General features: G+C 71.9%; 86 protein-coding genes and 1 pseudogene (2 of these 87 only partly in view). 54 read left to right on the plus strand and 33 right to left on the minus strand.

Features of this window, described 5'->3' with window-relative positions; all coding sequences use genetic code 11:
* Positions 1–545: the 3' portion of an NAD(+)/NADH kinase gene (locus ACN28C_RS27535; protein ID WP_422770420.1), read on the plus strand. It extends 472 nt beyond the left edge of the window; the window shows 545 of its 1017 coding nt (coding positions 473–1017); its start codon lies beyond the left edge, outside the window; its stop codon occupies positions 543–545.
* 38 nt (positions 546–583) lie between these two features.
* Here the strand turns inward: ACN28C_RS27535 and ACN28C_RS27540 are convergent, their stop codons facing one another.
* From ACN28C_RS27540 to ACN28C_RS27550, 3 genes are all read right to left on the minus strand, one after another.
* Positions 584–1843 carry a serine hydrolase domain-containing protein gene (locus ACN28C_RS27540; RefSeq protein ID WP_422770421.1) on the minus strand — a complete coding sequence of 420 codons (1260 nt, stop codon included), beginning with the start codon at positions 1841–1843 and terminating at the stop codon, positions 584–586.
* Between the two features lie 320 nt (positions 1844–2163).
* Positions 2164–3693, minus strand: coding sequence for a hypothetical protein (locus tag ACN28C_RS27545; protein WP_422770422.1), 1530 nt, complete (start codon positions 3691–3693; stop codon positions 2164–2166).
* A 186-nt stretch (positions 3694–3879) separates the two neighbouring features.
* Entirely contained in the window at positions 3880–5772 is a 1893-nt protein-coding gene (locus ACN28C_RS27550) for a CocE/NonD family hydrolase (protein WP_422770423.1), read from the minus strand.
* A gap of 212 nt (positions 5773–5984) precedes the next feature.
* On the opposite strand from ACN28C_RS27550, the gene ACN28C_RS27555 reads away from it, so the two are divergent.
* Positions 5985–6818: an N-formylglutamate amidohydrolase gene (locus tag ACN28C_RS27555; RefSeq protein WP_422770424.1), complete on the plus strand. Its 834-nt coding sequence runs from the start codon at positions 5985–5987 to the stop codon at positions 6816–6818.
* On the opposite strand, the gene ACN28C_RS27560 is transcribed toward ACN28C_RS27555, so the two are convergent.
* Positions 6704–8323, minus strand: a complete 1620-nt coding sequence (locus tag ACN28C_RS27560; protein ID WP_422770425.1) for an MFS transporter — start codon at positions 8321–8323, stop codon at positions 6704–6706. The two genes, ACN28C_RS27555 and ACN28C_RS27560, sit on opposite strands and share 115 nt — an antisense overlap.
* Positions 8324–8440: 117 nt before the next feature.
* On the opposite strand from ACN28C_RS27560, the gene ACN28C_RS27565 reads away from it, so the two are divergent.
* The 8 genes from ACN28C_RS27565 to ACN28C_RS27600 all read left to right on the plus strand — a co-directional run bounded on the left by ACN28C_RS27565 (position 8441) and on the right by ACN28C_RS27600 (position 16304).
* Positions 8441–9181, plus strand: coding sequence for a TetR/AcrR family transcriptional regulator (locus ACN28C_RS27565; protein ID WP_422770426.1), 741 nt, complete (start codon positions 8441–8443; stop codon positions 9179–9181).
* Positions 9182–9287: 106 nt separating this feature from the next.
* Complete coding sequence (locus ACN28C_RS27570) at positions 9288–10331, plus strand: sodium:calcium antiporter (RefSeq protein ID WP_422770427.1); 1044 nt, start codon at positions 9288–9290, stop codon at positions 10329–10331.
* A 58-nt stretch (positions 10332–10389) separates the two neighbouring features.
* Positions 10390–11712, plus strand: a complete 1323-nt coding sequence (locus ACN28C_RS27575; RefSeq protein ID WP_422770428.1) for a hemolysin family protein — start codon at positions 10390–10392, stop codon at positions 11710–11712.
* 98 nt (positions 11713–11810) lie between these two features.
* Positions 11811–12620, plus strand: a complete 810-nt coding sequence (locus ACN28C_RS27580; protein ID WP_422770429.1) for an SAM-dependent methyltransferase — start codon at positions 11811–11813, stop codon at positions 12618–12620.
* A 237-nt stretch (positions 12621–12857) separates the two neighbouring features.
* The gene (locus ACN28C_RS27585) at positions 12858–13904 is read left to right on the plus strand and encodes a LuxR C-terminal-related transcriptional regulator (RefSeq protein ID WP_422770430.1); all 1047 of its coding nucleotides are present in this window, start codon (positions 12858–12860) and stop codon (positions 13902–13904) included.
* Positions 13901–14422, plus strand: a complete 522-nt coding sequence (locus tag ACN28C_RS27590; RefSeq protein ID WP_422770431.1) for a hypothetical protein — start codon at positions 13901–13903, stop codon at positions 14420–14422. Before ACN28C_RS27585 ends, ACN28C_RS27590 begins: the two co-directional genes overlap by 4 nt.
* Positions 14423–14460: 38 nt before the next feature.
* Positions 14461–15285 (plus strand): AfsR/SARP family transcriptional regulator, encoded by an 825-nt coding sequence (locus tag ACN28C_RS27595; RefSeq protein ID WP_422770432.1) that lies wholly within the window; start codon positions 14461–14463, stop codon positions 15283–15285.
* 59 nt (positions 15286–15344) lie between these two features.
* Positions 15345–16304 (plus strand): phosphatase PAP2 family protein, encoded by a 960-nt coding sequence (locus ACN28C_RS27600; protein ID WP_422770433.1) that lies wholly within the window; start codon positions 15345–15347, stop codon positions 16302–16304.
* 25 nt (positions 16305–16329) lie between these two features.
* Here ACN28C_RS27600 and ACN28C_RS27605 read toward each other — a convergent pair whose 3' ends face one another.
* The 3 genes from ACN28C_RS27605 to ACN28C_RS27615 all read right to left on the minus strand — a co-directional run bounded on the left by ACN28C_RS27605 (position 16330) and on the right by ACN28C_RS27615 (position 20172).
* Positions 16330–17226, minus strand: a complete 897-nt coding sequence (locus ACN28C_RS27605; RefSeq protein ID WP_422770434.1) for a helix-turn-helix domain-containing protein — start codon at positions 17224–17226, stop codon at positions 16330–16332.
* A 166-nt stretch (positions 17227–17392) separates the two neighbouring features.
* Positions 17393–18928 carry an aldehyde dehydrogenase (NADP(+)) gene (locus tag ACN28C_RS27610; RefSeq protein ID WP_422770435.1) on the minus strand — a complete coding sequence of 512 codons (1536 nt, stop codon included), beginning with the start codon at positions 18926–18928 and terminating at the stop codon, positions 17393–17395.
* The gene (locus ACN28C_RS27615) at positions 18925–20172 is read right to left on the minus strand and encodes a fumarylacetoacetate hydrolase family protein (RefSeq protein WP_422770436.1); all 1248 of its coding nucleotides are present in this window, start codon (positions 20170–20172) and stop codon (positions 18925–18927) included. Before ACN28C_RS27615 ends, ACN28C_RS27610 begins: the two co-directional genes overlap by 4 nt.
* A 359-nt stretch (positions 20173–20531) precedes the next feature.
* Between ACN28C_RS27615 and ACN28C_RS27620 the strand changes: the two genes are divergently transcribed.
* From ACN28C_RS27620 to ACN28C_RS27640, 5 genes and pseudogenes are all read left to right on the plus strand, one after another.
* Positions 20532–22199 (plus strand): cellulose binding domain-containing protein, encoded by a 1668-nt coding sequence (locus tag ACN28C_RS27620; protein ID WP_422770437.1) that lies wholly within the window; start codon positions 20532–20534, stop codon positions 22197–22199.
* Between the two features lie 186 nt (positions 22200–22385).
* A pseudogene (locus tag ACN28C_RS27625) lies at positions 22386–22571 on the plus strand (helix-turn-helix domain-containing protein); the annotation flags it as partial.
* A 30-nt stretch (positions 22572–22601) separates the two neighbouring features.
* Entirely contained in the window at positions 22602–23075 is a 474-nt protein-coding gene (locus ACN28C_RS27630) for a hypothetical protein (RefSeq protein ID WP_422774830.1), read from the plus strand.
* 170 nt (positions 23076–23245) lie between these two features.
* Positions 23246–24139: an ATP-binding cassette domain-containing protein gene (locus tag ACN28C_RS27635; RefSeq protein WP_422770438.1), complete on the plus strand. Its 894-nt coding sequence runs from the start codon at positions 23246–23248 to the stop codon at positions 24137–24139.
* On the plus strand, positions 24139–25803 hold the full coding sequence (locus ACN28C_RS27640) for an ABC transporter permease (protein ID WP_422770439.1): 1665 nt from the start codon (positions 24139–24141) through the stop codon (positions 25801–25803). The genes ACN28C_RS27635 and ACN28C_RS27640 overlap by 1 nt, the downstream gene beginning before the upstream one ends.
* Positions 25804–25944: 141 nt before the next feature.
* Here ACN28C_RS27640 and ACN28C_RS27645 read toward each other — a convergent pair whose 3' ends face one another.
* Together ACN28C_RS27645 and ACN28C_RS27650 are read right to left on the minus strand one after the other, a co-directional pair.
* Positions 25945–27063, minus strand: a complete 1119-nt coding sequence (locus tag ACN28C_RS27645; RefSeq protein ID WP_422770440.1) for a Gfo/Idh/MocA family protein — start codon at positions 27061–27063, stop codon at positions 25945–25947.
* Positions 27033–27743, minus strand: a complete 711-nt coding sequence (locus tag ACN28C_RS27650) for a ThuA domain-containing protein (protein ID WP_422770441.1) — start codon at positions 27741–27743, stop codon at positions 27033–27035. Before ACN28C_RS27650 ends, ACN28C_RS27645 begins: the two co-directional genes overlap by 31 nt.
* A gap of 347 nt (positions 27744–28090) precedes the next feature.
* Here ACN28C_RS27650 and ACN28C_RS27655 point away from each other — a divergent pair, with 347 nt between their 5' ends.
* The 3 genes from ACN28C_RS27655 to ACN28C_RS27665 all read left to right on the plus strand — a co-directional run bounded on the left by ACN28C_RS27655 (position 28091) and on the right by ACN28C_RS27665 (position 30665).
* The gene (locus tag ACN28C_RS27655; protein WP_422770442.1) at positions 28091–28924 is read left to right on the plus strand and encodes an SDR family NAD(P)-dependent oxidoreductase; all 834 of its coding nucleotides are present in this window, start codon (positions 28091–28093) and stop codon (positions 28922–28924) included.
* A gap of 87 nt (positions 28925–29011) precedes the next feature.
* Positions 29012–29404 carry a YciI family protein gene (locus ACN28C_RS27660; RefSeq protein ID WP_422770443.1) on the plus strand — a complete coding sequence of 131 codons (393 nt, stop codon included), beginning with the start codon at positions 29012–29014 and terminating at the stop codon, positions 29402–29404.
* Between the two features lie 37 nt (positions 29405–29441).
* Positions 29442–30665, plus strand: a complete 1224-nt coding sequence (locus ACN28C_RS27665) for an RNA polymerase sigma factor (RefSeq protein WP_422770444.1) — start codon at positions 29442–29444, stop codon at positions 30663–30665.
* Positions 30666–30766: 101 nt separating this feature from the next.
* Here the strand turns inward: ACN28C_RS27665 and ACN28C_RS27670 are convergent, their stop codons facing one another.
* Positions 30767–31699, minus strand: a complete 933-nt coding sequence (locus tag ACN28C_RS27670) for a DMT family transporter (protein WP_422770445.1) — start codon at positions 31697–31699, stop codon at positions 30767–30769.
* Positions 31700–31774: 75 nt separating this feature from the next.
* Here ACN28C_RS27670 and ACN28C_RS27675 point away from each other — a divergent pair, with 75 nt between their 5' ends.
* Positions 31775–32683, plus strand: a complete 909-nt coding sequence (locus ACN28C_RS27675) for a DMT family transporter (RefSeq protein ID WP_422770446.1) — start codon at positions 31775–31777, stop codon at positions 32681–32683.
* Positions 32684–32692: 9 nt separating this feature from the next.
* Here ACN28C_RS27675 and ACN28C_RS27680 read toward each other — a convergent pair whose 3' ends face one another.
* Positions 32693–33976, minus strand: a complete 1284-nt coding sequence (locus ACN28C_RS27680; protein ID WP_422770447.1) for a glycosyltransferase — start codon at positions 33974–33976, stop codon at positions 32693–32695.
* A gap of 498 nt (positions 33977–34474) precedes the next feature.
* On the opposite strand from ACN28C_RS27680, the gene mbhE reads away from it, so the two are divergent.
* From mbhE to mnhG, 6 genes are read left to right on the plus strand one after another with little or no spacing between them, the layout of a single operon-like run.
* Entirely contained in the window at positions 34475–37414 is a 2940-nt protein-coding gene (gene mbhE, locus ACN28C_RS27685) for a hydrogen gas-evolving membrane-bound hydrogenase subunit E (protein WP_422770448.1), read from the plus strand.
* On the plus strand, positions 37411–37791 hold the full coding sequence (locus ACN28C_RS27690) for a Na(+)/H(+) antiporter subunit C (RefSeq protein WP_422770449.1): 381 nt from the start codon (positions 37411–37413) through the stop codon (positions 37789–37791). The genes mbhE and ACN28C_RS27690 overlap by 4 nt, the downstream gene beginning before the upstream one ends.
* On the plus strand, positions 37788–39332 hold the full coding sequence (locus ACN28C_RS27695; RefSeq protein ID WP_422770450.1) for a proton-conducting transporter membrane subunit: 1545 nt from the start codon (positions 37788–37790) through the stop codon (positions 39330–39332). Before ACN28C_RS27690 ends, ACN28C_RS27695 begins: the two co-directional genes overlap by 4 nt.
* Positions 39329–39886 carry a Na+/H+ antiporter subunit E gene (locus ACN28C_RS27700; protein ID WP_422770451.1) on the plus strand — a complete coding sequence of 186 codons (558 nt, stop codon included), beginning with the start codon at positions 39329–39331 and terminating at the stop codon, positions 39884–39886. The genes ACN28C_RS27695 and ACN28C_RS27700 overlap by 4 nt, the downstream gene beginning before the upstream one ends.
* Positions 39883–40143 (plus strand): monovalent cation/H+ antiporter complex subunit F, encoded by a 261-nt coding sequence (locus ACN28C_RS27705; protein WP_422770452.1) that lies wholly within the window; start codon positions 39883–39885, stop codon positions 40141–40143. The genes ACN28C_RS27700 and ACN28C_RS27705 overlap by 4 nt, the downstream gene beginning before the upstream one ends.
* Positions 40140–40523, plus strand: coding sequence for a monovalent cation/H(+) antiporter subunit G (mnhG, locus tag ACN28C_RS27710; RefSeq protein ID WP_422770453.1), 384 nt, complete (start codon positions 40140–40142; stop codon positions 40521–40523). Before ACN28C_RS27705 ends, mnhG begins: the two co-directional genes overlap by 4 nt.
* Positions 40524–40654: 131 nt before the next feature.
* Here the strand turns inward: mnhG and ACN28C_RS27715 are convergent, their stop codons facing one another.
* From ACN28C_RS27715 to ACN28C_RS27735, 5 genes are all read right to left on the minus strand, one after another.
* Entirely contained in the window at positions 40655–41674 is a 1020-nt protein-coding gene (locus ACN28C_RS27715) for a sodium:calcium antiporter (protein WP_422770454.1), read from the minus strand.
* Positions 41671–42852, minus strand: coding sequence for a YihY/virulence factor BrkB family protein (locus ACN28C_RS27720; RefSeq protein WP_422770455.1), 1182 nt, complete (start codon positions 42850–42852; stop codon positions 41671–41673). Before ACN28C_RS27720 ends, ACN28C_RS27715 begins: the two co-directional genes overlap by 4 nt.
* Positions 42853–42925: 73 nt before the next feature.
* Positions 42926–46027: an FAD-binding and (Fe-S)-binding domain-containing protein gene (locus ACN28C_RS27725; RefSeq protein WP_422770456.1), complete on the minus strand. Its 3102-nt coding sequence runs from the start codon at positions 46025–46027 to the stop codon at positions 42926–42928.
* Positions 46024–47787, minus strand: a complete 1764-nt coding sequence (locus ACN28C_RS27730) for a thiamine pyrophosphate-dependent enzyme (RefSeq protein WP_422770457.1) — start codon at positions 47785–47787, stop codon at positions 46024–46026. The genes ACN28C_RS27725 and ACN28C_RS27730 overlap by 4 nt, the downstream gene beginning before the upstream one ends.
* Before the next feature lie 255 nt (positions 47788–48042).
* Positions 48043–49329, minus strand: coding sequence for an endonuclease/exonuclease/phosphatase family protein (locus ACN28C_RS27735; RefSeq protein WP_422770458.1), 1287 nt, complete (start codon positions 49327–49329; stop codon positions 48043–48045).
* A 646-nt stretch (positions 49330–49975) separates the two neighbouring features.
* On the opposite strand from ACN28C_RS27735, the gene ACN28C_RS27740 reads away from it, so the two are divergent.
* From ACN28C_RS27740 to ACN28C_RS27755, 4 genes are read left to right on the plus strand one after another with little or no spacing between them, the layout of a single operon-like run.
* A complete protein-coding gene (locus tag ACN28C_RS27740) occupies positions 49976–52381 on the plus strand; it encodes a nitrate- and nitrite sensing domain-containing protein (RefSeq protein WP_422770459.1) in 2406 nt (801 codons plus the stop codon).
* Complete coding sequence (locus ACN28C_RS27745; protein ID WP_422770460.1) at positions 52378–52815, plus strand: roadblock/LC7 domain-containing protein; 438 nt, start codon at positions 52378–52380, stop codon at positions 52813–52815. Before ACN28C_RS27740 ends, ACN28C_RS27745 begins: the two co-directional genes overlap by 4 nt.
* Entirely contained in the window at positions 52805–53170 is a 366-nt protein-coding gene (locus tag ACN28C_RS27750) for a DUF742 domain-containing protein (RefSeq protein ID WP_422770461.1), read from the plus strand. Before ACN28C_RS27745 ends, ACN28C_RS27750 begins: the two co-directional genes overlap by 11 nt.
* A 15-nt stretch (positions 53171–53185) precedes the next feature.
* Positions 53186–53740 (plus strand): GTP-binding protein, encoded by a 555-nt coding sequence (locus ACN28C_RS27755; protein ID WP_422770462.1) that lies wholly within the window; start codon positions 53186–53188, stop codon positions 53738–53740.
* Between the two features lie 6 nt (positions 53741–53746).
* Here the strand turns inward: ACN28C_RS27755 and ACN28C_RS27760 are convergent, their stop codons facing one another.
* The 3 genes from ACN28C_RS27760 to ACN28C_RS27770 are packed head-to-tail and all read right to left on the minus strand — an operon-like array spanning position 53747 to position 56153.
* Positions 53747–54580, minus strand: coding sequence for a hypothetical protein (locus ACN28C_RS27760; protein WP_422770463.1), 834 nt, complete (start codon positions 54578–54580; stop codon positions 53747–53749).
* Complete coding sequence (locus tag ACN28C_RS27765; protein ID WP_422770464.1) at positions 54577–55206, minus strand: hypothetical protein; 630 nt, start codon at positions 55204–55206, stop codon at positions 54577–54579. Before ACN28C_RS27765 ends, ACN28C_RS27760 begins: the two co-directional genes overlap by 4 nt.
* Positions 55203–56153 (minus strand): hypothetical protein, encoded by a 951-nt coding sequence (locus tag ACN28C_RS27770; protein ID WP_422770465.1) that lies wholly within the window; start codon positions 56151–56153, stop codon positions 55203–55205. Before ACN28C_RS27770 ends, ACN28C_RS27765 begins: the two co-directional genes overlap by 4 nt.
* Positions 56154–57031: 878 nt before the next feature.
* Between ACN28C_RS27770 and ACN28C_RS27775 the strand changes: the two genes are divergently transcribed.
* On the plus strand, positions 57032–57745 hold the full coding sequence (locus tag ACN28C_RS27775) for an MBL fold metallo-hydrolase (RefSeq protein WP_422770466.1): 714 nt from the start codon (positions 57032–57034) through the stop codon (positions 57743–57745).
* 216 nt (positions 57746–57961) lie between these two features.
* On the plus strand, positions 57962–58804 hold the full coding sequence (locus ACN28C_RS27780; protein WP_422770467.1) for a S1 family peptidase: 843 nt from the start codon (positions 57962–57964) through the stop codon (positions 58802–58804).
* 80 nt (positions 58805–58884) lie between these two features.
* Here ACN28C_RS27780 and ACN28C_RS27785 read toward each other — a convergent pair whose 3' ends face one another.
* Positions 58885–61398 carry a M14 family zinc carboxypeptidase gene (locus tag ACN28C_RS27785; RefSeq protein ID WP_422770468.1) on the minus strand — a complete coding sequence of 838 codons (2514 nt, stop codon included), beginning with the start codon at positions 61396–61398 and terminating at the stop codon, positions 58885–58887.
* A gap of 247 nt (positions 61399–61645) precedes the next feature.
* Here ACN28C_RS27785 and ACN28C_RS27790 point away from each other — a divergent pair, with 247 nt between their 5' ends.
* Positions 61646–62560: an SGNH/GDSL hydrolase family protein gene (locus ACN28C_RS27790; RefSeq protein ID WP_422770469.1), complete on the plus strand. Its 915-nt coding sequence runs from the start codon at positions 61646–61648 to the stop codon at positions 62558–62560.
* Here the strand turns inward: ACN28C_RS27790 and ACN28C_RS27795 are convergent.
* Complete coding sequence (locus ACN28C_RS27795; protein ID WP_422770470.1) at positions 62482–63261, minus strand: hypothetical protein; 780 nt, start codon at positions 63259–63261, stop codon at positions 62482–62484. The genes ACN28C_RS27790 and ACN28C_RS27795 overlap by 79 nt on opposite strands.
* A 55-nt stretch (positions 63262–63316) precedes the next feature.
* On the opposite strand from ACN28C_RS27795, the gene ACN28C_RS27800 reads away from it, so the two are divergent.
* Positions 63317–64069 (plus strand): MerR family transcriptional regulator, encoded by a 753-nt coding sequence (locus tag ACN28C_RS27800; protein WP_422770471.1) that lies wholly within the window; start codon positions 63317–63319, stop codon positions 64067–64069.
* A gap of 148 nt (positions 64070–64217) precedes the next feature.
* On the opposite strand, the gene ACN28C_RS27805 is transcribed toward ACN28C_RS27800, so the two are convergent.
* Together ACN28C_RS27805 and ACN28C_RS27810 are read right to left on the minus strand one after the other, a co-directional pair.
* On the minus strand, positions 64218–65885 hold the full coding sequence (locus tag ACN28C_RS27805) for a cellulose-binding protein (RefSeq protein ID WP_422770472.1): 1668 nt from the start codon (positions 65883–65885) through the stop codon (positions 64218–64220).
* Positions 65886–66307: 422 nt separating this feature from the next.
* A complete protein-coding gene (locus tag ACN28C_RS27810) occupies positions 66308–66544 on the minus strand; it encodes a hypothetical protein (protein ID WP_422770473.1) in 237 nt (78 codons plus the stop codon).
* Between the two features lie 193 nt (positions 66545–66737).
* On the opposite strand from ACN28C_RS27810, the gene ACN28C_RS27815 reads away from it, so the two are divergent.
* From ACN28C_RS27815 to ACN28C_RS27850, 8 genes are all read left to right on the plus strand, one after another.
* Positions 66738–68009 (plus strand): sensor histidine kinase, encoded by a 1272-nt coding sequence (locus ACN28C_RS27815; protein WP_422770474.1) that lies wholly within the window; start codon positions 66738–66740, stop codon positions 68007–68009.
* Positions 67997–68650 carry a response regulator gene (locus tag ACN28C_RS27820; protein ID WP_422770475.1) on the plus strand — a complete coding sequence of 218 codons (654 nt, stop codon included), beginning with the start codon at positions 67997–67999 and terminating at the stop codon, positions 68648–68650. The genes ACN28C_RS27815 and ACN28C_RS27820 overlap by 13 nt, the downstream gene beginning before the upstream one ends.
* Positions 68651–68823: 173 nt before the next feature.
* Positions 68824–69639 carry an ABC transporter ATP-binding protein gene (locus tag ACN28C_RS27825; RefSeq protein WP_422770476.1) on the plus strand — a complete coding sequence of 272 codons (816 nt, stop codon included), beginning with the start codon at positions 68824–68826 and terminating at the stop codon, positions 69637–69639.
* Between the two features lie 24 nt (positions 69640–69663).
* Positions 69664–72186 (plus strand): FtsX-like permease family protein, encoded by a 2523-nt coding sequence (locus tag ACN28C_RS27830; protein WP_422770477.1) that lies wholly within the window; start codon positions 69664–69666, stop codon positions 72184–72186.
* 227 nt (positions 72187–72413) lie between these two features.
* A complete protein-coding gene (locus ACN28C_RS27835) occupies positions 72414–72932 on the plus strand; it encodes a sigma-70 family RNA polymerase sigma factor (protein WP_422770478.1) in 519 nt (172 codons plus the stop codon).
* Positions 72916–74004, plus strand: coding sequence for a hypothetical protein (locus ACN28C_RS27840; RefSeq protein ID WP_422770479.1), 1089 nt, complete (start codon positions 72916–72918; stop codon positions 74002–74004). The genes ACN28C_RS27835 and ACN28C_RS27840 overlap by 17 nt, the downstream gene beginning before the upstream one ends.
* A 335-nt stretch (positions 74005–74339) precedes the next feature.
* Positions 74340–75194, plus strand: a complete 855-nt coding sequence (locus ACN28C_RS27845; protein WP_422770480.1) for an ABC transporter ATP-binding protein — start codon at positions 74340–74342, stop codon at positions 75192–75194.
* Positions 75191–76039, plus strand: a complete 849-nt coding sequence (locus tag ACN28C_RS27850) for an ABC transporter permease (RefSeq protein ID WP_422770481.1) — start codon at positions 75191–75193, stop codon at positions 76037–76039. Before ACN28C_RS27845 ends, ACN28C_RS27850 begins: the two co-directional genes overlap by 4 nt.
* Before the next feature lie 65 nt (positions 76040–76104).
* Here the strand turns inward: ACN28C_RS27850 and ACN28C_RS27855 are convergent, their stop codons facing one another.
* Together ACN28C_RS27855 and ACN28C_RS27860 are read right to left on the minus strand one after the other, a co-directional pair.
* On the minus strand, positions 76105–76950 hold the full coding sequence (locus ACN28C_RS27855; RefSeq protein ID WP_422770482.1) for a hypothetical protein: 846 nt from the start codon (positions 76948–76950) through the stop codon (positions 76105–76107).
* Entirely contained in the window at positions 76898–77545 is a 648-nt protein-coding gene (locus ACN28C_RS27860; protein WP_422770483.1) for a hypothetical protein, read from the minus strand. The genes ACN28C_RS27855 and ACN28C_RS27860 overlap by 53 nt, the downstream gene beginning before the upstream one ends.
* A gap of 143 nt (positions 77546–77688) precedes the next feature.
* Between ACN28C_RS27860 and ACN28C_RS27865 the strand changes: the two genes are divergently transcribed.
* The 4 genes from ACN28C_RS27865 (at position 77689) to ACN28C_RS27880 (ending at position 87881) form a co-directional block, all read left to right on the plus strand.
* Positions 77689–78372, plus strand: a complete 684-nt coding sequence (locus ACN28C_RS27865; protein WP_422770484.1) for a hypothetical protein — start codon at positions 77689–77691, stop codon at positions 78370–78372.
* Positions 78373–79324: 952 nt separating this feature from the next.
* Entirely contained in the window at positions 79325–82462 is a 3138-nt protein-coding gene (locus ACN28C_RS27870) for an OmpL47-type beta-barrel domain-containing protein (protein ID WP_422770485.1), read from the plus strand.
* 68 nt (positions 82463–82530) lie between these two features.
* Positions 82531–83724, plus strand: coding sequence for a multicopper oxidase domain-containing protein (locus ACN28C_RS27875; RefSeq protein ID WP_422770486.1), 1194 nt, complete (start codon positions 82531–82533; stop codon positions 83722–83724).
* Between the two features lie 77 nt (positions 83725–83801).
* Positions 83802–87881, plus strand: coding sequence for a ThuA domain-containing protein (locus ACN28C_RS27880; protein WP_422770487.1), 4080 nt, complete (start codon positions 83802–83804; stop codon positions 87879–87881).
* A 69-nt stretch (positions 87882–87950) separates the two neighbouring features.
* Here the strand turns inward: ACN28C_RS27880 and ACN28C_RS27885 are convergent, their stop codons facing one another.
* On the minus strand, positions 87951–89450 hold the full coding sequence (locus ACN28C_RS27885) for a chitinase (protein WP_422774831.1): 1500 nt from the start codon (positions 89448–89450) through the stop codon (positions 87951–87953).
* Positions 89451–89633: 183 nt separating this feature from the next.
* Between ACN28C_RS27885 and ACN28C_RS27890 the strand changes: the two genes are divergently transcribed.
* The 3 genes from ACN28C_RS27890 (at position 89634) to ACN28C_RS27900 (ending at position 92466) form a co-directional block, all read left to right on the plus strand.
* Positions 89634–90707: a glycoside hydrolase family 19 protein gene (locus ACN28C_RS27890; protein ID WP_422770488.1), complete on the plus strand. Its 1074-nt coding sequence runs from the start codon at positions 89634–89636 to the stop codon at positions 90705–90707.
* Between the two features lie 553 nt (positions 90708–91260).
* Positions 91261–91851, plus strand: a complete 591-nt coding sequence (locus ACN28C_RS27895; RefSeq protein ID WP_422770489.1) for a class I SAM-dependent methyltransferase — start codon at positions 91261–91263, stop codon at positions 91849–91851.
* 210 nt (positions 91852–92061) lie between these two features.
* The gene (locus ACN28C_RS27900; RefSeq protein ID WP_422774832.1) at positions 92062–92466 is read left to right on the plus strand and encodes a ChaB family protein; all 405 of its coding nucleotides are present in this window, start codon (positions 92062–92064) and stop codon (positions 92464–92466) included.
* Between the two features lie 197 nt (positions 92467–92663).
* On the opposite strand, the gene ACN28C_RS27905 is transcribed toward ACN28C_RS27900, so the two are convergent.
* Complete coding sequence (locus ACN28C_RS27905) at positions 92664–93929, minus strand: serpin family protein (protein ID WP_422770490.1); 1266 nt, start codon at positions 93927–93929, stop codon at positions 92664–92666.
* Between the two features lie 285 nt (positions 93930–94214).
* Here ACN28C_RS27905 and ACN28C_RS27910 point away from each other — a divergent pair, with 285 nt between their 5' ends.
* From ACN28C_RS27910 to ACN28C_RS27920, 3 genes are all read left to right on the plus strand, one after another.
* Positions 94215–96659: a carbohydrate binding domain-containing protein gene (locus tag ACN28C_RS27910; RefSeq protein WP_422770491.1), complete on the plus strand. Its 2445-nt coding sequence runs from the start codon at positions 94215–94217 to the stop codon at positions 96657–96659.
* An 81-nt stretch (positions 96660–96740) separates the two neighbouring features.
* Entirely contained in the window at positions 96741–97070 is a 330-nt protein-coding gene (locus ACN28C_RS27915) for an ArsR/SmtB family transcription factor (protein ID WP_422770492.1), read from the plus strand.
* Positions 97070–97786 carry a cation transporter gene (locus ACN28C_RS27920; protein WP_422770493.1) on the plus strand — a complete coding sequence of 239 codons (717 nt, stop codon included), beginning with the start codon at positions 97070–97072 and terminating at the stop codon, positions 97784–97786. Before ACN28C_RS27915 ends, ACN28C_RS27920 begins: the two co-directional genes overlap by 1 nt.
* Positions 97787–97857: 71 nt before the next feature.
* Here the strand turns inward: ACN28C_RS27920 and ACN28C_RS27925 are convergent, their stop codons facing one another.
* The 3 genes from ACN28C_RS27925 to ACN28C_RS27935 all read right to left on the minus strand — a co-directional run bounded on the left by ACN28C_RS27925 (position 97858) and on the right by ACN28C_RS27935 (position 107205).
* Positions 97858–98127 carry a metal-sensitive transcriptional regulator gene (locus ACN28C_RS27925; protein WP_422770494.1) on the minus strand — a complete coding sequence of 90 codons (270 nt, stop codon included), beginning with the start codon at positions 98125–98127 and terminating at the stop codon, positions 97858–97860.
* Between the two features lie 127 nt (positions 98128–98254).
* Positions 98255–103726 carry a carboxyl transferase domain-containing protein gene (locus ACN28C_RS27930; RefSeq protein WP_422770495.1) on the minus strand — a complete coding sequence of 1824 codons (5472 nt, stop codon included), beginning with the start codon at positions 103724–103726 and terminating at the stop codon, positions 98255–98257.
* 503 nt (positions 103727–104229) lie between these two features.
* Positions 104230–107205: a family 16 glycoside hydrolase gene (locus ACN28C_RS27935; protein ID WP_422770496.1), complete on the minus strand. Its 2976-nt coding sequence runs from the start codon at positions 107203–107205 to the stop codon at positions 104230–104232.
* A 250-nt stretch (positions 107206–107455) separates the two neighbouring features.
* On the opposite strand from ACN28C_RS27935, the gene ACN28C_RS27940 reads away from it, so the two are divergent.
* Positions 107456–110395 (plus strand): glycosyl hydrolase, encoded by a 2940-nt coding sequence (locus ACN28C_RS27940; RefSeq protein ID WP_422770497.1) that lies wholly within the window; start codon positions 107456–107458, stop codon positions 110393–110395.
* 90 nt (positions 110396–110485) lie between these two features.
* Here the strand turns inward: ACN28C_RS27940 and ACN28C_RS27945 are convergent, their stop codons facing one another.
* The 3 genes from ACN28C_RS27945 to ACN28C_RS27955 all read right to left on the minus strand — a co-directional run bounded on the left by ACN28C_RS27945 (position 110486) and on the right by ACN28C_RS27955 (position 114100).
* Complete coding sequence (locus ACN28C_RS27945) at positions 110486–111772, minus strand: phosphodiester glycosidase family protein (protein WP_422770498.1); 1287 nt, start codon at positions 111770–111772, stop codon at positions 110486–110488.
* A gap of 131 nt (positions 111773–111903) precedes the next feature.
* Positions 111904–113178 (minus strand): MFS transporter, encoded by a 1275-nt coding sequence (locus ACN28C_RS27950; protein ID WP_422770499.1) that lies wholly within the window; start codon positions 113176–113178, stop codon positions 111904–111906.
* A 187-nt stretch (positions 113179–113365) separates the two neighbouring features.
* Positions 113366–114100, minus strand: a complete 735-nt coding sequence (locus ACN28C_RS27955; RefSeq protein ID WP_422770500.1) for a GntR family transcriptional regulator — start codon at positions 114098–114100, stop codon at positions 113366–113368.
* Positions 114101–114315: 215 nt separating this feature from the next.
* Here ACN28C_RS27955 and ACN28C_RS27960 point away from each other — a divergent pair, with 215 nt between their 5' ends.
* Entirely contained in the window at positions 114316–115278 is a 963-nt protein-coding gene (locus ACN28C_RS27960; protein WP_422770501.1) for a phosphoglycerate dehydrogenase, read from the plus strand.
* 20 nt (positions 115279–115298) lie between these two features.
* Positions 115299–115343, plus strand: the 5' portion of a protein-coding gene (locus tag ACN28C_RS27965; RefSeq protein WP_422770502.1) for a tartrate dehydrogenase. 1071 nt of this gene lie beyond the right edge of the window; 45 of the gene's 1116 nt are visible here — the first part of the coding sequence; the start codon lies at positions 115299–115301; its stop codon lies off the right edge, out of view.

Raw genomic sequence — 115343 nt, forward strand, 5'->3', positions numbered from 1 at the left:
CGCCACTGCCGCGTACGGCGGAGCCGGTCGACCATCCGGGCGTGGCGCTGGACCTCACCGCGCTCAACGACATCGTCTTCGAGAAGCTGGCCCGCGACCGTCAGGCCAGCCTCGGCGTCTACCTGGACGAGACGCTCTTTGCCTCCTACTCGGCCGACGCCCTCGTGGTGGCCAGCCCGACCGGCTCCACCGCCTACAACTTCGCCGCCGGCGGTCCGATCCTCTCCCCCCGGCTCAGCGCGCTCGTCTTCACCCCCGTCGCCCCGCACATGGTCTTCAACCGCAGCCTGGTGATGGCCGCCGACGAGGCGGTGACGGTACGGGTCCTGGAGCGCTCCGGCCAGGTGGCGGTCAGCGTGGACGGGCAGCTACGCGGCGTGCTGGACCCCGGCGACTGGGTGACGGTGCTGCCGGCCCGCGCACCGGCCCATCTGGTACGGCTGCGCCCGTCGCGGTTCTACTCCCGGTTGCGGGAGCGCTTCTCCCTGGCGGACGCGCCCGCCGCCGTCGCCGACAGCCGGCAGGGGGACCAGCCCGACGGTTGAGCGCCGCGGGCGGTACCGGTCTGGTCATGTCGGGCCCGTCACCCCCGTACGCAGGCCGCCGCCAGCCGTTGGAACTCGTCGGACCCGCCGTCGAAGAGGAAGTCGACGGTTTGCGTCAGCGCGATCGCGATCAGGTCCCGGTTCGGATCGTTGAACCAGGCGGTGCCGTAACCGCCCTCCCAGCCATAACGTCCCGGCTCCGAGATCTCGTCCGGCACGACGCTGACGCCCATGCCGTAGCCCCAACCGCGTCCCGTGAGCGGGTACAACCCGGCCGCGGCGAGCTGCTGCGGCGTCAGATGATTACTCGTCAGCAGCCGGACCGACTCCTCGGACAGCAGGCGCCGGCCGTGCCGGACTCCCCGGTCGAGCAGCATCCGGCTGAACGCCAGGTAGTCGTCGACGGTGGAAACCAGCCCGGCGGCGCCGGAGGGAAACGCGGGCGATCGGGTCCACTCCTGCGGCAGTGAGACCGGTTGCGGCCGCAACTGTCCGGTCTCCGGGTCCGCCGCGTAGAGGCCGGGCAGCCGGCGTGCGTCGGCGGCCGGCAGGGAGAATCCCGTCCGTCCCATGCCCAGAGGCCGGAACACCCGCTCGTGCAGGAAGTCTTCAAGCGGTCGACCCGAGGCTCGTGCGATCAGCACACCGAGGACGAGCGAGCCGGTGTTGTACTGCCAGCGTTCGCCCGGCTGGTACATCAGCGGCAGGGTGCCGAAGCGCCGGATCCACTCGTCCGGCTCGTGCGGCGTGCGTGGGTCCGGCTCCGCCAGCACCAGTTGCAGCCGGTTCGCGGCGTCGATCACCGGGTACGGCGGCTGGAAGCTCGGTTCGAAGATTATGCCGTGGCCCATCCGGAACGTCAGGAGGTCCTCGACGGTGATCGGGCGAGCAGCCGGAACGGTCTGGTCGAGCGGCCCGTCGATGCGGCTGAGCACGCGCTGATCGGCCAGCTCGGGAAGCAGGCGGTCGACCGGCTCGTGCAGCGCGAGCCTGCCGTCCTCCACCAGCATCATCGCCGCCGAGGCGACGACCGGCTTCGTCATCGAGGCGATCCGGAACGGCGTACCACGCCGCATCGGCTCGGCACCTTCCAGCGCCAGGGTCCCGACCGTGTCGACGTGCACCATGCCACGGTGAGCGACGAGGTAGACGAGCCCGACGAGTTTGCCCTGGGCGACGCGAGCCGCCATGGCGTCGTGCAGGCGGGAGAGTCCCGCCCGCCACGAGTGTTGCCTTCCCCCGGTGCCGCCGGCCGACGCGGGCGCGGCCGAACCGCCCGCCAGCACGGCACCGGTCACCGCCGACACACCTACCGCAGCCGTACCCCTCAACAACTCTCGCCTGGCTACCACAGCACTCCCTCAATCTCATACCGCTGGCGTAGAGCGAGCCACCCTGCCGGCCACTCGCCCTCCGCCGCGGTCGAACGACGACGGCTGGTCCGCACGACCTGCCGCCATCAGTGGAGCAGGTTGCCGTTTCACCGCGGCTTCACCGACAGTCGGGAGCTGGTCCCCGCGATGGCACCGAGCGTGTCGAGCGACGCCCACGTCCGTTGAGTCGCGCCTGGCGGACGTACCCGACCAACCATCACGGTCCGCACCACACCACCTGTGGCCTAGTAGCGGCCGGGGTCACCGCCGTTCGGCGCGTACGCGTGCGGATGCGATTGCTGGTGCTGGTCCGCGGACTGCCGCGGCGAGGGTTGGAACGCGTCGAACGTGCTCGCGGCCTGTTCGCGCTGCTCGACCGGCTCGTGCCGCTGCTCAATCGGGTCGTGCCGCTCAGTCGGGTCGTGCCGTACGCCCGGCTCGTGCCGCTGCTCCGGCTCGTGCCGCACGGCCGCGGCGTGCTGCCGGTCGCCTGACTCGGGCCGGTCGCCTGACTCGGGCCGGTCGCCTGACTCGGGCCGGTCGCCCGGTCCGGTCCGGTCGACCGGCTCCACCGCCACCGGCTCGGCCACGACCGGCTCGGCCACGACCGGCTGCACCGGTGGCTCGGCCTGGGCGCGGCTGGCGTCGGCCCGGACCGCCACCATCTGGTATTCACCGGTCTCCCCGGTGAGCGCCGCAGCCGCCATGACCGCGGCGGCAGCCCGGTCCGCCAGCCGCTTCGCCTCCCGCTGCGTCCGGGCCCGTACCTCGGCGGCCTGCCGCTCGGCCTGCTCGGCCGCCCGCCTGGCCTCGTCGAGCCGGTTGAGCTCGGCGGTCAGGTCCTGCCGGACCTCGCCGAGGCGCTGCTGCAACTGGGCGAACTCGTGCTCCGCCGTGACCCCCTCCTGGCGGGACTGCGCGAGTCGCTGCTGCGCGGTCTCCTGCGCGGCCTGCAACCGGCTGAGCGCCTGCTGCCGCGTCTCGACCTCCTCCTGGAGCGCGGCCAACTGCTGCTGGTGGGCGGTGGCCTGCTCGTCCGCGCGCCGCCGCAGCTCGGAGGAGTATTGCTGGGCCTCCGCCCGGAGGTTCGCGTTCACCTCCTCGACCTGCTTCTGCTGGCGCTCCAGCTCCTGCTCGGTGGCCTTACGCAGGTCGGTCAGCTCCCGCTCCACGGTGGACTGCCACTGCGCCAGCTCCTGCTGGGTCTGCGTGCGGGCCGTCTCGATCTCCTGCTGGACCTGGTTGCGCGCCGCCTCCAGCATCGACTCGGCCTGGGCCTGGGCCCGTTCGAGCTGCTGCGTGCTCCGCTCGCTGACCCGCTGCGCCTCCTGCTCGGCCCGCTCCCGGCTCGCCTCGCCCTCGGCGACCAGTTTCTCGGCCTGCTCACGGGCGTCGGCGAGGACCCGCTCCGCCTCCGTCTGGTGTTCGTTGGCCCGCTGGGCGGCGGCGTCGACGATCACGCCGGCCTGTTTCTCGGCCAACGCCATGATCTGGTCGACCATCGGCCCCAGGTCCCGGAACGATGCCCGGTCCACCTGCGGCGGCCGTTCCCGCAGGTCGGTCAGCTCGGCCTGCACCTGCTGGAGATGGACGGTCAGCCCCTGGATGTGGCTGAACGCCTGCTCGCGCTCGGAGACGAGTTTCGACAGCTCGTTGGCGGTCTGCGCCACGTACTGCTCCACCTGCCGCTTGTCGTAGCCGCGCAGCGTGGTCTCGAAGCTGGGCCGTGAAGTCTTGTCCTCGTGCAGGTCGAAAAGCTCCTGGCCTTGGGACATGCGCCATCCTCCATACGGTCGCGAGCCCGGCGCGTCCGGGGGCACACGCCACTGGGGTAGGGCTCAACCGGCGGAGCATACACCTGGCGGCGACCTCACGGAGAGCCCGTGACCGGTCGTTTCCGCCCGGCCACGGTGTGCTCCCCCCGGCGGCCGTCCCGCGAACGGCCGCCGGGGGTGACCGGATCAGAGCCCGGCGGCGTGCGCGGCGGGGGTGCCGCCGACGATCGGCAGGACGATGTGGCTGGTCTTCAGCGCCACGTCGATGGTGGCCCGGTTCGGATCGACCTCGCTGGAGTACTGCGGATAGCTACCCACCACGATCACACCGATCCGGTGGCCGGGCTGGAAGACGTAGTCCTCCGGCAACAGCGGGAACTCGAAGTTGTAGCGCTGCCCCGGGACCAGCGGGGTGGCCCGGCGCAGCGACTGCCGGTTCTGCGCGTCCAGGATGCCCTTTGTGACCAGTTCGAGGTCGGCGGTGACCACCCGCTTCGCGGTCTGCCGGTAGCAGCCGTCATCGGTCGGGCTGGTCTCGCCCCAGCAGTCCTGGGTTTCCAGGGTGATGATGCCCTCCCCCGACGCCCGGTGCGCCACCCGCTCGGCGGTGCCGTAGTCGACCAGGATCACCCCGAGGTTCGTGTCGGTCTTGTCGGCGGCGGCCCGCAGCTTCAGCACCGGCGTACCGGAGACGTGCACCGGGGCGCGCAGCGGCTCCGACAGGTACGCCAACCGGCTCGGTCGGACGGTCTCCGGGTCGAGGATCATGGTGTTCTGGCTCTGCGCCGGGTCGTCCGCGAAGGTCTGGGTGACCGCCTTCTGCACCGGCACCAGCTTGAGGCCGCCCGCGCCGCCGCTGCCCGGCTGGAGGAAGACCTCGGTCTCGGTGCTCCCCGGGATGGGCCAGTCCGCGTGCGTTTCCCACACGTCGGCGGAGCGCTCCAGGTCGACCCGGGGCTCGTCCATGATCCCGTTCGGCACCTGGTGCAACCAGTAGTCGAACCAGCGGTGCAGCGTCGCCACCCAGACCGCCCGGCGCGAGTCGAAGGGGTCGACGTGTCCCTCCTGGGAGAGCCAGAGCTTCCGCGGCACGTCGTTGGCGGCCAGCTCGTACCAGAACTTGCTGAAGTGGTCCGGCCGCACGTTGTCGTCGTTGAGGCCGTGATAGAGCAGGACGCTGGCCTTGACCCGGTCCGCCCGTTTGACGTAGCTGCGCTCGCCCCAGAACGGCGAGTAGTCGCCCGTCTCGTCGCCGTCGGCGGCGGCCATCGCGTCCCGGACCGGCTTGCAGTAGTCCCGCCGCTCCGGGTTCGTCACCGCGTTCGCCAGGTAGGCCACGTAACTGTTGCCCCGGGTGACCACGCCGTTGCTGCGTACGTAGTCGTAGTATTCCGTCGGGCCGCTGATCGGCACGATCGTGGTCAGGCCCTTCACGCCGGTCACGGCCGTCGCCATGGCCAGCGAACCGTCGTACGACTTGCCGATCATCCCGGTACGACCGTTGTGCCACTCGGCCTCGACAACCTGCCCCGCGGCATTGCGCGCCGTGGCCCGGCCGTTGAGCCAGTTCACCGCCTGCTTGGCGCTGAGGTTGTCCTGGTTGGCGTTGGTGGTCGGGCAGCCGGTCGAGTTGTTGGTGCCGACCATGTCCAGCAGGATCACCGCGTAGCCACGCGGCACGAAGTAGTTGTCGTAGAAGAGCGGCCACTTGTCGAGCAGGCCGTCGCCGTCCATGTCGACCTTGCACTCGGACTCGTTGCCGCGACAGATCGTCGAGTAGTACGGGCTGGCGTCCATGATGACCGGCACCTTGAGCCCGTCGGCGGTGGCCTTCGGCCGGATCAGGTCGAACGCGATGATGTCGCGCAGGCCGTCGTTGTCGCTGTCGAACGTGGAGTCGATGAAGAGCCGTTCCCGGATGGCGTCGGCGTAGCCGAAGACCGGCTGGGTCACGCCGTCACCGACCACGATCGACGGTGCCTGCCGGGCGAGCGCCGGTGGCGCGGCGCCCAGCACGGCGACCAGCGCCACCGGAAGCACCGCGAGTCCGACCCGCCAGATCCTGTTGATCCGACCCATACCCACTCCTTATTCGCCGGTCAGGGGCGTGGGTAGGTTACGAGCCGGGCTCTCGATCGAACAACGTACATCTGTCGGAACCTCTCCCGCCCGGCCCCGACGCCGCGCGGAACGGCCGCCGCGCAGGCGCCGCTCTGTTCGCCGCCGCCGGGCCGGTACCGTCGTGCTAGCGTCCCCGACGACAGGCAGGCAGGCGGCCGGACGGGGACGGGGTGCAGCGGAGCGGGCCGGAGCCGGCGACCGGCTTCCAGGTCGTGCCGGGCGACGCCGACAGCGGCGTCCTGCTGCACGTGCCGCACGCCGGCCGGCTGGTCCCGCCGGAGGTACGCCGAGGGCTGCTGCTGGACGATGCCGCTCTCGCCGCCGAGCTGGCCAGGATGACCGACGCGCACACCGACCGGATCGCGGCCGGGGCCGCCGCGCTCGCCGGGCGCAGACCGTGGATGTTCGTCAACCTGCTCTCCCGGCTGGTCGTCGACCCCGAACGGTTCCCGGACGAGCGCGAGCCGATGCGGGCGGTCGGGATGGCCGCCGTCTACACCCGGACCAGCGACGGTTCCCGGCTGCGCGCCGACGACCGAGTGGCGGAGGAGGATCTGCTGGAGCGCTGGTACCGGCCCTACGCCCTGGCGGTCGCCGACCTCGTGGACACCCGGTTGGCCGCGCGGGGCCGGCTGACCATCCTGGACGTGCACTCCTATCCGAGCCACCGGCTGCCGTACGAGATCGGCGGTGCCGGCCGGCCGGCGGTCTGCCTCGGCACCGACCCGGTGCACACCCCGGACCGGCTGCTGGCAGCCGGCCGGGCGGCGTTCGCCGGCTGCGGCGAGATCGACGTGGACACGCCGTTCGCGGGCTGCTACGTGCCGTTGCGGCACTACGGCCGGGACCGCCGGGTGAGCGCCCTGATGCTGGAGATCCGGCGGGACGGCTACCTGGTCGAGCCCGGCGGCCCGCCGACCGGCGGGCTGGTCACCCTGGCCGGGGCGCTGGCAAGACTCGTCGACGAGGTCGAGGCCGCCGAGGCGGACTGTTCCACCGGCTGACCCGGCTCGCCGACCTCGACCGGCGCCACGGGCGCGGGCACCGGCGGGGCCGGTCGCGGCCGGATGACCAGCGCCGCCACCACCGCGGCGGCGATGCCGCCGGCCACTCCGACCAGCGCGGTGCCGGACATCGCCTCGACGAAGGCGTCCCGGGCCAGGCGGGCCAGCCCGGCGTCCCCGGTGGCGGCGGCGATCCGGAGTGCTTCGCCGATCGACTCCCGGGCCGGTCCCGCCCAGGCCGGCATCGCGGCCCGGTAGGTGGCGGTCAGCACGCTGCCCAGGACCGCGACGCTGAGTGCCGCGCCGATCTGCGCCACGGTGTCGTTGACCGCCGAGCCGACGCCGGCCCGCTCCTGCGGCAGCGCGGCGAGCAGGGTGCCGACGGCGGGTGGGCCGGCGATCCCGCTGCCCGCCCCGATCAGGACCAGCGCGACGGCCAGCGTCGGATAGCCGTCGGCGGACCCGATGGAGGCGAGCACCCCGAAGCCGGCGGCCATCAGCGACAGCCCGGAAGCGACCGCGACCCGGGCGCCGAACCGCTTGTCGACCACGACGCCGAGGCCGTTGCAGGCCAGCACGGTGACCAGCATCGGCACGAACGCCAGGCCGGCACGGAGCGGCTCGTAGCCGAGGACGAACTGGAGGTACTGGGTCAGGGCGAGCAGCACGCCTCCGGCGGCGAGGGAGAGCAGCACGATCGAGAGACTGGCTCCGCCGAAGTTGCGGTCCCGGAACAACGCCGTCGGCACCATCGGCTCGGCGACCCGGTGCTCCCAGAGCGCGAAGGTGGCGAGCAGCACGACCGCGGCGACGAGCCCGCCGACGGTCGACGCGGACGACCAGCCGTGCTGCGCCGAGGAGATGACCGCCCAGACCAGTGCCGTCATCCCGAGCGTGCAGAGCAGCGCGCCGACAACGTCGGGACGGCCGGCCGGACCCCGCGACTCGGGGATGATCGCGAGCGCGGCCACGATGCCGAGGACGGCGATCGGGACGTTCAACAGGAAGATCGAACCCCACCAGAAGTGCTGCAACAGCAGGCCGCCGAGGGTCGGGCCGCCGAGGCCGCCGAGCACCAGTACCGAGCTCCAGATTGCGATTGCCTTCTTCCGCTCGGAGTCGTCGAAGACCGTGGTGAGGATGGCGAGGGTGCCGGGCATCAGGAAGGCGCCGCCCACGCCCATCAGCGCCCGGGCCGCAATGAGCTGACCGGGCGTCTGGCAGAGGGTGGCCAGCACCGACGCGCCGCCGAAGACGGCCAGGCCGATGACCAGGGCCCGCCGTCGGCCGTACCGGTCGGAGAGGCTGCCGGCGACGAGCAGCAGGCCGGCGAAGACCAGGATGTACGCGTCGAGGATCCACTGGATGTCCGAGGTGCTCGCGCCGAGGTCGCGCATCAGCGACGGGATCGCGATGTTGAGCACCATGTTGTCGATGACGGCCACCAGCAGGCTCAGACAGAGCACGCCAAGGATCCACCAGCGCCGTGGGTGGGATGTGGGCATGGACGACCTCCGCTCGCGGCGCACGCCCGTACAGCGTGCGAGGGTTCTCGCACACCGTACAGCAATCTCGAACACCGTACGACGGTCGCTAGACTGGCCGGGTCGGAAGGATCGTGGATGCCCTCTAAGTCGGACCCGTTCACCAGCTCGGTGTGGCTGCGCCCGTCCCGGGCCCGGGGCGAACAGCCCACACTGAGCCGGGAGCAGATCGTGCGCACCGCGATCGAACTGCTGGACGCCGAGGGACCGGCCGGGCTGAGCATGCGCCGCCTCGGCACCCGGCTCGGCGCGGGCGCGACCTCGGTGTACTGGTACGTGGCGAACAAGGACGAACTGCTCGAACTCGCGGTCGACGAGGTGATGGGCGAGGTCTACGTGCCCGAGGTCGGCGACACGAGCTGGCGGGTGGGCGCCTCGGTCCTGGCCACCGGCATCCGGGCGATGTTGCTGCGCCACCCCTGGGCGATCGGCCTGCTCGGCGTGCGGCCGACCATCGGCCCCAACGCGATGCGCATCGGCGACCGCACGGTGGCCCTGCTCACCGCCGCCGGCTTCGCAGGGCTGGAGCTGGCCCACGCGAGTGCGATGCTGAGCGCGCACGCGATCGGCTCCGCGACGACTGTCTCGGCGATGCTGAACAGCATGCGACGGTCCGGCATGTCGATGCGCGAGATCGCGGAGAAGCTCGAAGCGAACGTACGGCGGATCGCCCCCGACCACCCGCACTACGACGAGTGGCGGCAGCAGGTGGGTCCGGCCGCCTACGACCCGGAGCGGGTCTGGGACGAGAGCTTCATGTTCGGGCTGGAGCGGCTCCTCGACGGCCTGGAGATGTGGCTGGACCGGTCGGACCGGTGACGGTCCGCGCCGGCCGCCGGTACGGCCCGCTCCCCCACCCGGCCCGCTCACGATCTGCGGGTGCGGCGGCACGCTTCGAAGCTCGCAACCCGGGAATAACCGCCCGATGCTGGGCTTTCTACCCGCCACGCCCTGGCCGCTCGGTCCGACCGTCGGCATCTTCGCCGTCGCCAGCCTGATCACGATCCTCGGCAGCATCCGGCTGGTCGCCCTCGGCGACGCACTGGCGGACCGGACCGGCTGGGGCGAGGCCGTCTTCGGCGTGGTCTTCTTCGGCGTCGCGACCGGGCTCTCCGGGATCGTGATCACCGCGGTCACGGCGGCGGGCGGGCACCCACATCTCGGCTACAGCAACGCCGTCGGCGGTATCGCCGCCCAGACCACCGCCGTCGCGGTCGCCGACGCCTTCTACCGCCGGGTCAACCTCGAACACGCCGCCGCCTCGGTCTCAAACCTGCTCTTCGGCTGCCTACTGATCGCCCTGCTCGCGCTGGCCCTGCTGGGCAGTTACAGCCCGGACGTCACCATCGGCGGGATCCACCCGGTCTCGATCGCGCTCGTCGCCTGCTATCTCGGCGGGCTGCGGCTGATCCGGACCGCCGGCACCAGGCCGATGTGGCAGGCCGTCGGCACCACCGAGACCCTCCCCGACGTGCCGCAGGAGCACGGCGTCCTCGACAGCTACCGCATGCCCGTGCTCTGGCTGCGCTTCGCCGTGGTCGGCCTGGTCGTCGCGGCCAGCGGCTGGGGGGTGTCGCTGGCCGCCGAGAGTCTCGTCGAGACCACCGGCCTCACCGCCGGGTTCACCGGCGGTGTGCTGCTCGGCATCGTCAACGGCCTGCCGGAGACCGTCACCGCCATCGCCGCCGTACGCCGGGGTGCGGTCACCCTCGCCATCGCCGCCGTCCTCGGCGGGAACATCCTCGACGTGATCACGCTGGTGGTCGGGGACATCGCCTACCGGCAGGGCTCCATCTACCACGCAGCAGGCAACGAGGACCTCTTCATCACCACCAGCGGCCTGCTGATGACCGTCATCCTGCTCGCCGGGCTGCTCGTCCGGCAGACCTGCGGCTGGGGGCGGCTGGGCTTCGAGGGGAGCCTGCTGCTCGCCACGTACCTCGGAATGACGATCGTGCTCGCCACCTGAGCCGGGCGTACCGGTAGGTTGAGGCCCGCACCCCGCGGGATGAGGAGGCCGGGCGTCGGTGGACGGCTACGGGCTACAGGTGGCACTGGTTCTGTTTCTGGTACTGGTCAACGCGGCGTTCTCCGGCAGCGAGATGGCGCTGGTGTCGCTGCGGGAGAGCCAGGTGCAACGGCTGGAGCGCCAGTCGCGCGGTGGCCGGGTGCTGGCGCGGCTCGCCCGCGACCCCAACCGGTTCCTCGCCACCATCCAGATCTACATCACGCTGGCCAACTTCCTCGCCTCGGCCGCCGCGGCCGTCTCGCTGGCCGCGCCCCTGGTGCCGGCGCTCGACGTCCTCGGCTCGGCCGCCGAACCCGCCTCCATCGTCCTGGTGACGATCCTGCTGACCTTCGTCAGCCTGGTCCTCGGCGAACTCGCCCCGAAACGGGTCGCGATGCAGCGGGCCGAGGGCTGGTCACTTCTGGTGGCCCGCCCGCTCGACCTGCTCGCCGCGTTCTCCCGCCCCGTCGTGTGGCTGCTCAGCAGGGCCACGAACCTGGTCGTCCGGCTGGCCGGCGCCGATCCCGAGGGCCGCCCGGAGGAGGTCAGCGCCGAGGAACTGCGGGACATGGTCACGGCACAGCGCGGGCTCTCCGCCGAGCACCGCACGATCATCAGCGGGGCATTCGAGATCGCCGACCGGATCCTGCGGGAGATCCTCGTACCGCGCGGCCAGGTCGTCACGCTGCACGCCGGGCTGCCCACCGCGCAGGCACGACGCCTGCTCGCCGAGTCCGGCCACAGCCGGGCGCCGGTCGTCACCCGGGGTGGCCTCGACGACGTGGTCGGCATCGTCCACCTGCGAGACCTGCTCGACGACACGGGCGCGGTCGCCGAGCACGCCGCGCCGGCGCTCTTCCTGCCCGAGACGCTCGGGGTCACCGACGCCCTGCGGCAGATGCGCCAGCAGCGCCAGCAGTTCGCCGTCGTTGTCGACGAGCGGGGCGCCAACGACGGCATCGTCACCATGGAGGACCTGATCGAGGAGATCGTCGGCGAGATCTACGACGAGACCGACCGGGACGTCCAGGCGGTCGTCCGGGAGCCCGACGGCGCGATGCTGGTGGCCGGCACGTTTCCGATCCACGACCTGCCCGACATCGGTCTCGCGCTCGACGAACCCGACGGCGGCGACTACACCACCGTCGCCGGCCTACTCCTCGCCCGTCTCGGCCACATCCCCACGGAGCCGGGCGAGAGCGTCGAGTTGCCGGCCTTCACCGCGCAGGTCGCCGAGGTCTCCCGGCGCGCCATCAGCAGGGTGCGGCTCCGGCCCCGCCCGGCCGGCACGGGCGGCGACGAAGCGTACGACCCGACCGGCGTCGTGCCGGAGCAGCGCTGAGAACGCGCGGTCGCGCGCCCGCGGGCATATACCTACCGGAGATCGACCCTCTACCGTGGAGAGGTCGTTTTCGATGGGGAGACCAGAAGGAAGGCCAAGTGACGAAGGAAGCATTGCCGCCCCACCACCTCGCGTCCGACAAGCTCGACAGCGGCGTGCCGCACTCCGCCCGGATCTGGAACTACTGGATGGGCGGAAAGGACAACTTCGCCGCGGACCGGGCCGCCGGTGACGCCTACGTGCAGCATTTCCCGGGCATCGTCCCGCTGGCCAAGCAGTCACGGCAGTTCCTCATCCGCGCCGTCGGTCATCTGGCGGCGGACAGGGGCATCCGCAACTTCCTCGACATCGGCACCGGCCTGCCGACCCTGGACAACACCCACCAGGTCGCGCAGCGGGCCGCCCCGGAGTCCCGGGTCGTCTACGTGGACAACGACCCGCTCGTGCTGACGCACGCCCGCGCCCTGCTCAGCAACACGACTCCGGAGGGCGTCACCGACTACGTCGAGGCGGATTTCCACGATCCGGACCAGATCATCGCCGACGCCCGGAACATCCTGAACTTCACCCAGCCGATCGCGGTCATGTTCATGGGCGTCCTGGGTCACGTCGCCGACTTCGACGAGGTCCGCTCCATCGTGTCCCGGGTAATGGCCGCCGTGCCGAGCGGCAGCTACCTGATCCTCTGGGACAGCACCAACACCAGTGCGGGGTTCGACGAGGCCCAGCAGGGCTACGACGACACCGGCGCCGTCCCGTACGTCCTGCGCAGCCCGGCCCAGATCGAGCAGTGCTTCGACGGCCTGACCCTGCTGGAACCGGGCGTGGTCTCCATCTCGCGGTGGCGCGCGGAGGACCCCGACGCGGAGCCGGTCGACGGATACGGCGGCGTCGCGCAGAAGCCCTGACCTGCCGGGTGACCACTCCGGTCCGGGTGTCGACCCGGCCGGAGCGGTCACCCGAGGGCCTGCCGGCAGCGGCGACCCGGTGAAACGGGTGGGGGCGCCCCGTCATGCCACAATCACGCGTCCCGTCATTGCGCGATCACGCAACGAATCAGTCCTGCGGCCGTTCCGGCCCGAGACATCGGTGGCGTCCTGTGTTTGTATCGCGGCGTAGCGATTCCCAGGGGGAGGGAGTTGTCCATGACGGGGAGGGGTGCAGGCGGGCTCGCCGTCGGCCGGGCGGTGCCGCTGCTGGTCCGCTGGGGGATCTCCGCCGATGCCGACCTGGTCTACCGCTGCCTGGTCAGCTTCGGCTCGCGGGATGCCGGCACGGTCGCAGCCAATCTCGGGCTCGCCGGGCGGCGGGTCCGGGCCGCGATCGACGAGTTGGAGGATGCCGATCTGATCGGGCCGACCGCCGCGTCGCCCGAGCCGGGTGCCGGAGCGGTGACCTGGCAGGCGATGCCGGTGGAGGTGGCGGTCACGACGCTGCGACAGCGGGCACTGCGGCGGGCCCGCCCCGCTGCCGGGGGCTTCGCCGACCTGGTGCGCCCGGGGGCGCGGCGCCCGCTTGCGGCCCGGCGCCTGCCGGACCGCGCGACGACCCGCAGCCGCATCGCCGAGCTGGTGGCGCTGGAGCGTACCGAGCACCTGGCGATGAATCCGGAGAAGGTCTTCAGCGCCGACGCCCTGGCGATCGCCGCCCCCATGGACATCGCCCTGCTCGAGCGCCGGGTCCGGCTGCGCTCGCTCGGCCGGTCACCGGCCGACGGCGACCGGTCGTCGCGGCACGCCACGGAGTTCGCCCGACTCGGCGGCGAATACCGGGAGGCGCCCGAGCTGCCGCAGAAACTGATGATCTTCGACCGACGCGTCGCGCTGATCGCCGTCGATCCACTGGGCCTGGACGAGGGAACCTGGGAGGTCGTCGATCCAGGAACGGTCGCCTCGCTCGTCTCGCTGTTCGTCCGGTACTGGACGGAGGCGACAGATCCACGCTGGAACGGAGTACCCGAGGTCGTGCTCACACCACGAGAGAAGGCGATCGTCGCGCTGCTCGCCCAGGGGCACACCGACACCAGTGTCGCGAAGGAGCTCGGCATGTCGACCCGCTCGGTCACGTACGCGCTGCGGTCCTTGATGGACCGGCTCGGCGTGGAAAACCGCTTCCAGCTCGGCCTCGCCCTCGGCGCCATGCAGGCGGCGAGCCCGCACAGCACCGAATCCACTGATGGAGAGGATCGATGAAACGCCTACTCGCGGCGCTGGTCGCCGCCCTCGTCACCACCGTGGCCGTCGTGGTCACCGCCGGGCCCGCGCTGGCGGCGGATCCGTGGCCGCGTATCCCGTGTGCCTCGGGCACCCTGGACGCCACCGTGACCGACGAGAAGGAGGGCGACTTCCTCACCCTGGCGGGTCAGCTCGACTGCGCCGATCCGAAGGCGGCCGCCAGTTTCGGGTACGCCATCTACGAGTCCGTCTTTTCGCACGGTCTCCTGTACGCCTCCCACTTCCGACCGTACGCACCCGCCGGGTCCACGCCGTTCCACGAGGCGAAGCGGGTCCCGGACGGGGAGGTGGATCTCGCGATCTGTGTCGTCACCGACTACGACGCGCGGGTCGCGTGCCTCCGGGCGGTCTGGGACTACCTGGAGGGAGCGGTGGTCGTGCGGCCACTGCCGACGGACGATCCGCTGGTCGACCGCGTGGTCCAGGTGGTGGCGGCGGACTGGAAACCCCGCCCCGTCTGCGGGACCTGCTGGTAACGCGTCCGCAACCGTCGTCGCTCAGGGGGGAGTGGATGATGGGTAGTGACCTGGAAATCGGCCTGCTCGGTCCGGTGCGGGTGGTCCTGGACGGCCGGCCGGTGACCGTCGCCGCACCCCGCCGACAGGTGGCGCTCAGCGCGTTGGCGCTCACTCCGGGGCGGGCCGTCAGCACCGCCACGCTGACGAGATACCTCTGGGGCGAGGAGCCGCCGGCGCTGGCCCGGCGTGCGCTCTCCACCATCGTCACCCGGGTCCGGCAGGACCTCGGCACGGACGTGATCTCCAGCGCGGCGGGTGGCTACACACTCGCGGTGCCCAGGCACACCGTCGACGTGTTCCAGTTCCGCACCCTCGCCTGCGAGGCCCGGTACGCCGAACCCGCGACCGCCCTGGACCTGCTCGACCGGGCACTGGCGTGCTGGCGCGGCAGGCCGTTGCAGGACGTGGGTTCCGAATGGCTCGTCGCGGAGCACGCACCGGGCCTCACCGAGGAGTGGTACGCCGCGACCGAGCGCCGGATCGACCTGCTGCTCGCCGCCGGGGTGCACGGCGACCTGCTGCCGCAGCTGCGTGACCTCACCGCCCAGCAACCGCTGCGGGAGTCGCTGTGGGGTCGGCTGATGGTCGCGCTGTACCGGTCCGGCCGGCAGGCCGAGGCGCTGGAGACGTACCAGTCGGTGCGGGAGGTGCTGGTGGACCAGCTCGGTGTCGGGCCGGGCGAGGAACTGCGGAGCCTGCATCGCGCCGTACTGACGAACGACCCGGCGATCGCCGCCCCGGTGACCGTCACCCGCCCGACCAGACCCGCCGGACGGGATCTGCGGGTACGCCTGCGGGCGCGGCTGCGTCCGCGGCGATGACGACGGCCCCATGACCGGATCTTCACAGCTTCCGGACACGGAGGCTCCATCCTTGCCTCATGCACCTGGTATCGCCGCTGCGCCCGGTGTCGCCGCATCCGCCCGCGACGCCGCCGCAACCGCCACCGCCCTCACCGGGGCGACCCGTCGGGCGGCTGCTCCGGGCCGGGCTGGGTGGCCTGCTCGGGTTCGTCCTGACCGCCGTCGGATTTGTCGGCACCGCCGCCGGTCAGAGTCTCGACGGCAGGTTGCTTCCCCGGGCCGAACGCGGTGGCGGATACGAGCAACCGACCGACCTGGTCGGGCCGGCAAAGGCGGTGCTGGCCTGCTTCGGTGACCTCAGATTACTGGGGCTGCTGGTCGGCGCGATACTGCTGCTGGGCGTGCTGAACCGGCGGCCGTGGGCAGGGTTGGCCGGGGTCCTCCTGGTCGGCGCCGCCGTTGTCGCCGCGAGCGCCGCCAAGCAGGCGATCATCCGGCCGGATCTCGCGGTACCGACCTCGACGACGCACAACAGCTTTCCCAGCGGCCATGTCACGGCGGCGATGGCGCTGCTGCTCGCCACCCTCCTCGTGCTCCCCGCGCCGGCCCGCTGGTGGGTCGCGCTCCCGGGCGCGGTCGGGGTCTGCGCCGTCGGGGCGGCGACCATGATCGCCGGTTGGCACCGCTTCAGCGACGTCGTCGGCGGGGTACTGCTGGCCGCGACGCTGTTCTGCCCGGTCGCCGCCGCGCTGGCGAGGCCCCGCCCGGGTGCCGGTGGTGGCACCGGGCCGGGCGGCGTGGCGCTCGGGCTGGTCGGGCTGGTCGGGCTGCTCGGCGGCGTACCGCTGCTCGCGCTTCTCGGCGGCGGCCCGTCGCTGCACCCGGGGGCCGTGCCGGTCGGCCTGGGTGGGCCGTTCGCCGCGATCGCGGCCGGCAGCGGGCTCGTGTTGCTGCTCGTCGCCGGCATTCTGGCCGTACTGCGGCCGGTGGACTTCGCCGGCCCCACGCCGCACGGCGGTCAGGTGCCGATGTCGTAGCGGCCCCGGCTGGGAAGAGGGCTGCTCAGTGCGGCGCCTCGTCGAGGTCACGGATGATCCGGTCCAGGATCTGGAAGGTGTCCTTCAGCGGCGCGGCCTCGATGAACAGCCGGTTCACCGCCTCGAAGTAGCAGTCCACATCCTCACGCTTGTCCAGGTAGAGCGCGCTGGTCAGCTGCTCGATGTAGACCAGGTCGGCCAGCTCCGGCTGCGGAAAGCGCAGGATGCTGAAGGCGCCGCCGGCCGCGGCGTGCCCACCGGCGGCGAGCGGGACCACCTGGAGTTTGACGTTCGGCATCTTCGTGACGATGCCGATCAGCGCCTCGAGCTGGTCGCGCATCACCTCCGGGCCGCCGACCGGCCGCCGGAGTGCGGCCTCGTCCACCACAGCCCAGAGCATCGGCGGATCCGGCCTGGTCAGCACCTGCTGCCGCTCCATCCGCAGCCGTACCCGGCGGGCGACCTCGTCCTCCCGGGCGGAGCCGTGGCCGAGGCGCACCACCGCCCGCGCGTACTCCTCGGTCTGCAGCAGGCCCGGGACGAACTGCACCTCGTAGGTGCGGATCAGCGTCGCCGTCGCCTCCAGGCCGAGGTAGCGCTGGAACCAGTTCGGCGTGACGTCGCTGTAGGAGTGCCACCAGACCGAGGCGTTCGCCTCGCGGGCTCGCGCCAGCAACGCCGCCCGTTCCTGCTCGTCGTGCACGCCGTAGAGCGTGAGCAGGTCGAGGATGTCGCGTTCCTTGAAGCCGACCCGCCCGAGCTCCATCCGGGTGATCTTCGACTCCGAGGCACGAATCGGGTCGGCTGCCTCCGCCTTGGTCAAGCCCTGCTGCTCGCGCAGGCGTCTCAGTTGGGCACCCACGAGTATGCGTACGGCCGTGGGGCCGTCACCGGGTCCGTCCCGCAGCTCTGCTCCGCTCACCCCACACCTCCGGCATTGTCCCGACGCCAAGCATGCCATCGTGCCGGGCCCGGAGCTAGCGATCGACCAGAGCCGACGTCGAAGCTTGACCCGATGGTGCCCGGACTCTGCCGAACTTCCGCCCCGTGTGGACAACCGAAACCGGTTGCCCACCCGGGCGAGGTGGTCAGCGGCCGGCGGGGTCGGCGGACGGGCCCGGTCGCAACCGCCCGTCCACCCGGCGCGGGATGGTGGAGAATTCGTCCCGCAGTTCCTCGGGCAGCAGCCACTCCGGGGCGTCCTGCCAGGCCAGTGGACGCAGGAAGCGGCGGATCGAGGTGGCGCCGACCGAGGTGTGCAGCGAGTTGGTGGACGGCCAGGGGCCGCCGTGATGCTGGGCCCAGGAGACGCGTACCCCGGTCGGATAGCCGTTGAAGACGATCCGACCCGAACTCGCGCCGAGGCGGTCGACCAGCCCGCGTACGACCGCCCGGTCGTCCTCGGCCGCGAGGTGGATGGAGCCGGTGAGCGAGGGTGGAACGGTCCCGAGCGCCCGGTCGAGGTCGGCGACCGCCGCGTAGCGGACCAGGACCATCAGCGGGCCGAAGCACTCGTCGGCGACGTCGGCGGAGAGGCCGGCCAGGTCGACCTCGAGCAGTGCCGGCGCCACGGCGAAGCCGTCGCCCGCGGCGATCTCGGGCCGTGCCGCGACCCGGGCACCGGCGCGTGCGAGTTCGGCCTCCCGCACGACAAAGGCGTCGCGGATCCGCTCGTTGAGCAGGACCGCGCCGCCGGCCGAGGCGACCCGGTCCCGCAGCGCCGCCACCAACCGGTCGCCGCCCGGGTCGGCGGGGACGAACGCCAGGCCGGGCTTGGTGCAGAGCTGGCCGCCGGAGCCGGTGAAGGAGCCGAAGAGGCCCTCGGCGATCTGGTCCGGACGCTCGGCGGCCGCCGCCGGCAGCACGACGATCGGGTTGATGCTGCTGAGCTCGCCGTAGAAGGGGATCGGATCGGGGCGCTCGTCGATCGCCGCCTGGATGGCCCGGGCGGCGTTGAGCGAACCGGTCAACGCGGCGGCACGGATGGCGGGATGCCGCACGAGTGCCCGGCCGGCCTCCTCGCCGTACACCAGCACCACCGTGCCGGTGGGTCCGCCCGCGCCGTCGACAGCCGCCGCGATCGCCGCCGCGGACGCCTGCGAGGTCAGCGGATGGGAGGGGTGGGCCTTCACGACCACCGGACAGCCGGCGGCGAGCGCGGAGGCGGTGTCGCCGCCGGGGACGGAGAAGGCGAACGGGAAGTTGCTGGCGCCGAAGACGGCGACCGGACCGAGCGGCACGAGCATCCGCCGCACGTCGGGAGCCGCACCGAGCGGCGTGTCGGCGGCGTGGTCGATCGCGGCTTCGACGTATCCGCCGTCGCGGAGCACCTCGCCGAACATCCGGAACTGGACGCTCGTCCGGGTGAGCTCGGCATCGAGGCGAGTCCTGGCCAGCCCGGTCTCGGACTCGGCCGCGTCGACCAGCGCGGTGCGGCGGGCCTCAAGCGAGTCGGCGACCGCGTCGAGAAGGTCGGCGCGACCGTTCCGGCCGAGGTCAGCGAGCCATTGGGTCGCCCCGATCGCCGCAGCGGCGGCCGAGTCCAGTTCCGCGTCGGTGGTCTGACGCAGATCGGTTTCGCGTTGCCGACCGTCCCTCGGGTCGACCGTGGTGACGACGTTCACAACAGTCCTCTCGTCGCAAGGTTGCGCATGAGGTCGCGTACCCCGAATGTCCAGGGTTCGCACTCCTCCGTGTGCCGGACGCGGTTGACCAGGGTGCCGAGGGCCGGGGAGGTTATCCGGACGACGTCGTCCGGCCTGTGCGTGAACCCCTCGCCCGGGTGGTCCCGGTCCTGGATCGGCGCGAACATGGTGCCGAGCATCAGAACGGCTCCATCGGGATACTGGTGGTGCGGGCCGAGCAACTGCCGCACCAGCGCCTCCGGGTCGCGCGATATCCGGGTCATCTCCGAGACCGCCTCGAGGCGGAAGCCGTCGGCTCCCTCGATGCGGAGCGCGACCTCCATCTCGCGCACCCGGCGCAGGTCGAAGCGCTCGTCGAAGAGCCGGATCAGGGGACCCAGCGCGCACGACGCGTTGTTGTCCTTGGCCTTCGGCAGCAGCAGCGCGGAGCGCCCCTCGACGTCCCGCAGGTTCACGTCGTTGCCGAGGGTCGCGCCGACGATCCGCCCGGTCGACGCGACGACGAGGGCCACCTCCGGCTCGGGGTTGTTCCAGGTCGACTCCGCGAGCACCCCGACCGGCACGGCGGTTCCGACGGCGGAGAGGACCTGCCCCTTGGTGAAGATCTCGGCGTCCGGCCCGATTCCCACCTCGAGGTACTGGCTCCAGAGGCCCTCGTCGACGAGCAGGCTCTTGAGCCGGGCGGCCTCCGGCGAGCCCGGCGCGAGGTCGCGGAGTTCGGTGCCGACGTCGACGAGCATCCGCTGGCGGATCTCCGCCGCGAGCGCCAGGTCGCCGCGGGCCCGCTCCTCGATGACCCGCTCGATCAGCGAGACCGCGAAGGTGACCCCGGCGGCCTTGAGCGCCTGGAGGTCGACCGGCGCGAGCAGCCACGGCCGGCCCCGGTCGCGTACCGCCGCGCCGGTGTTCGCGAGCAGCTCGGCGAAGCTGCCGACCCGGCGGCCGCCGAGCCCGGTGACCACCGCGGCCGGCTCCGGCAGCTCGCAGATGTCGCTGACGGTGGCGTACTCGGTGCCGATGTCGAAGACGTCGCCGTGCCGGACCAGCACCGGTGACGGTCCTCCTGCGGCGGGATCCCAGATCCGGCCGATCAGGACGCTCTCGTCGGCATCGTCCGGCAACGCGTCGACGGCGGTACCGCACCAGTTGGCGTCGGCGGCGGGCCCGGACCGGTCGGCCGGGGTGCCAGTCGTCTCGGGCGTCTCGGGCGTGGATCGGGGCACGGGCCGTCTCCCAGGTCGACGGAGGAGCGCTCGTCTCGGGGCGGATGTCGCAGAGACGGCGTCCTGCACCACGCGGGCAGGGGTGCGGCGGCCAAGGATACCGGGCGGCCCGGCCCGCGACTCCGGCGCGGCGGCCCGCCGGCCGGATGTCGACACGGCGGCGTGGCGGCGCGCTCTGCCGCCGCCGCGCCGGAAATGTTTCGGGCTCTTACCCCACGCGACGAGCTGCGGGCGGCGGCGCTCACCCTGGGCACGACATTGACATGTTTCAGCATGCTGGCCGAAACTTATCGATGTCGACATCTGTGATCTTCGATAGCTGTCGTCCCACCACCCCATCCTCGGAAGGAGAAGCCCCAGTGATCACCAGCTCGGGCCGCTCTACGATCCGCTCGACGGTCGTCGTGCTGGCGACGGCGGCGCTCGCGGTCGCCGGAACGGTGACCGTCGTAGCGAGAACCACGACCGCCGAAGCCGCCGGCAGTGTGCTGGCCGCCTCGTCCGTCGAGGACGAGGGCGCCGACTGTCCGGTACCCTCCGGCTCCTCGACCTCCAACTCCAGGCTCCCCGACCCGTTCCGGAAGATCGACGGTACGCGGATAACCAGCAAGGCCGACTGGCGGTGCCGGCGGGCCGAGACCAGGGAACTGGCGGAGCGGACCATCTACGGCCAGAAGCCCGCGAAACCGGCAACCGTCACCGGCACCGTCTCCAGCAGCAGCATCACCGTCAACGTGTCGGACCAGGGGCGCAGTTCCAGCTTCTCGGCGAGCGTCCAGTTGCCGAGCGGTTCCGGCCCCTTCCCGGCCGTCGTCGTCCTCGGCAGCCTCGGGGCGGACACCTCCACGATCAGGTCCTCCGGTGTCGCGATCATCAACTACGACCCCTTCGCCGTCGGCCGGGAGGGGACGCCGCGCAACAACAAGCAGGGCGCCTTCTACAGCGTCTACGGCTCGTCGAGCAGCACCGGGCTGCTGATGGCCTGGGCCTGGGGCGTGAGCCGGATCATCGACGTCATCGAGCAGTCCGGGGGCAACATCCTCCGGGCCGACGCGATGGGCGTCACGGGCTGCTCGCGGTACGGCAAGGGCGCCTTCGTGACCGGCGTGTTCGACCAGCGCATCGCGTTGACGATGCCGATCGAGTCGGGCAGCGGCGGCGTCGGCGCGTTTCGAGCGATCGCCTCGGAGAGCGGCGCCCAGCCGCTGAGCAGCACCTACTCGGAGCAGCCGTGGCTCGGTGACGCTTTCAGCTCCTACACCGGCAACCCGAACGGCCTGCCGGTGGACACCCACCAGATGGTGGGGATGGTCGCGCCGCGCGGCCTGTTCATCATGGACAACCCACACGTCGACTGGCTGGGTGCCAGGTCGGGGAGCGTGGCGGCGCTCGGCGGCGCGGAGGTCTACAAGGCGCTCGGTGCCGGTGACAACATCACCTACTGGTCGGACGTCCAGGACGGCACCCACTGCGCCACCAGGTCGGAGTGGCGGACGCCGCTGCAGCAGCACCTCCAGAAGTTCCTGCTGAAGACCGGCAACGCGGCAGGCACCTTCCGGATCTCCAGCCGGAAGGCCGGCAACCTGGCCGAGTGGCGGGACTGGCAGACCCCGACGCTCACCGACGGCCCGACCAACCCGCCGACCACACCCCCGACCTCCGGTCCCACGAACCCGCCGACCAACCCGCCCACCACCCCGCCGACGACGACCCCGACCACTCCGCCCCCGGCCGGTGGCGGTTGTTCGGCGTCGGTCTCGGTCAACCAGTGGACGGGTGGTTTCGTCGCCACCGTCCGGGTCACCGCCGGCTCCTCTCCGGTCAACGGCTGGACGGTCGCGATGTCGCTGCCGTCCGGGGTAAGTGTCACCAACGCGTGGAACGCCAACCGCAGCGGCAACAGCGGCGCGGTCCAGTTCACCAACGTCAGCTACAACGGCTCCATCCCGGCCGGACAGTCGACCGAGTTCGGTTTCCAGGGCACCGGCACAGGCACGGGACTGAGCCCGACCTGCACCGGCGGGTAGTTCCCCCGCTCCGGCGGCTGGTTCCGGCGCCCGACGGGCTCGACCGCACCCCGGTGCGGAGGCGGCAGTCCTCCGCACCGGGGTGCCGGCGGCCCGGGACGGGCCGGCCGGGACCGGTGGTTCGGGACCGCGGGAAGAACCCGAAAGACGTTGCGCAGGATTGAACGAGTGTTTAATGTATCGGCCATGGCATCGGCCTACGTGGTTGCCGGGGAGCGGGAGGGCGACATCGCCACCGCGGACCGGATCCGCGACGCCGCCGTCGAGCGGTTCGGCCGCGACGGCTTCCGCGCGGGACTGCGGTCGATCGCCGCCGACGCGGGCGTCACCGCCGGCCTGGTGGTGCACCACTTCCGCTCCAAGGACGGGCTGCGCCGCGCCTGCGACGACCACGTCCTGGCGGTGGTCCGCGAGCAGAAGGTTAAGGCGTTCACCGACGGCACCGCGACGATGCTGCTGGCCCAGTTGGCCGAGGTCGAGCGGTTCGCACCGCTGGTGCGCTATCTGCTGCGCAGCCTCCAGGCCGGCGGTGACCTTGCCGGTGCGCTGCTCGCCCAGATGGCGGCGGACGCCGAGGAATACCTCGCCGCCGGTGAGGCGGCCGGTGTGATCCGACCGAGCCGCGACCGGGCCGCCCGCACCCGCTATCTCACCTATCAGGCGGTGGGTGGCATGGTGCTCTGGTTCACCACGCACGAGGCGGTGGAGCCCGGTCCGTTCCAGAAGCTGTTCCGGCAGTATGTGGAGGAGATCACCCTCCCCGCCCTGGAACTCTTCACCCACGGTCTCTTCGTCGACAGGTCGATGCTCGACGACTACCTGATGTACGTCCCGGATCCGCCGTCGGCCGGAGACGCGGTCAGCGCCGCAGTGTAGTCACCACGCCCCAAACCGATCGGGGCGTGTGCGCACCATCGCCTCCGGCGACACCTTTCCCACGGACCACGGGCCCCGGACGTCGACGTGCCGGCCGGTCCGCCGTCCGTTCTCTCCTCCCCCTGCGGACCGACGGGTCCGTGGGGCTCCCTCGAACGGGGTCGACCACCATGAATGCTGCCATCCACATCCAGCGTCTCGAAAAGTCCTTCGGCCGGGTCAGGGCGCTCGACGGCCTCGACCTGCGGGTGGAGACCGGCCACGTGCACGGCTTCCTCGGCCCCAACGGCGCCGGCAAGTCCACCACGATCCGGATCCTGCTCGGGCTGCTGCGCGCCGACGCCGGCCAGGCCAGCGTGCTCGGCCACGACCCGTGGACGGAGGCGGTGCCGCTGCACCGCCGGCTCGCCTACGTCCCCGGCGACGTGGAGCTCTGGCCCAACCTCACCGGCGGCGAGGCGATCGACCTCTTCGCCCGGCTCCGCGGCGGCGCCGACCCCGTACGCCGGGACGAGCTCTGCGAGCGGTTCGACCTGGACCCGAGCAAGAAGGGCCGGACCTACTCCAAGGGCAACCGCCAGAAGGTGGCCCTGATCGCGGCGCTCGCCAGCGACGTCGAGTTGCTCCTGCTCGACGAACCCACCGCCGGGCTGGACCCGCTGATGGAAGCCGTGTTCCAGGAGTGCATCCGCGAGGTCAAGGCCGCCGGCCGGACCGTACTGCTCTCCAGCCACATCCTCGCCCAGGTCGAGGTCCTCGCCGACCAGATCTCGATCATCCGGCAGGGCCGGATCGTCGAGACCGGCTCGCTGGCCGAACTGCGTCACCTGACCCGCACCTCGGTCGAGGCGATCACCGACCGACCGGCCGAGGAGCTTGCCGGTCTCGACGGCGTGCACGACCTGCGGACCGCGAACGGCCACGTCCGCTTCGAGGTCGACGGCGAGCACCTCGGCACCGTCGTACGCCGGCTCGGCGAGCTCGGCGTGCAGGGCCTGACCGCCCGCCCGCCGACCCTCGAGCAGTTGCTGCTGCGCCACTACGGGGACCGGAGGGCGGCGTGATGACGACGGCCGCGACCACGGCCACCGGCCGTCCACCGCAGTCCGGCACCACCCGCGCCACCGTGGTCAGCGGGACCGGCACGCTCCTGCGGTTCATGCTGCGGCGCGACCGGATCCGCTTTCCCGCCTGGGTCCTCGGGCTGACCCTGATGATGATGTACTACATCGCCGCGCTGGAGGGCGTCAGCGAAGGACCGGAGGACCTGGCGGGGATGACCGCCTTCTCCGAGAGCCCGGCGGGTGCCCTCTTCGGCGGGCCCGGATTCGGCTATGACGAGCTGACCATCGAGCGCTTCCTCACCGGCCAGTACGGCCTCTACATGTACATCGGTGCCGCGCTGATGGGGTTGCTGACCGTGACCCGGCACACCCGGGCCGAGGAACGGTCCGGCCGGGCCGAACTGGTCCGGGCCAACGTCGTCGGCCGGCACGCCCAGGTCACCGCCGCGCTGCTCCTCACCGCCCTGATGGGCATTCTGGTGGCGCTGCTGGTCACGTCGGTGATGGCCGGCAACGGCTACGACCTGGCCGGATCGCTGCTCTTCGGCGCGGCCATCGGCACCTCGGCGCTCACCTTCGCGGGCATCGCCACGGTCACCGCCCAACTGTCGGAGTATCCGAGGGCGGCCGCCGGGCTGGCCGGCACCGCCCTCGGGGCCGCATTCCTGTTGCGCGGCCTGGGCGACATGGCGACGGTCCAGGGCAGCGGGCCGGGCTGGCTCTCCTGGCTCTCCCCGATCGGCTGGTCCCAGCAGACCGCGCCGTACGTGCACAACCGCTGGTGGCCACTGGCGATCTCGCTGGCGTTCGTGGCGGGCACCGCCGCCGCCGGCTACGCGCTGTCAGCGCGCCGTGACTTCGGTGCGGGCCTGATCCCGCCCCGCCCCGGTGCCCCGCGCGCCGCCGGTTGGCTTGCCGGCCCGCTCAGCCTCGCCTTCCGGCTGCAGCGGGCCAGCCTGCTCGGCTGGAGCGCGGCTCTGCTGGTCAGCGGCCTCGCCTACGGATCGTTCACCCAGCCGATACTCGACGGCTTCGCGGACGCGCCGGAGGACCTGGTGGCGGTGATGGGCGGCACCGAGGACCTGCTCGCCGGCTTCCTCGGCCTGATGGGCCTGACCATGGCGCTGACCGTGGCGATCTTCGCCGTACTCGCGGTGCACGCCCTGCGCGGCGAGGAGACCGACGGCCGCGCCGAGCCGGTACTCGCGACGGCCGTCAGCCGACGCGCCTGGATCGGCAGCCACCTCGCGGTCACCGCGGTCGGCGTACCGTGGCTGCTCTTCGTCGCCGGTCTCGGCATGGGGGTCGGCGCGGCGACGAGTACCGGGGACGCGTCCCTCCTCGGCGACCTCCTGTTGGGCCACCTGGCACACACCCCGGCGGTCTGGCTGGTCCTCGCCGTCGCCGCCGCGCTCTACGCGCTCGTCCCACGGGCGATGCCGGCCGTCTGGGTGGTCGTCGGATATGCGCTGATCGTCGGCTTCTTCGCACCGATCCTCGACATCCCCGCCGCCGCGGTACGGCTGTCGCCGTTCGAGCACATCGGCGAGTATCCGCTCGACGAGATCGACATCGGCGCCGTGCTCCTGCTGACCGTCGGAGCTGCCGCCGTCGCGCAGGTGGCGACGTTGGCGTTCCGCCGGCGCGACCTGAGCACCGCCTGATCGGGACCACCGCCCTGTCGGAAGCTGTCGGGTCGGTGTCCGGGCGCTGCGCGGATCAGCGTCCGGACGCCGGCCCGGTCAGCGCCCCAGTCGGCCCGGTCAGCGCCCCAGTCGGCCCGGTCAGCGCCCCAGTCGGCCCGGTCAGCGCCCGGTCGCCGGGGACGGCTTCCACTCCTCGACCGCCGTGCTGGGGACCGCTGCCGGCCGCTCCACCGCAGTGGTCAGCTCGATCCGCCGGCCCTCGGCCGCCGCGCGGAGCAGGGCGGTCATCGTCTCGAGCACGTGCAGCGCCAGCTCGCCGCCGGCCCGCGGCGGGCGCCGCAGGTCGGCGGTGACGAGGTCGATCAGGCCGATCCCCCGGCCACCGCCGACGTAGCCCGCCGCCGTCGGCAGGGTGCGCCATCCGGTGTCACCGAGTGTGAAGAGCCGGGACTCGCCCTCGAACTGGTTCGGATCGGGTACGGCGAGCGTGCCCTCCTCGCCGTGCACCTCGATCGGTGCGGCGGTCGTGGCGACGCCGTCGAAACTCGTCGTGATGGTGGAGAGGACGCCGCTCGCGTGCTCGAGCACGCCGGTCACGTGGCTGTCGACCTCGACCGGGATCCGCTGGCCGATGCGCGGACCCGAGCCGATGACGCGCTCGGCGCGCAGCCGGGCGGCGGCTCCGGTCACCGCGCGGACCGGCCCGAGCAGGTGGACGAGGGCGGAGATGTAGTACGGCCCCATGTCAAGCAGTGGACCGCCACCTGCGGTGTAGTAGAAGTCGGGCTGGGGGTGCCAGCGTTCGTGCCCGGGCGTGACCATCACGGCCGAGGCGGAGAGCGGGCGCCCGATGAGACCGCTGTCGATCGCGGCGCGTGCGGTCTGGACACCCGTGCCGAGGACGGTGTCCGGAGCGCAGCCCAGCCGGACGCCGGACGCCGCCGCCCGGTCGACGATCGCGCGGCCCTCCGGAAACGTGACGGCGAGCGGCTTCTCCACGTACACGTTCTTGCCCGCCCCGATCGCGGCGAGCGAGATCTCGGCGTGCGCCGCCGGAGTCGTCAGGTTGAGCACCGTCAGCACGTCCGGGCGGTCGAGCAGCCGCTCGACGCTCACCGCCTCGGCGCCGGGGAGCGCGGCGGCCACCGCGACGGCCCGGGATGCGTCGATGTCGGCCACCGCGGCGATGGTCATCCCGGGATGGTCGCCGAGGGTCCGCAGGTACGCGCGGGAGATGACACCGAGACCTACGACTCCGACGCGGTGCGGGTCGCCCACATCATCCCCCTCTCGATCACGGTGCGGACGCTGGGATGCTCCAGTACGTCGAGGCTGTGCCCCGGGGTGGTCACGACCACGCGCCCGGCGCCCCAGAGTCGGGTCCAGATCGCCGGCGAGGTGACCGGCCGGTGCCACGGGTGCCACGTCCGGGTCGGGTGGGTCGTCGTGGCCAGCACGTCGATCAGGTCGTCGTGCAGCACCCAGTACTGCTCGGTGACCAGGTCGAAGTCCTCGATCCCGGCGGTGATCGGGTGCTCGCGCCCGAGGTCGGTGATCTGCACGGTGTGCGGCAGGAAGTTGTCCTCCTCGCCGCCGCCGCGCTCGCACGGCTCCCTGCCCGGATGCGTGGCGAACTGGCCGCCCACCAGGTGCAGGTAGTCGGAGGAGGCCCGGAACGAGTCCGCGATGCCGCCATGCCAGCCGGTGAAGCCGGTGCCGGCGACGACTGCGGCGCTGAGCCCCGCGAGTTCTTCGGCGCTGATCTGCGACATCGTCACGCACTGCAGGACGAGGTCGGTGCCGGCCATCTCGGCGGCGTCGGCGTAGATCTCCGTCGACTCCTCGACCCGTACGGCGTAGCCGCTGCCCTCGAGGATCGGGATGAACAGCTCCGTCGCCTCGACCGGCCGGTGCCCCTCCCAGCCGCCGCGAACCACCAGCGCCCTGCGCTGCGCCATGTCGCTCCTCTCCCGGCCCGCCGCCGACGTGGGGGCGACCCTCCGCCCCGACCCGAGACTCGGCACGCTCGTGACGCAGCCAACGTGTCACCGGCGCGCACGCTCTTCGATCATGGAAACCGTACCTCGCCTCCGTACCCCGCCTCCGTGCGGCGCCGGCAGCGGCGGAGCGTCGGGACGAGCGCGGCACGACTACCGTCGGCACCGACGCGATGCCTGACTCCCCTGCGAGATCCGCGACGCTGCCTGACTTTCGTGCCGGATCGGTGACACTCCCGTACGGGGATCGGCGACCGAACATCCCACCTGGGGGCCACGTGACGACGATGTCGGGCAGGACCTGTCTGGTGACCGGCGCCACCAGTGGCATCGGCAGGGAGACCGCCGCCGGGCTGGCCGTCCTCGGCGCCACCGTCGTCATCGTCGCCCGTGACGCGGCACGTGCTGCGACGGCGTGCGACGAGATCCGCCGGCGGGTACCGGACGCCCGGGTCGAGGCGCTGACCGCGGACCTGGCGAGCCTGGCCGAGGTACGCCGACTGGCCGGCGAGGTCCAGGCCCGGCACGACCGGCTAGACGTGCTGGTGAACAACGCCGGCATCATCGCGATGCGCCGCCGGCTGACCGCCGACGGGCTGGAGAGCACCTTCGCGACCAACCACCTGGCGCCGTTCCTGTTGACGAACCTGCTGCGCGGGCTGCTGGAACGCAGTGCTCCCGCCCGGGTCGTCACGGTCTCGTCCGCCGCGCACAAGCAGGTCCGGACGATCCCCTGGGACGACCTGGCCCAGGGCACGCAGGATGGGCAGGCACAGGCCTATCCCCTCTCGAAGCTGCTGAACGTCCTCTTCACCGTCGAGCTGGCCAAGCGCCTGGCCGGCACCGGGGTAACCGCCAACTGTCTGCATCCCGGCTTCGCGCGTACCGCGCTCGGCCGGGACGTCACCGGGCCGCTCGGCGCGGCGGTGCGACTCGTCCTGCGCTTCCAGCCCGGACCCGCGACCGGGGCCAGGACGTCGCTGTACCTTGCCAGCTCTCCCGAGGTCGCCGAGGTGACCGGCGGCTACTTCGTCAGGTGCAAGCCGGCCGAGCCGGGCCCGCTGGCCGGGGACGCCGCAGCCGCCGTACGGTTGTGGACAATCAGCGAAGAGCTGACCGGCACGAAGCCGGGGCCGGAGTGACCCACGGTCCGTGTCGACATCGGCGGGGCCGCACCGACGTTCCCGTCGAGCGACGGAACGGCCGTCGTCCGACCGAGGGTGATCCCGATGAAGTACGTAATCATGATCCACTCGAACCCACAGCCGTGGGGGCATCCCACCAGCGACTACCTCGCCGCGCACCAGGCGCTCCCCGCCGAGACGCGCAAGCGGCTGGGCGAGGAGTTCGAGCAGGTGATGTCCGAACTCCACACCAACGGCGAGTTGGTCGGCGGCGAGGCACTCGGCGACCCGGCCGCCGCCCGGCTGTACCGGTGGCGGGACGGCGCCCCACTGGCCAGCGACGGCCCGTACTCGGAGGCGAAGGAACACCTCGCCGGCTTCTTCCTCGTCGACGTCGAGAGCCAGGCCCGCGCGGAAGAGGTCGCCGCCCGCTTCGCCGGCCCGGACGAGACGGTCGAACTGCGACCGCTGATGTGGCCCGGCGGCGACGATCAGTAGCGGTCCCGCCGGCCCGGGGCGGCCGAGCCTCGCGGACGTGTGGCGTCGGGAGGCGCCACACGTCCGCGCCGCGCTGCTGCGCAGGTACGGCGATCTGGGCGACTGCGACGACGCGGTCCAGGACGCCGCGGAGGCCGCCGCCGCGCAGTGGCGCACCGGGCTACCGGACGACCCGCGGGCGTGGCTGATCCGGGTCGCGTCGCGGCGCCTGATCGACCGGGTCCGCGCGGACTCGGCCCGCACCCGCCGGGAGTCGCTGGACGCCGCACGCCGGCCGGGTCATGCCGGCGTCGCCCCGGCCGCCGACGAGGCGTCGGAACCCGAGGTGGACGACACCCTCCGGCTCTTCCTCCTCTGCTGCCACCCGGTCCTGAGCCGGCCGTCACAGGTGGCGCTGAGCCTGCGCGCGGTGGCCGGCCTGAGCGTGGAGCAGATCGCGGCGGCATACCTGGTGCCGGCTCGCACGATGAGCCAGCGCCTGAGCCGGGCCCGGGCGTCGCTGCGGGAGGCGGGCGCGCGGTTCGCGATGCCCGGCGAGCGGGAGCTGCCGGCCCGGGTCGCCGCCGTCCTCGACGTGTGTCACCTGATCTTCACCGAAGGCTACACGCGGACCTCCGGCGAGTCGCTGGTCGACGTCACGCTCGCCGAGGAGGCGATCCGGCTCACCCGCCAGGTGCACGCCGCGCTGCCCGACCACGACGAGGTGACCGGTGCCCTGGCGCTGATGCTGCTCACCCACGCACGGTCGCCGGCCCGGACCGACCCCGACGGCGAACTCGTGCCCCTGGCCGAGCAGGACCGCTCGCTCTGGCGACCCGAACTGATCGCGGAGGGCGTCACGCTGCTCGAACGGACCCTTCCCCGGGGCCACGTGGGCCGCTACCAACTCCAGGCCGCGATCGCCGCCGTCCATGCCGAGGCCGGCGGTTACGAGGAGACCGACTGGCTACAGATCAGCATCCTCTACGACATGCTGAGCCGGGTCGCTCCCGGCCCGACCGTGACGCTCAACCACGCCATCGCCATCGCCATGGCCCACGGAGCGACGACCGGCCTGGCCGTGCTCGATCCGCTACTGGCCGACCCCGCCATGGCGCGGCACCACCGGCTGCACGCCGTCCGCGCTCACCTGCTCGAACGTGCCGGCGAGCCGGAGGCCGCGGCGGAGCACTACCGCCGGGCCGCGCGGTTGGCCGCGAGCCTGCCGGAGCAGCGCTATCTCAATCGGCGACTCGCCCGGCTGGGCGACACCTCCGGGTAGGCGGCTCCTGATCCCGTCCGGCCGGCCGTGACCGGGGACCGGCGGCGTCCGTGCCGGTGGAAGCCACCTGACGTCCGCGGCCGGCAACGGGTCCGGCCCGGCTACGACCCCGACCGGCGCTCCTCCTGGTGCGCCTCCACGGTCGCGTCGTCCGGGGTCGGCCGGCCCGTCGTGTGGTGTGCCCCCGTCACCAACGAGGAGGAGGCCAGCACGAACACGCCGACGGTCATCACGGCCAGGCCGAGCGCCTGCACCGCCACCGCCGCCGGGGTCACCACCAGGGTGCCGCCGAGCAGGCTCAGTCCGATGGCGATCCCGGCCAGGGGCTCGGTGGCGGCGAGCGGCGGATACGACGCCGGCAGCGGCGCGAGCTTGTAGGCGCTCTGCGCGAGCAGGGTGCCGGCCACCGCGGTGCCCACCACCGCGTACGTCGGCCAGGTGGTGAGCAACGCGAGCAGCCCGTCCCGGCCGAACCGGCTGACGGCCATGCTGGTGAGGCCCGACTGGAGGGCGAAGAGCATGCCCGCGCCCGCACCCAGCACCGGCGCCTCGCTGTTTGGCCGCAGCCGGCGGGCGATCAGGACGAGTCCTGCCGTGATCGCCGCGACGGTGCCGCCGGTGAGCAGCCAGCGTGGCACGGACCCGTCGCTGTCCACCCCGTTCTCGCCGGGACTCGGCCGACCGGCCACCATGAAGGCGGCGAGACCGGCGATCACGGCCACTGCGCCGAGCCACTCACGCCGGTGCAGCGAGCGCCGGTTCCACCGGGCGGCGAGCGGCAACGCGAAGATCAGCCTGGCCACGAGCAGCGGTTGCACCAGCGCCACCCCGCCCATGCCGAGTGCCGAGCCGGCGAAGAGGTTGCCGATCAGGGCGGTGGCCACACCCACCAGCCACAGCGGCTGCCGGACGAGATACCAGAGCAGCGACAGGTGCAGGACGCTCTCGTCCGGCGCCTCTGCGGCGACCCGCTGCTGCACGCTGGCGCCCACACCGAACAGCGCCGCCGCGACGAGCGCCAGAAGGTAGGCCACCAGCGAGGCTACCCGGCCGCCCCGGGGGCCAAACCCGGCGAGGATTGCCGGCCGGCTCGCCGGGAATATCCGACGGTGCTCATCGCCATCGCCGCATCGCTGGCGGCCGGAGCGTGCTTCGCGCTCGCCGGGGTCCTGCAACAGCACGAGGCCAGCGCCCGGCCGAGTGAGGAGGGGATGCGGCTCCGCCTGCTGCTGGCGCTGGCCCGACGCAGGCTGTGGCTCGTCGGGCTCGGTTTCGCCGTGCTTTCGTACGGCTTCCAGATGCTGGCCCTCGCCCATGGCCCGCTGATCCTGGTACAGCCGCTGATCACCACCGAACTCGTCTTCGCGATCCCGCTGGCGGCCCGGTTGCGGGGCTGCCGCATCGGCGTGCGGGAGTGGTCGGGAGGGATCGCCGTGGCGGTGGGACTGGCTGTGGCGCTCGCCGCCGCCAGACCGCGCGGTGGGGCACCGATGGCGACCACCGGCGGCTGGCTGCTGACCATCGGGATCGTCGCCGCCCTGGCCGCCGGGGCGCTGGCCGGGGCCCGGACCGTCTCCGGCAGCCCCAAAGCCTCGTTGATCGCGCTCGCGGCCGGCCTGACCATGGGAACCCAGTCCGCCCTGCTGGACATCACCGTGCACCGGATCGGCGAGGGGGCGGGCGCGCTGTTCGGCGCGTGGCAGACGTACCTGTTGGTGGTGGCCAGCATTGGCGGCCTGCTCCTGATCCAGAGCGCCTACCAGGCCGGCCCGCTCGCCGCGAGTGCGCCGGTCATCGACGCGGTGGAACCGGCGGTTGCCGTGGTCATCGGCGTCGCGCTGTTCGGGGAGTCGGTGCGGACCGGCTGGCTGGCCGGCACCGCCGCCGGCGCGGGTGTACTGCTGCTGCTCGCCGGGATCGTGCTGCTGGACACCTCGCCCAGGCTCGCCGCGTTGCACGAGCGGGAGAAGGCCGCCCGTCCCGGGTCCGCCGAGCACGCCGGCCCCGCCCCGGGGTGAACGGGCGGGTCAGCCGGTGTGCCGCAGCTGACCGGACGGGGTGGCGGGGCGTCTGGTCCGGGTCGTCCAGACGGGCAGCAGATCCTCGGCGAGGACCTGCTGCCAGGTGCGGTGCCGGGTGCGGGAGGTGTGCGCGGCCTCGGCGGCGACGGCGCGGTGGCGCGCGGGATCGTCGATGAGCCGGGCGAGTTCGGTGGCCCAGCCCGCGGGCGTGTCGGGTGCGACGGCTATGCCGTCGGTGCCGGGCCGGGCGAACCAGGCGGTGGTGCGGGCGCCGGCCGGTAGCAGGACGGGCAGGCCGCAGGCCATGGCCTCGGCGACGACGTTGCCGGCGGTCTCGCTGCGGGAGGGGAAGGCGAGTACGTCGGCGCCGGCGTAGGTGGCGGCGAGTTCCTCCTGCGGGATCTGCCCGAGCAGGGTGACCGATTCGCCGAGCAGTCGGGCCAGGGCGGCCTGCTGGGCGCCGCTGCCGGCGACGACGAGTTCGACGGGGCGGCCGGTGGCGCGCAGCATGCGTACGGCCTCGCCGAGCAGCATGACGCGCTTGGAGGCGTCGACCCGGCCGACGAAGAGTACGACGAACCGTCCGGGGTGCGGTGGTGCGGCGGGCGCTGTCCTGTTCGTGACGGTGGGAAATCGGCGGGTGTCGATGCCGCGACCGAGTAGGGCCACCCGGTCGGGGCCGACGAGGCGGGCGATCTCGGCGCGCTCGTCCTCGGTGGCGACCAGTACGGTGTCGCACAGGCGCAGGAACCGGTCCCGGCGGCGCCGGGCCAGGTGGCCGGCGAGCCGCGCGAGCGGGCTGCCGGCGTCGTGGTGGGCGGGATGGGGACCCAGCGGTGCCGCCGCCCGGATGATCTGGTCGACGTAGGCGGTGGTCAGCACCGGTACGTCGGTGTGCAGCGAGGCGGTGAGCCGGCGGTCCGGATGTCGCCTCGCGAGTCGGGCCGCGGTGGCGGCGAAACCGAAGGCGTGGGTCAGGTGCCACACGTCGTGCCGGGGTAGCAGGGTCGCCAGGCGCGGGTGGTGCGGGGTCAGGTCCGTGGCGTCGACCCCGCCGAGGTGCCGGGCCAGCGTCCGGTTGCCGAGTATCGGACGCAGAGTCACGATCCGGACAGCGGGTGAGAGGTGCCGCGCCTCCTCTCGCCGTCCGAGCAGGTAGACGGTGAGGTCGATGCCGAGGTCGGCCGGATCGATCGATGCGGCGGCCCCGGCGAACCGTTCCCAGCACTTGACGTGACCACCGGCGAGCGGGCCACCGGCCAACTCGACCAGGACACCCACGGACGGCACGGACGCTTCCCGGCAGGGGTACCGCATGGCGCGACATACCCTGCAGGGAAGAAATAACACTTGCTCGTGTTTGTGGCTGTTCGTGAGTGGTATGGGAGCTTCAGCCGAGTCGGCCCTCACCGCTCAGCGCGGGCCGCCCCGGGGGGACGGACTCGGCCGCCCCGCGCTCGCCGCCGGCCGCTCGGCCCCGGCGCACGACCCACCATCTACCGGCTACCGGCCGGCGCCACGGCGGGCCTTCCGGCGTCGGCCGACGAGGCAGAGCACCGCCAGCGAGACCGCGCCCACCTCGGGGGCGGACCGGGCTCGCGCCGGGCTGCCGGCAACACCACACTGCGGGTGGGTCGGTCCGGTGGCCGCAGGGCGCCGTCGCCCCAGGCGACGTACCGGCCACTGTGGATGACCGCCTCCCGGCATCCACGCCGTGGACCCGGTAGTTCCGAGGGCGTTCGGCAGGCGGACGATTGCCGAACGGCTCTGGGGGTAGGTCTGCTCTCGATGGGCCCCCTCGTCCTGCTCGCCCTAGCCGCGCCGGCCACCGGCGCGGCCGTGCGGCGATGGGGACCGCGCGCCCTGTTCGCGGCGGCCGGGGTGCTGGCCGTGGCCCTGTTGTGGACACTGGGCCGCGCCGGCGGTGCCGTTGCTGGACAGCCCTGGCGACAGGAACTGCCCTGGGCACCTGATCTCGGACTCGTCATCGCACTCCGGCTCGACTCGCTCGCGTTGGCGGTGGCGGTCCTGGTGACCGGAGTCGGTGCCGCCGTGCTGGCGTACGCCGCCCGGTACTTTCCCGCCGGGGACGGCGCCGTCCCGCGCAGCGCGAGTGTGCTGGTGGCGTTCGCCGCCGCCATGTACGGCCTGGTGCTGGTCGACAACCTCCTGGTGCTCTACGTCTTCTGGGAGCTGACCACCGTCTGCTCGTTCCTGCTCATCGGCCATCACCACGCCGAGCCGGCCGCGCGCCGGGCCGCCCGCCAGGCGCTCCTGGTCACCACGGGGTTCGGGCTGGCGATGCTTGTGGGTTTCGTGCTGCTCGGCCAGCGAGCCGGCACGTACCAGATCTCGGCGCTCGTCGCCGACCCACCGCGCGGTCCGGCGGTGACCCTCGCCGCCGTGCTGATCCTGCTCGGCGCCTTCGCCAAGGCGGCGCAGGTCCCCCTGCACGGTTGGCTGCCCGCCGCCATGGTGGCACCGACGCCGGTCAGCGCCTACCTGCATGCGGCGGCGATGGTGAAGGCCGGCATCTACCTCGTGGCGCGGCTGACGCCCGTCTTCGCCCCGGTGCCGGCCTGGCGGTGGAGCGCGGTCGGGGTCGGTCTGGCCAGCCTGCTCTACGGCGGCTGGCAGGCCCTGCGCCAGGACGACCTGAAGCGGCTGTTGGCCTTCGGCACCATCAGCCAGCTCGGCCTGCTGACCGTGCTCGCCGCGGCGGGTACCCGGGTCGCCGCGCTGGCGCTGGTCGCACTGCTGCTGGCGCACGGCCTGTTCAAGGCGACACTCTTCCTGGCCGTGGGCGTCATCGACCAGCACCTCGGCGAACGCCGGATCAGCCGGCTCGCCGGTGCCGGCCGGGCCCTGCCCGTGGTGGCCGGCGCGGCGGTGCTGGCCGGTGCCTCGATGGTCGGGTTTCCCCCACTGCTCGGCTATGTCGCCAAGGAGGCGGCACTGTCGGCGTTCATGCACGGCGGCGGGCTCGATCTCGTCGTCCTCGTCGGCGTGGCGGCGGGGTCGGCGCTCACCGTGGCGTACACCCTGCGCCTGCTGGCGGGCGGCTTCGGCGGCTCCGCCCGCGACACCGGCTCCTCCGCCGACGGCCACCCCTCGACCGGCGGGACGCGCGTCGCGAAACGACCCGCCGCCGCGCTGGTCGCCGCGCCCGCCGTACTCGCCCTCGCCGGGCTCGCCGGCGGCCTGCTCGCCTCCCCGGTGCACCGGCTGGCAGCCGGGCACGCGGCGGCGTTTCCGGTCGCCGGAGAACCGGGGTACGAACTGGCGCTCTGGCACGGGTTCGGTCCGCCGCTGGTCATCTCGGCACTGCTGCTCGGCACCGGTGCGGCCGGCTACGCGGCCCGCCGGTGGCTGGCACCACCCGTCGGCGACGAGCCCCCGGCCGCGCCGGTGCTGCGCCGCATCCTCTGGCTGGTGCAGGTGACCGCCCGCGCGGTGACCCGGCGCATCCAGGTCGGCTCGCTGCCGGCGTACCTGATGGTCATCCTGGCGGTGGTCGTCGCGGTGCCCGGCGCCGGCCTGCTGGCGGGACCGCTCGGATCGGTGACCGGCCGGTGGTCGGACAACCCCATGCAGCTGGTACTCGGCGTGGTGGCGCTGGCCTGTGCCGCCGGTGTCGTCGCCGCGCGGCGGCGGCTCGTCGCGGTGGTGCTCGCCTCCGGGGTCGGGTACGCGGTGACCGGGCTCTTCGCCCTGCACGGCGCCCCGGACCTCGCGCTGACCCTGCTGCTGGTCGAGACGCTGTCGCTGGCAATGCTGGTGCTGCTGCTGCGCCGCCAGCCGGCGACATTCCCGCGGCCGCCCCGCTCGGTGCGCCGCGCCCTGCGGGCCGGGCTGGCCGCCGCCCTCGCCGGGGGTGCCGCCGCCCTCTTCGTCACCCTGCTGCTCCTCGGCTCCGGCGCCCGCCGCTGGCCGGCGGTGTCGGACCGCCTCCCGGAGCTCGCCCGGGAAGCCGGTGGACACAACCTGGTCAACCTGCTCCTGGCGGATTTCCGGGCACTGGACACCCTCGGTGAGATCAGTGTCCTCACGGTGACGGCGATCGGCGTGGCGAGCCTGGTGGCCCCGGCGTCGTTGCGACCGGACCGGGACCCACCGGGCGGCTCCGGCGAGACCGAGGAGCGGCGGGAGCCGCCGCTGGGCGAGCGCTCGATCGCGCTGGAACTCACCGTCCGGATACTTGTGCCGCCGATCCTGGTCTTCGCCGCCTACCTCCTCTTCGCCGGCCACGAACGGCCCGGCGGCGGTTTCGTCGCCGGCCTGGTCGCCGGCACCGCATACGTGCTCCGGTACGTCGCCGGCGGACCACGGGAACTCCGGGCCGCCTGGCCCTGGCGGCCCACCCCCTTCCTCGGTGCCGGGCTGGTGCTGGCACTCGGCACGGGCATCGCCGGCTGGCTGGGCACCGGCGACTTCCTGGGAAACGCCCACCTGACCCTGCGCCCGCCGCTGCTCGGCGAGGTGGCACTGCACACCAGCCTGGTCTTCGAGACCGGCATCGCCGTGCTGGTACTCGGGCTGGTCGTGACCCTCCTCTACGAGCTGGGCGCGGTGATCGGCGAGCGCGGCGATCCGCCGGGCGCTCCCGGCCGCGTTGTCGATGAGGTCGGTGACGATCCGGCCGCCCCGGACACCGGCTCCGCAGGGGACCGGGTCCCGGCCGTCGCTGGCGAGCCGGCGCCGGCCGCCGGCCCGGAGGTGGAGCGGTGAGCCTGCCCAGTCTGGTCCTGGCGGCCGTCGCGGCCGGACTCTACGCGGCCGGGCTCTACCTGGTGATGCAGCGCCCGTTGCTGCGCATCCTGCTCGGGTTCATCCTGCTCGGCCACGCCGCCAACATCGCCCTGCTGCTCGCCGGTGGCGCGGCCGGCGCGCCGCCACTGCTGCCGCTGCCCGGCGCCGGCGAGCCCGTCGCCGACCCGCTGCCACAGGCCATGGCGCTGACCGCGATCGTCATCACCTTCGGTACGACGGCGTTCGCCCTCGCGCTGGCCTACCGGGCCTGGCGGGCCACCGGCCAGGACCAGGTACGCGACGACGTCGAGGACCGCCGGCTGGCCGGCGACGAGCCACCTGGGGGATCGCGGTGAGCACACCCTGGGAGGTCCTCGTGCCGCTGCCGGTGGTGCTGCCGCTGCTCGGCGCCGGGCTCGGCCTGTTACTGGGCCGGTCGGCCATGCTCCGGGTGCTGAGCGTGCTGATCCTCGCCGCCGACGTCGCCGTCGCCGGTGCGCTGCTGGTGCGGGCGGACGGCTCCGGACCGGTCGGTGTCGCGGCGGGCGGCTGGTCCGCACCACTGGGCATCGCCCTGGTCGCCGACCGACTCGCCGCGTTACTGCTGCTCACCTCGTCTCTCGTCCTGCTCGCGGTGCTCGTCTACGCGATGGCCGAGCGGTCCCTCACCGGCGGGCAGGAGGCGGTGGAGCCGCGCGTCTTCCACCCCGGCTATCTGGGCCTGGCGGCCGGGGTGAATCTCGCCTTCCTCAGCGCCGACCTGTTCAACCTGTTCGTGGCCGTGGAGCTGACCCTGGCCGCCAGCTACGTGCTGATGACGCTGGGGCCGACGCCGCCGCGCGTACGCGCCGGCATGACGTACCTGGTGGTCAGCCTGACATCGTCGATTCTCTTCGTGACGGCGGTGGCGATCTGCTACGCCGCCACCGGCACCCTGAGCCTGGCACAGCTCGGCCAGCGGCTCCCACAACTGCCGGAGGGGTTGCAGACCTCGCTGGCGCTACTGCTCTTCGTCGTCTTCGGGATCAAGGCGGCGGTCGTCCCGCTGCACATGTGGCTGCCGGACAGCTATCCGACCGCGTTGGCGCCGATCACCGCGGTCTTCGCCGCGCTGCTGACCAAGGTGGCGGTCTACGCGCTGGTCCGTACCCAGACCCTCATCTCACCGGCGGGCGCACCGTCCCGGCTGGTACTCGGGTTCGCGCTGGCCACCCTGCTGGTCGGGCTCTTCGGCGCGCTGGTGCAGCGTGACCTCAACCGGCTGCTCTCGCTGGTGCTGGTGGGCCACATCGGATATCTGCTCTTCGGCCTGGGGCTCGACACGGCGGCGGGGCTGCGCGGCGCGATCCTCTACATGCTGCACCACATCGTCGCGCTCGCCACGCTCTTCATGGCCGCCGGCATGGTCCGGCTGGCGGCCGGGAGCGCCCGGCTCGACAAGGTACGCGGGCTGAGCCACACGGCTCCGGTGATCGCGGTACTGTTCCTCGTACCCGCACTGAGTGTCAGTGGTGTCCCGCCGTTCTCCGGCTTCGTCGCCAAGCTGGCGCTGGTGCAGGCCGGCGTCGCGGCCGGCCGGCCGGAGGCGTACCTCCTCGTCGGGACCGGCGTGTTCGTCAGTCTTCTCACCCTGCTGGCGATGTCCCGGGTGTGGATGCGGATGTTCTGGGGCGAACCCGGACCGGCCGGCGACCCGCCGGTGCCGGGCCTGGGCCGGGCCGGCCAGTCCGCGCCGGCCACCCTGATGGCGGCGACCACCGCCGGCGTGCTGGTCGCCGGGCTCGCCCTCGCCGTGCTCGCCGGCCCGCTCTCCGAGATCGCCGGCCGGGCCGCGGCCGATCTGCTCGACCCGACCGCCTACCGGGCGGCGACCCTCGGGACGGGAGTCGCGCCGTGACCGGCCGGCTGGGCTCACGGCTACCCGAAGGGCTCTTCCTGATCGCGGTGTGGGTGCTGCTGTGGCAGCGGATCACCCTCGCCGCGGTGCTCAGCGGGGTGGTGGTCGCCCTGCTCGTGCTCTGGCTGGCGCGGCTGCCCGGACGGTCCGAACGGTCCCGGCTGTCCCCGGAAGCGCTGGGGGCGGTGCTGCACGCGCTCGGCGGCATCGCGGCCGGCGCCGCCGTGCTGAGCTGGTGGGCGGTGACCGGGCCGCGCCGGCTGCGCGGCGCCGCCGTGGTGGTGCCGCTCCGCTCCACCTCCAACCGGGTGCTGACCATGGTGGCCGTGGCGGTCAGCGCCCAGCCCGGGACGGTCGTGCTCTACGCCAACCGCCACGAGTCACTGCTGCACGTGCACTCCGTGCCGGTGCGGCACGACAGCGCCCCGGACGCGGCCGGAGCCCGGGTGCGTGACCAGGTTTGGGCGACCGAGGACCGGCTGGTCCGGGCGTTCGGCACGGCCGAGGACCGGGGACTGCTCCGCCGGCACGGCAACGAGGAGGCTGACCGATGACCGTGATCTTCACGATCACCCTCGCACTGCTGGCCACAGCGGCCCTGCTGGTGACGGTACGGCTGCTGCGCGGTCCCTCGGCGCTGGACCGGATACTCGCCGCGGACGTGCTCTCCGTGCTGCTGGCGGGTGGCCTCGCGGTCGACGCGGCCCGCCGTGGCTCGGTCGAGGCACTCGCCGTGCTGCTGGTGGTCAGCCTGCTCGGCTTCACCGGCACGCTGCTGGCGGTACGGTTCGTGGGGCAGGACGCCCGATGAGTCCCGCCGACTGGGCTTCCGCCGTCCTGCTGCCCGCAGGTGCGGTGCTGTGCCTGCTCGGTGCGGTCGGCCTGGTGGCGTTCCCCGACCTGCTGACCCGCCTCCACGCGGCGGCCAAGGCACAGACCGCCGGCCTCCTGCTGCTGCTCTGCGGCGCCGCGGCGCAGGTCGGCGGGGTGGCCGCCGCAGCACTGCTGCTGGTCGCGGCGTTCCAACTCCTGACGGCGCCGGCCGTGGCCCAGGCCATCGGCCGGGTGGCCTACCGGGAGGGCGTCTACCGGGCCGACGTACTCGTCGCCGACGAGCCCACGGCGTCGGTGATCCGCTCGCCCAGGGCCGAGCAGCAGCCGCCCGAGCTCCCGCCCTCCCCCTTACCGTAGAGGGAGCCGTCGCGGCGGTCAGCGCCAGCCCTGCCAGCACGGCCACCCGGTCGGTCACCGCCGCACCCGCACGCCGACGGCCCGGCGCGGCATCCACCATGGAGGGTCCGGTTCCTGCCCGCCGCCCGGCTTCAGCCGAGGGTGAAGAGCAGGGCGACCGCCGCCGCGTAGATGGCGGGGATCGCCACGCCCTCGAAGCCGACCCCACGGCGTTCCCGGAGGATCAAACCGGCGCAGAGCGTCGCCGTGATCAGCAGGGTGGCACCGGTGAGCAGCAGGCCGGCCGGCCCGGCGGCGGCGTAGATCGGCCCGGGCCGGTAGGCGGCGTCAGCCAGTGGGAGCATGAGGGAATCGAAGATGTTGCCGCCGAGGATGTTTCCCACGCCGAGCGTGATGGCGCCGATGCGCACGGCTGCCAGCAGCGTGATCAGTTCCGGCGCGGAGGTCACGATGGTGGTCAGGGTGAACCCGACGAGCCCGCTCGGCAGGCCCGTTCCGGCGACGATGCCCAGCCCCGCCTCGCCGATCACGTAGCCGGTGGCCGCCACCACGACGGCGAGCCCCGCCAGCCGCCACCACAGCACCGGTGTCCGGGTCCGCACCGTGGTGTCGGGCGAGTCCTGCCGCGTGTCGGCCGTCTTCTTGGCCTGCCACATCGGTTCACGTCGCAGGCGCCGGATCAGCACCAGACCGTAGCCGTAGAAGAGCGGGATCAGCAGGCTGGCGGGATGGACCCAGAGCAGTCGCAGGTCGGGCGTGGCGTACGCGATCACCGGCAGGCTCAGCAGGGCGATCATCACCAGCGCCTGCATGATGTTCTCCAGCGAGGCCGCCGCGTGTTCCAGGTTCGCCCGCCGGTAGAGCAGGTCGGCTATGGCCAGCCAGACGGACTGCACCGCTATGCCGCCGATCGGGTTCGCCAGGGTGAACTCGGCATCGCCGCGCAGGCCGCCGGTCACGATGGTCCCGATGCCGGGCAGCGATGTCACGGCTCCGAGCAGCAGTCCACCCGCGACCGCCTCGCCGAGCCCGGTGCGGTCGGCGAGTTCGTCTGCGGTCCTGGCCAGCGGGCGTCCGATCAGCACGATCGCGACGAGGGCGCCGGCCAGCGCGAGCGCGGAGAGCGGTAACGGCCAGTGCTCTGCGGTCATTCTCTCGTGTCTCCTGCGGCTTTCGGCCCGTCTGCTGCGGCTTCCGGCTCGTCTGCTGCGGCTTCCGGCTCGTCCTCGGCGGTCTCCGGCTCCCGGTGCCGCTCACGGGCGTCGCGGCGGCGGTCGCGGGCGTCCCGGCGGCCCTCCTGGGTGGACCGGTCGGGCCAGCGGGCGTCGATCGCCGCGTTGACCTCCGCCCCGATCAGCACCGCCAGGGCCGTGACGAAGAAGAAGATCAGAACCGCGATTGGCGCCGAGGCCGGGCCGGTGTCGGTGCGCAGGCTCGACGCGAGGTAGCCGCGCAGCGCCGCGCTGCCCGCCACCCAGATCAGCAACGCGAGGACGGCTCCCGGCAGGTCCCTGCGCCAGCGGGTCCGGGTCGGCACCGCGACGTGGTAGAGCGAGGTGAGCGCGGCGATCGACAGCGCCAGGACCACCGGCCAGTACGCCACCGGGACGAGCCAGCCCAGATCCGGACCGGGCAGCCGGGCCAGCAGCCGCTCCAGCAGCTCGGGCCCGAGCACGAGCAGCGGCAGCAGGATCACCCCGATCACCAGCGCGGCCAGATACAGGGCCAGGCTCAGCAGCCGGGTACGCCAGAAGCTGCGCAGACCGTCCATCCCGTACGCCAGGGTGATGGCGGTGACGTAGTTGCTCAGCGCCGCCGAACCGCTCCAGAGCGCGAGGATCAACCCCACGGAGACGACGCCGGAGTCCCCCTCCCGGAGCGTGCTCTCCACCAGCGGTCTGATCACCGTATCCATCGTCTGGTCGGTGAAGACGCCGCCCGCCCAGCGCAGGATCGCGGTCGCGACCTGCTCGGTGGTGCCGGGTCCGAGCAGACCCTCAAGCTGGCCGATCAGTCCGAGCAGGGCGAGCAGCAGCGGCGGCATCGAGAGCATGGTCCAGAAGCTGGCCTCGGCGGCGAGACCGTGGATCCGGTGCCGGAGCGACCGGCGTACCGCCCGGTCGCCAAGCTGGACCGTGACCCGCCCGCCGGACCGCACCCGGTGTCGCAGCGACCGCGTGAGGCCGCCGTGCCCGTCGTCGCCGTGCCGCCGGCCGCCCGCGTCCCGCCGCCCGCCGCCCGGCTCCGGACCATGCCCGCCGCCCGACTCCGGACCATGCCCGCCGCCCGACTGTGAACCGTGCGGCAGCACCCTCACATCACCCGCCACCGCTGCGCGGTCCCGCCCGCCGCCGGCACCTGTCCGGACAGGATGTCCGTGCGACGGCGCGGCGCCCAAGCGCTCACCGCCGCATCCGCCGGCCGGCCCAGACCGCCACGCCCAGCGCCGTGGCGACGAGACCGCCGGCCGCACCCGCGGTCGCCGCCACCCGCGCCGCCCGGGACGGCTGCTCCGGCCGGTCGGCCCAGCACCGCTCGGGCTCCTCCCGGCCGTCGTCGCCGCGCAGCGCGGCGCGCAGCAGTTCGGCCAGGTGTACGGCGCCCCGCCCGTTTGCATCGCCCTGGGCGATCTGGGTACGGCAACTGAACCCGTCGGCCAGCACGACGTCCGCCCGGCCGGCGTCACGTACGGCGGGCAGCAGGACCCGCTCGGCACAGTCCGTCGAGACCTCGTAGTGTCCCTGCTCGAAGCCGAAGTTGCCGGCGAGCCCGCAGCACCCGGAGTCCAGCACGTCGACGTCGACGCCGGCACCGGCGAGCAGCGCGGCGTCGGCGTCGAAGCCCAGAACCGCGTGCTGGTGACAGTGCCGCTGCACGTGTGCGGTCCGGGCCAGCCGGGGTGCCTTCCAGCCGGGGCTGTGCGTGCCGAGCAGCTCGGCGAGGGTGACGGTCTGCCGGCGCAGCCGTTCGACGTCCGGGTCGTGCGGAAAGAGCTCCTCGGCGTCGGCGCGGAACACCGCCGTGCAGCTGGGTTCGAGGCCGAGCACCAGAGTGCCGGCCCGCAGGTGCGGTCGGAGGGTCTCGACGGTACGCATGAGCACCCGCTTGGCCACGTCGAGCTGGCCGGTGGAGATCCAGGTCAGGCCGCAGCAGACCGGACGTTCCGGCACCCGTACGCGCCAGCCGGCCTGCTCCAGCACCTCCACCGCGGCCCGCGCGACGCCCGGCTCCAGATGGTTGGTGAAGGTGTCCGGCCAGAGCACCACCTCGCCGCGCTCGCCGGTGCCGCCCGGGGTGCGGCCGGCGAACCACTGCTGGAAGCTCGTCGGCGCGAAGAGCGGCACCTGCCGGCGCGGGTCGACCCCGGCGGCCTTCTTGGCCAGCCAGCCCAGCCCCGGCGCCCGGGCGAACGCGTTCACCAGCCGGGGTGAGGTCCGGGCCACCAGCGCGGCGGCCAGCGGCAGCCAGCCCATCGAGTAGTGGGCCCGGGGGCGCAGCCGCCCGGCGTAGTGCTGCGCCAGGAACTCCGCCTTGTAGGTCGCCATGTCGACGTTGACCGGGCAGTCGGCCTTGCACCCCTTGCAGGCCAGGCAGAGGTCGAGCGCGTCCAGGACCGCGTCGGAGCGCCAGCCGTCGGCGATCGGCCCGCCCCGGGCGGTGCCGTCGAGCATCTCGAAGAGCAGCCTGGCCCGGCCGCGGGTGGAGTGCTCCTCCTCCCTGGTGACCATGTAGGAGGGACACATCACCCCGCCGCCCTCCCGGCGGCACTTGCCCACCCCGACGCAGCGCAGCACGGCCCGGCTGAAGCTGCCCGAGTCGTGCGGATAGCCGAAGTGGGTGGCCACGTCGCCGTGGTCGTAGTCGACACCGAGCCGCAGGTGGCTGTCGAGCGGGTCGGGCGCAGAGACCTTGCCCGGGTTCATCCGGTCGTCCGGATCGAAAATCCCCTTGAACTGGGCGAAGGCGTCGACCAGCCGCTCACCGAACATCTTCGGCAGCAGCTCGCCCCGGGCCTGCCCGTCGCCGTGCTCGCCGGAGAACGATCCGCCGTACCGGGTCACCAGGTCGGCGGCGCGTTCCAGGAAGGAACGGTAGTCCCGGACCCCGTCCGGGTTGACCAGGTCGCACGGGATCCGGGTGTGCACGCAGCCCTGCCCGAAGTGCCCGTAGAGCGACGCCTGCCCGTAGCCGTACTCACGGAGGAGCCCGCGCAGGTCGCGCAGGTACTCGCCGAGCCGGGCCGGGGCGACGGCGGAGTCCTCCCAGCCGGTCCAGGTGTCCGGCAGCCCTGGGACCCGGGCGGTGGCGCCGAGCCCGGACTCCCGGATCAGCCAGAGCTGCTTCTGCTGCTCCGGGTCGTCGAAGTAGCCCACGCCGGGGTCGTCACGCCGCTTGCCCAGTGCCCGCAGCAGCCCGTCGGCGGCCGCCGTGGCCTCCTCCCGCCGGCCGCCGCCCAGTTGCACCAGCAGGTAGGCGCCCCCTTCGGGCAGCAGCGTCAGCGCATCCGGGTTGAGGTGCTTGCGCTGCTGGAAGCCGATCAGCGCCCGGTCGATGCCCTCCAGGGCGATCGGCCGGTGCGGCAGGATCTCCGGCACGGCGTCGGCGGCGACGGCGATGTCCGGATATGCCAGCACCACCAGGGTACGGGCCGGCACGACCGGCACCAGCCTCAGCCGGGCGCGCAGCACCACGACGCAGGTGCCCTCGCTGCCGACCAGGGCCCGACCGACGTGGAAACCCTGCTCCGGCAGGAGACTGTCGAGGTTGTAACCGGAGACCCGGCGCGGGATGTCGGGATAGCGGGTACGGATCTCCGCCGCCTGCGCGTCGCGGAGCGCACGCAACTGCCGGTATACCTCGGCCCTGCGACCCCCCTCCGTCTGGATCCGGGCGTACTCCTCGTCGGAGGTCGCGCCGACCCACATCCGGGTGCCGTCGTAGAGCAGCACCTCCAGCTCGACGACGTTGTCGACCACCTTGCCGGCGCGCTGGGCGGTGGCCCCGCAGGAGTTGTTGCCGATCATGCCGCCCAGGGTGCAGTGGTTGTGGGTGGCCGGCGCCGGCCCGAACTCCAGGCCGGTCTCCTTCAGCTCGTCGTTGAGGGTGTCCAGCACGATGCCGGGCTCGACCACGCAGGTACGCCGGTCGGTGTCGACCGCCACCAGCCGGTGGCAGTACTTCGACCAGTCGATGATCACTCCTGTGTTGGTGGACTGGCCGGCCAGGCTCGTGCCACCGCCCCGGGAGGTGATCGGGGCACCGTGCCGCCGGCAGACCCGCACCGCGGCGACGGCCGCCTCCACGGTGCGGGGCAGCACCACACCGATCGGCACCTGCCGGTAGTTCGAACTGTCCGTCGAGTACGCCCCGCGCGAGCCGGCGTCGAAGCGCACCTCCCCGTCGACCTCGGCAGCCAGGTCGCGTTCCAACGCCGCCGCGTCGACCTCGGGAACGTCTCCCGGCGCACGCACCCGCACCGGGTCGGGTAGTCGGGTCCGGGTCATGAGCGGAGCTGGTTGATCTTGTCGCGGGCTACCGTCGCGAGGGTGGCGGCCTTGTGCGGCTGCCCGCGCAGGAACGCCTCCGTGAAGTGCTTGGCCTGCTCGTAGTTGACCTTGCCGGGCATCGGCGGCTCGTGCGGGTTGACGTCGCAGTCCACCAGCGCCGGGCCCGGGTGCGCCAGGGCCTCCTCGAGCACGCCGGCCACGTCGCCGGGATCCTTGACCTTCATCCCGTACGCCCCGCAGGCGCGTGCCCAGGCGGAGAAGTCGGCCTCCGGTTCGCGGTGCCGGACCGCGTACTCCGGATAGCCGAGCACGATCTGCTCCCACAGGATCTGCCCGTAGGAGTTGTTGTTGTTGATGACGACCTTGATCGGCAGCTCGTGCCGCACGGCGGTGAGAAACTCGGCCATCAGCATGGCGAAGCCGCCGTCCCCGACGAAGGCGATCACCTGCCGCCCAGGAAAGGCGTGCTGCATCGCGATCGCGTACGGCAGGCCGGGTGCCATCGTCGCCAGGTTCCCCGACAGATAGAACTGGCGGTCGCCGCGGATCGTCCAGTGCCGGGCCGCCCAGGTGGCGATGGTGCCGGAGTCACAGGTGAGGATGGCGTCGTCGGCGGCGAACCGGTCGATGCAGCCGGCGAGGTACTGCGGGGCGATGGGGTCCCGGTCGGCGTCCTGGAGCGCGGTCATGTTCTGCCGCCAGTCCGCCATCGCCCGCTGGTACTTCTCCAGGAAGCTCCGGTCACCTGCGGAGACCATCGGCAGCAGCCCCTGCAGGGCGAGCTTGGCGTCCGCGGCGACCGGCGCCTCGACCGGCAGGCGGAGCCCGAGCAGCGAGGGGTCGGCGTCGATCTGGACCACCCGCACCTTGCCCGCCTGCGGCAGGAACTTCCCGTACGGGAAGGAGGTGCCGACCATCAGTAGCGTGTCGCACTCCTCCATCAGTTCCTCGCTCGGTCTGGTGCCGAGCAGCCCGAGCCCACCCGTGGTCAGCGGGTGGTCATCGGGCACGACGGCCTTGCCGGGCAGGGTCTTGACCACCGGGGCGCCGAGCCGGTCGGCGAGCGCGATCACCTCGTCCCGGGCGTGCAGCGCGCCCACCCCGACCAGGATGGCCGGCTTGCGGGCGGCGCCCAGCACCTCGGCCGCCCGGCGCAACTGCTCCGCCTCGGGCGGCAGCGGCGGCAGCGCCACGTTCGGCAGGCTGACCGGCGGCATACCGGGACCGACGTGCCGGTATGGGTCCTCGTCGATCTCGGCCACCTGGATGTCGTTCGGGAAGGTCAGGTGCGACACGGTGCGCTTGCTCAGCGCGTTGCGGATCGCGAGGTCGACGACCGCCGGCATCTGCTGCGGGTTGGTCACCATCAGGTTGTAGTCGGCCACGTCCGAGTAGAGCCGGTCGACGTGCACCTCCTGCTGGTAGTGCGTGCCCAGCATCGCCGTCTCCTGCATGCCGGTGATGGCCAGCACGGGCGCGTGGTCGAGCTTCGCGTCGTAGAGGCCGTTGAGCAGGTGGATGGCGCCGGGCCCGGAGGTCGCCACGCAGACTCCGATCCGCCCGGTGGCCTTGGCGTAGCCGGCGGCCATGAAGGCCGCCGCCTCCTCGTGGTGCACGAGGACGAACCGGAGCTTCTCCCGTTGCCGGCGGAAGCCCTCCATCAGCCCGTTGATGCCGTCGCCCGGCAGTCCGAACACCGTGTCGACGCCCCACTCGACCAGCCGCTTGGCCAGGCTTTCCCCCACTATCTCCCGCACGGTCGCGCTCCCTTTCGCCGATTCGATGTTCGCCGCGACAACCACCAGCGCGGACGTGGTCGGCGGGTGTCGCCGGACCGGCTGGCGAGGCGGGCCGGGTCCGACGCATCCGTCGACCGGCCCGCCGGCGATTTTGTGTCGCCTACCCCTGCGCGCCCCGGGCAAACACGACCCGGCAGGCGATTCGCGCGAAGACGGGACGGGGCTGCCCGCCGGTCGCGAGCAGCCCCGTATCCGTCGTCCGCGCCGGCGCCGCTACCGCCGGAGGCGCAGGTCGAGCCAGACCAGCCGGTGGTCGGAGCTGGGGAAGGGGAACGTCCCGGTGAGCCGCGAGAGCGGATCGCCCGCCGGCGGCCAGAAGACGCCGCCGCCGGCCACGTCGAGCCCCCGGGAGGGCAGCACGTAGTCGGCGCGCAGGTTGCCCGGCCCCGGCACGTCGGCGAAGTCCGCCGTGTCGTGGCGCGGGGCGCTGCGGTGCGTGGTGTTGGCTTCACCCTGCAGGGCGCTGGCCTCGGCGGCACCGGCGCTGGACGGCGTGAACCGGCTGTCGATCCAGCGGTGGTCGAGCAGCTGCTGAGCCGCACCGGGGAGGCTGTCCCCGTCGTACGGATCGGAGTTGAGGTCACCGGCGATCACGAACTGCTCGCCCGGTCGCAACCCGCCGCGCCGGCCGTGGTCGTCGTAGATGTATCGACCGCTGCCGGGACGCACGTAGTCCGCCCAGAACCGGATCTCGTCGGAGTTGCGCCGCCCGTTGCGGTCCTCCGCGCCGTCGAAGACCGGCGGCGTCGGGTGACTGACCAGGAAGTGCACCGTCCGGCGCCCGATCCGCACCGGCAGGTCCCAGTGGCTCTTCGACGACAGCCGAACTGTCGCCAGTTCCTCGGGCGAATACCAGTCGGCCGGCGCCGGCGTGGCCGGGTCGTCCGGCAGCAGCGCGCCCGGCATGTCCTTCCAGCGGAACTTCTGGAAGGTCCGGACCTGCCGGGTGTCGATCGGGTGGCGGGAGTAGACGACCATGCCGTACTGGCCGGGGAAGGCGCCGAAGCCGAGCGCGTCGTCGCCGTAGCCGGGCGCACCGGGCTCGGTGACCACGGCGCCGTCGTTGTTGAGGTCGTGACCGGAGGCGATGCCGGTGTTGCTCGGCGCGATGAACCGGTACGGATATCCGATCGGCCGGGCGCCGTTCTGGCCGACCGAGAGATAGTTCTCCTGGAACAGCCGCGCCGCCACCGGGTCGAAGTCGAACTCGTTGATCAACAGCACGTCCGGCCGGCTGCGCTGCACGATCTCGGCGATCGTGCCGGCCTGCGCGTTGCCGGGCCGGGACAGATCCGAACGCAGCGCCCCCTCGGCGCCACGGTTGAGCGAGGCGTTGAACGTGGCGAACCGCACCTCGGCGCCGCCGCGCGGCGCGGCCGGACCGCCGCCGTGCGCCAGGGCCGGCGCCGCGACGGCGGGGAGGCCGGCGGCGGCGACCGCGGCGGCGAGCAGACCCGCCCGAATTGCCGACCGGCGGGTCCGCCTTGAACTGGGGGACATACTTCCTCCTTGGCGTCGTTGTCGTCCGCGTGTCTATCGCCGGGCACCGACCATCCGGTGGCGACGACGTGAATACTGGGCTTCGCGCCTGATCATCGGCGGCGACAGCCTGGCGGGTAGATCCGGGTGCCCGGGGGGCGGGAGGCGGGGTGTAACCTCCTATCCGGCGATGGCGGCCTCCCGGACCCGGACAGCTGGGATTCCGGATCCCGCCATAGACCGCAGCAGCTCCGACTGAGAACATCACGACCGAGGTCCTGCGGTGCCTCCGCACAGTGCTATGCCGCCCGTACGGGAAGAAAAAGCAGCTCAACCGGTCGCACGCGTCCATCGTGGACGTCTCGGGCCGCCCCTCAGCAGAGCGGCATCGGGATATCGACGGACGCGGAGGATCGGCTGTTTCATACTCCGACCGGACGGGCTAGTGCGAGACCGGACAGATTGGTAGGGTTGCGCACACATCGGTAGCGGCCAGCCTTGTCTAGCCGCTGGTTTTTTCTGGGCTGCCCACGATTGGATATCCAAGTTGGCGGACAAGCAAGCCGACAGCGCGAGCACACAACCAGATCCGGAGAGGCAGCGTCCGTCGACATCGAACCGACGGCGTGGTCGCCAAGAGTCGATCAGGCGACGCGTCATCAGGCTCGTGCTCATTCCCAGTGTCGTCGCTCTCGCTCTCTGGCTCGTGGCCTCCGGATACCTTGTTTTTCAAGGATTTTACAATCGCGAGGTCGCCAACAGCGTCCGCAACGTTTCGATTCCCGCGGTTCCGGCGCTCGCCGCGCTCCAGCAGGAACGCCGGCTGAGTGTGGCCTATCTGGCCCAGCCGAACCGGGATCCCCAGCCGCTGCTCGCGCAGCGGGAGCAGACGGACCAGCGGCTGGCCGAGTTGCGCACCGCCGCGAAGCCGGCCCTGTCGAACGCCCCCCAGTCCATCACCACCCGCTGGCAGGCGTTGACGGACCAGCTCGACCAGCTCCCCGACCTGCGTACGACGGTCGACTCGAGGACGGCCGGCGGCTCGCGGGTCTACGATTTCTACAATGGAATCCTGGCCACCGCGACCAACCTCTTCGACACCCAGGCCCGGATCGTGCCCGACGTCGCCGCGAGCCTCGGCGGCATCACGGCGACGGACGCGTTCCGGGTCAGCGACCAGATGTCCCGGGCCGGCTCGACGATCGACACCGCCTTCAGCTCGCGCAAACTCACCGAGCAGGGACACCTGGAGTTCGTGGCTCTGGTCGGTGCCTACCGTGCCGCCCTCACCAACGTCGCGCCACACCTGGAACCTGCGGCGCGCGCGCACTACGAGACCATCACGGCCGGTGATCCCTGGAAGGAACTCGTCGCCGCGGAGAACGCGCTGATTGGGGCGGGTGCCTGGGACGACGGGATCCCCCGCGGCCTCCCGATCAACCGGACCCGGTGGGAAACGGTCACCAGGCAGGTCTCCGACGAGCTCATCGACATGGCGGTGATCCAGGCCGACCGGGCGTCGGCCGAGGCTCTGCGCACCGGTAACAACCAGCTGTTGACCGCGTCGCTCGGCAGTCTCCTCGCGCTGGCGGTCGCCATCGCCGCGATCCTGTGGGCACTGCGTCAGTCCCGCATCCTGGTGGACCAGGCCCTCTCCGTCCGGTTGGGCCGGCTGGGCCAGGAAGCCGCCGCGGTCGTGGACGAGCGGCTCCCGATGATGATGGCCCGGCTGCGGCGCCGGGAAAAGGTCGACCTCGCGGTCGAGTTGCCCAGCCGCGACTACGGCAGCGACGAGATCGGCCAGGTCGCCGAGGTGATCAACAGGTCGCTGCGCGCGGCGGCCGCCGCGGCCGTCGACGAGGCGAAGACCCGCGCCGCCGGTCTCGCCATGCTGATGGGTGTGGCCCGCCGCCCGCAGCGCCCCTTGCAGCGCGGCCTGAAGGTGATCGAGGAGTTGCAGGACCGGGTCGGCGACGAGAAGCTGCTGACCGAGCTCTTCGACATCAACCACCAGCTCACCCAGACCCGACGCTTCCTGGAAAACCTGGTCATCCTCGCCGGTGGCCAGATCGGGCGCCGGTTCCACAACCCCGTTCCGGTACGCCGGGTGCTGCTGGCCGCGTTCGCGGAGGCACAGCAGTACCAGCGGATCACGCTGCGCGGCGCGCCCGACGTGGCGCTGGCCGGCCGCGCCGTCGCCGGCACCATCCACCTGCTGGCCGAGTTGCTTGACAACGCGCTGGTCTTCTCCCCGCCGAAGACGACGGTCTGGGTCACCTGCAACGAGGTCAAGCACGGCGTCGCGGTGGAGATCGAGGACGGCGGCGTGGGGATGAACGCCGAGGCGCTGGAGAGCGCGAACGAGTTGCTGGCAACGGCTCCCACCCCGGACGTGGCAGCGCTGAAGGACGGCGCGCAGGTCGGTCTGCACGTCGTCGCCGAGCTCGCCAAGCGCGACGGCATCCAGGTCAGCCTCCGCACCTCCGCCTACGGTGGTCTGCTCGCCATCGTGCTGCTGCCCGAGCGGCTGATCACGACCGGACCGGTCGGATCGGGGACGGACCGGACGGACCCCGACCTCCATCTGCCGGTGATGGCCGGTGCGGTTCCGGCCCGTGCCGGTGCCGGCGCCCGGATGCCGCGTCACGGTGGCGACGGCCCGGGCGGTACGGTCGGCACCGTCACGAACGGGTCGTCCCAGCCACGCCGCCGTACGGCCGAGACACGACGGACCGACCGGGTCGGCGAGATGACCAGCGAGCGCCGGGCCAACGGCAGTGCCGGCACACCGCAGCCCCCGCCGCGCCGCGCCGACGCCGCCGCGGCTCCGCCGGGGACCATCGACCGGCCACCCCTGCCCAACCGGCAACCGCAACAGCACATCGCACCGGAGCTGCGGGAGGACAAGAACCCCGCCACGGGCACCGCCTCACCGGCGGCCGGGGCGACGAGGTCGCCCGAAGAGGCCCGGGAGCGGTTCACGCGGTACCAGCGGGCGTGGGCCGCCGGCAAGACAGATGGCAACGACAACACGGAAGAGTCAACCAGCGACGAGCAAGGCGGCAAAGCGTGACCAATTCGACCCCCGGGAATGACCTCACCTGGATGCTGGACGAGCTAGTAGAGGTTCCCGACGTTGTCTACGCCGTCGTACTGTCGACCGACGGGCTGATCGTCCAGAAATCCACATCACTGACCCAGGACGCCGCCGAACTCCTTGCGGCCGGCGCCTCCTCGCTGCACAGTGTCGCCGCCGGAATGGGGCGCCGGTTCGAGAGCGGGCAGGTCCAGCAGGTCATCATCGAGTACGACGGCCAGACCCTCTTCGTCGCCGCCGCCGGCCAGAATGCGCGGCTGGCCGTACTCTGTGAGCAGAGTGTCGACATGGGTACGGTCGCGTACGAGATGAGCCGGCTCGTGACCCGGATCGGTGAACACCTCGGCGCCGAGGTGCGCCGGACGGCGTCGGCCGCCAATGGCCAGCAGGGCAGGGGTTATGGCATATGACGTGTGGGACGGCGACGACGAGGCACAGGCCGGGCGGCTAGTACCGCTGTACGTCCTCGTCAACGGGCGCACGAGCCCGCGCAACAGCAATCTCGACCTGGCCACCCAGGTCATCGCCCTACCGGTCGATCCGAGCCGGCTGGAACTCGAATACCGGGAGATCATCGACCGCTGCGCACGCTGGATATCGATCGCCGAGATCGGCGCCTACCTGCACCGGCCGCTCACCATCACGAAGGTGATGGTGGACGTGCTACTCGAACAGGGATACGTGCGCATCGGCGCTCCGGCGCAGCAGAAGATTGCGGATCGGCGGCTTCTGGAAACGGTTCTCGCTGGTCTCGAGAGACTATAGACAAGGGACTGGAACGTGGATCGCAAGTCGGTCAAGGTCGTCGTGGCGGGTGGCTTCGGTACGGGCAAGACCACTCTGGTCGGCTCGGTCAGCGAAATTCCACCGTTGACCACCGAGGAGTTGCTGACCCAGGCCAGTGTCGGAGTCGACGACGTTACGGGCGTCGAGGGGAAGACGCGCACGACCGTGGCGCTCGACTTCGGACGGATCACCATCACGTCCGACGTGGTGCTCTATTTGTTCGGCACACCCGGGCAGGACCGGTTCTGGTTTATCTGGGACGAACTCGCGCAGGGTGCGGTCGGCGCGGTGGTGCTGATCGACACCCGGCGCCTGGACACCAGTTTCCCCGCCGTCGACTATTTCGAACGGCGAGGGATTCCCTTCGTCGCCGCCGTGAACCGATTCTTCGGTGAGTGCCTGTACACCGAAGCGGAAATCCGTTCCGCGCTGAAGTTGGACGACGCCGTTCCGCTCCTCTGGTGCGACGCCCGGGACCGGGAGTCCAGCAAGCGGGTCCTGATCGGACTGGTCCGGCACGCGCTGGCCCGGATGCCGGTCAGCAGTTGACCGTGCTCAGTCGCCAAGCCGCCCGCGCCAGCGGGTGAGGGCCGCGACCAGGCCGTCAGGTGCCCCCGCGTGACGCAGCCGCTCCGCCTGCTCTTCCGCGTAGCGCCGGTAGAGCTGGCGGAGACCGGCCGCCAGCAGCGGCGCGGCCTCCGCCTCGCGCAGCGCTGCTCCCGCCCTGACCGCGGCGGCCAGCCGGACCAGCGGGGTCGCGACGGCCCCGGGTTGGTCCAGATACCACCTGATCGCATCGCCGTTGGTGGCGGCGCGTCCCATCGTCACGGCGCTGCTGTAGAAGAAACGGACGGGGAAGAGTACGGCCTTGGTGAACCACACCGGGTCGTGCAGGAGGCGGCGGGGTTGGTGGACCTCGGCGATGACCTCGTCGGTGGCGAGCACGGTGAGGGCGAACCAGGCCCCGTCGACGAGCAGCTCGTCGGCGTCGGGGACCGCGACCCGGTCGGCCACGTCGGAGCCGAGCAGGAGCAGGCCGTGTTCGGCCAGGTCGAGTCGGTCGATGGCGGGAAACCGCCCGTCGTCCTGCCCCTGGCTCAGCGCGGTCACCGAACCCCAGAAGACGGAGAGCCTGCGGTACGGCTCACCGCGCTCGCGCAGGATCCGGCCGGTCTCCGCCACGGTCTCGGCGTCGCCGTCGCGGACGTCGGTGAGGAGCACAGCCAGGTCGATGTCGCTGACCGCCGGAGCGTAGCCGCCGTGTGCGAGGCTGCCCAGGGCGTACGCGGCGACGAAGCGTTCAGTGAAGACCCGCTGGTACGCGCGGGCGCCCTCCTCCGCAACCGACCGTGCCGCAGCCACCGGGTCGCCCGCGACGGCGGCGCTCACGGGGCGGTGTCGCGGATGGCGCACTCGGCGATGCGGTCCGAGACGACGGTGATGACCTGCCACGCCCGGTCGAGTACGGCCACGATCTCGTCCGAGGTCCAGTCGGTGCGCTGCCGCAGGATCTGGTAGCCCATGTCGAGGTGCTCGACGTCGGCCTCGTCGTGCAGGGAGAAGTAGGCGTCGTCGGGGAAGGCCCGGACGCCGGCCTTGCTCAGGGAGAGGCTTCCGGCCTCCAGGGCCAGGTGTGCGAGGATCGCCCGCTGCACCCCGGGCAGCGTGGCGAACTGGTCGACGAACCAGGCCGCGCCCGCCTCGATGACCGGGTCCCAGACCACCCGCTGGTCGTCCGCCCGGGTGCGGGCCAGGATCTCGTCGTGGCCGATCTCCTCCCGCTGGTGCTCCAGGGCGATCGTGCGCAGGGCGAGGTCGGACTCGAACACGACACGGGCGCTGATCATGCGCTGGAAGGCGTTCGACCACGGCTGCAGGTAGGTCAGGACGGCCTTCTTGGTGGCGTCCGGCGTTGCCTCGTCCGCCAGCAGGCGGATGAGGCGGGAGGACTCGTACTCCTCCTGCCGCGCGGTGTTGTAGTCGGCGACGCGCTGAAGGTCCGGGTTGGTCGTCACGCGAGGCTCCTCTCTGCGGGTGCGCCAGGTCGGCCCGATGCGACCGGGATGGGCGCGGACTGCGGATAGACGGGAAAGCGGAAGTAGGTGGTGACGTCGCCACGGCGCCGGGCGGCCCGGTAGCTGACCAGCTCGACAAGGCCCCGGCTCCCGGCGAGGCCGCCCGGTGCCAGGGCGGCGGCGACCGCGTACCACGGGCGGGGATCCAGGCCCTGACGACGCAGCAGCTCCGCGGTGCGCTCCACCGCCTCCTGGTCCGAGGGGGCCAGGCTCGGCATCCGGAGGTAGGTCGTGGACTCGGCGGCGCGGTCCAGACCGGACCGGAAGGCCAGACAGGTCAACGCCTCGCTACCCCCGTCGGTGTGCGCTCCGGCCAGCGTCCGGTACGCGGCCAGCGCGTCTTCGGTGTCGTGCTCCGCGGCCACCGACGCCATGCGGTCCAGTTCGTGGATGTCGGCTCCGTGGTTCCGATAGTAGATCTTGGCCCGGGACTCCGCCGTGTCGACCAGGTCCAGGCCGAGGAACTCGACGTCGCGCCGGCCGTCGTCACCTACCCGCCGACGGGCGTCGCGCCATGCCCGCGCCATACCGAGCCGCTCCATGGCCTGGTCCAGCGCGGCGAAGCGCTGCTCGGCGGGCCAGCCGTACAGGCCGAAATATGCCTTGTAGCCGACCGGTCGGGGCGGACGCCAGGCCAGCGAATACCACAGTGGTGCGTCCGTGAAGACCGCGCTGACCTGGTCGAAGCGGCGTGACATGGCGGCCAGGGCGGGCCGGACGGCATCCGCCTCCGACAGGCAGTCGACCAGCACCCGCAGCTCGGGCTGCCCGCCCGACCAGTTGAGCGACATCTCCGCCGGAAACCCGTCGTCGGCGACGAACGAGGGGTGACGCGGCGCGTCCCCGACCCGTTCCGCCGCCCAGCCCGGCAGCAGGTCGTGGAGCACCTGGACGGTCCGCCCGGCTTCTTCCGAGGGCAGTGCGAGCGCATCGCACGCCCTTGCCCATATTCCACAAAGGAACTCGTCAAACCTCAGATCCCGCACGTGGGACTCGCCAAACCATGGCGTTTTCACCGTCCGGCCCAGCTGATGGTCGGAGCTCATGTGCCATAGAGTGACCCAGCAAACCCGGGGTGTCAATGTGGCGGAACTCCATTTCGAACAAACGAACGAGCGGCATCTTCGGTACGACACCTTCGCGCGCTCCGCAATTATCGCGGAGCGTTACATTGGTAGGTCGAGATAGGGCTCCGCCGCACCCGACCACCTTTCCATGAAGTGCGGAAATGTGACGCATGCGGGCCGACCACAATGCCGCCCGAGCCGTAGTTGATCACTCTGCGCAAACACGACGCCCGGAACCAGCGTCACCCAAAAAGTGTCCCGTGACGACTCTCTCGCATCCGGCGCCGGAGGCCGGTCCGCACGTGGGGACCGAAGCATGATGACCACTTCCGTACGCCTTGTCGAGTGAGATAATTGTCACAGGAAATGCTTGGCAAATTCGCAGAGTGACGTCCATGGAATGGCCGACCGACGCCGCGATCGCCCTACATCTCATTGACGTGGGCAAAGTGTCCCTGTCGGCGGAACGGAGTCGCGTGTGGCACAACCGGAGTCGATCACGGAGCGCAACACATGATCGACGCAGCGGGGTCACCGCCGCTCCGCGTCGTCCCGGTATCCGGACAGACCTCGAAGCACGACCGGCTGCCACGACCTTCTGCTCCGGACACCGGGCGATGACCGGTGGTTCGCCGCCGGCGGATCCGCTCACAGCGTAGGCGCCCGGTTCTGCCCGGCGTCGTCGCTACCGTGGCGGCATGGAGATCGTCCAGTTGCTTCCCCGGCTGTACATGCTGAGCTTTCCGGTCGGCCACGCCTACCTGTGGGCCGATCCGGCCGGTCTCACACTCGTCGACACCGGCGTACCCGGGTCCGCCCCACTGATCGGCGGGGCGATCGACGGACTCGGCTTCCGCCGGTCGGACCTCCGGCACCTGTTGTTGACACACTTCCACGAGGACCACGTCGGCTCGGCCGCCGAGATCGCCGGCTGGGGCGATGTCGTCGTACACGCGCACCGGGCCGACGCACCGGTGATCCGGGGCGAGGCGGCCGGCCCACCACCCAGGTTGGCCGAATGGGAACGTCTCCTGCACGAGCGGATCCGCGCGGGCATGCCGACCGAGCCGGTCGCCCCCGTACGGGTGGACAGGGAGCTAGAGGACGGGGACCTGGTCGACCTCGGTTCCGGGGTGCCGGCCGTCACGATCGCCGTGCCCGGCCATACCCCGGGCAGCGTCGCCTTTCACCTGCCGGAACAGCGTCTGCTCTTCACCGGCGACACGATCGCCCGGACCCCGGACGGGGAGATCGTCCTCGGTGTCTTCAACGTCGACCCGGTCGCGGCGGTCGCGTCCTTCGAGCGCCAGGCGCGGCTCGACGTCGAGATCGCCTGTTTCGGTCACGGCGAACCCCTCGCCGCGCACGCGGCGACGCGGCTCAGGACCGTGGCAGAGACCCTGGCGCGGTAGGGCCGCAGCATCGGCGCACCGGCGTGGGTGTGGCTTCCGGCCTGCCTGAGGCCACCCCCACCGGCCTGAGGCCACCCCCACCGTCCTGAAGCCACACCCACCGACCGGAGGCCCACATCGGAGCCCAGGTCCGAGTTCGGGGCGGCGCTTGAATCCGGAAGGGAGAGGACGGATCCTGGCAGTTACCATCGACAACCAGCGATCGGGAGTTGCGGGATGCGCTTCGTACCCTTCGTCGTCCTCGCCTGCGCCGTACTGCTGCCGGCCACCCCGGCCAGCGCGGACCGGCCCGGCAGTGTCGCCTCCTCACCCGGCACCGTGGCCGAGGTGCGCACCACCGGCACCACCTGGGGCACCGACCCGGCGACCGGCCGGATCACCCTCACCGCCGACGATTCCGTCACCGAGGCCCAGGCCCGCGTGCTGCGTGCGCTCGCCGACCGGTCCGGGGCCGTGTTCCGGCGCGAGCCGGGCCGGCTGCGCCTGCTCATCGCGGGCGGGCAGGCCGTCTACGGCGCCACCGGGCGCTGCTCGCTCGGCGCGAACGTGCGGGCCGGCGGCACGTACTACTTCGTCACCGCCGGCCACTGCACCCGCACCGCCTCGACCTGGTACGCCGACAGCGCCCGGACGACCCTGCTCGGTCCCGGCGCCGGCAGCAGCTTCCCCGGCAACGACTACGGCATCGTGCGCTACACCGGCACGATCAGCCACCCGAGCGCGGTGTACACCTACCCGCAACTGCTGCCGATCAGCGGCGCCGGTAACGCGTACGTCGGTCAGGCCGTCTGCCGCAGCGGTGCCACCACCGGGGTGCACTGCGGCACGGTCACCGCCCTCAACGTGACGGTGAACTACGCGGGGGGCACCGTGCACGGGCTGATCCGCACCAACATCTGCGCCGAACCGGGCGACAGCGGCGGGCCGCTCTACTCGGCCTCCACCGGCATCGTCCTCGGCATCCTCTCCGGCGGCAGCGGCAACTGCACCACCGGCGGGACGACCTACTACCAGCCGATCCTGGAGATCCTTGCCGCCTACGGCGTCACCATCCCGTAGCGCCGCGGGAGAGCCGCGCCATCGCCGGCGCCGGTACGGGCGGAACCGCACGGGCGCCGGCGATGGTCAGCGGGCGGGTCTCACCTCCTGAGGATGGTGATCGTCGCCGTGCGGTACCTGTCGCGCCGGTCCCGCCTGGTCGGGTCGTAGTCGCGCTCGATGTTGCCGGCGGCGTCGACCGAGAACCACTTGAACGTCGTGGTCTGGGTGACGTGGAAGACCTCCCCCGGCTCACGGAACTCGGTCGCCTGGTAGCGCGGCGACTCCAGCGTCGGCCGGCTGCCGTCCGTGGTGTAGTAGATGGTGGCCGGCTCGCTGGTCTCGAAGCGCACGTCGACGGGACGGTGGTATCTCCCGCCGCCGGGCACGAGCCGGGACGTCGGGTCCTTCCTGTCCCTGCCCCACTCCGCCGCGATCCGGAACATCTCCATGATGCCGTTGGCGTACTCCATCGTCTCGGCGTGGCCGCTGACGAGCTGCGGGTCCCCGACCCAGGGCGGCTGGAACGAGCCGCCCTGCCAGTTGCCGGTGGCCGGGTTGTAGACCGAGCCACCGACCTCCCAGCCGAAGGAGTAGATCCCGTACGTGTGGTACAGGTCCTCGCGGACGTTCCCGGCGGAGGAGTAGAGGACGTCCGACGAGCCGCCGACGTTCTCCGGCGTGACGACGGTCTCCCGGTACGCCTTCACCTGCGACAGGATCCGGGCGGCCGACTGCCAGTAGAACGCCTCGTCGCCCAGGGGCGGGCGCGGTGTGGTGATCCGGCCGTCCGCGATGTAGGCGCCGGGCTGCCAGAAGAGCTGGCCGCCGTTGGAGTGCACCGACATCATGAACTTGATGTTCCGGTAACGCTCGACCAGCCAGATGATGTTCTTCGCCTCGGGCTCGGAGAGCTTCTCCGGCCCCTGGTAGGTGTTGCTGACGCAGCTCGTCGACGCGCCCGCGTAGCCGTCGTGACCCGAGCCGACCCGGTAGTTCCGGTTCAGGTCGACGCCCCAGGAGTCGCGCCGGCCCGGATCGGCGTTCTCGTCCGGGCAGTGGTTCGTCATGTTCCGGCGCTGCGAGGCGAAGTTGTAGAAGCTGTAGTTCGCCCCGTCGGGGTTGTTGGAGAGGATGAGGAAGATGTCGGTGTCGTCGACGATCCTCTTCGTCTCCCGGTCGGTCCGGTAGTTGTGCACCAGCCGCTCCGCCGTCTCCAGCGTGGTCGTCGCCGGCACCCACTCCCGGGCGTGGTCCTGGGCCTGGATCAGGACGCCCGGCTTCCGCCCGTCCCGGTGCTTGCCGATCCGCAGCACCGGGATGGTGGCCGGGCCGCGCGGCACCTCGCCCTCGGGCGCACCGGCGCGCAGCTGGTCGAGGAAGTCGGTAAGCGCGACCGGGCCGCCGGTCGGCGCCACGACGCCGGTGCCGGCGTTGCCGCGGTACGGGTGCGCCCGGTCTATCAGCCCCTGTGACCCGGTCCGCAGCGCCGTCGCCACCTCGGCGGCGGTACTCGCGAGGCCGCCGGAGGCGTCCGTGGCCAGGAGTACCCGCACCGCGCTGCCCGCCACCTCGACCTGCAGCGGCAGCCCTGCGCCGGGCCGCTCCACGAACTCGACGGTGATGTCGTTGCCGCCCTCGTGGCCCCAGGCCGCCGAGCTGACCACGACCGCCGCCTCGCCGGTACCGCCGATCGTGGCCTGCGCCTTGCGCTGGTAGCCGTTGGTCCGGTACGGCAGGTAGACGATCTCGGCGATGTCCGGATACTCGCGGGCGATCTCCTCGGCGCGGCCGTAGAGCTGCTGCGGGTGCTGGTAGCCGTCGACGAAGTTCCACCGGTAGCGCGGATTCGCGGTCAGCGGCGGCGGCGCATCCTCGAGCCAGTCGGAGACGGAGCCGGTGGCGACACCCCCGGTCGAGCTCGTGACCCGGATCTGCTTCGGGCGGGTGTCGAGCTTGAAGAGGTTCCGGTGGAACATGTACTGCCCGGAGTCGACGAACCGGCTCATCGTCCGGGCGAAGCCGAACGGGGTGCCCCGGCCCGAGTCGTTCTCGAGCTGCATCCCGACGACCGGGTCCGGCTGCGCCCCTTCGGTGGTCCGTGCCTCGACGTAGAGGAAGCCCTGCCCCTTCGTGGTGAACCAGTCGGCCCGGACGATCCGTACCGTCTGCTCGTGGCCCGCGGTCGGCTCGTGGCCCGCCGTCGGCTCGTGGCCCGGCGCCACGGTCCGCGCGCCGCTGGCGCCGAGGCCGCCGTCGGCGTCGTCGCTCCAGGCGAAGCCCTCCGCGTCGCCGAGGATCCGGACGCCCATCGCCCGGAGTTCGGCGACCTGTGCGGCGGTGACCACCGCCTCGCCCTCGATGCCGGCCGGCACGCGCCGCAGGCCGTGTCCGAGGTCGAAACCGGCGGCGGCCACCCTGTCCAGCATGTCGGCACCGGCGAGTTGGATACGTACCAGGCGGACCGGCTCCCGATCCTCGAGGTGGGATCGGTGCGATCCGGCCGTGGCCGTGGGATCCGCGGGCACCGCGCCCGCGGGTGTGGTCGCCGTCAGGACGGTCCCCACCAGGGCGGGTAGCGCGAGAAGCGCGATGCGCAGCCGTCTGCGTCGCATTCTCCCCTCCTTCTTTCTGCGGCCTGGATGCGGTGAGCGTATGTGCATACGTCGCATCGACGGATCGGGTCAATCGGATCTTGAGCATTACTTGAGCTCGTCGAAGTCCGCCCGGCGGCCCGATCGCTGCGCGACCGACCCGTTGTCGCCAGCTCTTCGCTGACCGGTCACGAGGGTGTGACCTTGCGCATCAGCAGGGCGGCCAGAGTGACATCGTGCCGATCACTATCGTTCCCGGCGGTGGACGGTGATCCGGTTCGCCGCCCTCGGAGACTCCGTCACCTCCGGCTTCGGAGACCCGCTGCCCACCGGGGGGTGGCGGGGCTGGGCCGTACTCCTCGCCGACGCGCTCGGCGACGGCCGGGCCGGAGCCGGCGGCGCGGTCGAGCTGCACAACCTCGCCGTGAGTGGCGCCCGGATCGCCGACGTGGCCGACCACCAGCTCCCGGAGGCCCTGACGCTGCGCCCGCACCTGGCCTCGGTGCTGGTGGGCATGAACGACACGCTGCGCGGGGACTTCGACGTGGACGCCCTGGGCCGCGGTCTCACCGACGTGATCGGCGCGCTGACCGGCTGCGGGGCCGCGGTGCTGACCGCCAGACTGCCGGATCCGGGCCGGATGTTCCGGCTGCCGGGGGTGATCGCCCGGCCACTGCGGCGCCGGATGGAGGCGTTGAACGACGCCCTCGACGAGATCGCCGCCAGCCACGGCACCATCCATGTCGACCTCGCCGGCTCCTCCGACCACGCCCTGTACGCCCGGACCAACTGGAGCGTGGACCGGCTGCACCCCAGCGAGCGTGGTCACCGGCTGCTCGCCTTCCGGTTCGCGACCGCTCTGCGCGAGGCCGGGCATCCGGTGCCCCGGCTGCCAGGGCTGACCGCCACCAACCCGGAGCCGACGCTGGGCCAGCGACTGTGGTGGATGGCCACGCAGGGCAACCGGTGGCTGCTGCGCAGGTCCACCGACCTGCTGCCCACCCTGGCCCGGATGGCGGCCGCCGAGTGCTGGGACGGCGTCCGGGGCCGGGCCGGTGCCACCGAGCGGGACCTGCCCCCGAACCTTCAGCTGCCACCGAACCTTCACCTGCCGCCGAACCTCGCCGACCGGCTACCCGGCGTCGAGGGGGCCGGGTGCGACGGGCCGGCTGCGCCCGGCTGAGCGCTCGGTGCCGCCCCACCCGGGCCGGTGCCACCCCACCCGGACCTCCGGAACAGCCGCCAGCCCAGCACGCCGTACCAGAGCATGACCGGCAGGTGGAGGGCGTAGCCGAGCTGTTCCAGCGTTGCCGACGGGCCGCCGAGCCCGGTCGTCCACGGCAGCGCGACCGCGGCGAGACCGGAGAGCGCGGCGACCACACCGGTACGGCGAAGACCGGCCGGCAGCGGGGCGGCGAGCGCGGTCACCGCGGTGGCGGCGACCCAGAGCAGCCCCGCCAGGTTGACGGTCCACTTGGCGGTGAGCAGCACTCCCCGGGCCACCGTGGCGGCCACCGGGTCTGCCGGATCGGCGGCCAACTGGGTCACCGCCAGGTTGCCGGCGTCGTGCAGCAGGCCCGCCAGGCCGGCGGCGGCGAGCAGTCCGGCGGCCGGCGTCGTCAGGTGTGGGACGGTTCCGGGGCGGCCTGCCGCCACGAGCCCGGCGGCGAGCAGGGCGAGCCAGCCGATCACGTCGAGACCCAGCTCGATCAGGTGCAGCTCGACCCGCGCGTGTACCGCGGCCAGCACGGCGACCGGGTCGGCCGGATTCAGGGTCAGCCCGGAGGGCACGACGACGGCCACGGCGGCGAGCATGGCCAGCAACGAGATGACCAGCAGTACGCCCGTCAGCCGGGCGCCGCACCCTCGGTCAGTGGGAATCATGGCGGGCACGGTAGATCCTTGACGCAGCGGCAGGGTCAAGCACGAGGAGGACGCCGTGTGGCGCATCGGGCAACTGGCACGGATGGCCGGAGTGTCCGAGCGGACCCTGCGCCACTACGACGGGCTCGGGTTGCTGGCGCCCGCGGCGGTGGACCGCGCCACCGGCTACCGCTGGTACGGCGTGGCCGAACTCGCCCGGCTGGAACGCATCCGAGGGCTGCAACACCTCGGCCTGTCACTGCGCCGGATCGCCGACATCCTGGATGCGCCGGACGCACACCTGCAGCAGGCGCTGGCCGAGACGGTGGCCACCCTGCGCCGCGACATCGCGGCGAAGGCCGCGGCGCTGGCCGCCGCCGAGGACCGCCTCGCCACACCGACGTCGGTGCTGCCCCAGGCGGCGACGGTCGCCGCGCGACGCCTGCACGTGCGCTACCTGGAGGTGACACACCCGTCCGAGCTGGCCGCGCTCTGCGCGCAGCCGCAGGCGGCGCTGCTCACCTGGCTGCGCGGACCACCCACCGGCGGCTTCGTGGCGGCGGTGGCGACCGGCCGGGACGGCGAGCGGCTCGACCTGCCCGCCCGCACGGTGGTGCGGGCCGTCGTTCCGCCGGCAACCGGCGTGGTCCGGGCCGGGCAGGACCTCATCGACGTGCTGCACCGGCGCGGGCTGACCATCGCCGGCCCCACCCTGGAGGAGCACCTGGTCGACGCCGAGGAGGGCACCGCAACCGTGCTGGAAATCCCCGTGCGGCCCGCGGCGCCCCCGCGCGCGGCGCCCGCACCAACCGGTTCCCCGCTTCGGTGACCGGGGTGCCGCCGGGCACGGCTCCGGTGGCCGGCGCGGTTCGGGAGTCCGTCGGGGCCGCGCTGCCGGACGGAATGGCAGGAGCGCCGGCCGTGCGTGGCGCCCGGGGACGCCACGCACGGCCGGTGGTGGATCCAGAGTGCCGTCGTCATCCGGCGGTGCAGGATCGGATCTGTGGTCGTGCGCTGGAATTGCCGTTCATCATCGTGGTGAAGCCGAAGGTGTTGCTGCCGTTGGAGCGCACCGTCATGACGTTGCCGCTGCTGTCCCAGCTGAAGCTGCCGCTCCAGGTCGTGGAGACCCGCTGCGGTGGGGTGATCGCGACCACCACCGTCCAGCTGCTGGCGCCGCTGACCGTCACCGAGGTGTTGTACCGGTCACCCCAGACCGTGCCCGGGGTCACCGACGCGGTGCAGCTACCTCCAGCCGGCGGGGTGGTCGGCGGCGGAGTCGTCGGCTGGCCCGTCGGCGGCGGGGTGGTGGGCTGGCCCGTCGGCGGCGGGGTGGTGGGCTGGCCCGTCGGCGGCGGGGTGGTGGGCTGGCCGGTCGGCGGCGGGGTGCTCGGGCCGTCGGTGAGGGTCGGTGTCTGCCAGTCCCGCCACTGGGAGAGGTTGCCGGCGGCCTTGCTGGCGATCCGGATGGTGCCGGGGGCGTTGCCGGTCTTGAGGAGGTACTTCTGGATGTGCTGTTGCAGCGGGGTTCGCCACTCGGCGCGGTTGGCGCAGTGGCTGCCGTCGGAGACGTCGGACCAGTACGTGATGTTGTCGCCCGCGCCGAGGGCCTTGTAGACCTCCGCGCCACCCAGCGCCGCCACGCTGGCCGAGCGGGGGCCGAGGTTGGCGATGTGCGGGTTGTCCATGATGAACAGCCCGCGCGGGGCGACCATGGCCACGATCTCGTGGGTGTCCACCGGCAGGTTGTTGGGGTTGCCGGTGAAGGAGCCGAACGCGTCGCCGAGCCACGGCTGCTCACCGTAGGCGCTGCTGAGGCTCTGCGCGCCCTCGCCCGGGATGCCCCGGAAGATCGGCACACCGGCGCTGCCGGACTCGATCGGCATGGTCAACGCGATCCGCTGGTCCAGCGCACCCACGGCGAAGGCGCCCTTACCGAACCGGGAACAGCCGGTGACGCCGATGTCGGTACGCAGGACGTTGCCGCCGGAGGACTCGATCACGTCGATGATCCGGCTCACCCCCCACGACCAGGCGGCCAGCAACCCGGTGCTGCTCGTGTTGCCGTAGATGCTGTAGAACGCGCCCTGCTTGTTGTTACGCGGCGTGCCCTCCCGACCCACCACGTACGGGTCATAGCTGATCACCGCCGCGCCGGCGGAACGGATCGCCGCGGTGTCCGCGCCGAACCCGCCCAACACCACGACGGCCGGGAACGGGCCGCTGCCACTGGGCAGTTGCACACTCGCCGAGAAACTCGAACTCCTGCCGTTGTGCGACACGTTCACGGTGATGTTGCTGCTCGACACCGTTCCCGTGACGCTCGACGGCTTCGCCGGCTTGTCGCCGTAGACGTAGCGTTCGACCAGTTCCCTGATCTGCGCCCGTTGGCACCGCCAGTCGGCCTTGCTGGAGATGCGCGTGCCGTCCAACCTCCGGAACGGGTCGGGCAGCCGCGAGTTCGCCGTCAACGAACCAGGCACCGACACCGGACAGTCGGCACCCTCGTCCTCCACGGGCGAGGCCGCCCGGGCGGGGGTCGTGGTCTGGAATACCACGGTTGCCGCTCCACCGACCGCGAGCGCCGCTACCGCCAACGCGACGACCGTGGACCGGAACCTGGAGCGACCTGAGCGGATGGTCACCAGGGCTCTTCCTTCCATGAGATGGTGGCGTGCCGGCGGATGGACACGAACGAGGCCGCATGCTGGTCCCGCCCGGGGTCGCGGACGGGCATGCTGCCTGCCGCCGGCGGTCGACTGCCACACGTGGTGCCCGGAGCCAACTCTTCGCAGAGCAGACGTTCGCCTGCCGCGTGTGGCGTGACCTGTTGTGCTCGGGGGCATTTCCCAAGCCCATGGGCAGAGGCTACGGTAAGTTTGCGTTAAATCCAAGTCTATGGATATGTCACTTGACCTGCTCTTTCCGCTCAGCAGAGCAGGCCACGCAACGATCAATGGCGCGGGGACCGCCGAAACTTTTCGAAAATTCGCCGCAACCTGCGACCCTCCCCACCCCCCGGAAGGGAGGGTCGCAGGCGAACCACGGCGCCGGGGCGGGCGGGTGGTCAGCCCCGCCGGTGCCGGTAGTGGTGCACGATCAGGGCGGCGGCGCACGCGAGCGTGAGGAGCCCGAACGCGGCCCCCACCAGTACGGGCAGACCCACGATCGAGGAGACTCCGTTGGCTACCGCGCTGACGATCAACACCACCCAGAGCAGTGGACGCAGCAGCCCTCCACTGTCGGCGTGGGTTGCCGGCGGCGTCGGCTCGGTTCCCGACGAGATCCGGTACGGGTCGGCCATGATCACTCCTTTCGCTGTCGTCCGGGTACCTGATCAACGCTAGGAGCGCAGCCCGCCGGCGGCGATCCCGCCAGCACGCCGATCGAGGTACAGCAGGCTGTACTTCTGGGCCGTGATCTCGCCCGCACCCGATCGGGTGCCCTATGGTCTGGCCGGGAGGTGAGATGACGATCCGGTCTGGCCGGGCGGTGAGATGACGACCGACGACGCGCCCCACGACCGGCGCGGGCGTTCCGGCCGGCACTACCTCGCCGATCGCGCGCGGCTCTCGGTCGACGCGCTGGAGCACCTGGTCGGCGGGCTGGGCACGGCCCTGCTGGCGCTGGCCGGGCTGAGCTACGTCGTCGCGGTCGGGGCGGCCTGTCTCACCGGCGTCGGCGTGCTGCTGGTGCCCTCGGCCCTGCGCGTGGTGCGGGCGGTCGCCGACCGGGAGCGGGCCCGGCTGTCCCGCTGGGGCCCGGAGATCATCGGTCCGCCACCGCTGCCGGCCGAGCTGCGGGCAGCGGTACGGGATCCCGCCGCAGGCCGCGAGCTGGGCTGGCTGGTGGCGCACGCCACCGGCGGGTTCGCCACCGGACTGCTCGGCCTCGGCCTGCCGCTGTACGCGGTGCAGAGCCTGAGCTTCCCACTCTGGTTCTGGCTGCTGCCGCCGGAGGCCGGCGGTCCCGGAGTGGTGTTCTGGCGGATCGACGGGCTGGTCGACGCGCTGGCGGTCGGTCTGACCGGAGTCGGGTGGCTCGCCGTCGTCGTCGGGCTCGGCCCGGCCATGGCGCGGCTACAGGCGTGGCCGGGGCGCCGCCTGCTGGCGCCACCCGCCGACACCGACCTGTCGCTGCGGGTGGCGGAGCTGACCGCCACCCGCGCGGCGGCGCTGGACGCCCACGCGGTCGAGCTGCGCCGGATCGAACGGTCGCTGCACGACGGCACCCAGAACCGGCTGGTCACGGTGAACGTGCTGCTCGGCGCCGCCCGGCGGGCGCTGGCCCGGGACCCGGTCTTCGCCGCCGACGTGCTCGAACGGGCACAGCACGCCACCGAGCAGGCGCTGGCCGAGTTGCGTACCGTCGTACGTGGCATCCTTCCGCCGGTGCTGGCCGACCGCGGGCTCGCCGGCGCCCTCGGTGGGCTGGCCGCCAACTGCGGGGTGCCGTGCCGGGTCGACGTGGACGTGCCCGGCCGGTGCGCCGCCTCGATCGAGGCCACCGCCTACTTCGTGGTGGCCGAGGCGCTGACCAACGTGACCCGGCACAGCGGCGCCGCCGGTGCCACCGTCAGCGTGCGCCGGGCCGGCGAGCGGCTGCTGCTGCGGGTGGAGGACGACGGCCACGGCGGCGCCGAGGAGCGCGAGGGTTCCGGGATCACCGGCATCCGCCGGCGGGTCGAGGCGTACGACGGGTACTTCCGGCTCACCAGCCCGTCCGGTGGGCCGACGACGATAGAGGTGGAGCTGCCGTGCGGATCGTGATCGCCGAGGACGACCCCCTGCTGCGGGAGGGTCTGGCGCTGTTGCTGCGGGCCGAGTCGCTCGACGTGGTCGCCACCACGGGGACACCGGACGCGTTTCTCGCGGCCGTGGACGCGCACGCCCCGGACGTCGCCATCGTCGACGTCCGGATGCCGCCGACCCACACCGACGAGGGGATCGTCGCCGCAGTCGAGGCCCGGCGCCGCCAGCCGGAGCTTGCCGTGCTGGTGCTCTCCGCATACGTCGAGCAGACCTTCGCGACCGAGCTGCTCGCCGGCGGCACCGCCCGGCTGGGCTACCTGCTGAAGGAACGGGTCGGCCGGGTCGACGAGTTCCTTGCCGCGCTGCACCGCGTCACCGGGGGTGGCACGGCCGTGGATCCCGAGGTCGTCGGCCAGCTGCTGTCGCGCAGCCGCCCCGACAGCACGCTGAGCCGGCTGAGCGCGCGGGAGCGTGACGTGCTGGCGCTGATGGCCGAGGGTCTCGGCAACGGTGCGATCGCCGAGCGGCTCTTCGTCACCGAGGGCGCCGTGCACAAGCACATCCGCAACATCTTCGCCAAGCTCGACCTGCCGCCGGACGACCGCGCGGACCGCCGGGTCACGGCCGTCCTGCGCTATCTCGACGACACCCAGCGGTGATGACTGGACGGGCATGCGCGGGCCACCCTCGCGGGCGGCGCCGGCAGCGGGCCCGTCGGAGGAGGTGGTGCCTGCTGTACCCCGGCTGGCCCGTAGGCTGCATAGCTGGGCCGCGCTCGCCGCCATAGCGTTTCCGTGTGACGCCAACCAGCGAGAACACGGAAGGGCAGACAATGTCCGGTTACCCTGACCCGGGCGCTGCCGGGTCCGGCCGCGCCGTCCCGTTCGCAGGCGCCGCCGCACCGGCTGCCGTGCGCGTCGTGGGCCTCACCCGCACCTACGGCAGCGGCGCACAGTCGGTGACGGCGCTGGCGGGCGTCGACGCGGCCTTCGACCGTGGCACCTTCACCGCCGTGATGGGACCGTCCGGCTCCGGCAAGAGCACCCTGTTGCAGACCGCCGCCGGACTGGATCGACCCAGCTCCGGCCGGGTCTGGATCGGTCAGACCGAGCTGTCCCGGCTCTCGGAGCGCCGGCTCACCGAGCTGCGCCGCGACCGGATCGGCTTTGTCTTCCAGGCGTTCAACCTCGTCGCCGCGCTCACCGTCGAGGAGAACATCGTGCTGCCGCTGCGGCTCTCCGGCGCGCGGCCCGACCGGCGCTGGCTGACCCAGGTGGTCGAGCGGGTCGGGCTCGACCAGCGGCTGCGGCACCGGCCGGCGCAGCTCTCCGGCGGCCAGCAGCAGCGGGTGGCGATCGCCCGCGCGCTCGCGACGCGCCCCGAGGTCATCTTCTCCGACGAGCCGACCGGAGCCCTCGACACCGAGACCGCCGCGGAGGTGCTGGCCCTGCTGCGGGCGGCGGTGGACGAGCACGGGCAGACCGTCGTCATGGTCACCCACGACCCGGGCGCCGCCTCCTACGCCGATCGGGTGCTGGTCCTGGCGGACGGCCGGATCGTGGCCGACGTGCCGCAGCCCGGTGCCGACCGCATCGCCGAGCACCTGGCCGCGCTGGGGCGCCGCCAGCGCGCCGGACGGGCGGGCTGAGCCGTGACCACGCTCGCCGCACGCATGCTCCGCCACCGCGCGGGCAGCGCCGCCGCCACGCTTATCGCCCTGGCCACCGGCGTCATGATCCTGATGAGCATGGGCACCCTGGTCGAGTCGGGGCTGCGCTTCCGGGCCACGCCCCAGCGGTACGCCGCCGCCGACCTGGTCGTCGCAAACCGGGACATCACCCTCACCAGCGAGAGTTTCGACGGCGACACGACCAGGACCACGCTGCCGCTGCCCGAGGGCGGCACCGTCCCGGCGACCCTGGCGGAACAGATCCGCCAGCTGCCCGGTGTCGCCGCCGCCGTCGCCGACTCCTCGATCGCGGTGGTGCCGCTCGAGGCGGCGTCCGTGCCGACCGACGGGCACGGCTGGAGCAGCGCCGCCCTGACGCCGTACCGGCTCGTCGCCGGCTCCCCGCCCCGCGCGGACGGCGAGGCGGTCGTCGACGCCCGCCTCGCGGCGGCCGGTGCGCTGCGGCCGGGCGGGGAGGCCGACCTGCTGGTCGGTGGCGACACCCGCCGGTACCGGATCAGCGGCGTCGCCGAGCAGACCGCCGGCACCGGGCCGACCGGCGGCTCCGGGCAGCCCGCCGCCGTCTTCTTCACCGACGGCCACGCCGCCGAGGTCGCCCCGCACCCGGGTCGGGCGGACGCGATCGGGGTCGTCACGGCCACCGGTGCCGACCGGGCCGAGGTCTCGGCCGCCGTGCGGCGGCTGGCCCGGGCCGCCGGGGTCGAGACGTACACCGGTGAGGACCGCGGCCTGGTGGAGCCCTCCGACGCGGCGGCCCGGGGACTGCTGGTGACGGCCGGCGCCGCCTTCGGCGGCTACGTCGGAATGCTGATCGTCTTCGTCGTCGCCGGCACCGTCGGGCTCTCCGTCCGGCACCGCCGCCGCGATCTCGCCCTGCTGCGCGCCATCGCCGCGACTCCCGGCCAGGTACGTGCGATGATCATGGCCGAGGCGGTGCTGGTGAGCGGCGCCGCCGCAGTGCCGGGCGTACTGGCCGGTGCGGTGGCCAGCCGTTGGGTGCAGGGGGAACTCGTCACCCGGGGGTTCGTCCCGGAGACCTTCCCGATGGCCACCGGCGTGCTCCCGGCCGTCGCGGCGGTGCTCGCCACCACGCTCGTCGCGGTCCTCTCGGCGCTGATCGCCGCCCGGCGGGTAACCGCCATCCGGCCCACCGAGGCGCTCGCCGAGGTCGCCGTCGAGCCGGCCGGCAACGGCCGGGTCCGGCTGGTCGCCGGCCTGGTCGCGCTCGCCGGGGCGACGTCCTCCAGCGCCTTCGCCGTCGGTGCGGGCGGGCAGGCCGCACTGGCCGGTGCGATCGGCATGCTGTACCTCTTCGTCCTCGCGGTCGGACTGCTCGCACCGTGGATCAACCGGTTCACCGCGCGGCTGCTCGCCCCGGTACTCCGCCGCGTCTGGGGCGCGAGCGGCTATCTCGCCTCGGCCAACCTGCGGGCCAACGCCCAGGGCATGGCCACCGTGCTGACCGCGCTGGTGCTCGCCGTCGGCTTCGGCGGCTCGGTCTGGTTCCTGCAGGACAACCTGCAACGGCGGACGATCGCCCAGAGCCGCGACGGCATGCTGGCCCAGCGGGCACTTGTCTCGCCGGCCGGGCTGCCGGCGACCGCGGCCGAGGAGATCCGGCGCATCCCGGGCGTGCAGGCCGCGACCGGCGTACGCCGGACCGCGGTGATCGTCGAGATCTTCGACGGCGCCGAGACGGTCGATGCCCGGGCGATCGATCCGGCCGGCGCCGCCGCGACGACGGACCTCGCGGTGACCGAGGGAAGCCTGGCCGACCTGACCGGCACGAGCATGGCGGTCTCCAGCATCCGCGCCTCGACCCAGGGCTGGGAGGTCGGCGACGAGGTCCAGCTCTGGCTCGGCGACGGCACCCCGACGAGGTTGCGGGTCGCCGCCGTCTACCGGCGCGGGCTCGGCTTCGGCGACATCATCCTCGACCGGCAGGCCGTCGCCGGCCACACCGCGCGGAACCTCGACGACGAGGTGCTGATCCGCACCGCCCCCGGCGAGGACGCCGACACCGCGCTGGCCGGACTGGCGGCCCGCTACCCGACCAGCACGCTCGTCCGCACCGACGACCTCACCGGCCGGCTCGCCCGCGACCTCGCCGTCAGCGCATGGCTCAACAAGCTGCTCATCGGCGTCATGGTCGGCTACGCCGCCCTCGCGGCCGCGAACACCATGGTCATCGCGGCCCTGGCGCGCCGCCGCGAACTGGCCGTGCTGCGGCTCGCCGGCGTCACCCGTCAGCAGGTCAAGAACATGATCCACGCCGAACAGGCCGGACTCCTCGGCGTCGCGGTCGCGATCGGCGGAGCCGTCGCCGCGCTGACCCTCGCCGCGGTGGTGAACGCCCTGACCGGCAGCCCGATCCCCTACGTCCCGCCCCTCGGCGGAGTGGCCGTGCTCGGCGGCGCCACCCTGCTCGCGCTTACCACGACGGTGATCCCGGTCGGCCGGCTGCTGCGCACGTCACCGACGGAGGACATCGGGCCGCGGGAGTAGGGGCATCCTTACCCTCCCCGGCCGGCCGATCCCGGCCGGCCGGGGAACCTACCCGGAAAGTTTGCCGGCCGGTGTCACATCCGAGGTGCCCGCGGTGCCTCCATGATGTGGTGGAAGAGGTGGAGCTCGTCGGGCGCGGTGTGACGGCACCGACCGCCGTCGCGGCCGGGACGTCGTCGCCCGGTGAGGGCGGCCGGAGGGCCGGACGAGCCGGACGGGGGGATACGGTGTCGACTCCTCCGGGGCGCGGCGCCGTACGTCCCGATCTCGAACCGATCTTCCGCGCCGCATATCCACGGGTCGTCGCGGTTGCCGCCCGGGTGCTCGGTGCCCGCGACCAGGCCGAGGACGTGGCACAGGAGGTCTTCCTGACCTTCGGGCGCTCCCGCGTGCCGGCGGAGAACGCGCTGGGGTGGCTCTGCATCGCCGCGGCGCACACCGCGCTGAACCAGCTCCGTTCCGGCCGGCGTCGTGCCTGGCGGGAGGAGGCCGTCGGCGGCGCTGACACCCTCGGCCCCGACGTCGCCGACGTGGTCGTGACCCTCGACGAACGCCGCCGGGTGCGGGCGGCGCTGGCCCGGTTGCCCCGCAGGCAGGCGGTGGCCCTGGTGCTGCGGCACAGCGGCCTCAGCTACGCCGAGGTGGCGGCCGCACTCGATCTCTCCCCGGGCAGCGTGGGCACCATCCTGCGCCGCGCCGAGTCCGCTATTCGGAAGGAGTTGAACCGTCATGCGTCATCCGACTGACGGCACCGTGCGTCGGCTCGTGGACGAGCCCGCCGGCGTCGCCGACGCCGACCGCGACCATGTCGCGGGCTGCCCGACGTGCCTCTCCCGGCTCACCGCCGCCCGCCGGGACGCAGCGCTTGCCGGTGCGGCACTCGATGTCGCGGTCGCTGCCGACGTCGAGGAGGGCTGGCACCGCCTCTCCCGGACGGTTGTCGTGGACCGGCCCGGTCGACCGGCTGTCGCCGTTCGGACCCCCCGGTGGGGCGCGACGCTGCGCAGGCCGGTGATCGCCGGGATCGCCGCCGTCGCGATCCTGGCCGGAGCCACCGCCGCCGCTGCCGCCAACTGGCTGCCGATCTTCCGGACCGAGCGGGTGGCACCGGTCACGATCAGCCAGGCCGATCTGCTGCGGCTGCCCGATCTCTCTGCCTACGGCGAGGCCAGGGTCACCGAGTTCGCCAACCTCCGTCGGGTCGGCGACGCCGCCGCGGCGGAGAAGGCCACCGGGCTCTCCGTGCCCCGGGTGGAGAGGCTGCCACGCGGCGTGACCGGGGAGCCGGCGTTCCAGGTCGGCGACCAGGTCCACGCGACGTTCACGTTCTCCACCGCCAGGGCGGCGCAGACCGCGGCGGCCGCCGGCAAGCCACTGCCCACACCGCCGCCGGGCCTCGACGGCAGCCAGTTCCGGATGACCGCCGGCCCGGGTCTCGCCGCGATCTGGACGCAGTCCCAGGGCATGCCCGCCATGATCATTGGCCGCGCCGGCGCGCCCACCGTCTACTCCTCGGGCATCCCCTTCGACACGGCCCGCGACTACCTGCTCTCCCTGCCCGGCCTGCCGGAGGACGTGGCGGCACAACTGCGCGGCTTCAGCGACGACGGCACCACCCTGCCGCTGATCGTGAAGTCCGAGAAGCAGAAGACCTTTTCCGCCGAGGTCCACGGCGCGCCGGCCACGGTGCTCGCCAGCCGGGACGGCACACTCGCGGCCGTGTTCTGGGTGAAGGACGGCATCCTCAACGCGGTGGCCGGCTCGCTGAGTGCCGACGAGGTGCTGTCGGTCGCCCGAGGGCTGCGGTGGGACCGGTGACGGCGCGTCCCCCCGCCCGCCGGGGCGGTGTTGCCCCCGCCGGCCCCGTCTCCGCCGACGCCGCCCGCTCAACTGCCGCAGCCACCGGATCCGGCGTCGGCGCCGCCTCCGCCGCCGCCTCCTCTCCCGACGCTGCCTCTCCCGACGCTGCCTCTCCCCACGCTGCCTCTTCGGACGCCGCCTCTTCGGACGCCGCCTCCTCTTCCGACCCCGCCTCCTCGGACGCCGCCTCCTCGGACGCCGGGGAGCGGCTCCTTGCCGGCCTGCCGCCGTCCCCGGCGGTGTGGTGCTCGGGTCTGCGCAAGCGGTACCGGCGGCGGACGGCCGTCGACGACGTGTCCCTCACCGTCGGACGTGGCGAGGTGGTGGGCCTGCTCGGGCCCAACGGCGCCGGCAAGACCTCAGTGATCAAGATGCTGCTCGGTCTCGTCCGGCCGGACGCCGGCGAGGTGCTGCTGCTCGGGCGACCGGGGCGCGATCCGCACTCCCGCGCCCGCGTCGGCTACCTGCCGGAGCTGTTCCGGTATCAGCCGTGGCTCTCCGCCGCCGAGGTGCTGGCCCTGCACGTTCGGCTCGCCGGCCGAGGCGTGCCGGCCGGGAAGCACCGCGAGATCCTGGCCATGGTCGGGCTCGCCGACCGCGCCGGTGACCGGGTGGGCGGCTTCTCCAAGGGCATGCAGCAGCGCCTCGGGCTCGCCGTCGCGCTCGTGGCCGACCCCGAACTCGTCATCCTCGACGAGCCGACCAGCGCCCTCGATCCCGTCGGCCGGGCCGACGTACGCGACATCCTGCTCACCCTCCGGGCCCGTGGGGTCGCCGTCCTGCTCAACTCGCATCTCATCGGCGAGGTCGAGCGGGTCTGCGACCGGGTCGTCATCCTGGACAAGGGCCGGGTCGCCGCCTCCGGCACCCTGCCCGAACTGCTCGGCCAGCACGAGCTGCGGCTCCGCCTCGACGGGGTCGGCACGGCGGCGGAAGCCCGGCTCGCCGCGGCCGGCCGGCTCACCCGCAGCGGGGACGCCTTCGTCGTCACGTTCCCCACGGAGCAGGACGGCAGCACCGTGCCCGAGCTCGTGGCGGACCTGGTCGGCCTCGGAGTTCGCGTACACGCGGTCGAGCCGGGACGGATCAGCCTCGAGGAGCGGCTGCTCGACATCCTTCGCGCCGGCTCTACCGAGGAGCGCCAGTGACCGTCCGCCCCGTCTTCACCGTCGCCGCCCTCACCATTCGGGAAGCCGCCCGGCGACGGGTACTCCTCGCGCTCGCCGCGCTCACCGTGGTGCTGCTCGGGATCAGTGCCTACGGCTTCTCCCGGATCGACGCCGAGTTCGGTGGGCTCACCAGCGGAGAGGCCCGGTTGGCAGCCGCCATGGTCCTCAACCTGGTGATGTTCGGCCTGAGCCTGACCGCCGCGCTCGGCAGCGCGTTCCTGGCCGGCCCCACCCTGGCCGGCGAGACCGAGACCGGGATCGCGCTGGCGGTCCTGGCCCGCCCCGTGCGCCGCTCGGCGGTGTTGCTCGGCAAGTGGCTGGGCCTCGTGACCTTCGGCAGCGGCTTCGTGGCCGTGGCCGGACTCGCCGAACTCCTCATCGTCTGGCTCACCACCGGCTACTGGCCGCCGCACCCGGTCACCGGCCTCGCGCTGCTCGCCGCGCAGGCGGGCGTCCTGCTCACTCTCGGGCTGCTGCTCTCCACCGCCGTCTCCCCCATGGCGTCGGGCATCGTCGCGGTCGGACTCTTCGGCGCCACCTGGATCGGCGGCGTGGTCGGCGCGTTCGGCGAGGCGCTCGGCAACGACAGCGTCGCCCGGATCGGCACCGTCTCCCGGATGCTGCTTCCCACCGACGGCCTGTGGCGGGGAGCCATGAACAGCTTCCAGGACCCGAGCCTGCTGATGCAGTTCCAGGAGGCGTTCAAGGGGCACCCCTTCCTCAGCGAGGCGGGGCTCACTCCGACCTATCTCGGCTGGGCCGCGCTCTGGGTCGCTCTCGCTCTCGGACTTGCGGCAATATCGTTCCAGCGCCGCGATCTTTGAGCGGTTGCCCGCCCACGGCACCCGATACCCGACAGCTCTGAATTCCAAGCTGGGACCAGTTATCGTCAGGCAACCGACGGTCTTTCCCGAAGCAGCCAGGCCGCGGTACGCCGGGCTTGTTTCGGCATTACTGCATCTTGGCTGATTTCGACGGCCAACGCCGTATGTCCATCCGTGCCGATACCGTATGCGATCCCTTGAATCAGGCGCGCGGCGGACGGCGCGGCGCCCCGTTGCCAGATTTCAACGTATGGCGCCAACAGGCTTCTCCAGGTGGGCTCAGGGTAACGACCAGAACAGTGCGGTAGCGACCACGCTGCCGTCGTCCGGAACGATAGACTGTAGCCGTGATTAGTTATGATCTGACGAACCACGTCGCGATGAACGCTGACGCCAAGCCTGGTCAGCACCGGAAGGGCCAACTCGGCAAGGGTTTCATCGCGGCAACGCAGGCCGGACTCGATCAGCGACATCAGTGCTCGACCGACTGGAACCTGAAACGGTGTAGCAGCGAGAAATTTGGCGGAATACAAACGTTGGTCATCGTCGATTCCGAATATCGCGTCGCGAATGATTGTCTTCAGTATCCGATCTTGATCATCATAACCTAGATACAGTTGGGCCATCAACGCTATATGATCCACTGTTGCGTCGACTTGGGCAGAATCGCCGTAGCGTAAGTGCCGCCTTGCGGTCAGGGCGAGGCGGTCGGGGTTCCAGCCTTCGTGCGTCCAGTGTGCTGAGGCCGCCTCGATGACCCTAGCCGCGTTCGCCGCATAGTGACCCCGCTGCAACTTGTAAGTTGCCGACAGAAGTGCGCCCCGTAATGTCATCTCATTATCAGGATTCGTGACCTGCTCAAGAACGAACCGATTGACGAAAGGGCGGTTGGTTACGCTCAACAACGACATCGGTTCCAGGACGGCTGGACAGTGCGAGTCGCAGACGAGCTCGACACAGAGCGCTGCCGCGTACTTGCTTACGGTCTCGTGTTCCAGCAGTTGACTGATTGCCTCCTGCCTCAAGGAGCCACTCTTCATGATCAGCGACGACAAGCTCGTTGAGAAGACGGCCGACAACTATCAGCCACTGTTCCCGAGGATGCAGCATCAGATCCGGTCGATTGGCCACATGCTCTGCGAATTCCATCCACAGTAGGCCCGACATCGGCGCGCCGCCAACCGCCAGGTCGAGCAGATCGTGCAGGCGATCGTGGTCAACTTTCGAACGGGGCGGACGAAACGTAACCGACTCTGCACGTCGGATTGCATCACACACACTCACCAACGAATCTGGCCGCAAGTCAAGCATCTGTTCGTAGCGGCGGATCGTCGCCCGGGTGACCGCGACCTCACCCCTCTCCCACCGGGTTATCTGTGAAGGTGCCAGCGGCGGTTCCCCATCTCGGCGGAACAGGCGCGCGAATTCCTTACCCGACTTGAGAATCTTGTCGGCATCGCCATTCAGCCGGTTGGCCCGCAGTGACCAACCAATCAAGCGACGCACGTGAGCCGAACCCCTCAAGGTCACACTCCGATCCATTGCACTCCAGCATGCGGATGCAATCGATCACCAAGCGGTCTCAGAGATCACATAATGTCGATGCATCGCCACGTAGATACTACGCATCGTCGACAAGAGGGGGAATCGTGAAATCGAGAAGGCGGATCACCGTCGGCCTGGCGCTGGCTCTCACGACACTCATGGGCGGGCTCGGCGCCGCGCCGGCCAGCGCCTACCAGTCACCGCTCATCTGGGTCGGATCGCCCGTCAGCGCCAGATGGGGCGAGAGCCCGTCGAGCCACATCTGCCTGGCTAAGGCATCTCCGGCAAACGACTGGTGTACGGACCTGTACACGCCTGACGGCTCGTCAGGGCAGCCGGCGTATCTGTACGTCGCACCATCGAACTCCGCCTACGACTCCGCCGTCACCACCAAGGTCAGCCAGATCATCGATGACAGCGCTTGCCGGCTTGGCGGGGGTGGCGACCTGGTCACAGTACAGATTTTCTACAATGGCGCGTCGTACGGGCAGGTCACATACGCACACCTGGACCGCAACCCCTCTTTGTATGTGGGGCAGTGGGTTGGCCGCTGGGGAACATACCTCGGCAACATGGCCAACCTCGCCAATGGGAACGGGGGTGGCCCTGGCCCCGGCGGGGCTTCCTGCTGGACTGGCCCCCATATCCACACCGAACTTCGGGCCACGACGCAGTACGCGTGCTGGAACAGGGGGTACGTTCCCTACCAGTCGAACCTGGTCACACCGAATTTCATAGGTTTCGTGTCGGGCCCACTGAACTACGGCGGAAAGTCCCCATGCCCCTGATCAGCTGACCCCGCACGGGCACCAAGCCCCGGATCGCCGCTTCGGCGAACGATCCGGGGCTCGACCACGTAGCGATCATCTGGCCCTTCGCCCTGCTGAGGTGATCGCCTGTCGTGCCATGCTCGAGGTGCCCGGGGAACTCGTGCGGTACCTGCCTGCCACCGGCCGCCGCCGCTGGTGTTCGTCTGGATCCGCGGCAGCGCCGCGGACGTGACGCACCGGCACCGGCTCCGGCACATCGGGGCACCGCGCACCGCCACCGTGGCGAGGGCATCGCCGTGCTCTGGCCGCCGACCCGGACGCCGCGCTGCGGCACGCCGGCACCGGCTACCGGTCCACTGGCCACGATTCATCCGCTTCCACGAGTTCAGCGCACTCCGTCCAGAATCGACGGATTGCCGTCTTTCGGAATCTGCCTCTGGTCTCCGGCGTCGATGCCGGAGGGCAGAACCGACACATAGGGACTTTGTTCGGCCGCCCGATCCTTTTGTCACGGCGTACAAAAGTCTCGCTGATCCCGTCGAAAGATCTAGACACGTCGTCACCAAGGCGGTTAGTGTCGGGCAACATCGAACCGTTTCAGCGAGCTGACCGGCGGCGCGGTCAGCTCGTCGTCTGAGAGTCACGGCTTGGCTGGGGAAGCCCACTCTCCAGGTTGGCGTGCTCGCAGACCCGGCGCGGTCGCCCCGCGCCATGCCCGCAACGACGTCGGTTTCCGCCGGCTCGGCGACACGGTCGGCAGCACCGCCGTCGCGGGCCCGACCTCGCCCACCGTCCACCGTCTTCCTGACCGAGACACATTCGTCCACCCGCCAGCCTGACGGCTGGCAGCCGCAGCACCGGCTCCTGGCGCGCTCGGGGCCGGCCTGCGGTATGCCGCCGTGCCATCCGTCGATTCTGCGCACCCATGGGTCGTCGACGTTCACGAAGACTCGCGAAAGGTCTGTTTGACATGCCAGCTTTTCCTGCGCGGTCTGGCCCGCCAAGGCGTTCGAAGCTGCTCTCCCGGCTCACCCGCAGCCGGGCCAACCGACCGATGAGGATCCTCGGGGCGGTGGCCGTGCTGCTCGCCGGCTCCGCGCTCATCGCCGCCCCGGCCGCCGCCCGTCCCGACAACGGATCAATGGGACCCGGCGGTCTCGGATCGACGGCGAAACGGCTTCAGGCCCAGGTGCTCACCTGGACCGCCGGCAACAGCGTCCAGTCGTACGTCTCCGCGCCCACCACGGCGGTCGCCGGGCCGGCCACCCTCGTCTTCGAGAACAGCGTCGCGACCGGCAACACCAGCGGCATGCAGCACACGCTCACGTTCGACACCGGAAACCCGGAGTACAACCAGGACGTCGACGTGAACATCCTGGCCGACCCGTTCGACAGCAACCAGGGCCGGTGGACCGTGGACGTGGTGCTCACCCCCGGCACCTACCGCTACTTCTGCGCGATACCCGGGCACGGCACGATGAACGGCCTGCTCGTGGTCAGTGACGGCGGCGCGGACACCACCCCGCCGACGGTGACCGCGGCGGTCACCGGCGAGCAGGACGAGGACGGCGCCTACGTGGGCGCGGCCACGGTCACCCTCTCCGCCACCGACACCGGTTCCGGCGTCGGCCGGATCGAGTACTCGCTGGACGGCGGCCCGTACGGCACCTACTCCGCCCCGGTCACGGTGAACGCCGCCGGGCAGCACACCGTCACCTACCGGGCCACCGACGTCGCCGGCAACACCTCCGCCGAACAGTCCACCGCCTTCGAGGTCGTACCCCCGACAGACCCCGACACCACCGCACCCACCGTCACCGCCGCCCTCACCGGCGAACAAGACGACGACGGCGCCTACATCGGCACGGCGACGGTCACCCTCACCGCCACCGACACCGAATCCGGCGTCGACACCATCGAATACTCCCTCGACGGCCAGGCCTACGCCGCCTACACCGCACCGGTCACGGTCAGCACCGCCGGGCAGCACACCGTCACCTACCGGGCCACCGACGTCGCCGGCAACACCTCCGCCGAACAGTCCACCGCCTTCGAGGTCGTACCCCCGACAGACCCCGACACCACCGCACCCACCGTCACCGCCGCCCTCACCGGCGAACAAGACGACGACGGCGCCTACATCGACATGGCGACGGTCACCCTCACCGCCACCGACACCGAATCCGGCGTCGACACCATCGAATACTCCCTCGACGGCCAGACCTACGCCGCCTACACCGCACCGGTGATGGTGCACCAGCCGGGCCAGCACACGGTCAGCTACCGGGCAACCGACAACGCGGGCAACACCTCCACGCCGGAGTCCGTGGCGTTCGAGATCGCCGGCAGCACCGACCCGGACACCACGGCGCCGACCGTGACCGCCGGGGTCACCGGCGACCGCGACGACCAGGGCGACTACCTCGGGGCCGCCACGGTCACCGTCTCGGCCACCGACACCGAGTCGGGGGTGGAGCGGATCGAGTACTCCCTCGACGGGCAGCCGTACGCCGAATACACCGCACCGGTCACCGTCAACCAACCCGGCCAGCACACCGTCTCGTACCGGGCCACCGACGTCGCCGGCAACACCTCGGCGGCGCAGTCCGTCACGTTCCAGGTGGTGGAGCGGACCGACCCGGACACCACCGCCCCGACCGCCACCGCCGAGGTGGCCGGCAACCGGGACGGCGACGGCGCCTACGTCGGCGCCGCCACGGTCACCGTCTCGGCCACCGACACCGGGTCCGGGGTGGAGCGGATCGAGTACTCCCTCGACGGGCAGCCGTACGCCGAATACACCGCACCGGTCACCGTCAACCAACCCGGCCAGCACACCGTCTCGTACCGGGCCACCGACGTCGCCGGCAACACCTCGACGCCCGGCTCGGTCTCGTTCACGGTCACCTCGACCGGCAACCCGGACACCACCGCACCCACCGTCAGTGCCGCGATCACCGGCCAGCAGAACGGCAGCTGGGCGTATGTCGGCAGCGCCACCGTGGTGCTCACCGCCGCCGACACCGGCTCCGGGGTCTACCGGGTCGAGTACGCCCTCGACGGGCGCGGCTACACCGTCTACACCGGACCGCTCACGGTCAACACGCCCGGTGCGCACACGGTCAGCTACCGCGCCACCGACCGGGCCGGCAACGTGTCGGGGACCGCGTCGGCCACCTTCACGGTGGTGGAGAGCGGTCCGCCGGCCCCGAGTTGCCGGGTGGCCGACACCCGGCCGACGGTCTGGATCGGCACCGCGCACAGCGGCGTGCCGAACAAGCCGGCCGACGGCGGCTGCTCGATCAACGACCTGATCGAAGACGAGCGGGACTGGCCCGACCACGGCTCGTTCGTCGACCACGTCCGAGCGGTCGCCGAGCACCTGCACCACCGTGGCCTGATCCTGCTGAAGGAGCAGAACGCCCTGGTACGCGCGGCCCGCGACTCCGGCATCGGCAAATCCGAGGCGAAGCAGGGCTACCAGCCGCTGCTGGACCGCTCCGCCGCCTCCTTCAAGCTCTGGGAACAGGTCGGTGCCGGCGGCTTCCGGCGCAACGCCGACGGCTCGATCACCAGCCGGGCCGTCGACGGCCTCGGCATGCTCTGGTTCCCCGTCCGCAGCTACGGCGACTTCTCGCTGAAGCTCCAGTGGCGTGACGACGCCCCGGGTGACGGGCGGGCCAACAGCGGGGTCTTCGTCCGCTTCCCGCAGGTGCACCAGCACCCGCAGGAGTCCCGCCCCGAGTGGGTCGCGATCAAGTACGGCCACGAGTTGCAGATCCTCGACCGGGCCGACGGCGACCAGTACAAGAGCGGGTCGGTGTACGGCTTCGACCGGGTCGACCTCGACGGTGCGCGGGTCGCCCCCAAGGGCACCTGGAACGACTACGAGATCCGGGTCGTCGGCCAGCACTACTCGGTGTTCCGCAACGGCGAGCTGATCAACCAGTACGTCAACGTCCCCGACGCCGTCTTCGACCCGCCCCGGGCGGACGATCCGGGCGGCGCCGGCCGGCAGCACGCGACCGGCTACGTCGGCCTGCAGAACCACGGTACCGGCGACATCGTCAGCTTCCGCAACGTCCGCATCGCCCCGCTGACCCCGTGATGTCGGACCCGCACGCCGATCACCGCCCACCAGCCCCACCCGGGCCGGCCGAGCGATTGGATACCACGTTGGAGAAGGAAACGAAGGACATCGGCGAGATCGTGCTCTCGCCACCCCCCGGCGGGCCGGAGTCCCGCCGGGGGGTGCCGGACCGGCTGCTCGACACCGGTGCCGGCCGGGCCCTGCTGGTGGCGGCCGTCATGGTGGTGACGCTCGCCGGCGCTGGTGGGCTGGTCCTGGCCGGCGGTGGCACCGGAGGCGGGCCGGCCGGACCGCCGGCGGAGCCGGCGTTCGAGGCCGCCGCGGTGGCGGCGGATCGGCCGGCAGGCTGCGTCACCCCGGACCGCCGACTCCAGTTGTACGCGGTCGAGCTGCCCAAGGATCCGGTCACCAACCAGATCCGGCTCGGCTACGGACTCACCCCGCAGACGGCCTCCTATCCCGGGCCGACGATGGAGATGATCGAGGGGGAATGCCTGGCGATCACCCTGCACAACCAGGTGCCCGCCGCGACCCTGGAGCAGCTGCGCACCGATCCGGAGCATCCGATCGGGGTCTCGCTGCACGTGCACGGCGTCAAGTACACCCAGACGTCGGACGGCACGGTGCACAGCAACTCCTTCGTGCCGCCGGGCGGGTCGCGGACGTACACCTGGTTCGCCAAGCCGCCCAGCGGGAGTTCGCAGGGGACCGCCGGCTACTGGTGGTACCACGACCACGTGGTGGGCGGCCCGCACGGCACCCAGGGCCTCCGCTCCGGGCTCTTCGGCGGTCTCGTGGTACGCCGGCAGGGCGACCCGAGGCCGGACCGGACCTACGTGACGGTTTTCGGCGACCGGCAGACCATCAACCTGCGGCGGAGTTCGGAGGCGGACACCTGTGACCCGGTGAACCCGCAGCCCGGCCCGACCTGCCTGGTCGCCAGGCTCGGCGAACGGGTCGAGTTCATCGTGATCGGCATCGGCGACGACATGCACACCTTCCACGTGCACGGGCACTCCTGGGCGGACACCCGGACCGGCCTGGTCACCGGCGGCAAGGCGCTCGCCGACTCGATCCCGATCATCGACAACAAGACCCTCGGCCCGGGTGACAGTTTCGGTGTGCAGATCGTCGCGGGCGACTCCGTGGGCCCGGGGCACTGGATGCTGCACTGCCACATGCAGTTCCACTCCGACCTCGGCATGTCGACGATGCTGCACGTCCTCGACGAGAACGGGCAGATGCCGCCGTACCCCGGCGGTCACGGGAACCACCGATGACCGGCACCCCTTCGCACCACCACCCGAGCACACCCATCGCCCGAAGGACTCTTCGTACCCCCTCTGGAGGAGGAGAAGTGGCTCACCGACGCCATTTCCGGCCAGCCCGATGGGTCGGTCGGCACCGCCCCGACCCCGTCGACCGCCCGTCCCCCGAGACCGTCCCACCGATCCTCCGGCTGCGGCGCCGCGGCGCCGCAGCGCTGCGCCGCGTGATCGCGCTCGCCTCGGGCGCGGTGCTCGCCCTCGGTCTGCTGAGCGTGCCGGCCGCTGCGGCACCGGACGAGAGCACCGGCGGAGTCGCGCCGGCCTGGGGCGGCGGTGCGGTGCGGGTACTGGTCTTCCACGGGCCCGCCGCGTCCCAGCAGGACCCGGTCGCCAGGGCCGTCAGCAGCATCCGGAAGCTCGGCAACGAGCACGGCTTCACCGTGCACGCCTCCGACGACCCGGCGGTCTTCACCCCCGACAACCTCGACCGCTACCGCAGCGTCGTCTTCCTCTCCGCCAACGGGGTGACCCTGGACGACGCGCAGGAGGCCGCGTTCCAGGCGTACGTCAAGGGCGGTGGCGGCTTCGTCGGCGTCCACGACGCCGCCCGCGCGCAGCCGCACTCCGAGTGGTTCACCGGTCTGATCGGCACCCGACCGGCGGCGAGCCTGCCGAACGCGGAGACGATCGAGAGCGTCACCGCGAGCGGCAACAACCCACCGAACGAGACCGTCGAGAACCTGATCGACGGCGCGACCGGGACCAAGTGGCTGACCCGCAGCCCGACCGGCTGGGTGATCGCCAAGCTCGCCGAACCGAAAGTGATCGCCCAGTACGCGCTCACCTCGGCGAACGACTTCACCGGGCGCGACCCGAGGGACTGGACCCTCCAGGGGTCGGCCGACGGCGAGACCTGGACCGATCTGGACCGCCGGACCGGGGAGACCTTCTCGGGCCGGTTCCAGACCAAGCAGTACGGCATCGCCGATCCGCAGGCGTACGAGTACTACCGGCTGGACATCACCGCCAACAGCGGTGAGCCGCTGATCCAGCTCGCCGAGCTCTGGCTGGTCGGCCCGAACGCCGGACCGGCGCCGGAGGAGACGGTGCAGGAGGCGGTGGTCGACCTGGTCGACCGCCAGCACCCGGCGAACAAGGGGCTGCCGCTCAACTGGACCCGGTCGGACCAGTGGATGAACTGGGACCCGAGCCCGGTCGGCCGGGTGCACACCGTCGCCCAGGTCAAGGAGACCAGCTACAACGCCGGGCTCGCCGGCAACGGCGCCTTCCACCCGGTCTCCTGGTGCCGGGACTACGACGGCGGCCGGTCGTTCTACACCGGCATGGGCCGCACCGAGGCCAGTTACACCACCGACGCCCGGTTCCGCAGCCACCTGCTCGGCGCGCTGCAGTGGACGAGCGGCATGGTCCGCGGCGACTGCAAGGCGACCATCGGGTCGAACTACACGATCGAGCGGCTGACCACCACCAACCAGTCCGGCCAGCTGGACCAGATCGGCGAGCCGCACGGCCTGACCATCGCACCCGACGGCACGGTCTTCTACATCGGCAAGGCCGCCTGCCCGAGCGGGCCGATCGCCGACTGGGCCAACCCGGACGTCGGGCTGGGCTGCGGCACCATCCACCAGTGGGACCCGGAGACCAAGCAGGTCAAGTTGCTGACCACGCTCGAGGTGATGGGCAACCGGGGCAGCGGCAGCGAGCTGGTGAAGAACGAGGAGGGTCTGGTCGGGATCACCCTCGACCCGAACTTCGCCGAGAACGGCTGGTTCTACGTCTACTGGATGCCGCACGAGTCGATCGACCGGGAACGGCGGGTCGGGCAGCGTACGGTCTCCCGGTTCACCTACGACCACGGGCAGCAGTCGATCGACCAGGGCACCCGCAAGGACCTGCTGCACTGGGACACCCAGATCCACAGCTGCTGCCACGCCGGTGGCGGGATGACCTTCGACGAGTCCGGCAACCTCTACATCGGCAGCGGTGACAGCAACTCCTCCGGCGGGTCGAACGGCTACTCCGGCAACAACTGGACCCAGGAGTACGCCGGGATCTCGTTCCAGGACGCCCGGCGTACCTCCGGCAACACGAACGACCTGAACGGCAAGATCCTCCGCATCCACCCGGAGCCGGACGGGACCTACACGATTCCGGACGGCAACCTCTTCACCGGCCAGGAGCAGGGCGGCGGCAAGACCCGGCCGGAGATCTACGTGATGGGCGTCCGCAACATCGCCCGGATCGCCTGGGACCCGGTCAACGACTGGCTCACCGCCGCGTGGGTCGGCCCGGACGCCGGCGCCCCGGACCCGGAACTCGGCCCGGCGAAGTACGAGACGGCGACGATCATCACCTCGGCCGGCAACCACGGCTGGCCGTACTGCATGGGCAACCGGCAGCCGTACCGGGACCGGAGCAACACCGACGCCACCGTGCTGACCGGCTGGTACGACTGCGACAACCCGCGCAACGAGTCGCCGCGCAACACCGGCCTGGTCGACCTGCCGCCGGTGCGGGACAACATGATCTGGTACTCGCCGCAGGGTGGCGGGCCGGTCTTCCCGAAGCGCGACGACGGGAGCGGGCTGCCGACGTACGAGACCGAGGACATCACGCTGACCCAGCCGTACCTGACCGGCGGCGGCCAGGCCGTGATGGACGGCCCGACCTACCAGCGGGAGAACGTCGACGTCGACAGCGGGGTCGCCTGGCCGGAGTACTGGGACGACAAGTGGTTCATCGGTGACCAGTCCAACGCCAACAACCGGGTCGCGGTCACCGTCGACCCGGGTACGGTCGCCGAGGCCGGGCCGCCGGCCTTCGCCGAGGACCTGCGCAGCATCATCCGGCTCGGCACCGGCACCAACCAGCTCGACTCCTGGATGGACGCGAAGTTCGGGCCGGACGGCGCGCTCTACATGCTCGACTACGGCCGCGGCTTCTTCAGCCTGCACCCCAACCAGAAGCTGATCCGGATCACCTACCAGGGTGGCCAGGCCACCCCGAACCCGAGCCTGGCCACGGCGCGGTCGGTCACCCCGAGCCAGCCCCGGACCATCGGGTTCTCCGCCGCGCAGGTCGGCGGGGTGGCCTGGGAGTGGGACTTCGGCGACGGCAGCAAGCCGTCGCACCAGGCCCACCCGACGCACACCTACAAGAGGTACGGCACCTTCACCGCGACGCTGAAGGTGACCTACGCCGACGGTGAGGTGGTGACCGGCACGGTCGAGGTGACCGCCGGCTGCACCGCGGCGGACGCCCGGCCGACGGTCTGGATGCTGGACACCGACACCGGGGTGGCCAACCGGCAGACCGGTGGCGGCTGCACGATCAACGACCTGATCGACGACGAGACCACCTGGCCGAACCGGGCCTCCTTCGTGACCCATCTCGACGAGGTGCTCGCCGAACTGACCGCCGCGCACGTCATCGACAACCGGGAGATGCGGGCGCTGCGCCAGGCCGGCCGGCAGTCCCCGATCGGCGCCACCGACGGCTACCAGCCGATCTTCGACGGATCGGCGAGGTCGCTCGCCGGCTGGCGCCAGGCACCGGGCGGGTCGTTCGGGCTGCGCCCCGACGGCTCGATCCGCAGCTCGGGCGGGCTCGGCATGCTCTGGTACGCCGACCAGCAGCTCGCCGACTACTCGATCAGGGTGCAGTTCCGGGACGTCTCTCCGGAGAACGTCCGGGCCAACAGCGGCATCTTCGTCCGGTTCCCGGACCCGAGGACCCCGCTGGAGCAGCGGCCGGCCGGCAGTTGCGGCACGGTGGGGTCGGCCCGGAACTCGCAGGCCTGGGTCGCGATCTACTGCGGACACGAGATCCAGATCTACGACGGTGAGACGGGCGAGCCACAGAAGACCGGCTCGGTCTACAACTTCGCCCCTAACACGCTCGACAAGGCCGGCGCGACCCCGAAGAACCAGTGGAACGACTACGAGGTCCGGGTGGTCGGCCAGCACTACACGATCGTCCGAAACGGCGTGGTGATCAGCGAGTTCGACAACACGCCGGGCAAGCAGTCGTCCCGCCAGGGCGACCCGCCCACCGACCTGCGGCAGTTCGTGAGCGGTTTCGTCGGGTTGCAGAACCACGGCACCAACGACCTGATCGAGTTCCGCAACATCCGGGTACGCCAGCTCTGAGCTGACGGCAGGTGCCGGGTACGGGCGTGACGCCCGTACCCGGCACTTCTGCTTCCGGGGCGGGGCGGGTCAGGAGAGTGAGTTCAGGAACGGCTCGTGCGCGTTGCTGAACTCCCAGCCGTAGTACCGGTCCCAGTTGATCGACCAGGTCATCAGGCCCCGGAAGTTCGGGTTGGTGCCGCTGCGCGGCGCGTAGCCGCCGCAGGAGGTGCCGCGCACCAGGCAGGTCACCGCCTGCTGCACCCCGGCCGGGGCCACGTGGCCGTTGCCGGCGCTGGTGGCAGCCGGCGTACCGAAGGCGACCTGTTCCTCGCGCAGCGGCGGGAAGACGTTGCCGGCGTTTCCGGCGACCGGGAAGCCGGCAAGCAGCATGTCGGTCATGGCGATGTGGAAGTCCGCCCCGCCCATGGTGTGGTACTGGTTGTCCAGGCCCATGATCGGTCCCGAGTTGTAGTCCTGGACGTGTAGCACCGTGATGTCGTTGCGCAGCGCGTGGATCACCGGCAGGTACGACCCGGCGCGCGGATCCTGCCCACCCCACGGACCGGATCCGTAGTACTGGTAACCGAGCTGCACGAAGAAGGTCTCCGGGGCCATGGTGAGGACGAAACCGCTGCCGTAGCGCTGCTTCAGGGCCCGGATCGCCGAGATCAGGTTCACGATCACCGGGGTGGTGGGGTTTCGGAAGTCGGTGTCTCCGGTGTTCAGCGAGAGGGAGTGTCCCTCGAAGTCGATGTCCAGCCCGTCGAGCCCGTACCGGTCGATGATCGCGCTGACCGAGCTGACGAAGCGGTCCCGGGCCGCCGTGCTGGTCAACTGCACCTGGCCGTTCTGCCCGCCGATCGAGATGAGCACCTTCTTGCCCTGCCGCTGCTTGGCCCGGATCGCGGCGGTGAACGCCGCCTCGGTCTCCACTCCCGGGCATTCGCTGACCGGGCAGAGCTGGAAGCGGATGTCGCCGGAGGTCACCGAGGTCGGTTCCCCGAAGGCGAGGTTGACGATGTCCCAGCTGGCGGGCACGTCCGCCATCCGCAGGTAGCCGGAGCCGTTGGCGAAGCTGGCGTGCAGGTATCCGATGAGTGCCCGCTTCGGCAGCGCTGCGCCGGGTGGCACGGTGGGCGGCGGCGTGGTCGGGGGCGGGGTGCTCGGTGGCGGGGTGCTCGGCGGCGGTGGGGTGCTGGGTGGTGCGGTGCCGCCGCAGGAGGCTCCATTGAGGGTGCAGTTGGCCGGGGTGCCGGCGCCGGTCACGACGAAGCCGAAGGAGGCGGAGGCGCCCGGTGCGAGGTTGCCGTTCCAGGAGCGGTTGGTGAAGGTGTACCGCTGGCCGACGGAGGTCAGCAGGGCGTCCCAGTAGGTGCCGACGGTGCTGCCGGCCGGCAGGTCGAACGCGACCGACCACGAGGCCAGGGTGCTGGTGCCACCGTTGGTGACGGTGTACCTCCCCTCCCAGCCACTCCCCCAGTCGGCGGTCCTGGTGAAGGTGGCGGTCGGCCCGGCGGCGAACGCGGGCAGCGCGACGACCACGGCGCCGCTGGTTGCCAGCAGCGTCGCGGCGGCGGTGAGCAGCAGTGTTCTGGAGAGTCTCATGGGGTCCTCCGGAGGCGTCGCCGGCATCCGCAGCCATCGACGGGAGGTTAATTATCAGGAGTCTTTGTTTCATTAGTAAAGTTTCCGAACTGAATATGTTACGGTCACTTCCGTCGATGCGCGGCCGGTCATCGGCCGAGGTATCCCAGGAAGGAGAGTGACCACATGTCGAGACTGCGCGCCCTGGTCGCGCTCGCGGCGCTCGTCGTCGCCGGTGGACTCGTGGCGATCATCCCGTCGACCCCGGCCTCGGCGGCCGCCTGCGCGGCGCCGTGGCAATCCTCGGCCGTCTACTGGCAGGGCGACCAGGCCTCCCACAACGGGCGCAACTACCAGGCGAAGTGGTGGACCCAGAACGAGGCGCCGCCGGGCACCACCGGCGTCTGGCAGGACCTCGGAACCTGTGGCGGCGGCACCAACCCGCCACCCGGGGGGAGCTGCAACTACCCGAACTGGGTCGCCGGCACCTGGTACGCCGCCGGAAGCATCGTGCGGTACACCGACGGCCGGTACTACATCGCCGAGCACGACAACCCCGGCTACGACCCGATCATCAGCACCTGGTACTGGGAGCCGTACACCTGCGGCGGCCAACCGCCCACCAACCCGCCCGGTTCCGGCGGCTTCGTGGTCAGCGAGGCGCAGTTCCAGCAGATGTTCCCGGGCCGGAACTCCTTCTACACCTACTCCGGCCTGGTTGCCGCGCTCGGTGCCTACCCGGCGTTCAGCAAGACCGGCAGCGCCACGGTGCAACGTCAGGAGGCCGCCGCCTTCCTGGCGAACGTCTACCACGAGACGGGCGGGCTCGTACACATCGTGGAGCAGAACACCGCGAACTACCCGCACTACTGCGACGCCGGCCAACCGTACGGCTGCCCGGCCGGGCAGGCCGCCTACTACGGGCGCGGGCCGATCCAACTGAGCTGGAACTTCAACTACAACGCCGCCGGCAACGCCCTCGGACTGCCGCTGCTGACCAACCCCTGGCTGGTGCAGAACGACGCCGCCGTGGCCTGGAAGACCGCCATCTGGTACTGGATGACCCAGAACGGTCCGGGCACCATGACCGCGCACAACGCGATGGTCAACGGTGCCGGGTTCGGCCAGACCATCCGCAGCATCAACGGCTCGATCGAGTGCAACGGGGGCAACCCCGCCCAGGTACAGAGCCGCGTCACCCGATACCAGCAGTTCGTCGGCATCCTCGGCGTGCCGGCCGGTGGCAACCTCTACTGCTGATTTCGCTCCATCGCTGATCCCCGACCGGGTCTCGTCAGGCGTCGCCGCAACCCTGACGAGGCCCGGTCTGCCTGCTCTGCCAGGTGCAGAAGGTGCGGCGGCCAACGCGACGGCCGGGGGCGCATTCAGGCCGAACTGCTCCAGCAGCGCGGCACTGATCGGGTCGTCGTCGAGCGGCGTTGATCGGGCGGTGTTGTCGCGGCCGTTGTCGCGCAGCTCTTCACCGGGCCGACGGGTCTCCCGAGCACCTTCGGCGGTGGCAATTGCTTCAGCCGGCCAGGGGCAGTCGGCCCGGGGCCGGTTTCCAGGCCCGAACCGAGGGAATCCTACGCTGCGCGTTCCCCGCCGGTGCCGTGCGTGTGTCCGCGGCTGGTAGGCCGACGCAGAACCGGACGTCCCGCCCGCGTCCGCTCGGCCGCCCCGGCGCTGCGCTGCGGGAATGCCCGGTCGTGTCGAATCGTGACCGACGGCACGGTGCATCCGGCCGGTCAGGGAGGTGCAATGGGGTGTGTGAGCGGAAGTTGGTCGGGTGAGTGACGTGGTGAGATGCGCTGTGTCGACCCGCGAGCCGGATCTCGTCGCCGAGCACCCTGCCTCGTTGCCGGAGGCGCCGGCGGTGGCCCCGGCGGCCACGTACCGGCAGCGTTGGGCGGTGGAGAAGATGCGCGTCGCACCCCACGACCACCTGTTGGAGATCGGATGCGGTCGCGGCGTAGCCGTCTCGCTGGTCGCCGGCCGGCTCGGCGCCGGCCGGATCGTCGCGATCGACCGCGCGGCGACGATGGCGCGGCTCGCGGCCGAACGTAACGCGAGCCACATCAGGTCGGGCACGGCCGAGATCCGGTGCGCCGAGTTCGAGTCGGTCGGCCTCCCCGACCGCTACTTCACCAAGATCTTCGCGGTGAACGTCAACCTGTTCTGGCTGGGTGCGGCCGCACGGCACATCGACCGGATGCGGAGCCTGCTGGCCCCCGAGGGGCGGCTCTACGTCTTCGGCGAGCGGCCGCCCTCCGTGCATCCCATGGCGAACCTCACCTCGACCGAGCGGCTACTCCGCGACCACGGGTTCGACACCAGCAGGTCGATCGACGTTCGTGGGCAGGGCCGGGTCCTCACCTGCGTCACCGGCACGCCGTCACGGTGAACCCGCACAGGGCGGAGATCCGCTCGGCCGCGTGGCCGGACCACCCGCGTCCTGGTCCGGCGTCCCCGGAGCGGGGCAGGTCGGCTGCTCACGTTTGGGTGTCGCGTGGCGGGGCAACTGGCAGAGACGTGGCGGGGCAACTGACAGAGAACAGGATTCGAGGCCGGAGGGAGTCGGGCGGTGGCGGACAGGCACGAGCAGGCCGAGCAGATGCGTGACGATGTGCCGTCGACCGTCGCGCGATCGGACGACAAGGCGGTCCGTACCTACAAGAAGACGCTGGAGTCCGCCGAGGAGAGCTACGGCGACGGCGAGCGTGCGCACCGCACGGCGTACGCGTCGTTGAAGCACACCCACGAGAAGGTCGGGGACCACTGGGAGCCCAAGGAGGAGAAGGGACCCTCCGACCCGCAGGCGGCCCAGAGCACCCCGCGCTCGGCGGAGCAGCGCCGGGAGACGGCGCAGGGGGTGGACGCCAACGCCAGCAAGGGGCATCTCGACGAGGTCGCCCACCGGGTCGGCATCGAGCGCCCGGAGCGGATGAAGAAGGCGGACCTGGTCGACGAGATCGAGAAGGCGAACGCGCGTGCCACCGCCCGCGCCCGGAAGAGGTAGGGCTCGGGCTCTCGGTGAGCCGACCCGTGCCGTGACCGTGACCGTGACCGTGACACCAGCGTTCCCGACCGCGAGCGTTCGAAAGTTCCAGGAACTCCCGAAGCGCCGTTTCGACGACTGATGCTGAGCATCACGCATCCAACCGCGAAGATGGGGCGACGTCGGTCTTCCTGAAGCCGGAAAGCGCAGGGCCGCGGTCAGCCGCGTGGGTCGGTGACGGCGCCGAGGAAGAGGATCGTCCCGGTCTGCTCGTCGGAGATGGTGAACGCGAACGGCCGGTCAACGCGGAACACCGTCTCGGCAAGGCGCGCCGAGACGGCCATCACCCCGCCGGAGACGGCGGCGGCCTCGGTGCCGCGCTCGTCCACCCGCAGGTAGGTCTTGTGTACGACCGTCTCCAGCCACGGCGCGGCCGGAGACATCGGCCGGAAGTCGGCCCGGCCCGGGGTGAACGCGGCGGAGACGCCGAGCCGGCGTAGCGGTTCGGTCAGCTCGCCCTTCCACCGCAGTTCGAAGCGGGGCAGGGCGAGCTCGTCGACGGTCTGCCCGGTGAGGCTGCCGACGGCGGCGCGCCACTCGGCGGCGTCGAGCGAGCCGACCAGGCCCTCCACGGTGTTGCCCGGATCCGGCAGCATGATCTCCATGCCGTACCGGCCGTCGTCGCCGTAGGGCAGCCGCAGCATGCGGTAACCGTCCCGCTGCGTGTGGCCGAATGTCTCGCCGGTCAGGTGCATCGTCGGCACCTCGGCCGTTTCGCCGCCGGGCAGCGTGAACGGTGCCGGCCGGGTCCTGGCGGGGTCGAACCGGGTCGTCCACTCGGCGAGGAAGTAGACCGCGTTGAGCAGCACCAGGACCGCCGCCGGGTCGGGCAGCCCGAGGTCTGTGGCGATGTCGTCGATGAGCCCGTCGGTGTGCTCGGCCGCCCAGGCGTCGATCTTCTCAGCGGTGTCGGGCGAGCCGAGATCGGCCTCCTCCACGGTGGCGCCGAAGGTGCGGCGCAGGAACGTCAGGTAGTCCTCCTCGAACGGCCTGCCCCGGTCGGCCCAGAGCGAGTCGGCCACCGAGAGCGTCACCTCGTCGGTGTCGGCCAGCCTCCGCAACAGCGCACCGACCCGCACGTCGCGCCGATCGCTCAGGCGCAGCACCCTGCCGATCTCGGTGGCGGTGTCGCCGCCGGCACCGGCCAGCAGCATGGCCAGCAGTACGGTCATCGACAGCGGCGCGACGACGGTGTTCCGCCCGTCGCCGGCCACCTCACCGAAGAGGTCGAAGGCGAAGTCGTTGACCGCCCGGCCCACCGCCTCGGCGTCGCCCGGCGAAAGCTCGGCGACCAGCCGAGCGTCGACGCGTGCGGCGTCTCCGGGTGGGGCGGGAGTGCCGCAGCCGGTCAGCAGCACCGCACCGGTGACCAGGGCCGCGCAGGCGCGGGCGGGGAGCGTGGCGTCATGCCGGGACCTACGCACGATCAACCTCCTGTCTGCCGGTTCGACGCCGGTCGAGCCGGGCCGGTTCCGTGTCCGCATGCGACGCCGACGCCCGGGGATCGAATGGCCGAAAGTACGGTGCTGCTGCGGCGGCTGCTCCTCCCTACGGGCCCTTGACATGAAATGTTCGGTCGTCAACTGTTGCTGACAGCCACGCAGCGTCGTGGCAGACGGCTGTTCGCGCACGGGGGTGGCGGAAACATGTCAACGGTCCGATCCAGACGTTCGCCGCGTTGCACCACTGGCGTCGGTGCCACCGTCGCGGTGCTGCTGGCACTCACCACCGGATCTGCCACGGCCGGCACCGGGGCGGACGCCCTGGCATCCGGCCCGGCCGGTGCCGCGTCGAGCGTGTGGGCCGGAGAGCGGCTGGTCGGCAACGCCGGATTCGAGGAGGCCACCACCGCAGCCCGCTGGTCGGTCACCGGTCCGGTCGGTGCCGTCACCGTGGTCAGTTCTCCGGTGCGGAGCGGCGGACGTGCCGCCCGGATCACCGACACCTCCACGAGCGAGGGCGTCAGCCTACGCAGCGATCCACTGACCACCATCCCGGGTGAGGAGGTGACCGCCACCGGCTGGGCGAACCGCACCTCCGGCGCTGGCGGGTGGTTGTACCTGGAGTTCTGGCGGGCCAGCGGGAGCCGGATCAGCGCGACGGCCATCGCGGCACCCGCCGGTGCCGGTTGGCAGCGGGTCACCGCCGACGATGTCGCCCCGGACGAGGCGGTCACCTTCACCGTGCTCCTCTACAGTGCCCAGGCCGAGCAGAACACCGTGGTCTGGGACGATCTGGCGGTGGCGAGCGCGGGGCCGGCCCAGTCTCGGATACCCAACGCCGGCTTCGAGGAGGTTCGGGAAGGCCAGCGGCCGACACAGTGGACGGTCGCTGCATCCGGCGGTGCCGCCACCGTGGTGGCCTCGGGCATTCGGACCGGACGTCGCGCCCTGCGCATCACGGACAACTCGACCAGCGAGCCGGTGTCGGCCCTCAGCCGTCAGGTCCCGGTCACCTCGGGGACGACCGTCACCGCCTCGGCCTGGGCACGCCGGGACAGCGGCACCAGCGGGGTGCTGTACCTCGAATACCGCCGGGCCGACGGCAGCCGGATCGAGCCGCCGGCCACTGCCTCGGTCGCCGCCGTCAGCGGGTGGCAGCGCGTCAGGGTCGCGGCGGCCGCGCCGGCCGGGGCGGTCAGCCTCACCGTGCGCCTCTACAGCCTGGCGGCGGCAACCGGCGCCACCACCTGGGACGACGTGGAGCTGCGAACCAGCACCGACCCTGGGTACGCCGAGCCGATCGGCACCGGCACCGTGCTGTTCGTCGGCGACCAACGGGTCGAGTCCTACCGGGGTGTCGCCCGGGTGATCCATCCTGGAACGAAGACCGGGGACCCGGCGCTGGCCGGCACCGGCACCGGCGTCGTCCTCGCCGGCGGCGGCTGGGACGCCAACCCCCGAGTCTCCGGCACCGTGCTGCCCGCACCGGACGGATCCGGATACCGGATGTGGTACACCGCCGCCGCGGCGGGCACCTGCGGATACTGCACTGGTTACGCCGAGAGCGCCGACGGCCTCCGCTGGAGCCGGTCCGGCACCACGGGGCCGGTTTACACCTTCGCCCCGGCAGGCGTGGTGGAAAACCCGAATCACGCCCCCGGCCGGCCGCGATACTTCATGCTGCACGCGCACGGGCCGGGTGTCCCGGTAGACCGCCGCTACTACGCCGCCCAGTCCATCGACGGCGTCACCTGGAGCCCGATGAACTCCGGCAGCCCGGTGCTGCCCGGCTGGGACGTGGCGAACGTGTCGTACGACCCCGTCACGGCGCGGTTCATCGCCACGACCAAGCAGTACCCCGTCGACTACGCCGCTTCGACCCGACCGGCCGGCCCCCGTACGGTCTGGGTCTCCACGAGCACGAACTTCGTGAACTGGACGGCCCCCCGACCGTCGTTCGCCGCCGACCCGGGCGACGACAGCGCCATCACCGACGCGGGCCGCTCCGGCACCACCCCATGGTCGGAGGTCTACGGCATGCCGGCGGTCCGCTACGGCGAGCAGTACCTCGGGCTGCCGTGGATCTTCGACATCGTCAACAGTCCGTCACCACTGGCCGACCCGGGTCCCGACAAGGGACGGCAGCACATCGGGCTGGCGGCCTCCGACGACCTGCTCGTCTGGAGCCGGCCGGCCCGGGGCAGGCTGGTCCAACCCGGCGCTGCGGGTAGTTGGGACTGGGGCTACCACCTGACCGGAAGCACACTGCTCACCGTCGGTGACCAGGTGCGGCTCTACTACTCCTCGTTCGCCGGTGAGCACAGCTGCTCCGCCGCCGACGTGCCCGCCCGGTGCGGGGTACCGATGGGGAACTCCCGCGTCGGGCTCGCGACCTGGCAACGGGACCGGTTCGTCTCGTTCCGGGCACAGCCGGGCGGGGGAACGGTGACCACCCGGACGCTCGCACCGGCCGGGCGGACGCTCTCGGTCAACGTGGCGCCGAACGGCGGACAGCTGCGGATCGAGGTACTCGACGCGGCCGGTGTGCCGGTGCCCGGCTACACCCTCGCCGACTCTACGCCGATCACCACGGCGAGTCTCGACGCCCCGGCCGGCTGGGGCACGACCCGCACCCTGCCGACCGGAGACGGCCCCCTGCGGCTGCGCTTCCACCTCTCCGCCGGAGATCTCTACTCGTACGCCATCACCTAGTGGCGCAGCGGGTCGGCGGTGGGGCCGCCGCGCCCCACGTCAGCCATTGCTGAATACAGCGGACACTGTATTGTCAGGGACGTGCATACGCTGACGCACGGGCAGGTCCTGGCCCGATTCGGCCACGCGTTGTCCGACCCGACCCGGACGCGCCTGCTGCTGGCCCTGCGGGACGGCCCCGGATATCCGGCCGATCTGGCGGAGCTGTTGGGAGTCACCCGACAGAACCTCTCCAACCATCTTGCCTGCCTACGGGGCTGCGGGCTGGTGGTCGCGGTTCCCGAGGGGCGGCGCAGCCGCTACGAGCTGGCCGATCCCCGCCTCTCCCACGCGTTGGGCGACCTGCTGGGCCTGGTGCTCGCGGTCGACCCGGCCGCCTGTCCCGACTCCGCCGAGAACGGCTGCTGCTGATGACCGGGTTGATCGAGTCGAGCGAGGCCGGCCCGGCGCCGGACCGACGGTCCCTGCTCTCCCGGCGGGTGCGGCTGCTGGTGGCGGCGACCATCACCTACAACGTGATCGAGGCGGTGCTGGCGATCACGGCCGGCACCCTGGCGTCGTCGACGGCGCTGATCGGCTTCGGCCTGGATTCGGTGATCGAGATATCGTCCGCCGCCGCCGTCGCCTGGCAGTTCGCCGGACCCGATCCGCGGGCGCGGGAGAAGGTGGCGCTACGGGTGATCGCCGTGTCGTTCTTCGCGCTCGCCGGCTACGTGACCGTCGAGTCGGTGCGCAGCCTCGCCGGCGGCGCGGAAGCGCAGCACTCGACGCTCGGACTGGCGCTCGCCTTCGCCTCGCTGGCGATCATGCCGCTGCTGTCGTACGCACAGCGGCGAGCCGGGCGGGAACTCGGATCGCGCTCGGCGGTCGCGGACTCGAAGCAGACGCTGCTCTGCACCTACCTCTCCGCGGTGCTTCTCGTCGGCCTCGGCCTGAACAGCCTCTTCGGCTGGTCCTGGGCCGACCCGCTGGCGGCGCTGGTCATCGCCGCGCTGGCGGTGAAGGAGGGCCGCGAGGCGTGGCGGGGTGAACTCTGCTGCGCACCGGTGGCCGGGACCGTCGACGGCGCGACGAGTGCGGGTTGCGCGGACGGCTGCTGCACACCGGTCGACGCGCCTTCGACGTGACCGGGCCGGACGGCTGGACGCGCGGCGCCGTGCCCGGACGGCGCCGCGACCCACCCCGCACGCCTGCGCGATCAGGCCAGGGAGAGGAAGAGCCTTTCCATCTGGTCGAGGTTGGCCCTGCGCTCCTCGCTGTCGGCGTCGTCGGACATGCACTGCTGCAGCCCGCTGGCCACGATCTTGAAGCCGGCACGGTCGAGCGCCCGGGACACCGCGGCCAGCTGGGTGACCACCTCGGCACAGTCGCGGCCGTCCTCGATCATCGCGATCACGCCGCGGATCTGACCCTCCGCGCGACGCAGCCGCTTGACCACCTCGGCGGTGGTGTCCCCTTCGATTCGCATGCGTCGACAATACACCCGGGGGTATTTAGCGTGACGGGATCGGAGAGTGGCCGGCGGCACTGCGGCCAGAGTGGCCAGCGGACCCCTTCGACCGGTACGTCCCCAGGAATCCGCTGACCTCCCACACCTATCCCGCCGGCCGGCGCACCCGGACGTCGATCGCCTCGATGATCCGGGGACGTAGCTCGGCCGCACGGATCACCGCGTCGACGGAGCCGACCTCGACCGCCCGCTGGATACTGTGCACCCGGTCGAACTCGGTCGCCACCTCGCCGAGCTTCTCCGCCCGCACCTGCGCACGCAGCTCGTCGAGTTCCGCCGCGAGCGACCCGCGCTCCGTGCCGGACGCGGCGGTGAGCCGGGCCTCCAACTCCCGCACCCGTGCATCGGCTGCGGTGCGCGCGTTGACGTCGGCCGAGAAGACCACCGCCGCAGCGGGAGCACCGCCGAGCACCGAGGCGAAGGAGCCCTCCAGCGCGAGGACGGTCATGTTCGGGTTGAGCGCCTTGGAGAAGACCACGAACGCGCCGCCGTGATAGCGGGAGATCACACAGAAGACGATCGGGCCGCGGAAGTTGACGATGGCGCGGCCGATCTCGGCGCCGTACTCGAGTTGCAGCTTGCGCATCGACTCCGGGGAGCCGTCGAAGCCGGAGAGGTTGGCGAGCACCACCAGCGGGCGGTTGCCGCTGGCCGCGTTGATCGCCCGGGCCGCCTTCTTCGACGATCGGGGGAAGAGCGTGCCGGCCGTGTAGGTGTCGGGGCCGTCGGTGGGCGGGAAGCCGCGCCGGGGCACCGAGCGGGACTCGATGCCGAGCAGGCAGACCGGGACACCGCCGAGGTGCACGTCCTGTACCACCGCGGTTTCCGCGTCGGCCATCCCCGCCCAGCGCTCCAGGACCGGGTGGTCCTGGTCGGCGAGGGCACGCATCACCGTACGGATGTCGAAGGGCTTCTTCCGCTCCGGGTTGGTGGCGGAGGAGAAGATCTCGCCGACGGTCTTGAAGGGGCTGCCGGCCACGGCGTGCGGGTAGTCGGTAACGTCCCGGTCCACCGGATCGGTGGTGGTGGCCCGCCGTGGGGACGTCTCGCCGGGGACCACGTACGTGTGGTCGTAGTGTGCCATCAGCACGTCGCGCGCGGCGGTGAGCGTCGGCGCCCAGTATTGAGCCTGGCCGTTCGGGCCCATCACCCGGTCGTAGCCGCCGATGCCGAAGTTGTCCTCGGCCGAGACGCCGCCGGAGAAGTCGAGCGACTGCTTGCCGGTGAGCACCATCGCCGACTCCGGGGTCATCACCAGGATGCCCCTGGTGTGCATCAGCATCGTCGCCTCGGCGTTCCAGTACGGCTGCGCGCCGACGTTGATGCCCGCGACCACGATGTTGATTTCGCCGTCGGCCTGGGTGAACTCGACGATCCGCTTGAGCGCCGCCGCCACCCAGTCCATGTTCTCGGTGCCCGACGTCATCGAGATCCGGGCCCCGGCGGAGAGCGCGTACCACTCCAGCGGCACCCGCAGCCGCTCGGCCAGGTCCAGCGCGGCGATCACCCGTCGGCACTCCGGCTCGGCGAGCGCACCCAGCGACTTGGTCGGGTCGCCGAGCAGCACCACCCGCCGGACCCCCTCGGGGTGCCGCGCGGTCGGCGTGCTGACGACGCCCGCGACGATCCCCGCCCGGTTCTGCCCCTTGGGCCGGTCGACCGGCACCAGCACGTTGTCGGCGTCGAGGTCGTGCTCCACGAAGTCGCCGAGCAGCCCGGTCAGCTCGTACGGGTAGACCGTGTTGCGGCTGCTCGCCCGCAGCACCTTCAGCCGGTACGCGTCGAGCGGCTCGATCGCCTCGTCGGAGGGCTCGCCGATGATCAGCTCGGTCCCGCCCGTGACGTCGAAGGTGATCCGCACGGTGACCTTGACCAGCTCGCCGGTGCGCCGGTCACGCTGCCGCGCGATGAACTCGATCTCCTCCAGCCCGGCTCCGGCGGTCGTCGGCGCGACGCGCCGCGCGATCATCTCCATCTCCGCGCGGCTGATGGAGATCGGCGGCCAGACGTAGATCACGATCCGGTTGGTGCTGAACCGCTTCTCCGACGACCGCTGCGCCTGTGCCCGGCGGATCGAGTCGAGACACGCGGCGACGGTGTCCTCGGCGGTCGGCAGCGCGATCAGCCTGCCGTCGTGCTCGCGCAGCTCGGTCAGGTCGCGTACCTGCGCGAACGCCACGAGCCGGTCGTCCGCCGGGTCCTCCCGGGCCACGCAACGGAACAGGTAGACCTCCTCGTCCGCCGACGGCAGCCGGGTGAGGTCGAACTTGCGCAGCCGCTCCAACTGCATCCGCTGGGCGATGTACGGGTGCAGGCCGCGGATCAGCCGCTCCTCGGCGATGCCGGTGGTCGACGGCCGGAAGGTGAAGTGGTGGTGCATCACGGCACCGCCCCGGCCGGCGACCGTGGTGGTGATCCGGCGCACCTGCTCGGGGAGCGGCTGCGCGGCCGCGACCTGGAGCAGCGCCGCCGCCATCGCGTCGGAGTCGGCCGGCTGCCCCTCCCAGGAGAGGTAGATGTCGGCGTCGACCGCCGACCCGGCGCCGGCCAGCTCGGCGAGCCCGGCGAGCGCGCCGCCCAACTGCTCGAAGCCGACCGCGGCGGAGACCAGGCGCGAGCCGGCCCGCTCGGCGACCACGAAGGTGTGCCCGGCGGCCTGGACGATCCGGATGCCGGCAAGGCCCTTGTTGCCGTAGTAGCGCCGGGTCAGCACCTCGAGCATGACGGAGTTGTCGAGGTTCGCCCGAGCCAACCGCTGGCCGAGCAGCCGCACCAGTGGCTCGGTGCTGCGTACCATCTCGGCGATCCGCTCGTCGCGGTCGGGCGACTGCGGCTGCTCGTCGAGATGGCGCAGGTGCTTGCGGACCTGGGCGTAGACGCGGGCGCGGTTGCGGCGCAGCAGTGGCTGGCCGAACCAGGCGAAGACGACGCCACGCGCGAGGTCGGCGATCACCGGGAAGCGGACCTGGGTGGCCGCGACCAGCCGCTCCAGGACCAGGCCGGCCGGCTCGCGCAGCGTCTCGTCCGGTGGCGGTTCGCGAAGCCAGGAGCGGAGCAGCGTGCTGACCACGGCCGCGTCGGCGACGGCACGCTGCTGGGCCAGGAAGATGCGGAACACCGCGGCCTCCAGCTCCGCCGTACGCTCCAGCTCGGTGACGCCGTAGTGGCCGAGCGCCTTGGCGAGCCGGGCCTGGAACGTCTCCGGCAGCCCGGCCCGCTCGACGTCGAGGCTCTGCAGGTAGGCGTGGAAGTATTCGCGGGCGCTGTGCACCCCGGTGTCGATCGGACCGTCCTCGCCCGCCGGCCGGTTGCGGCTGAGTTCGGCCAGGGTGGCGAAGACGTCGAGCAGCTCGACCTCCCCGGCCAGCGGCCGGTACCCGGCGTTGGCTGCCGCCACCCGGGCGGTGAGGTAGTCGCCGAGCACCCGGTGATCGTCGGTCGGGTCGGCGTCGAAGCCGAGCAGCAGGCGGCGCAGGTCCTCCTGCCCGCGCGCGGCGCGCTGCCGGGCCGGCGCGTCGACCGGCGGGTCCGGCAGGTCGAGCTCGACCGCGCCGACGGTCGTGGTCTCCCGCACCTCGTCGCCGCCGAGCGGTTCGAGGCGCAGCAGCGCGGCGCCGGCCTCGACCTTGCTGCCCACCGAGACCAGGCACTCCTTGACCCGGGCCCGGAACGGCGCGCGCAGCACCGTCTCCATCTTCATGGCCTCGAGCACCAGCACCGGAGCGTCGGCCTCCACCTCGGCGCCGGGCTCCAGCGGGGTGGCGACCACCAGCGCGGGCATCGGCGAGCGCAGGACGCCGCCCTCGTCCCGCCCGATCCGGTGGGTGATCCCGTCGACCTCGACCAGGTGGATCGCGCCGTGCGTGCCGGTCAGCAGGCGGTGCCGGACGCCGTTGACGACGATTCGCCCGGAGTGCCGGTCGAAGCGCTCCATCTCGACGTCGGCGGACCGGATCTCGCCGCCGGCCTCCACGCTCACCCGGAACCGGTGCGGGCCGACCCGGCCGACCCGGACCCGGTAGCCGGCGCCACGCAACGTGAGGTCGAGGGGCCGGCCGCTCTCGTGGCGCACCTGCGGGCGCCCACCGAACGCGGTGGAGAAGAGGCGCTGCCGCTCGACCCGCTCGTCCTCCTCGTACGCCTCGATGCCGGCGACCGCCAGCGCGACCGCGGAGTGCCGACGCGAGATCAGCCGACCCTCGCCGCGTACCCGGTCGATCCAGCCGGTGTCGGCGCTGCCGTCGATCACCTCGGGCTGGTCGAGGAGGTCGAGCACGAAGCTCTTGTTGGTCGCACCGCCCTCGATGATCACGGTGGTCTCGGCCACCGCACGGCGGAGCCGGCCGAGCGCCTCGTGCCGGTCCTTCCCGTACGCGATGACCTTCGCGATCATGGAGTCGAAGTCACCGGGAATCTCGTCGCCGACGCTCACCCCGGTGTCCACCCGGATACCCGGCCCGGCCGGGAGGTCCAGGCGGGCGATCCGCCCCGGGGACGGCGCGAAGTCGCGGTCGGGGTCCTCGGCATTCAGCCGGGCCTCCACCGCGTGCCCGCGCTCCACCGGCGCCGTCCCGACCAGCCGGCCGCCCGACGCCACGTGCAGCTGCGCCTTGACCAGGTCGAACCCGGTGGTCGACTCGGTGATCGGGTGTTCGACCTGCAGCCGGGTGTTGACCTCGAGGAATGCGAGCAGGTCGTCGCCCGGGTGGTAGAGGAACTCGACGGTCGCGGCCCCCCGGTAGCCGACCGCCACCGCGAGCCGCTCGGCGGAGGCCCTGAGCTCGGCCGCCCGGTCGGGCGGCAGCACCGGCGAGGCCGACTCCTCGATGATCTTCTGGTTGCGCCGCTGTACGGAACAGTCGCGCACCCCGAGCGCCCACGCCGTGCCCGCACCGTCGGCGATCACCTGCACCTCGACGTGCCGGGCGCCGGTGACCAGCCGCTCCAGGAAGACCACCCCGCTGCCGAACGCGCGCGCCGCCTCCTGGCTGGTCCGCTCGTAAGCCTCGGCCAGCTGGTCCGCGTCGCGCACCACCCGGATACCGCGCCCGCCGCCGCCGGCCGTGGCCTTGAGCATCAACGGATAGCCGATCCGGTCGGCCGCCTCCAGCGCCGCCTCCAGGGTCTGCACCGGCCCTCGGCTCCACGGCGCGACGGGGACGCCGACCTCCTCCGCGATCAGCTTCGCGCCGATCTTGTCGCCGAGCTTGCGCATGGCATCCGGACTCGGGCCCACGAAGGTGACGCCGATCTTCTCGCAGAGCTCCGCGAAGGCCGGATCCTCCGCCACGAAGCCCCAGCCCACCCAGGCCGCGTCCGCACCGCTCTCGACGAGGGCACGCTCGAGAACCTTCAGATCGAGGTACGGCCGGCTCGCCGCAGGGCCGAGACAGTAGGCGCTGCTCGCCTCCCGTACGAACGTCGCGGTCTGGTCGACATCGGTGTACAGCGCGACGGTCTCGATCGGCGCGCCGGTCTCCGCGACCAGCTCACGGACGGCGTGGATGAACCGCATCGCGGCCTCACCACGGTTGACGATGGCAATACGACGAAACACCGCGGGCTCCTGCCTCACCGAACGTCTACTGGGGCGACGGGTCGTTGATATCGGCTGCCGGTCGTCGCAGGGGCGACGGTGAACTCCAACGTTTCCCTCCTCGTTTCCAGGAATCCTGCCGTATCCATCCGCGTCTCGGTCCGTGAGGATGTGGCGGCGTCGCGGTGCGGCCCGGTGGCCGGTCCGGCGGCGTGCGCGCCGGTCGCCGGGCCGACGCCGAGCGATGGCACCTGGAGTAGTGTCGACGTGACGTAAGGTGAGCGGAGGTGCGTCGGCGGCGGCGAGGATCGTGCCGGGGCTGCTGTCCGGGTCGCGGCGGAGCCACCGTCGAACGACGGCGCAACGTTCGGCAGGAGTCCGGCCACGCCCCGACTATACGGCCGGTCAGGAGCGGCCCGAATGTCCCGAGTTGCGCTGTCGACCCGGTCGCCGCGGTGGCGCCGATACGGACGGCCGGGCCGGCGAACCGTCCCGGCCGTCCGAGTCTCGGCCCTCGACCGGCGCTACGGGTCGAGCGGCTCGACCCAGATGTTGCGGTACTGGACCGGATTGCCGTGGTCCTGCAACCGGATGGCGCCGGTGGCCGGGCCCTCGGGCCGGCTGCCGCCGGTGGGGCCGAGGATCTCGACGTCGTCGTGCACGGTGACGCCGTTCCACACCACCGTGACGCGTGGGTTCTCCACCTTGGTGCCGGCCGCGCCGTAGCGGGCCTGCCGGTAGGTGATGTCGTACGACTGCCAGGTCTCCGGTGGCCGGGCCGCGTTCACGTCCGGGGCCTTCTGGGTGTAGATCGCCGCCGCGTCGTTGGTCTGCGGCGGGTCGATGCCGTAGGAGTCCAGCACCTGGATCTCGTAGCGGTCCTGCAGGTACACGCCGCTGTTGGCGCGCGCCTGCCCGGTCACCTCCGGCGGATAGCGCGGCAGGTTGAACTCGACGTGCAGCCGGAAGTCGCCGAAGGCCTGCACGGTGCGCAGATCCCCGTTGCGTACGGTCATGGCACCGTCGGCGACCGTCCACTCCGGTTCGCGCCCGTCGGTGTGCTGCCACTCGGTCAGGTCGCGGCCCTCGAAGAGCGTGATGCGCCTGCCGTGCGGGCGGACGGCCAGCACGTCTAGGTTCACGTGCCCGGAGTCCGCGACCTCCTTGCGGTACTCGACCAGGTTACGGCCCCTGCCCAGCCGCACGGTACTGGTGACCGTGCCCCACTCCTCCCAGGTCACGGTAGAGGCAAAGACCGTCTGCTCCACCCGTTCGCCGTTGACGTAGAGGCTCAGCTGCTTCTCGCCGGAGAAGGGGTGCGGCCCGTTGCTGTAGCGCATCGCCAGGTCGTACGTCCCGGGCTTCCGGACCTCGACGGCGATCCTGGTCGACGAGCCGTCCTCGGCGAACCCGGCGGCGAACCCGGCGCCGGAGTAGGCGGCGTGGTCGGTCGCCATGCCGACGCCGACCGTCCGGCCCTCCTCGGCCTCGTAGAACGTCTGCTCCTGCACCACGCGACCCGGGATCTCGTTGAGCGTGTACCAGGCCTCAGTGTTCCACAGCTCCTCGCCGTCGGCCGAGGCGAACGGGCGGGGTGACCGCAGGTGCACGACCCGGTTCTCCTTGAGGCCCGGAATGGTGAGCCGGACGGTGCGGCGGTCCCGGGACAGCTCGGCCTGGCTGACGGGGAGCGTCTCCAGCTCGAGCTTGGGCCCGCCGTACTGGCTGGTCGCGCCGTAGCGCCACTGCGTCACCTGGTACGCGTCGGCCAGTTCCCGAGCGGTCTGCGCCGACAGCGGTTCGGTGTACTCCAGCTCGAACCCGGTACGCGACGCGCGCATCCGCCTGACCTCGAAGACCGAGGCGCCGTTGGGTGTCAACTTCTGCAGCCCGTAGCTGAGCTTGCCTTCCTGGCCCCAGTTGCCGCCGGCGCCCAGGCCACCCACGTAGAGCGCGCCGTCCGGGCCGAGGGTGACCTCGTTGATGCCGGACTCCAGGCCCTGGGTGTGCCGGAACACCGCGCCCTGGTACTGGCCCTCGACCTTCTCCAGGAAGATCCGCTGGAGGCCCCCGTAGGTCACGTCACCGACCACCAGTTGTCCCTGGTACGGCCCCTTTTTCAGCAGCACGGGGCTGGACGGCGAGTTGGCGATCTCGTTCTGCGGCAGCCAGACGATGGGCCGGGTCACCCGGTTGTCGTCGAACGGGCCGGCCGGGGTGGTGTAGTGGTTGTAGAACGCTCCCGGCCTGATCTCCACCAGCTTGGAGGCGGGTAGCCAGCCGCCCTGGTTGTCGGTGACGAGGACCTCACCCCGGGGCCCCCACCCGATCCCGTTGGGAGTTCGCAGCCCGCCGGCGACGTACGTGATCTTCCCGGTCCGGGCGTTCACCCTGATCGAGGTGCCACGGTTCGCCGCGGGCTGGGGCACGGTGGTGGCGCCACCCAGGTTGATGGCGACCGAGAGGTTGAGATAGAAGTAGCCGTCCCGGTAGAGCAGGCCGAACGCGAACTCGTGGAAGTTGCCGCCCCACGGCCAGGTGGCTACCGTCCGGCGGCTGTCCGCGACGCCGTCCCGGTCGGTGTCGCGCAGCGCCGTCAGCTCGTGTTTCTGGCTGACGTAGACGGTGCCGCCGACCACGGCGACGCCCTGCGGTTCGCGGAGTCCGTCGGCGAACCTGCGGTAGGTCACCCGCTCCGGGCCGGTCCGGCCGGTGGCGCCCTCGACCACGTAGATCTCGCCGGTAGCGTTGTCGGTGCCGCCCCAGGTCGAGATCACCAGGTCGCCGTCGGGCCGGAAGGCCATGCCGGTGACCTGTGGCTGGAACCCGTCGGGGCGCAGGTCGGTGAGGGTGTAGCCGGGGTGCACCCGGTCGAGCGGCAGGCCGTCGCCGGCCGAGTCGGTGGCGCCCTCGCAGTATTTCCACCCCGGCGCCGTGACGCGTACGACGCCCGCGTCGGTGCTCAGCGCGGAGGTCGGCACGAGCACGAAGTCGTCGGCGCCGGGAGTCCGCCACTCGAGCCGCAACACCTGGTCACCGCCGTTGTCGAAGAACTCGACGAAGAGCGGGTGCAGGCCGGCGCCGAGGGTGATCGACCCCTCCTGGGAGGTCTCGCCGTGCAGACCGTCGTGGTCGACGACGCGCTGGTCGCCGATGGTCAGCCGGGATCCGTCGTCACTGGTGAGCCGGAACGTGTAGCTGCCGTCGACGGGCGCGTCGAGGTTGGCGATCACGTGGCTGATGAACCGGTCGGAGAGGCCGAACTCCTCCGTGCCGGTCCAGTTGACCTGCGGCATGAGCTTGTCGACGTTCGGCGTCTGCGCGGGCTTGAGGGTGCAGAGCGCCGCGAGTGGAGTGCCCATGTCATACGAGCGCAGGGTGACGCCGGGCTCCTGGGCGGGGACCTCGGCGGCGGCCGGCGCGGCCGGGGCGACGGCGGTCAGGGCGAAGAGGGTCGCCAGCGCGGCACCGGCGGCCGCGGTCGCGGATCGACGGCGCACGGGCCGTCGGTGCGGAGCGGGCACAGTTCCTCCTGGTGGGTGTCGGCTCCCGGCCGGGGCAGCGGCCGGGCGGGCGAGTTCCCCCGTGGACCAATCGGTAAGACCTGAGTACGCGAAAGATTGGTCGCCGACCTTACCACTTTCCATCGATCTAGCTAAAGTTTTGATTGGTCAACCAAAAGTCACTGCCGACCATCGAGTACCCCGCACCGCTCCCCCGTGGCTCACCGTCCCCCCGCACGGAGGCATCATGGACCGTCCCACCAGACCGGCTCACCGTATGGTCGCGCTCGCCGCGGCGTTCTCCGCCGTCGTCGCGGTCGCCCTCGCGGTGCCGACCGGCGCCGGCGCCGACCCGCTCGGCGCCGGCAGCTACACCACCGTCCGCCCGACCGGTGCCGCCGGACCCTCCGGCTGCGCGGACCTCGCCACCAATCCCCGGCGGTACGTCACCGCCAACGCCCCAGCCGGGGCCGTGCCGACAAACGACTGGTGGTCCTCGCTGCTGTTCAAGCGCACCGACTGCGCGTACTCGATGCCGCTGCACGCCCACCCGCTCGCCTTCGACCCGGCCGCCGGCGGGCTCGGCGTCGGCTACACCACCACCGCCACCGTCTCCGGAACCCCCACCACTGTCGGCGAGTACCACTACCCGTACAGCACGGAATTCACCCTGGGAGTGACCGGGCTGAACGCGCCGAACGTCACAGTGGACGGCTGGACCGACTGGACCGTCTCGCCGTACTGGTCGGACGGGGCCCGGACCCTGCGGGCCACCGTCGGGCACGGACTGCCCTTCGTCTACGCCCAGGTCACCGGCGGCAACGCCCAGCTCGCCTTCGGGGCGGCACCCACGGTCTGGAGCAACAGCGGACCCCGGATCGGCTTCACCGTACGCGGCCACGACTACGTCGCGTACGCCCCGACCGGGGCGAGCTGGACCGTCAGCGGCGGCAGCGTCACCTCCACGCTGGCCGGGCGGGGCTACTTCTCCGTCGCGCTGCTCCCCACCACCCCGGGCACCCCGGCCGCCGACCGGGCCGCCCTGGCCGACAGCTACGGCCGGTACGCACACGCGCACGTCACCGGCACCCGGGTCGACTGGCGGTTCGACCAGCCGACCAGCACGGTGCACGCCACCTACACGCTGACCACGACCGCCCGGGAGGGTACCGAGCGGAACACCGTCGTCTCGCTCTATCCGCACCAGTGGAAGAACCTCTCCGGCGGCGCCCCGATCCCGCAGACCTACGTCTCGGCGCGCGGCCCGATGCGTACGCTGGTCGGGGTCGGTTCGTTCGGCACCGCGATCCGCTACCACGGGGTGCTGCCCGAGTTGCCCGCCGTGGCCACCTCCAGCGGCGCGGACCTGGCCACCCTCGGCGGCTACCTCGACCAGGCCACCACCGGTGACCCGCTGGCCGGGTTCGGCAACGACACCTACTGGACCGGCAAGGCGCTCGGCCGGGCCGCCCGGCTCGCCGAGATCGCCGACCAGCTCGGCCGGACCGCCCAGCGCGACCTGCTGCTGAACGCGATCCGGACCCGGCTGACCGACTGGTTCACCGCCAGCCCCGGCGAGACCGGGCGGCTCTTCCACTACGACCGGGCCTGGGGCACGCTTGTCGGCTACCCGGCCTCCTACGGGTCCGACCAGGAGCTCAACGACCATCACTTCCACTACGGCTACTACATCGCCGCCGCCGCGACCCTGGCGAAGTTCGACCCGGCCTGGGCCCGCGCCGACCGGTACGGCGGCATGGTCAACCTGCTCATCCGAGATGCCAACGGCGTGGACCGGACCGACCCGATGTTCCCGTTCCTGCGTGACTTCGACATCTACGCCGGCCACGACTGGGCCTCCGGGCACGGCTCCTTCGGCGCCGGCAACAACCAGGAGTCCTCCTCGGAGGGGATGAACTTCGCCAGCGCGCTGATCCAGTGGGGGCTCGCCACCGGCAACACCGCCGTCCGGGACGCCGGACTCTTCATCTACACCACCCAGGCCCAGGCGATCCAGGAGTACTGGTTCGACTCCGCCGACCAGAACTTCCCGGCCGCGTTCGGGCACCGCACCGTCGGGATGGTCTGGGGCGACGGCGGGGCGTACGCCACCTGGTTCAGCGGCGAGCCGGAGATGATCCAGGGCATCAACATGCTGCCGATCACCGGTGGCTCGCTCTACCTCGGCTACCGGCCGGCGTACGTCACGGCGAACTGGAACGAGCTGGTCACCAACAACGGCGGACCGCCGACGGTCTGGCAGGACATCCTCTGGTCGTTCCAGGCGCTGGCCAGCCCGGACGCCGCACTGGCCAGTTTCCGGGCCAACCCCGGATATCCGCCGGAGGAGGGCGAGAGCCGGGCACACACCTTCCACTGGCTGCGCAATCTCGCCGCGCTCGGCCAGGTCGACACCACGGTCACCGCCGACACCCCGCTCTACGCCGTCTTCAACCGGGGCGGCGCACGCAGCTACGTGGCGTCGAACATCACCGCCAGCCCGATCACGGTGACCTTCTCCGACGGCCGGACCCTGACGGTGCCGGCCGGGCGTACCGCCACCACCGGGGCGCACACCTGGAGCGGTGGCAACGCGGGCGGCGGCACGCCGAACCCGACGCCCACACCGACGCCGACGCCGACCGCAACCCCGACGCCCACACCCACCCCGACCGGCCCGCCGACCACCAGCAACCGGCTCTACGTCCGCTCCGGCGGCGCGCTCTCCGGCACGGCCGGGGGTGGGGCGGGCACGGTCACCCTGCCGGCCGCCAACGGCAACCACGACGGCACCCCGAACAGTCCGGTGACGCACCGGGTCTGCGGGTTGACCGGGAGCTACCAGGGCGGCGGGGCGACGGCCTTCGCCCTGCACGTCGACGCGGGGACCGCCGTCGGGGCCGGGGTGCAGGCCCGGATCTCGTACGACTTCACCGGCTCCGGCAGCTACGGCCGGGTCGAGACGTACGCGTACTTCGCCACCGATCCGGTGCCCGGGACCGAGTCCTACACCCAGGCCGCCGGTGTGCGCGGCACCTCCGGCAGCTTCGCCCCGATGACCGGCGGCTGCCTCCGCCTGGAGCTCTGGAACGCGATCGGCTCGGCACCGACCACGGTGCGGGTCGACGCCACCGCCGCGCAGGGCGCCCAGTCGACCGTCACCATCCCGTTCATCCTCACCGGCTGATCCGAGCGGGCGGTGCGGGCCGGTGGATCCGGGTCCGCACCGCCGCCCGGCGCACCGACCCGGGCACGGCCGGTCGGTCGGTAAACGCGGTCAGCGACCGGTGAACCTGCTGTCCACGAAGACCAGCGCGTCGCCGACCGCCCGCTCCGTGCCGCCGCTGGGCCGGTTGACCAGGGCACCCTCCACCGACATGGTGGTCGAGCCACCACCGTCGAGGTTGATCGCGTCGTGCAGGCCGAGCGCGGCGGCGACAGCCGCAGTCTCCGCCATCGTGGTGCCGACGCTTGTCGTCATGCGACCGTCGATCGTCACCAGAACGATCCTGCCGTCGGCGGTCGTGCCGGCGACGGTGCGCGGGTTGCGCGCGAAGAAGCTGTCCGAACCGTCCGGCACCACGATCCGTCCACCGGTCAGCAGCCGGTAGCGACCGTTCACCCCGAACATCCCGGCGTGCAGCCGGAGTTTCCGGCCGGTCTCGTCCCGCACCGTGCTGGTCTGCCTGACACAGCCCTTCGCGACCGCGAGCAGCGCCACGGTCTCCCGGCCGGTCGCCTGCAGCGACGTCTGGTCCGGGCCCAGCGTCGTGCCGCGGGTCGTCGAAGTACGGACCACGCAGCCCTGCCCGTCGAGGACCACCTCGACACCGGTCCCGGCCGGGGTGGCCTCGGCGAACTCCGGGGTGAACCGCACCACGTCGCCCGGCAGGGTGCACTGGGTCGGCTGGGCCAGGTCGGCGCAGCCGGCCGGGACCACCGGCGGGTGGTTGACGAATTCCAGCGGCAGCGTGACCTTGGTCCGCTTGTTCTGCACCGTGCCACTCCAGCGCAACTGTCCCATCAGGACCCTGTTGCTCCGGGCATCCACCACCAGGTTGGCCTCGGCCGGGTCGCCGGTCGGCTCGCTGAGCAGCTTTCCGCCGAAGACACCCAGGCCCACCGGATCACCCGGGTACTGCGCGCTGGCGGTGAAGGTGAAGAAGGAGGCGTTCACCCCGGCGAGGGCGCCGGCGGCGCGGACCAGGTCGGTGGTCTTCTCCACCCCGGCCAGGTCGGCGCCGTAGGTCGCCGCCAGGTGCCCGCGGGTCGCTGTCGGGTCGATGGTCAGGACGTTGACGACCCACGGCCCGCGGGTGGTGGTGGTGATCTGGTCGGCCGGGGCCGGGTCGGTGCCGCGGACGATCCGGGTGAGCGTGACACCGCGGGTGAGGGTCTGGCTGCTCCGGGTCTCCGCGAGGTCGGAGTCGCCCAGGGGCAGGGTCGGGTCGCTGTTCGCGGCGCGTGCCGCCGACGCCAGGCCGAGCCCGAGCGCGACCGTCATGACGGCCGCGACGGCACCGACCCGGCGGGCTCGGGAGGCGGAGGAAGCGTAGAAGATCATGGTCTCATGCTGTTTGGCCGGATGAACCACTCCGCCCATCCACGCTGAAGTGCAGGACAACGATGGGTGACCAGCACGCTCGGCGGGCCGGGGCCGTTCCCGGCCGGGTTCAGGTGGTGACCGACACCGGTTCAGGTGGTGACCGACGCCGATCGGTGACGCCGTTGCAGTTGACCGAGTCGCACGACGACCAGGACGGCGAGGATGGCGAGCACCGCGATGTCGAGCGGCATCGCGCGCCAGCCGGTGAGATCCACCATGGCGCCGATGAGCGCGGGGCCGCCGAAGCCGCCCAGATACCAGGTGACCGCGTACAGGCCGGTGTAGACACCGAGCACCCGGCTGGACGGCGCCAGGTTCCAGAGCGCGACCGCCGCGTTGATCGAGAATCCGGCGAAGCCGACGGCGCCGACGCAGAACACGACGACCGTCCCGGTGACGGTCTGCACGAGGGTTGCGGCGGCCATCGCGACCGCGAAGAGCGCCATGCCGGCGGCGATGGTCCGCAGCCGCCCGAAGCGCTCGGCGCAGAGCGCGGCCGGATAGGCGGCCAGCACGAAGACCACACCGCTGGGCAGCGCGAGACCGCCCGCCTCGCCGCGTGTCAGACCGAGGGCCTCCATGCCGTACGGGGTGATCAGGGAGCGGAAGCCGAACCACGCCCCGCCGAAGAGGAAGACGGCCAGCAGCAGGAGAAGTCGGCGACGATCACGGTCGGTGACCAGGTCGGCTACGATCTGCCGGAACGGCACCCGAGACTCACCGTGCCCCGCGCCGACGTCCTCGGCCACCGCGGCTCGGTACGCCGCCGACCGACTGTCGCGCACCTTGGCGATCAGCACCACCGTGACCAGCAGCAGGATCGCGGCAGGAACGACGAACGCGCCCCGTGGATGCTCGTCCACCACCAGCAGGCTGATCAGCGACGCCACGATGATGGTGAGTGAGGTGGCGATCTTCACGGCGGCGTTCGCCCGGCTCCGCCGCTCCGGCGGGATGAAGTCCGGCACCATCGACTCCGCCAGCGGCCGGACGGTGTTGGCGACCAGCGCGTAGAGGAACATCACCATGGCCAGCGTGCCGAGCGACGTGGTCCAGGGAAGGAGTAGGAAGAGCAGCGCGGCGAGGGGCATGCCCACCGCGAGGTACGGCATCCGGCGTCCCCACCGGGTCCTGGTGTTGTCGGACCGGTTGCCGATCCAGGGCTGGACGAAGATGCCCAGCAGGTTGTCCATGCCCATCAGCAGGCCGACGGTTGCCGTGCTCGTGACGTGCTCGCGCAGCAGGACGGGCACCTGGCTGTCGTAGAAGTTCCAGGTCGACTCCTGGGCGAAGAGCGCGAGGGCGATAAAGAACGTGATCTTCCGGTAGGACACCGCGTCACCGCGGATCTGCACTTCGGCCATGTTGCCTCCATGTGTCCGGCGTCACGTTAATTTGCTGTAGCAAACTCGTCAACAGGCGCAAACGGATTTGGCCGCAGTGACGCAGGGTGTACTCGTGCCCGGGACGGCGCCGCCGACAGCAGCGCGCGGATGGAGATTCAGGCCGGGAGCAGGGATGGACGGGACCCGCGGGTCAGCTGCCGCCCACTCAGGAGGCAGCAGGCGACAGCGCGCTACCGCGCCCGTCGCTGTTGCCGCGCCCGTCGCGCAGGGCGTCGAGGCCGCTCTGCGCGTCTGCGAGGACGACGCGCTCCGCCGCCGCCGAGTCGCCGGCGCGCAGGGCACGGACCAGTTCCCGGTGACTGGAGTAGCGGTCCATCCCGAAGGTGTCGTCCTGCGCGACGCGCTGGAGCAGGCGCTCGCGGCGCTCACCCCGGGTGAAGACGCGGCTCTGTTCGAGCATCCGGACCAGTACCGGATTGTGGGCGCAGGCGCTGACCGTGTCGTTGAAGCGCTGCATCGTGTCGAGCAGGGCGTTCAGGTGCCGGTCGACGGACTGCCCCTGCCCGTGCCGCAGCTTGATCAGGATCAGCAGGTCGTCGGCCTCGTCGAGGATGGCGTCCAGTGCGTCGATCTGCGCCGCGGTGGCGTGTCGCGCCGCGAACCGTGCGACCAGGCCACGAAGCCCGACCTCCACCTCGGCCAGGTCGTCGACGGCGGCGTCGGGGATGGCCGCGACGCGGACCGTTCGCGGGCCGATGCGCTGGATGAGCCCGTCCAGCTCCAGCCGGCGCAGCGCCTCCCGAACCGGCGTCGGACTGATCGCCAGGCGCTCCGCCATGCCCCGCTCGGTCACCTTGGTCCCCGCCACCAGCTCCCCGGCCGCGATGGCGCCCCGCACCTCGCGGTACGCGCGATCGGCGAGCGTCTCCGTGGACCCCATGACGGCATGCTATCCGATACCACGACAATCGCGGTTGCCACGCCGAACAGCGCTGATACAGCAACTATGCAACTGTTGCCTCTGATAGCTACTCTTGACTTCTTTGCTATAGCAAATCTATGGTGGCCGCAGCGCACGGTGGCGCCGACCAACGTGGTCGCACGCGATCGACGTCGACACGGGACCGCACGCGACGGCAGAGTGGAGCAGCTTTGGTGGCTCGTGTCCTGGTCACGACCGACTACCTCCGCCCCGGAGACGAAGTCGACGAATACCTCCACAGCGCCGGCTGCGCGACCGTGCACCGTCCGCTGCGGGGCGGACGCGACCCGGAGGAGCTGGTCGCCGCCCTGCACGGCATCGACGCGGCGCTGATCGCCAACGAGCCGCTGACCGCCGATGTCCTCTCCCGGGCGCCCTCGCTCCGCGTGGTCGTGCGGACCGGGGTGGGTTACGACTCGGTGGACGTCGCGGCGGCCACGAAGCACGGCATCACCGTGAGCAATCTGCCCGGCATCAATGCCAACGCCGTCGCGGAGTACACCCTCGGCCTGCTGCTGGCGACGGCCCGGCGGTTGGTCCAGACCGCCACCGGGGTGGCGGCCGGCCGTTGGCCCAGGGACGACGGCCGCGAACTGCGGGGCGCCACGCTCGGACTGATCGGCTACGGGGCGTCCGCGCGGGCGGTCATCCCGCTCGCCCGTGCCTTCGGGATGTCGATCCTCTGCGTGACGAACGTTCCGGTGGACGAACGGCCGGATTCCGATGTGCTTTTCGTGGAGCTCGACGAGCTTCTGCGCACCTCCGACTACGTGTCCGTGCACGCCGCCCTGACCGAGCGGACCCGGGGCCTGCTGGACGCCGCCGCGTTCGCCCGGATGAAGCCGAGCGCCTTCGTCGTCAACACCGCGCGGGGACCGATCGTCGACGAGCAGGCGCTGGCGAGCGCGGTCCGCGAAGGGCGCATCGCCGGTGCGGCCCTCGACGTGGTGAGCACCGAACCGCTCCCGCCCGACAGCCCGCTGCGGTCCGTCGAGGGCATCGTGGTGTATTCACACCTCGCGGGCCAGACGGCCGAGGCCCGACGCGCGGCCGGGCTCCGGGGCGCCGCCGAACTCCTCGACGCCCTCGCCGGAAAACCACGGTTCGCTCTGAACGCGGCAGAGGTGACCAGGTGAACGGCGACGGAGGAGAGCGGATGAACGACGCTGTGGACGAGCGGATGGACCCGCCGCGGACGACG

It is taken from the genome of Plantactinospora sp. WMMC1484, assembly GCF_049315195.1.
GTDB lineage: Bacteria > Actinomycetota > Actinomycetes > Mycobacteriales > Micromonosporaceae > Plantactinospora.

Excerpts from the sequence above, each read along its gene's own strand:
- ACN28C_RS27900 (WP_422774832.1), top strand. The coding sequence starts at position 92,062 with ATGCGTGACGATGTGCCGTCGACCGTCGCGCGATCGGACGACAAGGCG.
- ACN28C_RS27560 (WP_422770425.1), bottom strand. The coding sequence starts at position 8,323 with ATGCCCACATCCCACCCACGGCGCTGGTGGATCCTTGGCGTGCTCTGT.
- ACN28C_RS27600 (WP_422770433.1), top strand. The coding sequence starts at position 15,345 with ATGCACCTGGTATCGCCGCTGCGCCCGGTGTCGCCGCATCCGCCCGCG.
- ACN28C_RS27955 (WP_422770500.1), bottom strand. The coding sequence starts at position 114,100 with ATGGGGTCCACGGAGACGCTCGCCGATCGCGCGTACCGCGAGGTGCGG.
- ACN28C_RS27545 (WP_422770422.1), bottom strand. The coding sequence starts at position 3,693 with ATGTCCCAAGGCCAGGAGCTTTTCGACCTGCACGAGGACAAGACTTCA.
- ACN28C_RS27725 (WP_422770456.1), bottom strand. The coding sequence starts at position 46,027 with ATGACCCGGACCCGACTACCCGACCCGGTGCGGGTGCGTGCGCCGGGA.
- ACN28C_RS27815 (WP_422770474.1), top strand. The coding sequence starts at position 66,738 with ATGACGACCGACGACGCGCCCCACGACCGGCGCGGGCGTTCCGGCCGG.
- ACN28C_RS27565 (WP_422770426.1), top strand. The coding sequence starts at position 8,441 with ATGCCCTCTAAGTCGGACCCGTTCACCAGCTCGGTGTGGCTGCGCCCG.
- ACN28C_RS27855 (WP_422770482.1), bottom strand. The coding sequence starts at position 76,950 with ATGTCGTTGTTGAGCGTAACCAACCGCCCTTTCGTCAATCGGTTCGTT.
- ACN28C_RS27940 (WP_422770497.1), top strand. The coding sequence starts at position 107,456 with ATGGACCGTCCCACCAGACCGGCTCACCGTATGGTCGCGCTCGCCGCG.
- ACN28C_RS27660 (WP_422770443.1), top strand. The coding sequence starts at position 29,012 with ATGAAGTACGTAATCATGATCCACTCGAACCCACAGCCGTGGGGGCAT.
- ACN28C_RS27585 (WP_422770430.1), top strand. The coding sequence starts at position 12,858 with ATGACGGGGAGGGGTGCAGGCGGGCTCGCCGTCGGCCGGGCGGTGCCG.
- ACN28C_RS27890 (WP_422770488.1), top strand. The coding sequence starts at position 89,634 with ATGTCGAGACTGCGCGCCCTGGTCGCGCTCGCGGCGCTCGTCGTCGCC.
- ACN28C_RS27595 (WP_422770432.1), top strand. The coding sequence starts at position 14,461 with ATGGGTAGTGACCTGGAAATCGGCCTGCTCGGTCCGGTGCGGGTGGTC.
- ACN28C_RS27750 (WP_422770461.1), top strand. The coding sequence starts at position 52,805 with ATGGCATATGACGTGTGGGACGGCGACGACGAGGCACAGGCCGGGCGG.
- ACN28C_RS27945 (WP_422770498.1), bottom strand. The coding sequence starts at position 111,772 with ATGATCTTCTACGCTTCCTCCGCCTCCCGAGCCCGCCGGGTCGGTGCC.
- ACN28C_RS27825 (WP_422770476.1), top strand. The coding sequence starts at position 68,824 with ATGTCCGGTTACCCTGACCCGGGCGCTGCCGGGTCCGGCCGCGCCGTC.
- ACN28C_RS27785 (WP_422770468.1), bottom strand. The coding sequence starts at position 61,398 with ATGCGACGCAGACGGCTGCGCATCGCGCTTCTCGCGCTACCCGCCCTG.
- ACN28C_RS27635 (WP_422770438.1), top strand. The coding sequence starts at position 23,246 with ATGAATGCTGCCATCCACATCCAGCGTCTCGAAAAGTCCTTCGGCCGG.
- ACN28C_RS27640 (WP_422770439.1), top strand. The coding sequence starts at position 24,139 with ATGACGACGGCCGCGACCACGGCCACCGGCCGTCCACCGCAGTCCGGC.
- ACN28C_RS27925 (WP_422770494.1), bottom strand. The coding sequence starts at position 98,127 with ATGCGAATCGAAGGGGACACCACCGCCGAGGTGGTCAAGCGGCTGCGT.
- ACN28C_RS27830 (WP_422770477.1), top strand. The coding sequence starts at position 69,664 with ATGCTCCGCCACCGCGCGGGCAGCGCCGCCGCCACGCTTATCGCCCTG.
- mnhG (WP_422770453.1), top strand. The coding sequence starts at position 40,140 with ATGAGTCCCGCCGACTGGGCTTCCGCCGTCCTGCTGCCCGCAGGTGCG.
- ACN28C_RS27715 (WP_422770454.1), bottom strand. The coding sequence starts at position 41,674 with ATGACCGCAGAGCACTGGCCGTTACCGCTCTCCGCGCTCGCGCTGGCC.
- ACN28C_RS27870 (WP_422770485.1), top strand. The coding sequence starts at position 79,325 with ATGCCAGCTTTTCCTGCGCGGTCTGGCCCGCCAAGGCGTTCGAAGCTG.
- ACN28C_RS27810 (WP_422770473.1), bottom strand. The coding sequence starts at position 66,544 with ATGGCCGACCCGTACCGGATCTCGTCGGGAACCGAGCCGACGCCGCCG.
- ACN28C_RS27650 (WP_422770441.1), bottom strand. The coding sequence starts at position 27,743 with ATGGCGCAGCGCAGGGCGCTGGTGGTTCGCGGCGGCTGGGAGGGGCAC.
- ACN28C_RS27780 (WP_422770467.1), top strand. The coding sequence starts at position 57,962 with ATGCGCTTCGTACCCTTCGTCGTCCTCGCCTGCGCCGTACTGCTGCCG.
- mbhE (WP_422770448.1), top strand. The coding sequence starts at position 34,475 with ATGGGCCCCCTCGTCCTGCTCGCCCTAGCCGCGCCGGCCACCGGCGCG.
- ACN28C_RS27550 (WP_422770423.1), bottom strand. The coding sequence starts at position 5,772 with ATGGGTCGGATCAACAGGATCTGGCGGGTCGGACTCGCGGTGCTTCCG.
- ACN28C_RS27735 (WP_422770458.1), bottom strand. The coding sequence starts at position 49,329 with ATGTCCCCCAGTTCAAGGCGGACCCGCCGGTCGGCAATTCGGGCGGGT.
- ACN28C_RS27950 (WP_422770499.1), bottom strand. The coding sequence starts at position 113,178 with ATGGCCGAAGTGCAGATCCGCGGTGACGCGGTGTCCTACCGGAAGATC.
- ACN28C_RS27590 (WP_422770431.1), top strand. The coding sequence starts at position 13,901 with ATGAAACGCCTACTCGCGGCGCTGGTCGCCGCCCTCGTCACCACCGTG.
- ACN28C_RS27705 (WP_422770452.1), top strand. The coding sequence starts at position 39,883 with ATGACCGTGATCTTCACGATCACCCTCGCACTGCTGGCCACAGCGGCC.
- ACN28C_RS27840 (WP_422770479.1), top strand. The coding sequence starts at position 72,916 with ATGCGTCATCCGACTGACGGCACCGTGCGTCGGCTCGTGGACGAGCCC.
- ACN28C_RS27795 (WP_422770470.1), bottom strand. The coding sequence starts at position 63,261 with ATGATTCCCACTGACCGAGGGTGCGGCGCCCGGCTGACGGGCGTACTG.
- ACN28C_RS27775 (WP_422770466.1), top strand. The coding sequence starts at position 57,032 with ATGGAGATCGTCCAGTTGCTTCCCCGGCTGTACATGCTGAGCTTTCCG.
- ACN28C_RS27920 (WP_422770493.1), top strand. The coding sequence starts at position 97,070 with ATGACCGGGTTGATCGAGTCGAGCGAGGCCGGCCCGGCGCCGGACCGA.
- ACN28C_RS27570 (WP_422770427.1), top strand. The coding sequence starts at position 9,288 with ATGCTGGGCTTTCTACCCGCCACGCCCTGGCCGCTCGGTCCGACCGTC.